This is a genomic window from Saccharothrix australiensis, assembly GCF_003634935.1.
Lineage (GTDB): Bacteria > Actinomycetota > Actinomycetes > Mycobacteriales > Pseudonocardiaceae > Actinosynnema > Actinosynnema australiense.
In genome coordinates, this window is sequence record NZ_RBXO01000001.1 from 7,478,222 (window position 1) to 7,591,689 (window position 113,468).

The window sequence follows — 113,468 nt, forward strand, 5'->3', positions numbered from 1 at the left end:
GTACGAGTTCTCGCTGACGACACAGGCACGAGGGAGTCGCCAGTGCAACGCCTCACGACGAGCGGTCGCAGGCACAACCGCGCGGGATCGGTCACGGTGGCCGAGTTGATCAGGAGGCAACCCGCGCCGCCGCACGCGCCGCACCACGCGCGGACCGCGTCGGAGGCCCTGGTCAGCGAGCTGCTCGGGGAGCCGACGCACCAGGCCGCGCCGCACCGGGCCAACCGGGCGGCGAAGGCCGTCGGCCTGACGACGGGCGCGCTGGTGCTGCTCGCGTTCGTCGTGACGGCCTCGATCCTCGCCGGCACCCGGAGCGGCGGCCGGGAGCAGCCCGACGCCGAGCCGCCGGGCGAGATCACCGGGTCGTCCGCGCTGCGGCCGGACGTGCTGGCGGCGGAGCTCGGCGGGGTGCCCGACGCGCCGGAGCCCGCGCGGGAACCGTTCGTGCCGCCGGTCGCCGACGTGCCGGTGGAACCGCCGCCGGGCACCTCGGAGGTCGTGCCGCCGCCCTCGGTGACGGCCAGGGCGAAACCGCGGGTGGAGGCGGTGCGGCAGTTCTACGACCTGCTGCCCGCCAAGCCCGCCGACGCGGTGCGGCTGCTGGCGCCCGAGCTGGTCGGCGAGAGCACGCGCGACTTCGCGGCGTCGTGGGACGGCATCCGGGCGATCAGCGTCGACTCGACCGTGCTCCGCCCGGACGGCTCGGTGCTCGCGGTGGTGTCGCTCCAGGAGGTCTCGGGGCGGTGGATGAGGGTCGAGCAGGCGTTCTGGTTGACCGACACCAGCCGCCCGCGCATCGTCGGCACGCAGGTCCTCTCAGCGCAACGCAGTTGACGCTGGGTGACGATCAAGCTGACCGCCATCACTGTGCGTGGATAACATTGGCTATTAATGAGGAAAGTTCGCCCAAAGGGGTTACGGATTCGGTCACGATTCGGTATCCATGTTCCCGGCTGGTAGCTCAACGCAACTCTTCGGGAAAGGTGATCTCCGGTGTCGAACGACGACAAACGCCGTCGACGGGACGGCGCGACGGCGCAGCTGTCCGTCGCCGACCTGATCGCCCGGCGCGAGGCGGAGACCCAGCCGATCCCGCGGATCACCGACGAGGAGACCGTCCGGTTCGCACCGGGGCGGGACCTGTCGGGTCGCGAGCTGCACATCACCGAACTGCTGCGCCGCGAGGGCCGGGCGGGCGAGGAGGAGCGCGGCGGCGGCTTGTCGGTGCCGAAGCTGGTGGCGATGGCGAGCGGCGGCGTGGTCCTGGCCGGCGCGGTGGCGTTCACCGCGACCAACCTGCTGTCGTCGCCGGACGAGCGCCCGCTGGCCGAGGTCCGCTTCGACACCCGGCCCGCCGCGCGGAGCACGAACACCGTCGGCAACGACCTGGTGGCGGCGGCGAAGCAGCAGCAGGCGCCGCAGACCACCGACCAGACGGAGACGTCGTCGAGCACCGCCACGACCACCACCACCACCAAGCGCCAGCGGGCGACGCAGCAGCCCGCGCCACCCGCCGCCACCACCACGGAGCAGGCGCCGACCACCGAGCAGCCGCCCACCACCGACCACCCGCCGTCGACCACCACGCCGCCCACGACGCAGCCACCGGCGCCCCCGTCGAGCACCGGCAACCCGCCGCCGTCCTCGGACAGCACCACCCCGCCGCCGTCGACCGGCACCCAGCCCTCCACGCCGCCGTCCACGCCGCCGTCCACGCGGCCCTCGACGCCGCCGCCCTCCGAGGCGCCGGGCATCGGGATCGGCATCGACCTGGGCGGCATCCTGGAGCCGATCGGCGGGTTCGACTTCTTCGCGCCGGCCCAGCAGCAGCGCTAGGCACGGCGGGACGAGGCGGTCGGGGCCCGACCCCGGACGGCCGACGCGCCCGGCGAGCGGACGCGCGACGCGGGACACGCCCGCCGGCGCACCGGCGCACGCGCGGCGCACCGGACTCCGCCCCGTCACCGGGCACCGGCCCCATCACCCGCCCGTCCCTCACCCGAACGAGGCGGGCGGCCAACGGCTCGCACCGCCCACCGGGCCACCGCGCCACACCCCGGACACCGGCGCCCGGACGCGACCGGGGCCGGGCCGACCGTGCCCGACTGTGCCGAGGAGCACTCCACCGATCCCCGCCACGGGCCGGCTCCCGCCCGCGCCGTGTGGTTGGCTCAGCGCGGGACGGACGGGCCCCGGCACCGCGAATCCCACGGCGCTCGCGCGTTGGGCCGTTCGGACTCAAATGTCGCGATCTTCACCCGAACAGGTGGCCGACCGACCCGGATTCAGGTATCCCTTCCCGGTCCGGACGTAGCCGGCGTGACCTGCGCAACGGCCCGAAAGCCGTCGTCACCGGCGGGGTAGGCTGTCCGCGCACCGATCCGCACGACGAGGAGCCCGAGCGTGAGACCTGCTGCCCTTGCCGCGGTCCCGCAGCGCCCCAGCGAGGTGGTCCGGTGACCGACGGCCGGCTCATCGCCGAGCGCTACCGCTTCCTCGACCGGATCGGCAGCGGCGCCATGGGCGTCGTCTGGCGCGCCCAGGACGAGCGCCTCGGGCGCATCGTCGCGGTCAAGCAGCTGCTGCTCCAACCCAGCCTCGACGCCACCGAGCAGGACGAGGCCATCCAGCGCGCCATGCGCGAGGGCCGGATCGCCGCGAAGCTGCACCACCCCAACGCCATCGCCGTCTACGACGTGGTGGAGGAGAACGGCGCTCCGTGCCTCGTCATGGAGTACCTGCCGTCCAACAGCCTGGCCGACACGATGGCCGAGCACGGCCCGCTCGACCCGGTCGAGGTCGCGCGGATCGGCGCGCAGGCCGCCGCCGCGCTGGCCGCCGCCCACGCCGCGGGCATCGTCCACCGGGACGTGAAGCCGGGCAACGTGCTCCTCGCCGACAACGGCCTGGTCAAGATCACCGACTTCGGCATCTCCCGCGCCAGCGACGACGTGACCGTCACCAAGACGGGCCTCATCGCGGGCACGCCCGCCTACCTCGCGCCGGAGATCGCGCGCGGCCAGGACCCGACGCCCGCCTCGGACGTCTTCTCGCTCGGGTCGACGCTCTACGCGGCGGCCGAGGGCGAGCCGCCGTTCGGGTTGAGCGACAACACCCTGGGCGTGCTGCACGCCGTCGCGGCCGGGCGGATCAACCCGCCCGCGCTGGACGGCCCGCTGACCGACGTCCTGCTCGTCCTGCTGAACTACAACCCGGACGACCGGCCGACGATGGCGCAGGCGCGCGACATGCTCAGCGCCGTCGCCCACGGCCGCACGCCCAGCCTCGCGGGCGTGCCCGCGGCGACCCAGGTCACCGCGCCGGTCGCGGGCGCGACGACGGTGCTGGACCCCGACCGCACCCGCGTGGTGCGGCCCGACCAGCGCACGGGCGGCGCGACGTCGCCCGGTACCGCGCCGGCGACCGAGCCGAACAACACCCGGCCGCTGGTGATCACCGCCGTCGTGCTCGTCTGCCTGCTGCTGCTGGGTTTCCTCCTGGTGATGTTGGGCGTGTTCGACCGGAAGGACCCGCAGGGCCCGCAGGTGGGCAACACCAGTTCGTCGCAGACGCCCACGCCGACCACGACGACGACACCTGTGACCACCACCACGGTGCCGCCGGAGACGACGTACGACGAGCCGACGACGACCACCACGACCACCACCCAGCCGCCGACGACCACCACCACGACCACGACGACCACCACCACGACGACCACGACGACGACGAGGACGACGACCACCACCACGACGACCACGACCGCCTCGGAGGCGGCGCCAGGTGGTTGAGAAACCTCGTAAGGTGGAGCCCGAACCCGTTGGGGTGGCGCAACGTTCTTGTCCTAGTGGCGATGTAACCGGTGTTCGTCACTGAAACAGCCTGAGCAGCTTTGGAGCACCCTGTGACCGACGATGGCCGCCTGGTTGCCGGCCGCTACCGACTGGGCCAGCGGATCGGCAGCGGAGCGATGGGCATCGTCTGGCAGGCGCACGACGAGCGCCTGCACCGCACCGTCGCGGTGAAGCAGCTCCTGCTCCAGCCGGGCCTGGCCGAAGCGGACACGGACGAGGCCAAGCGGCGCGCGATGCGCGAGGGCCGGATCGCGGCCCGGTTGCAGCACCCGCACGCGATCGCGGTCTACGACGTGGCCGAGGACGACGGCCAGCCGTGGCTGGTGATGGAGTACCTGCCGTCGAAGAGCCTGTCCACCGTGCTGTCCGAGCGCGGGACGCTGCCGCCGCGCGACGTGGCGTCGATCGGCTCGCAGGTCGCGTCCGCGCTGGCCGCCGCGCACAACGCGGGCATCGTGCACCGGGACATCAAGCCGGGCAACGTGCTCCTGGGCGACGACGGCACGGTCAAGATCACCGACTTCGGCATCTCCCGCGCGACCGGCGACGTCACGGTCACCGCGACCGGGATGCTCGCCGGCACCCCGGCCTACCTGGCGCCCGAGGTCGCGAAGGGGTACGACCCCGGCCCGCCCTCGGACGTGTTCTCGCTGGGTTCCACGCTGTACGCGGCGATCGAGGGCATGCCGCCGTTCGGGCTGAACGAGAACACGATCGCCCTGCTGCACCAGGTCGCGTCGGGCAAGGTGACGCCGCCCAAGCAGGCGGGCCCGCTGACGGCGCTGCTGATGCGCCTGCTGCGCGCCGAGCCGGAGGACCGGCCGACGATGGCGGAGGCCAAGGAGGCGCTGGCCGCGGTGGCCGCCGGCCGGGCCGCGCCGGACTTCCCGGTGGCGCTGCCGACGTCGCACCCGCCGTCGTGGCAGGGCGCGCCCGTGCAGGTGCCGCAGCAGGCCGCGACCCGCGCCCTCGCGCCAGCGGCGAACTCCACCCGCGTGGCACCCGCGCCGACGCCGCCGCGCCCGGCGAAGCCCGCGTCGCCACCGCCCGCGCGACCGGCCGCCGCGCCGCGCCCCGCGGGCAGGCCCGCGAGCCGGGGTCCGGTCAAGAGCAAGCGGTCCACGGTGTTCACGGCGCTGGCGATCGTGGCCGCCGCCGTGGTCGGCATCCTGCTGGCCAGCATGTGGTCCAAGGACGGCGGCGAGCAGCAGCAGGCGGCCGGGCCGACCACGTCGACCACCAAGCAGGCCGCCGGCGGCGAGCCGTCGGAGACGCCGAGCAAGAAGCCGACCCCGCCGCCCGCGAAGATCACCACCGACCCGACGCCGCAGCAGCAGGAGCAGGCGATCCGGGACTACTTCGCGCTGATGCCCACCAACGTGGAGGACGGCTTCGTCCGGCTCACCGCCGAGATGCAGAGCAACTCGGGCGGGCTCGACGGGTACAAGGGCTGGTGGGGCCAGGTCCGGTCGATCGAGCTGAACAGCGTGAAGATCAACGAGCCGTACGCGTACGAGGTCGAGATCACCTACAACATGAAGGACAACTCGGTGTCCCGCGAGCGCCGGTTGATCGTGCTCAAGTGGGAGCGCCAGGGGCTGTTCATCGCCAGGGACCACCACCTGGGCCGGGTCTAGCCCGACGACCCGGCGCGGACCCGGACCGGCGGCCCGGCGCGGGCGGCCTGATCCGGCACCGGCGGCCCGGCCCGGCACCGGCGGCGCGGGCGGCCGGGTTCAGGCGATCGCGGCCGTCAGCGCGTCCAGCAGGGTCCGCACGGCCGGTGACGACCGGTCGCCCTCCCGGACGGCCGCGCAGATGGCGCGGGTCGGCTCCGGGCGGCGCAGGCGGCGCACCGCCACACCGGGGTGCACGGTGTCCAGCGCGAGCTTCGGCACGGCCGCCACGCCCAGCCCGGCGGCCACGAACCCCTGCGCGGTGGGGTAGTCGTCGGCCTCCAGCACGAAGTTGGGCGCGAACCCTGCCGCCGCGCACGCGTCGAGTACGGCGTCCCGGCACGGTCCGGGCGGGCGCACCGCGTCCACCCACGGCTCGTCGGCCAAGTCGGCGAGGTCGAGGACGCGCTTGCGCGCCAGGTCGTGCCCGCGCGGCAGCGCCACCAGGTACGGGTCGTCGAGCAGGTGCACGACGTGCACGCCGCGCGGCACCTCCGCGTCGCGCGGCAGCACGGACAGCGCCACGTCGGCGCGCCCGGCCGCGACCTCCACCACCGGGTCGTCCGGCTCGATGAGCTTCAGGTCGAGCCGCACGTCGGCGTGCCGCGCCTGGAACGCGGCCACGGCGGGCGGCACGAGCGCCGCGCCCGCGGTGGCGAAGTAGCGGACCCGCAGCCGGCCGGTGCGGCCCGCGCGCAGGTCGGCGAGCGCCGCCTCCGCCTCGACCAGCCGGTCGGTGATGTGGGCGGCGTGCTCGGTGAGCAGGCGGCCAGCGACGGTGGGCCGCACGCCCCGCCCGACCCGGTCCAGCAGCGGCAGGCCGGCCTGCTTCTCCAGCGCGGCGACCTGCTGGCTGACGGCGGACGGGGTGTAGCCGAGGTTGGCCGCGGCGGCGGTGATCGAGCCGGTCGTCACCACGGCCCGGAGCACCTGCATCCGACGCACGTCCAGCATCACGGGATCGTACAGCGCTGCTTAACGGTTGTGCACGTGAATTCACTTGTCCTGTTGCTTCGCCTCGACCAGCATGTGCTGGTGAACAGACCCGGCACGCTGGTCAGGATGGGCGTCCTCGCCCTCCTCTGGGGTTCCAGCTTCCTGTGGATCAAGATCGCGCTGACCGGGCTGTCCCCGGTCCAGATCACCCTCGCCCGCACCGCCCTGGGCGCGGCCGTGCTGGTGGTGCTCCTCCACGCCCGCGGTCAGCGGCTGCCCCGCGACCGGGCCTCGTGGGGCCACCTGGCGTTCGCCGCGGTGTTCGGCAGCGTGCTCCCGTTCGCCCTGTTCGCGCTCGGCGAGCGGTCCGTGGACTCGGGCGTGGCGGGCGTGCTCAACGCCACCACCCCGCTGTGGACCCTGGCCATCGGCCTCGCGCTGGGTTACGAGCGGCGGCGCGGCGGCGCCCGGCTCGCCGGGCTCGTGCTGGGCTTCGCGGGCACCCTGCTGATCTTCGCGCCGTGGCAGCAGGCCGGGCTGGCGAGCTGGGGCGCGCTGGCCTGCCTGGCCGCCGCCGCCTCGTACGCGGTCAGCTACACCTACGTCGGCCGGGTCGTCTCCGGGCGGGGGTTGTCGCCGCTCCAGCTCTCGTCGACGCAGCTCGTCACCGCGTCCGGCCTGGCCGCGCTGGTGGTGCCGGTGGGCGGTTTGCAGCCGGTGCACCTGGACTGGCAGCCGCTGCTCGCCGTGGGCGTGCTGGGCGTGTTCGGCACCGGTGTGGCGTTCGTCATCAACTACCGGCTCATCGAGGACGAGGGCGCCACCAACGCCACCACGGTCGGCTACCTGCTGCCCGTGGTGTCCGTGCTGCTCGGCGCGGCGTTCCTCGGCGAGGACCTGAACGCGCGGGTGGTGGCGGGCATGGTCGTGGTGCTGGTCGGCGTCGCGCTGACCCGGAAGCAGCCCGCGACGGCGATCGTCCCGGTCGAGCGCGAGCCGTCGACTACGCTCAAGTGACCTGCGATAACTCTGGGTTACTCACCGGTATGGCCAGTTGAGACGGCCGGGGTGGGCAAACGGGTGGAACTGCGACGCGGGTCTCCCCCGATCGCGTGTAGTTCAGGCGTTCCACGTCCCGAATCGGTCCCTCGGACGTCTTCTCTCCTGAGAGGGACCGACACCGGAAGGGAACCCAGGGGACATGAGCACCGAGAGCATCACCACCAAGACGACGTTCCACCTCCTCGTGCCAGGCGTCGCGCCCGCGCCCGTGGAGGCCGAGCTGCACTACGAGCCGGAAGACCCCTACGCGGTGGCCGTCCTGTTCCACACCGGTCAGGGCAAGGTCGAGTGGATCTTCGCCCGCGACCTGCTGGCCGACGGCCTGCTGACGCCGTCCGGCGAGGGCGACATCCTGGTGCGGCCGGCGGCCGACGACCCGGAGCGGGTCCTGCTGGAGCTGAACGCGCCGACCGGGTTCGCGATCCTGTCCGCGCAGGCGGAGGACATCGCCGAGTTCCTGGACCTGACCTACGACGTCGTCCAGCCCGGCGAGGAGGACCTGTGGATCGACTTCGACCGTGAACTGGCCAAGCTCGTCTCGACCAACTGACCCGGTCGCTACGCTCCTTCAGGTGCACAGGTCCTCCGGGGGGACGATAGGCGACCGGTACCGGCTGGTCGAACGGGTCGGCAACGGCGCGATGGGCGTCGTGTGGCGGGCGCACGACCCGGTGCTGGACCGCGAGGTCGCGGTGAAGCAGCTCCGCTGGCCCGACCTCACGCCCGCGGCGGCCGAGGTGGCCGCGGCGCGGGCCATGCGCGAGGCGCGCAACGCGGCCCGGCTGCACCACCCGCACGCGGTGGCGGTCTTCGACGTGGTCGTCGAGGACGACCGGCCGTGGCTGGTCATGGAGTACGTGCCCGCGCGCAGCCTGGCCGCGCTGCTGGCCGAGCACGGGCCGCTGGACGCGCCGGAGGCGGCGCGGATCTGCGGGTACGTGGCGGAGGCGCTGGCCGCGGCGCACGCGGCGGGCATCGCGCACCGGGACGTCAAGCCGTCGAACGTGCTCATCGGCCACGACGGCGCGGTCAAGCTCACCGACTTCGGCATCTCCCGCGCGGTGGACGACGGCACGCTCACCGACAGCGGCATGATCACCGGCACGCCCGCGTACCTCGCGCCCGAGGTGGCGCGCGGCGGCGCGCCCGACCCGGCCTCGGACGTGTTCTCCCTCGGCGCGACGCTGTACGCGGCGACCGAGGGCAGCTCGCCGTACGGCGCGTCCGACAACAGCCTGGGACTGCTCTACAAGGCCGCGAACGGCGAGATCGCGCCGCCGGCGCGGGACACCGCGCTCGCGCCCGTGCTCACGCGGCTGCTGTCGATCGACCCGGCGGAGCGGCCCACCGCCGCCGAGGTCGTCGACCTGCTGGCGGCCGACCCGCCCGCCGAGCGGCGGCAGCGGCGCGGGTGGCTCGCGCCGGCGATCGCCGCCGTGATCCTCCTGGCGGCGGCCGGGACCGTCACGGCCGTGTCGCTGACCTCGCCGCCCGCGCCCGCGCACTCGCCGTCGGGCGACGCGGCGCCGGCGGTGCCACCCGAGTCCGAGGTCGCCGACTTCGTGACGGCCCACTACGCCAAGGTCACGGACGACCCGCACGCGGCGTGGCAGGACCTGGCGCCGTCGTTCCGGCCGGACATCGCGGAGTACACGGGGTTCTGGGGCCAGTACGCCGAGGTGCACGCCGAAGGCGTCGTGGCGGCCCGGCACGACGACACCCGGTACCTCGCCGAGGTCCAGCTGACCTTCGTGCGGGACAGCGGGCCCGTCACCGAGCGGTACCGGCTCCTGGTCGAGTCCGCCGGTGGTCGCCTCCAGATCGTCCACTCCGAGCCGATCTAGCCCAGGTCCGCTAGACCAGGCGTCGGTCCGATGCCCAGCGGGACAGTTCGTAGCGGTTGGACAGCTGGGTCTTGCGCAGCACGCTCGACACGTGCGTCTCGACCGTCTTCACCGAGATGAACAGCTCGGACGCGATCTCCTTGTACGCGTAGCCGCGCGCGAGCAGCCGCAGCACGTCCCGCTCGCGCGGGGTCAGCAGGTCCAGCTCCGGGTCGCTGATCGGCGCCGCGCCGGGGCGGTCCGCGAACGCGTCCAGCACGAACCCGGCCAGGCGCGGGCTGAACACCGCGTCGCCCTCGGACACCCGCACCACCGCGCGCACCAGCTCCTGGCTGGAGATGGTCTTGGTGACGTAGCCCCGCGCGCCCGCCCGGATGACCGCGATGACGTCCTCGGCCGCGTCGGACACCGACAGCGCCAGGAACACCACCTCGGGGAGCGCGGTGCGGACCTGGCGCAGCACCTCCGCGCCGCCGCCGTCGGGCATGTGCACGTCCAGCAGCACCACGTCCGGCTTCAGGTGGTTGATGCCGACGACGGCCTCGCCGACCGAGCCTGCCTCGCCGATCACGTCCACCTCGTCGGTGATCGAGTCCAGCTCCGCCCGCACGCCCGCGCGGAACAGCGCGTGGTCGTCCACGAGGAACACCCGCACCGCGGTCTTCCGGCCTGTCACGTCCTGGCCTCCGTTGTCAGTCTCCGGCCCCGCCGGAGGTCTTCCTCGGCATCATCAGCTGCACCTCGGTCCCCTCGCCGGGGGTGGTGCGCAGCCGGACCTCCCCACCGTGCCGGTCCATCCTCCCCCGGATGGAGTCCGCCAGGCCATGCCGGTCCTCCGGAACCAGGTCCGGGTCGAACCCCTTCCCCCGATCGCGCACGAACACCGCCACCTGATCGGGTTCCACCTCGCCGTAGACGCTGATCTCGGCGACGCCCGCGTGCTTGGCCGCGTTCACCATCGCCTCGCGCGCCGCCTGCACCAGCGCCAGCAGGTTGTGGTCGAGGTCGCAGTCGCCCACGACGACCTGCTGGACGCTCAGCGCGAACTGGTCCTCCACCTCGCCGGCCGCCTTCGCGACCGCGGCCGACAGGGTGCTGGGCCGGTCGGCCTCCTCCACGCTGCGACCGTACAACCAGTCCCGGAGCTGCCGCTCCTGGCCGCGGGCGAGCCGCTTGACCTCGCGCGGGTGCTCGGACTGCTTCTGGATCAGCGCAAGCGTTTGCAGCACGGAGTCGTGCAGGTGGGCGGCGATCTCGGCGCGTTCCTCGGTCCGGATGCGGACCCGGCGCTCCTCGCCGAGGTCGTTGATCAGCTTGATCCACAGCGGCACGGTGAGCACCGCCACCCCGCCCAGCGTCGCGACCACCGCGAGCAGCGCGAACCGCAGCTGGTCGATGCCGTAGCTGCTGATCAGCAGCACGCCGATGCCGATCGCGACCAGCGCCACGCCCGCCGCGACCCGGACGACCCCGGACCGGCCGGTGCCCAGGACACCGGACTTCGCACCGTCCCGCCAGCGGCGGCGCTGCGCCTCGTCCGCCTCCCGCCACACGACGGCCGCGCCGACCAGGGCCACCGCGAGCGGCCCGACGATCCAGCCGCTGACCGGGCCGGACAGCAGCCCGCTCATGACGGCCGCGCCGATGCCCAGCGCCACCAGGCCCAGCGCCTGCTGGCGCTCGCGGGGGTTGGTCGACGGCTCCTCCCGCCCCGTGGCCGCGCGCTGCGGCACGAACAGCCAGAGCAGGCCGTACGCCACGACGCCGACCCCGTTGAGCGCGGTCAGCGCGGCGAACGCCGCCCGCACCCAGAACACCTCGACGCCGAGGTGGTCGGCGACACCACCGGCCACACCCGCGACCACGCGCCCCGCCCGGCGCCTGCGCACCGGCTCGACGGGCTTGGCCGGCTGCTTGACCGGGGCGGTGTCCACCTGCGCACTCACCCCCCGATGGTCACACGGGCGCGGGTCCCGTTCCATCAGGGTTCCACCCGATGCCCGGTTCAGGGTGCGTCCCGGATGTGCGGGCGGACCGCCGGCCGCCATGCTCGTCACCGTGAGCGGGAACCTGAGCGCAGCGGGCGTCGAGGAGACGCTGAAGGACTTCTGGGCCAGCCGGCCCAGGCGGCCCCACGACGGGCGCAAGATCGCCGGGGTGGCCGCCGGCATCGCGGAGCGGTACCGGATCGACCCGGTGGTCGTCCGGGTGGCGTTCGTGGCGATGCTGCTGTGCAACGGCGCGGGCATCCTCATCTACCTGCTGGGTTGGCTGTGGCTGGCGCAGGAGGGCGACGAGGCGTCCGCCGCGGAGGCGCTGCTCGGCCGGGGCCGCAGCTCGACCCCGGTGCCGCTGACCATCCTCCTCGGCCTCGCGCTGCTCCCCGCCACCGGCTTCTTCGTCGACGGCGGCTTCACGATGGTGGGTGGCGTGCTGCTCTCCGTCGGCGCGATCTACCTGCTGCACCGCAGCCGAGGCCCGCTCAACCGCCCGCCCGCAGCCGCTCCCGAGGTGAGCCCCGTGGACCCGACCAGACCGACCGCGACCACCGACCCGACCCCGCCGGCCTGGGACCCGCTCGGCGCGGCGCCGTTCGCGTGGGACCTGCCCGAGCCGACGCCCGCCCCGGCACCCGTCGAGCAGGCCGCCAAGCCGGCCAAGCCGCGCTCGCGGGTCGGCGGGGTGACGTTCGGGCTGTCGCTGGTCGTCCTGGCGGGCGCGCTCGTCGCGTCGTCCTACAGCCCCTGGTTCACCCCCGCGCACACCATCGGCCTCGTCGTGGCCACCCTCGGCCTCGGCCTGCTGGTCGGTGCCGTGCGGGGCGGTGGGCGCGGCCTCATCGGCCTGGTCGTGCCGCTGAGCCTGGTCGGCGTGGCGATGACCAGCTTCGACTTCGACGCGCTCGACGGCTCGGACCGCGTCGGCGACGTGCGGGCGCGCCCCGCGGCGGTCGACCAGGTCCAGCCCCGCTACGACACCAAGGCCGGGAGCATCGACCTGGACCTGACCGGCCTGCCCAACAGCGGCAAGGTGCAGACCCACGTCGAGGTGGGCGTGGGCAGCGTGGACGTCCGCGTGCCGGCCGACGCCGACGTGGTCGTGGACTGCCACACCGGCCTCGGTTCGGTGGAGTGCCTGGGCGTCGAGAGCAACGGGCGCGACCGCACGGAGAACGTGACCGACAACGACCGGGACGGCGAAGGCGGCCTGGAGATCGAGCTGGACATCCGGGCCGGCGTGGGAAAGGTGGTGGTGAGCCGTGGCTGACCAGGAGATGAACGAGAAGCGGGGAATCGACGTGGTGGGCCTGGTGTTCGGGGCGGCAGCCCTGGTGGCCTCCGCCTACATGCTGTCCGACGGCGCCTCGTGGCCCGGTTTCCTGGACCTGCGGTGGGTCCTGGCGGGCGGCGCGATGGTGATCGGCCTGGGCCTGCTGGCAGGGGCGGCTCGGCGACGCCGATAACCACCGACGCGACCACTGGGGGACCGGAAGGGCCATCTCCGCACCGACGGAGACGGCCCTTCCGGCGTCCTCGCGCCCTCCGCCCTGCTCGCGCCGCACCGACCCGGACCCACGGCCGAGCGGACTTCCCGGTGGTGGGGTTCCCGCCGGGGTGAGACCCGCGGGCCTGTCCGGTGTGGACGGTCGGCCTTGGCCGGTTCAGTCGGCGGCGCGGACGAAACGTGTGACCGCGGTGACGATCGAGGCGCGGTGGTCGGCGATTCGCCGGGGGTCGGCGGGGTCCGAGCCGTCCGCGCGCAGCAGCCCGGTCGGCGTGAGGTACCACGCCTGGGCGATGGCGTAGATGAAGACCAGTAGGTCGACTGCTGTCAGCGGGGCGCTGTCGACGCTTGACACCGTCGTGGTCTTGGAGACGTAGCTCTCCATCGGCTCGGCGGCGGCTTCCGGGCGTTCGAGGCGGGCCCACATGGTGATGCGCAGGGCCGAGGGCTCGCGACGGTGGTAGTCGAACAACTCCCCCGCCCATGCGGGCAGGTCGTCGGCCCTCGGGGGCACCGCGGCCGCCATCGACTGGACCGCGCTGGTGACAGCGGCGTCGAAGAGGCCGTCCTTGCCGCTGAAGTAGGCGTAGATCATCCGCACGTTGGTCCCCGCCTCGCGCGCGATCCGATCAACGCGTCCACCCGCGTAGCCGTGCTCGGCGAACTCGGCCGTGGCGGCGCGCAGGATGCGCGCCTTGGTGGCGTGGGCGTCGCGCGGGGACATGCGGCCTCCTGGCGGTGCGGGCGTCCTTTGACAAGGGCTTGGTCCCGCCCTAGTGTAAAGTAAATCAGTACTTACTTACTTGGAGGGCCCGCGATGGACGCGGAGATCCGAAAGGCGTTGGCGATCACGCCGGCGTCACGGTCACGGGACCGCACGATCGACATCACGACGACCGGGGCCCGGACCGGGCGGCCCAGGCGGATCGAGGTCTGGTTCTACCGGGTCGACGGGCAGGTCTACCTCAGCACCTCACCCGCGAAGCGCGGCTGGTACGCCAACATCCTGCGCACCCCGCGGTTCACCTTCCACCTCAAGAACGGAGTGCGCGCGGACCTCCCGGCGATCGGGACGCCGGTGCACGACCCGCGGCTCCGCGAGCACGTGTTCAGCGCGATCATCTCCGACCTGAACCAGCCCTGGAACCCAGCGGGCATCCGGCAGCCGGTCGAACCGCTCGAACAGTGGATGACCGGCAGCCCGCTCGTCCGGGTCGACTTCGTCGACGGCGCTGCCGGCTGACCGCGCCGCGTCATCCACGCCACCAGAGATGAACACATGCCGACTTGGCAGTGACACAGCACCACTGCGGTCGAACAAGAACGGAAAGACGCGATGACCAATTCGCCCCAGGTCGACCTCATCTTCGCCTACCGGGTCGTCGCCGGCCGAGAAGCGCTCTTCGAGCAGTACCTGGAAACCGTGCTGCCGCTGACGGAGGCCGAGGAGCCCTACGTCCTGGAGTACCACCTCTTCCGCCGGGAAGACGGCATCATCCTCCAGCATGAGCGCTACGCCGACGAGCAGGCCATCCGCGACCACTTGCGCGTCACGGCCGCGGGGCAGGAGCTCTGGGGCGACGCGACGGAACTGCTCGACATCCGGGTGGTCGGCCCTGTCAGCGACGCCTTCCTCAGCGAGTTCGCAATCCCGGCCTCGGCGCGTTTCGCGCGCTTCCGCTCGATCTCCCGACCGCAGCACCACGTCCCCGGACCGGCCACGACGACGGGCTCGCCGCACACCCCGAGGCGATCACCGCTGAGGACGTCGAGCACCGGGAACCCGACACCGTGCACGCCGAGCGCCTCGACGTACCGGTCTTGGTGATCGGCGGGGAGACGACCTTCGCCCGGATCTGCCGGGGATCGCGGCTTCGCTGACCGCTGCCGGTGCCCGCGATGTCCGCACGGCCGTGGTCGGGGGATCGGGCCATTGGCCGGAAGAGGAACAACGCGGCAGAGGAACAACGCGGCAGAGGAGCGAACCGCCGGGACCGAAGAACTTCCGTGCGGATTCTCGCCGGAAGAAAAGAGTCCTCGCCGGACGGGCAGGCCACCGAGGATGGGGGCAAAGCTTCTTCGAAGCTTTGCAAGCTTTCACGCTGCGCGTGAAAGCTTTGGCTGCGTGTCATCCCCGTACGGCCTGTCAAAGACCACCACACTCGTCAGAGGGGCGCAAGCGGTGAAGCGTGCTTGCGCCCCTCTGACGAGCGCGGTTGCCCTGCGGGCAGGCCGTACGGGGATGACACGCAGCCCGACCGAGGTGTGCCCAGGGGGTGGGCCGGTTCGGGTGCGTGGGTCAGCGTGTCCGGTTGGGGGTCACTCCCATTCGATGGTGCCCGGCGGCTTGCTCGTCACGTCCAGCACTACGCGGTTCACCTCTGCGACCTCGTTGGTGATCCGGGTCGAGATTCGTTCCAGGACGTCGTAAGGCAAACGGGTCCAGTCGGCGGTCATCGCGTCCTCGCTGGACACCGGGCGCAGGACGACCGGGTGGCCGTAGGTGCGGCCGTCGCCCTGCACGCCGACGCTGCGCACGTCGGCCAGCAGCACGACGGGGCACTGCCAGATGGAGCGGTCGAGGCCGGCGCTGGTCAGTTCCTCGCGCGCGATGGCGTCGGCCTTGCGGAGGATCTCCAGGCGTTCCGCCGTCACCTCGCCGATGATCCGGATGCCGAGCCCGGGGCCAGGGAACGGCTGCCGCTGCACGATGGTCTCGGGCAGGCCCAGTTCGGTGCCCACGCGTCGGACCTCGTCCTTGAACAGCGCGCGCAGCGGCTCGACGAGCGTGAACTGGAGGTCGTCCGGCAGGCCGCCGACGTTGTGGTGGCTCTTGATGTTCGCCGTGCCCGCGCCGCCGCCGGACTCGACCACGTCCGGGTACAGGGTGCCCTGCACGAGGAACCGGTAGTCGCCCTCGGCCTTCAGGTCGCGCTCGGCCTGCTCGAACACGCGGATGAACTCGCGGCCGATGATCTTGCGCTTCTCCTCCGGGTCGGTGACGCCGGACAGCGCCGCGAGGAAGCGGTCGCGCGCGTCCACGGTCACCAGCTTGACCCCGGTCGCGGCCACGTAGTCGCGTTCCACCTGCGCCCGCTCGCCCGCCCGCAGGAGGCCGTGGTCGACGAAGACGCACGTCAGGCGATCGCCGATGGCGCGCTGCACGAGTGCCGCCGCGACCGCCGAGTCGACGCCGCCGGACAGGCCGCAGATGGCCTTGCCGTCGCCGATCTGCTCGCGGATGCGGGCGACCTGCTCGTCGACGATGGACGACGTCGTCCACTGGGGACGGATGCCGGCGATCTCGTGCAGGAAGCGGCGCAGCACCTCCTGGCCGTGCGGCGAGTGCCCCACCTCGGGGTGGTACTGGACGCCGGCGAAGCGGCGTTCCCGGTCCTCGAACGCGGCCACGGGCGCGCCCTCGCTCGTCGCGGTGACCGTGAAGCCCTCGGGCGCCTCGGTGACGCAGTCGCCGTGGCTCATCCACACCGGGTGGGTGCCGGGCAGCTCCTCGTGCAGCAGGCCGCCCGCTTCGGTGACACCCAGCTCGGTGCGGCCGTACTCGCGGGTGCCGGTGTGCTCGACGGTCCCGCCGAGCGCGCCCGCCATCGCCTGGAAGCCGTAGCAGATGCCGAAGACCGGCACGCCGACCTCGAACAGCTTCGGGTCCACCTGTGGCGCGCCCGGCTCGTAGACGCTCGACGGACCACCCGAAAGGACGATGGCCGACGGGTCTTTCTCCAGCAGCTCGGGCACCGTCGCGGTGTGGGGCACGACCTCGGAGTACACCTGTGCTTCCCGCACGCGACGGGCGATCAGCTGCGCGTACTGCGCGCCGAAGTCGATGACCAGGACTGGGCGGCTGCTGCTCTCGGACACGGCTGACATCGTCTCAGACCTGCACCGGATGCTCAGAACGGCCTAGGTTGTGGCGTATGGACGCGATTACCCCGCAGCCACGGCCCTGCTGGATCGCCGGTCGACCGGAGCAGGGCGCGCAGGCCACCACCGTCTACCACCCCTTCGACGGCACCGAGGTCGCCTCGGTCGCCGTGCCCGGCCCTGACCAGGTGGAACGGGCGGTGGCGGCGGCGGCCTCGGTGGCCAGGGAGTTCCGCCGCACACCGGCGCACGTGCGCGCGGCGGCGCTGCTGCGGGTGTCGCAGGCGCTCACCGAGCGGGCCGAGGAGATCGCCGAGACGATCACCGCCGAGAACGGCAAACCGCTCAAGTGGGCGAACGTCGAGGTCACCCGCGCGGTGAACACGTTCCGGTTCGCCGCCGAGGAGGCGCGGCGGTTCACCGGCGACCTCCAGCGGCTGGACACCGACCCCACCGGCGAGGGCAGGCTGGCGCTGGTGCGCCGCGTGCCGCGCGGGCCGGTGCTGGCCGTCGCGCCGTTCAACTTCCCGCTGAACCTGGTGGCGCACAAGGTCGCGCCGGCGCTGGCGGTGGGCGCGCCGGTGGTCGTGAAGCCCGCGTCGGCGACGCCGCTGTCCGCGCTGCTGCTCGGCGAGCTGCTGGCCGGGACGGACCTGCCCGAGGGCGCGTTCTCGGTGCTGCCGGTGCGCGGGTCGGACATGAAGGCGCTGGTGACCGACGAGCGGCTGCCGGTCATCTCGTTCACCGGTTCGACGGCGGTCGGGTGGTCGCTGGCCGAGGCCGCGCCGCGCAAGCACGTGGTGATGGAGCTGGGGTCGAACAGCGCGGCGATCGTGTGCGCGGACTGGCCGGACCTGGACCAGGCGGCCTCGCGGATCGCCACGTTCGGCAACTACCAGGCGGGCCAGTCGTGCATCGCGGTCCAGCGGGTGCTGGTGCACCGGGACGTCGCGGACGAGTTCGTGCCCAAGCTGGTGGCCGCGGTGCGGTCGCTGCGGACCGGCGACCCGCACGACCCGGAGGTCGAGGTCGGGCCGCTGATCGACGAGGACAACGCGCGGCGGGTCGAGGAGTGGGTCGCCGAGGCGGTGTCCGGCGGCGCGACGCTGCACGTCGGCGGCGGGCGGTCGGGGACGTCGGTCGAGCCGACGGTCGTGCAGGACGTGCCCGCGTCGGCTCGGCTGTGGCGCCAGGAGGTGTTCGGCCCGGTGCTGGCGGTGTCCGTGGTGGACTCGGTCGGCGAGGCGTTCGAGCAGGCCAACGCCACCGAGTACGGCTTGCAGGCCGGGGTGTTCACGCGGGACCTGGCGGTGGCGTTCGAGGCGGCGGCCGAGCTGGAGGTGGGTGGCGTGATCATCGGCGACGTGCCGTCCTACCGGGCCGACCAGATGCCGTACGGCGGGGTGAAGGGCTCCGGGAAGGGGCGCGAGGGCGTGCGGTCGGCGATGGAGGACTTCACCGAGGAGCGGACGATGGTGCTGACCGGCGTCACCCTGTGACGGTCGCGCCCCGCGGGAACGTCTCCGGGGTGCCCGCGCTCTACAACGCCGCCGAGTTCGGCCCGCGCGGGTTCGGGCTCGGCGTGCGGCAGGACCTCGCGGGCACCGGCGTGGGCGTGTCGCTGCGTGCGGGACGCCGGGATGCTCGCCGACGCGGGCGTGACGCCGCCCGGCCGGAGTCGGCACCGCGTCACCGGAGGACGTCGCGGCGGCCGTGCTCGACGCGGTCGAGCGGGACCGGGCGGAGGCGAACGCCGCTTCGGCCGTGCTGCGGGCGGTGAGCGCCGTCGGCAGCGCGTTCCCCGGATCGCGGCCGGGTCGCAGCGGCGGTTCGCGGCCGACGACGTGCCGGCGCGGCTGTCCACCGCGAACCGGGACAAGCGCTGACCGGTGGCCGTGAGCCGCGCGGTTCAGGGTGGTGGCGCGGTGCGCGGCGGCGCGTCCGCGGTGAAGCCCTTGGCGCGCCGGAGGGCGGCGGTCAGGTCGGTGCCGACGGCGGCCAGGTGGCCGTCCGGGCGGATCAGGGCCCCGTCCACCACGGTGAACCCGGGGCCCGCCCGCGCGCCGTCGGCGGCGAGCGCCCCGGTGCAGCCGGGGCTGGTGAGCGGCGAGTCGCGGTAGGCGAACGGCTCGAACATCCGCCCCGAGTCGATCCGCGCGGTGTCGCCGGTCGACAGGACCTCGTGGCGACGCGCGCGTTCGGCGTCCGTGCGCGGCACCAGGAACCGCATGGTCTCGCCGGTGACGCGCAGGTTCTCGTCGGCCGCCGCGCCGCGCTCCTGCTCGTACGACGGGAGGAGCGCGGGACCGGCCTCGCCCGCGCGGTCCAGCGCGACCTTCCACGCGGCGTTGTCCGCGTCGCAGATGCCCGAGTTCAGGCCACGCGCGCCGAACGGGCTCATCACGTGCGCGGCGTCGCCGACCAGCAGCACCCGGCCGACGCGGAACCGCGTGGCGCGGCGCTGGTGGAACCGGTAGGTCGACCGCCACCGCACCTCGTACGGCCGGGATCCGGTGATCGCCCGGATGTGCTCGTCGGTCAGCCGGAAGCCCTCCGGCACCTGCCAGTCGACCCGGTACACGCCGTGCGGCTGCGGGTGCAGCAGCACCTGCCGGCCGGGGTGCCAGGCGGGGTCGAAGTAGAACAGCCGCTCCGGTTCCCGGTGGCCCAGGTCGACGGCGATGTCCGCGATGACGAACAGGTCCTCGAAGGAGTGGCCCTCGAACCCGATGCCGAGCAGGTCGCGGACGGTGGACTTGACGCCGTCGGCCGCCAGGCAGTGCGTGCCCTCGAACGCGACCCGCCGCCCGGCGGCGTCCTCCGCGGTGACGGTGACGGTGTCGCCCTGCCGGAGGTCGACGACCCGGTGCCCGTACCGGAGTCCGATCAGCGGCTCGGCGCGGACGCGGTCCTCCAGGATGCGCTCCACGTCGGTCTGCGGTGTGTTGACGAACGGCGGGAACCCCTGCCGCCGGGGCAGTTCCACGGTCAGCAGCTCGCGGTCGCGGAAGAACGTGCGGCCCCGGTACCAGGTGATCCCGGCGTCCACGACGGCCTGGCCCGCGCCGACGCGCTCCAGGACGTCGAGCACGTCGTGCTGGACGCAGATCGCCCGGCTGCCGACGGCGGCGCGCCCCTCGGCCGCCTCCAGGAGCACGCTCGGCACGCCGGCGCGGGCCAGCAGCAGCGCGGCCGTCATGCCGACCGGACCCGCGCCCACCACCAGCACCGGGATCACCGCAGCGCCGCCCACACCTCGCGATCCCGCTCCGCGGTCCAGACGCGCGGCCAGTCGACGCCCTCGCACTCGTCCCAGTACCGCTGCACGTCGAACGGCAGGCAGTGCTCGAAGATCGGCCACCGCCCGTACCTCGGCGCGAGCGCCCGGTGCGCGGCGGTGAACGCCTCGGCCACCGTGCCGCCGCGCCGGTGCACGGCCCCGACCGCGCGCCGCAGCTCGTCCAGGAAGTGGCGGGACTGCGCGATCGCCGCGTCCACCTCGGCCTTGCCGCGGGCCACCGCGCCGCGCCCGCCGACCAGCACCTCCGCGCCCAGCGCGGCGACGTTGTCCAGGGTGGACGTCGCCCAGTCGTCGTGGAACGCGTCCCCGGTGTACAGCGCGGCCCGCGACTCCACGAGGTCGCCCGCGAACAGGACGCGCCGGCTCGGCAGCCACGCCACGATGTCGCCCGCCGTGTGCCCGCGCCCGCAGTACCGCAGTTCGAGGTCGCCGCGGTCGCCGCCGAGCGGGATGGTGAGCCGGTCGGAGAACGTGAGCGTGGGCCACGTCAGGCCGGGGATCGAGCCGGGTTCCTCGAACAGGCGCGGCATCCGGCCGTACTCGCTGGCCCAGTCCTCCTCGCCGCGCTCGGCGATGAGCGCCCGCGTCCGCTCGTGCGCGACCACCTGCTCCGCGCCGAACGCACTGGCGCCCAGCGTCCGCACGGCGTGGTAGTGGCTCAGCACCAGGTACCGCACGGGTTTGTCGGTGCGCTCGCGGAGCATTCGCAGCCAGCGCCGGGCGGCCACGGGCGTGGCCCTGGCCTCGACGCAGACCAGGAAGTCCTCACCCTCGATCGCGCCCACGTTCGGGTCGCCTTCGGCGGTGAGGGCGTAGACGCCTTCGGCGAGTTCGACGAACTCCTCGTCCTTGGGCGCGAGGTCGGCACTGGACGCGAACGGCTTCGTTGCCACGCCTCCCACCATAGGACCGGCGCGGCGACCGCCACGAGCCTTCTCCCGGCGGCACTTCAGGCGACCGCACCTCCCACGGCACCGCGAAGCCCGCGCCGCGCACGCCACCGCTCGGCCCCGCCGCCTACCGCACCTCGACGACGGGCAACCGCAGCGCGCCCGGCGCGGACGGCGGCACGGCCGGCCGCACCGGCGGGACGGCGGGCACCCGCCGGTACGCCTCGCCCTGCGCGGGCCGCCGGTCGACCTCGCCCTTGTTCGGCCACAGCGAGAAGGCGCGCTCCGCCTGCGCCGCGATGGTCAGCGACGGGTTCACGCCCAGGTTCGCCGAGATCGCCGCGCCGTCCACCACCGACAGGCCGGGGTAGCCGTGCACCCGGTGGTAGGGGTCGATCACGCCGGACGCCGCGTCCGAGCCGATCGGGCACCCGCCGATGAAGTGGGCGGTGAGCGGGATGTTGAACAGCTCGCCCCACGTGCCGCCCGCCACGCCGCCGATGTGCCGCGCCGCCAAGCGGTTCGCCTCGTGGCCCGCCGGGATGAAGGTCGGGTTCGGCTCGCCGTGGCCCTGCCTGGAGCCGAGCCCGCGGCGGCCGAACAGCCCCTTCCTGCTGTACGTGGTGATCGAGTTGTCCAGGCTCTGCATGACGAGCAGGATCACCGTCCGCTCGCTCCAGCGGCGCACGGACAGGATGCGCGCGAAGCGCACGGGGTGCCGCAGGGCCTGCGCGAGGAACTGGACCACCCGCGGCGTGCTCTTCGCGCCGTCCGTGGCCAGCGTCTGGAGCAGGCCCATCGCGTTGCTGCCCCTGCCGTAGCGGACCGGCTCGATGTGCGTCTGCTCGTCCGGGTGGATGGACGACGTGATCGCGACGCCCCGGCTGAAGTTCCGCTCCTCGTCCACGGTGAAGCGGCCCGCGCCGATGATCGCCTCGGAGTTGGTCCGGGTCAGCTCGCCCAGCCTGGGCGACAGCCGGGGCAGCCTGCCCTCCGCCTTCATCCGGTGCAGCAGCTGCTGGGTGCCCCACGTGCCCGCCGCCAGCACCACCTGGCCTGCGGTGATCACGCGGCGGCCCCGGCGCAGCTTGCCGCCCGTGCGGCGGACGCCGACCGACCAGGTGCCGTCCGCGGCCTGCCGGAGGTCGGTGACGGTGGTGAGCGGCAGCACCTCCGCGCCGTTGCGCTCGGCCAGGTACAGGTAGTTCTTGACGAGGGTGTTCTTCGCGCCCACGCGGCAGCCGGTCATGCACTCGCCGCACTCCACGCACCCGGTGCGACGCGGTCCCGCGCCGCCGAAGAACGGGTCCTCGGCCTCGCGGCCCGGCTCGCCGAAGAACACGCCGACCGGCGTCGGGTGGTAGCTGTCCGCCACGCCCATGTCCTTGGCGACCAGCCGCATGACCTCGTCGGACGGTGTGGTCGTGGGGTTCTCCACCACGCCGAGCATCCGGCTCGCCTGGTCGTAGAACGGGGCCAGCTCGGCCTCCCAGTCGGTGATGTGCGCCCACTGGCGGTCCCGGTAGAACGGCTTGAGCGGCCGGTAGAGCGTGTTCGCGTACACCAGCGACCCGCCGCCCACCCCGGCGCCGGCCAGGATCATGACGTTGCGCAGCGCGTGGATGCGCTGGATGCCGTAGCAGCCCAGCGCGGGCGCCCACAGGTATCGCCGCAGGTCCCACGACGTCCTGGCGAACTCGTGGTCGGCGAACCGCCTGCCCGCCTCGACCACGGCGACGCGGTAGCCCTTCTCGGTGAGGCGCAGGGCCGCGACGCTGCCCCCGAACCCGGACCCGACGACGACGACGTCGTAATCCGTGATGTTACCGGCCAGTCCACCCATGCTTTGGCACAGTAGGCGTAACTAGCAGTAACAGCTACTCTCAATCGATCCAGCACCCCGCACGAAGCCGAGGCGCCCCACCCCGCACGACCAAGTCGCCGCCCTCACACAGCCACCCGCTCCCGCACCGCGAGGCCGCCGTCGGGCTGTCGCGCCTGATTCCCCGCCGATCACGCTCTTCGATCGGCGGGGAATCAGGCGCGACAGCCCGACTTGATGGCGGCCTCGCCTGCCGTCTGCGGAGCAGCGGCCATCCAACACAGCGGGGAATCAGGCGCGACAGCCCGACAAAATGGCGGCCTCGCCCGCCGTCTGCGGAGCAGCGGCCATTGAACACAGCCCACTAACCCCGCACGGTCAGGCCGACCTTCTGGAACTCCTTGATGTCCGAGTAGCCCGTCTTCGCCATCGCCCGGCGCAGCGAGCCGAACAGGTTCGTCACGCCGCGCGGGTCCACCGACGGCCCGAACAGCAGGCTGCGCAGGTCGACCACCTGGTCCACCCCGGTCGACACGTGGCTGCGCGGCACCGACGGGTGCGCCGACGACGCCGTCCAGTACAGGCCCTGGCCGGGCGCCTCCGACGCCGCCGCCAGCGGCTCGCCCAGCATCACGGCGTCCGCGCCGCAGGCGATCGACTTGGCCACGTCACCGCTGGTCAGCACGCCGCCGTCGGCGATGACGTGCACGTACCGGCCACCGGTCTCGTCCAGGTAGTCCCGCCGCGCCGCCGCCGCGTCCGCGATCGCCGTCGCCATCGGCACGCCGATGCCCAGCACGGAGTCCGTGGTCGTCACGCCCGGCGTGTAGCCGTAGCCGACGATCACGCCCGCCGCGCCGGTGCGCATCAGGTGCATGGCCGTCCGGTAGTCGCCGACCCCGCCCGCGATGACCGGGATGTCCAGGTCCGCGATGAACGACTTCAGGTTCAGCGGCTCGCCGTCCCGCGACACGTGCTCGGCGGAGATGATCGTGCCCTGCACGACCAGGATCTCCACGCCGGCCGCGAGCAGGTCCGGCGTCAGCTCGGCGGCCCGCTGCGGGCTCACCCGCACCGCCACCGTGACGCCCGACTCGCGCACCTGCTTGATCGCCTCGGCGATCAGGTCCAGGCGGACCGGCGCGGAGTGCAACTCCTGGAGCACCTTCACCGGCGCGGCCGGGTCGTCGGTGTCCTCGACCGACTGCACCAGCCGGAACAGCGCGTCCTCCACGTCGCCGTGGCGCGCCCACAGCCCTTCGGCGTTGAGCACGCCCAGTCCGCCCAGCTCGCCGACCGCGACCGCCGTGCCCGGCGACACGATCGCGTCGGTCGGGTGGGTGATCAGCGGGATCTCGAACCGGTAGGCGTCGATCTGCCACGCCGTCGAGACGTCCTTGGACGAGCGGGTCCTGCGGGACGGGATGATCTCGACGTCGTCCAGCTCGTAGGCCCGCCTCGCGGTCCGGCCCATGCCGATCTCGACCAGATCGCGCACCTTTGTCGTCCTCTCGTGGAGCTGGCGGGAACCCGCCGGACCGCGGTCCGGCGGGCCGGCTCAGCGGGTCGTGTAGTTCGGGGCTTCTACGGTCATCGTGATGTCGTGCGGGTGGCTCTCCTTCAAGCCCGCCGCGGTGATGCGGACCAGCTGCTTGTGCTGGAGCTCCGCGATCGTCCGCGACCCGGTGTAGCCCATCGCCGCGCGCAGGCCGCCCGCGAGCTGGTGCACCACCGACGACAGCGGGCCCCGGAACGGCGTGCGGCCCTCGATGCCCTCGGGCACCAGCTTGTCCTCGGACAGCACGTCGTCCTGGAAGTAGCGGTCCTTGGAGTACGACTTGGCCTCGCCGCGGCCCTGGAGCGCGGCCAGCGAGCCCATGCCCCGGTAGGTCTTGAACTGCTTGCCGTTGACCAGGACCAGCTCGCCCGGCGACTCGGCGGTGCCCGCGAGCAGGCTGCCCAGCATGACCGCGCTCGCGCCGGCCGCGATGGCCTTGGCGATGTCGCCCGAGTACTGGATGCCGCCGTCGCCGATCACCGGCACGCCCGCCGGCGCGCACGCGAGGCTCGCCTCGTAGATCGCGGTGATCTGCGGCACGCCCACGCCGGCGACGACGCGCGTGGTGCAGATCGAGCCGGGGCCGACGCCCACCTTCACGCCGTCCGCGCCCGCGTCCACCAGCGCCTGCGCGCCCGCGCGGGTCGCCACGTTGCCGCCGACGACGTCGACGCCCTCGCCCAGCTCCTTCTTCACGCGGGCGACCATCTCCAGCACGTTGCGCTGGTGGCCGTGCGCGGTGTCGACCATGATCACGTCGATGCCCGCGTCGGCCAGCGCCATCGCGCGGGCGAAGCTGTCCTCGCCGACACCGATCGCCGCGGCGCACAGCAGGCGGCCGTCCGGGTCCTTGGAGGCGTTCGGGTACTGCTCGGTCTTGACGAAGTCCTTGACGGTGATCAGGCCGCGCAGCTTGCCGTCGCCGTCCACGATCGGCAGCTTCTCGATCTTGTGGCGGCGCAGCAGGCCCAGCGCGGCCTCGGCGGAGACGCCGACCTGCGCGGTGACCAGGGGCCCCTTGGTCATGACCTCGCTCACCTTGCGGGTGTGGTCCACCTCGAACCGCATGTCCCGGTTGGTGATGATGCCCACGAGCTTGCCCGCGGCGTCGGTGACGGGCACGCCGGAGATGCGGTAGCGGGCGCACAGGTCGTCCACGTGCTTGATGGTGTCGTCCGGCGAGCACGTCACCGGGTCGCTGACCATGCCCGCCTCGGAGCGCTTCACGGTCTCCGCCTGGCGGGCCTGCTCGTCGATCGAGAGGTTGCGGTGCAGGACGCCGATCCCGCCCTGGCGGGCCATCGAGATGGCCATCCGGCCCTCGGTCACCGTGTCCATCGCGGCGGAGGCGAGCGGCACGCGGAGGGTGATGTTGCGGGAGATCCTGGTGCTGGTGTCCACGCCGCTCGGCACGACCTCGGACTCAGCGGGCAGCAGCAGTACGTCGTCGAAGGTCAGTCCCAGCATGGCGAACTTGGGTGGGACTCCGTCAGCGTTGAGCTCGCTGGTCATGGCGGCTGGCTTGCCTTCCGTCGTGCGGTGATCCCGCCACCCGCGGCGGAGGGGGTTTTCCGCAGGCGGCGATGGGTTCAGGTCATGGTATCTGGACGTGGCCGGGGGTCCGCCCGGTACCGTGCGTGGTCGTGCCGCACGACGCGTTGCCACCAGACCCGTTCGCGGGCGACCCCGAGGACCCGGCGCGGGCCCTGGGCGCACCGGACGACGACCACGACCACCCGCCGATGGACGACGTCGAGCGGACCGAGCTGATCGGCGACCTGAGCGACCTCGCCGTCTACCAGGCACTGCTGGAACCCCGTGGGGTCAGGGGGATCGTGGTGGACTGCGGCGAGTGCCAGGAGCCGCACTACCACGACTGGGCGCTGCTGCGGTCGAGCCTGGAGCAGCTGCTGTCGGACGGCCGGATGCGCCCGCACGAGCCCGCCTACGACCCGGACCCGGCGGCGTACGTCAGCTGGGAGTACTGCCGCGGTTACGCCGACGGCGTGACGGCGACCGAGAGCGCGCGCTGATCACGCCGCGCCGACCGGTCGGTATGTGACGGATCACTCGCCGCCGACGGCCGTGAGGCACCTCGCACCAGCGCGGGCGCGGGCCGGACGGCCCCGGATCGCGGACGGCCCCAATTCGCGGGAGCGCCCGGCCGTTCCCGCCGGAAACCCGGACCACCGGGCCTCGGGCACCGACCGCCGGGCGCGCGGGCACCGGGGCCACCCGGTCGCGGACTCCGACCACCGGGCCGCAGCCACCCGGCCTGGGACAGCGGACCCCGCTCGAACGCCGGGCCCGCTCCCCGTCGTGGACCGGGACCGGTGCCCGAGCACTCCCCCGCCTGGAACGCCACCGCCCGCGCCCTCGCGGCGGAGGGTGTGGGCGGGGTCCGTCCGCCGGCGTCAGTTGGTCGTGGGCTCCGTGTTCGTCCCGGTGTTCGTGCCGGGGCTGTGGCGCGGCTCGCCGGCCGGCGGCTGCCCGCTCACCGGCGGCGGGACGGCCGTGCCGTCCGTGGTCGGCACGGTCGTCGTGGTGGTCGTCGGCGGCGTGGTCGTCGTCGTGGTGGTCGTCGGCGCCGGCGGCTCGGACGCCGACGGGCGCTCGCTCGGCCGCGTCGGCACGAGCGGCGGCGCGGGGGACGGCGTGTGCGCGGCCGTCGTGTTCGACGGCGCGGGCGTGGTGCTGGTCAGCTCGCGCACCAGCGAGTCGTGCTTCTGCTTGAGGTCGGCCTTGCCGTCGTCCACCGAGATCGAGGGCAGCACCTCGCCCGCCTTGTTCAGCAGGTCGCGGGCCTCCCCGTACCGGCCGGCGCGCAGCGCGGCGCCCGCGGTCTCCAGGTCGGTCCGCACGGTCACGGCGGCTTCGACGGATCGTGCGTGCTCGGAGTACAGAACCCTGGTCAGACCCCACAGCGTGTCACCCGGTCGAGCGTCGCGGGCGACCAGGCTGACGCCGGTGAACGCGATCGCGAGCACGGCGGCGGCGCTCGCCAGCGGGATCAGGAAGCGGTGCCTGCGCGGCTGGGGACGGGCCGCGGCGATCGTCGCCACGGCGGTGTCGGTGTCGACCAGCTCGCCCATCGGCCGGCTGTCGACCTCCCTGCGCCACGCGAGCAGCAGCGCGTTCAGCTCGTCGTCGACCAGCGCGTCGGTCCCGCCGCGCCCGCCCAGCGCGTCCAGCAGCGCGTCGTCCGCCCGGATGCCCGCGAGGTCGTCGCCCGGCTCCACCAGGGGGTCATCCGAAGTGAGCGGGGTTCTCTCATCTCGTCCGCGCACGACTTCTCCATCGCCCTTCTCGTGCTGGTCGGCCACTCAGACCACCTCCTCCGCTGCCAGTGTCTTGCGGAGGCGGGCCAAGGCGCGGTGTTGCGCCACCCGCACCGCGCCCGGCGTGGAGCCGACCGCGTCGGCGGTCTCCTCGGCCGACAGGCCGACGACCACTCGGAGCAGCAGGATCTCCCGCTGCTTCTCCGGAAGGATCTTCAAGAGCTGGGCCATCCGGCCCGACAGCTCGCCCTGCATGGCCCGCTGCTCCGGGCCCGCTTCCGTCTCGGGGGCGTCCGGGACCTCCGGTACCGGTTCGGACCGGTTCCGGGCGGCGGAGCGATGCGCGTCGGCTACCTTGTGCGCTGCGATCCCGTAGACGAACGCCAAGAACGGCCGACCCTGGTCGCGATAGCTGGGCAGGGCCGTCAGCACCGCGAGACACACCTCCTGGGCCACGTCGTCCGCCGAAGCGAAAGACCTCTCCTGCCTTCCGACTCGGGCACGGCAGTACCGCACCACCAGGGGACGTATGGATGCCAGCAGCCGCTCGATCGCGTGGCGGTCGCCATCGACGGCCGCGCCCACTTCGGCGTCCAGTCCGTCCCCCAAGTTGGTCATCGCAGACAACAGCCCTGGTGTTACGCGTAGGCGTACCGACAACGAACGGCACGGGACGATCGGCGTCGCCCGTACCGGTGACACTTACCGTACCGGTCCGGGGACCGGTTGTTCGCGAATGGGGTCCAAAGACCCCCTATGACCTGCCGACACGCCCGAACGAACGAACCAGCCCGGCGACGTCGAGCGTCACCGGGCTGACCGGAGGAAGGAGAGTGCCGGCGCGACCGGTCCGACGACCGGCGCGACCGGCCTTACGACACGAGGCCGCGCCGGAAGCCGTGCGCGACGGCCTGGGCGCGGTCGCGCACGCCGAGCTTGCGGAACAGCCGGCGCGCGTGGGTCTTGACGGTGTCCTCGGACAGGTACAGCTCGCGCCCGATCTGCCCGTTGCTCTTGCCCTGGCTCATCCCGCGCAGCACCTGGAGTTCCCGCTCGGTGAGCTGGACCCCCGGATCGGACGGCTGCCGCGGCGCGGGAACCGAGGTGCTCGCCAGCGTGTGGGCGAGCGCGGCGACCAGCTCGGGGCGCGAGGCGTCCCAGCGGAGGTAGCCGCGCGCGCCACCGGCGATGGCCGCGGCGATGCTGCCCGCGTCGTCCGGCGCGCCGAAGACGATGACGTTTGCCTGCGGGTTGGCCGATACGAGCCGCCGGGTCGCCTCCACGCCGGTCGGGACGGCGCGCTGGGTTCCCACCAGCACCACGTCCACCGGCTGCCTGGAGAAGCGCGCCAACAACTCGTCACCGTGCGCTACGCAGTCGATGCGGCTAACCCCTGGGACAGCCGACATCACGCGGGTGAGACCCTCCCGCACACTGCGCCGGTCGTCGCAAATAAGGACCGTGGTCACGGGGACTCCTTCCTGCAGCCGAGTGACGTTCCTCTTCCCCTATCGGACGCTAGGGGCAGAACCTTGACACGATCCGGTGCTTAATCCGTCAAGAAGTTCGTCTCGGGGTCTGCGTTCGGGGGTTCCCCGGAACGGAGCAGCGCCGTCGGTATCCACGGAGAGTGTGCCGCGATCCGTCGGCTGATCGGATCAGCTCTGCGTAACACGCAGCTCAGAGCGTTGGCGGCGGATTTCCGGATACTCTCGATCTCCGCAGGATTGCGGACGATCGGGCTGGTCAGGAGCACGAACGCCGTTGGCCAGGACAACGAGAAAAGTTCGTGTCGGTCAGTGTGATTTAGGTCACAATGCAGCAGTCGCGCGCCCCGCTCGACGCTTTCGGGTGTCCCCCACACCACCAGCGCGGTCCCCAGGACGAGGCGGGATTTGAGGATGTGTCGCAAAGCGCCCGCCGCTTCCGCGCGGGCCGCGGCGGCCTCGGCGGGCGCGACCGCTCGCTCGGCGTGACCGCTCGCCAGCTCGATCTCGGCGGCGACCCAGTGCGCGCGGACGGCGGTGCGCCAACTCCGCGCCTCGACGCGGGCGTGCAGCCGCCGGGCCTCCACGAGCCGGCCCGCGCCCAGGGCGTCGGCCGCCAGGCCGAGCAGGGCGTCGGCCCTGGCGCCCGCCGCGTCCACCCCGTCCCGGTCCACGCCGTCCCGATCCGCTCGGCCCCGGTCCACGCCGTCCCGGCCCATGCCGTCCCGGTCCGCGCCCGGCGGGACGTCGGCGCACCGGTCGACCGCCGGCCACCGGTTCGGGCGATCGCCCGGCAGGCGGTCGACGCCGCCCTCGTCGTGGGCGGGCGCGGTCGCCAGGGCCAGGGCGTCGAGCTTGCGCGCGGCGGCGTGGCCGCCCAGTTGGCGGCGGTGCGAGGCGAGCGTGGAGGCCGCCAGGGACGCGATCAGTCGATCACCGGACCGGACCAGCGGGTGCAGCAGCGCCGACGCGGCGGCGTAGTGCCCCTGGCCGCCCAGCACGACGGCGGCGAGCCAGCGCTCCTCGGGGTCGCCCGCCGTCGCGTGCCACACGTCGGCGCCGGGGCGGTCGCCGAACGCCGCGGCGCGCAGTGGTTCCACGAGGCCATTGTCCGCGAAGCCGCTGTCCGCGAGGCCGCTGTCCGCGAAGCCGCTGTCCGCGAGGCCGCTGTCGACGAAGCCGCTATCCACCAGGGCGGTGGCCGACGGCGGGCGGCCGGTCAGCAGACGGCGCGCTCGATGGCGTCCGCCGCCTCGGCGAGGTCGTTGATTCGCTCGGCGGGCGACGGCACCACACCCCGCGCCCAGCCCGGCCCGCCGACGAACACCCGCACCTGCTGCCGGGTGCGCGGCAGCGCCGACACCGCGCCCGGATCGGCGTAGCGCGGGAGCTGCGCCCACAGCACCACGGCCGACGGGGCGGTCCGGCGCACGGCCGACGACAGGGCGTCCAGCGGGAGGGCCGCCCCGAGCTGGCGGACGCCGACGCCGCGCTCCGCGAGCACCGCGGCCAACGGGTAGAGCGGCAGGTTGTGCCGCTCCTCGGGCATGCAGGCCAGCAGCACCGGCCGGTGGTTGCGCGGCTCGGCGACGACCGGCGTCGCGCGGACCATCGCGGCCAGCACGCACTCGTCCAGCAGGTGCGACACCTCGACGCCCGCGCCGGAGTGCTCCCACCGGGACGCGATGCCGGCCAGCACCGGCCGGACCACGTCGTCCCAGGTGGCGATGATCCCGTCCTGGGCGATCGAGTCGGCGAGCAGCAGTTGGACGGCGGACGAGTCCATCGCCAGCGCCGCCCGGCCCACGCCCCGCGCCAACCGGCTCGCGCCGGGCAGCTTCAGCCCCCGGCCGCCCGCGGGCGGCGCGTCGGCGTCGAACTCGCCCCAGGCCAGGACCGGTGACGGAGGTGGGACGGGCGAGGACGACGAGCCGGGCGGGGGCGGCGCGGGGAACGGCACCGCGAGCGCGGGCGGTGGCGACGCGGGGGGCGGCGGCGCGCTCGGCGGCGCGGGCTGCGCAGGGGACGGCGGCGGGGACGTCTGGGCGGGCGGCGGCGTGCGGCCGAGCAGGCGGGGCTGCGGTACGGGCGTGGCGAGGGCGTACTTGGCCGCCTCGGCGCTCGACGCGCCCCGCAGCAGGGCCCGCTGCATCAGCTCCAGCCGGGCCACGTCGTTCGGTGCGTACTTCCGATGTCGCCCGGTTGTGTGATCGCTGGGACCCAGCCCGTACCGGCGGTCCCAGGTGCGGAGCGTGGCGGGCGCGACGCCGAGCCGGCGGGCGACCGCGGCCACCGACAGGGTCACCGAATGCGCGGGGTCCTCTTCCGCCACAACGGTTTCCTGCTCCACGTCGGGCGTCGCCGAGGGGTGCTCGGGTGGCGTCGTCACGGTGACATGGTCCGTTCACCTGCCGTCACGGGCAACTCCTGGGGTGGCGGGGGCTGATCACCCATCGAATGAATTGGCATTTTCTGCCGCCGACCCCCTTGAACAAGTTTTGGCGCGGTTCTACGGTGGATCATCGTTAAGCCGAATGGAGCAGTTCACGTCAGTGGGCCAAGGAGGCGGTCTCGATGGCGGACACCCGAAGGCTTCCCGGTCCCAACGCCGACCTGTGGGACTGGCAGATGCGCGGCTCGTGCCGCGGGATGGACAGCGCGTTCTTCTTCCACCCGGACGGTGAGCGCGGCCCGGCGCGGGCCAGGCGGGAGGCGCGGGCGAAGGCCGTGTGCCTGTCGTGCCCGGTGCTGGAGATGTGCCGGCGGCACGCGCTGGCGGTGCAGGAGCCGTACGGGATCTGGGGCGGGCTCTCGGAGTCCGAGCGGGACAGCATCATCAAGGCCCGCAAGCGGCAGTTGGCGTTGACCTGACGCGTGCGCGGCGCGGGAGGCGCGCACGCGGAAGGGGGCGGCGTCGGTGGAGGCCGCCCCTTCGCCGTTCCGGGGTCGGCCCCCGGCCACCGGCGGGCGGAGCCGGGCCGGTTGGGGCCGGGCGCTCGTCACCCACGACCGAGCCCGGCGGGCGCAGGGTCGGCAGCCGCCGAAGCCGGGCCGGGTCCGAGCCGTCCGCGACCGGCCACGGGCCGAGGGCCCGCCACACCCGCCACGGGTCGGTGACCAGGGTCGACGGGCCACCCGCCGGGTCGGCGGACGACGAAGGGGCGGCACCTCGTGGGTGCCGCCCCTTCGCGCGTCGTGCGATCGGCCGGGCTGTGCCATCGGCCTGGCCGTGCGGTCAGCCTGGCCGTGCGATCGGCCGGGTCGTGCGTTCAGTTCAGCAGGGCCGGTGAGCGACCTGGTCAGTGGCCGTGGCCGTGACCGTGGCCGTGACCCGCGCCCCCGGCGGGCTCCTCTTCCTTCTTCTCCACGACGGCGCTCTCCGTGGTGAGCACCATGCGGGCGATGGAAGCGGCGTTCGAGACGGCCGAGCGCGTGACCTTGACCGGGTCGATGATGCCCGCTTCCAGCAGGTCGCCGTAGACCAGGGTGGCCGCGTTGAGGCCGTGGCCCCACTCCTGCTCGCGGACCTTGTTGACCACGACCGCGCCTTCCAGGCCCGCGTTCGCCGCGATCCAGAACAGCGCCGAGCCCAGCGCCTCGCGGACCACCGCGACGCCGGTCGCCTCGTCACCGGTCAGGCCGAGGTCCCCGTCGAGCACCTTCGACGCGTGGACCAGGGCCGAGCCGCCGCCGGGCACGATGCCCTCCTCGACCGCCGCCTTGGTCGCCGCCACCGCGTCCTCGATGCGGTGCTTGCGCTCCTTCAGCTCGGTCTCGGTGGCCGCGCCGACCTTGATCACCGCGATGCCGCCGGACAGCTTCGCGAGCCGCTCCTGGAGCTTCTCGCGGTCCCAGTCGGAGTCGGTGGCCTCGATCTCGCGGCGCAGCTGCTCCGCGCGCGCCGCCACGTCGGCCTTGGTGCCCGCGCCGTCGACGATCGTGGTGTTGTCCTTCGACACCACGATGCGCCGCGCCGAGCCCAGCACGTCCAGGTTGGCCTCGGACAGCTTCAGGCCGACCTCGGCGGAGATGACCTGCGCGCCCGTGACGACGGCCAGGTCGTCCAGGAACGCCTTGCGCCGGTCGCCGAAGTACGGCGCCTTGACCGCGACCACGCGGAGCGTCTTGCGCAGGGCGTTGACCACCAGGGTGGACAGCGCCTCGCCCTCGACGTCCTCGGCGATGACGACCAGCGGCTTGCCCGCCTCGGCCACCTTCTCCAGGATCGGCAGCAGGTCGGCCAGGGCGCTGATCTTCTCCCGGTGGAGCAGGATGCGGGCGTCCTCGAACACCGTCTCCTGCGCTTCCAGGTCGGTCGCGAAGTGCGCCGAGATGTAGCCCTTGTCGAACTGCACGCCCTCGGTGATCTGTAGCTCGGTGGCCAGCGTCGAGGACTCCTCGACGGTGATCACGCCGTCCTCGCCGACCTTCTCGATGGCCTCGCCGAGCAGGTTGCCGATCGACGCGTCGCGCGACGACACGGTGCCCACCTGGGCGATGTTGTCGCGGCCCTTGACCGGGGTGGCCTTGGCCTTCAGCGCGTCCACGACGGCGTCGGCGGCGGCCTGGATGCCGCGGCCGAGGGACGTCGGGTTCGCGCCCGCGGCGACGTTGCGCAGACCGACCCGCACCATCGCCTGGGCGAGCACGGTCGCGGTCGTCGTGCCGTCGCCGGCCACGTCGTTGGTCTTGGTGGCCACGCTCTTCGCCAGCTGCGCGCCGAGGTTCTCGAACGCGTCCTCCAGCTCGATCTCACGGGCGATGGTCACGCCGTCGTTGGTGACCGTCGGCCCGCCGAACTTCTTGTCGAGCACCACGTGCCGGCCGCGCGGACCGAGGGTCACCTTGACCGTGTCCGCCAGCTTGTTCACGCCGCGCTCAAGGGCCCGACGAGCGTCCTCGTCGAAGCTGATCTGCTTGGGCATTGCCTGAGCCTCTCTCAGATGCGCGAAACGCCCCGGTATCCCCGGGTTCGAGAAGGGGGCGCCGGGGCGTCTTGCGTGTCAGCCGAACGTCAGTTGATGACGGCCAGCACGTCGCGGGCGGAGAGGATGAGGTACTCCTCGCCGTTGTACTTGACCTCGGTGCCGCCGTACTTGGAGTAGATGACGACGTCGCCGACAGCCACGTCCACCGGGACGCGGTTGCCCTTGTCGTCGATCCGGCCGGGGCCCACCGCGAGGACCTTGCCCTCCTGGGGCTTCTCCTTCGCGGTGTCCGGGATCACAAGGCCGGAAGCCGTCGTGGTCTCGGCCTCGCTGGCCTGGACGACGATCTTGTCCTCGAGCGGCTTGATGTTCACGCTCACCGGGCTGACCTCCACGGTCGTCGAAAGCGTTGGCAGGTTGCGTTTACGGCTCCTGCCACCCCGCCGTCGCGGGGGTCGGGGCGGTTGCTGGCGCCGTGCATCTAGCACTCTACCCATGCGAGTGCCAACGCTTCAACGAACCCCTGCCAGTACCCCCGGATGGTGAAACGCGAACCGGTCGGCGGACCCGGTCGCGCCGGGGCGAAAACCGCACCACCGCGGGCCTGCCGCGCCCCGTAAGGCGAGGTCACGGGCCCGTCCGTCGGGTCGGGCCCGCCGCTTCGGCCGCACGCCGGCGTTCCGCCACGCGGGACGGTCGTCCCGGCGCGGTCGGCGGGACCGCCCGCGCCGGCCCACCCGAGCCGTGCCCGCCTCCTCCCGGCACGCCGCCGTTCACCCGCTCGCCACCCGCGTGGGCGACGGTCTGGACCCATGACCTCCGTGACACGACGTTCACTGATCATCGGCGGCGTGGCCCTGGCCACGGCGGGCGCGGGATTCGCCAGGCTCGACGACCCCTTCACGCTCGGCGTCGCCTCCGGCGACCCCTCCCACGACGGCGTGGTGCTGTGGACGAGGCTCGCGCCGCGGCCGCTGGCCGAGGACGGCCTCGGCGGGATGCCCAACCGGGTCGTCCCCGTGCACTGGGAACTGGCCGAGGACGAGCGGTTCCGCCGGGTGGTGCGGCGCGGGGTCGAACTCGCCCGGCCGCAGTCGGCGCACAGCGTGCACGTGGAGCCGTTCGGGCTGCGGCCCGGCCGCGAGTACTTCTACCGGTTCCGCGCCGACCGGCACGTCTCGCCGGTCGGCCGCACCCGGACCGCGCCCGAGCCGTGGGCCCTCGGGCCGGACCTGACCATGTGCTTCGCGTCCTGCGCGCACTTCGGCGAGGGCTACTTCACCGCGTACCGGCGGCTCGCCGAGGACGACCCGGACCTGGTGCTGCACCTGGGCGACTACCAGTACGAGTACGCGGGCAAGGCGTCCGACGCGCGGGCCGTCGTGGGGCCGGAGACGCGGACGCTGGCCGACTACCGGCTGCGGCACGCCCAGTACAAGACCGACGCCGACCTCCAGCTCGCGCACTCCGTCGCACCGTGGCTGGTGGTCTGGGATGATCATGAGTTGGAGAACAACTGGGCGGACGACGTGCCCGAGCAGCCGGACCCGGACTTCGCGCGGCGGCGCGAGGCGGCGTTCCAGGCGTACTACGAGAACATGCCGCTGCGGCGGGGCGCGCGGCCCGACGGCGGCGACATGCGGCTGTACCGGCGGGTGCGGTGGGGCAACCTGGCGACGTTCCACATGCTCGACACCCGCCAGTACCGCGACGACCAGGCGTGCGGTGACGGCTGGAAGACGTGCGCGGACGCGGGCTCACCGAACCGGACGATCACCGGCGCGGAGCAGGAGGCGTGGCTGCTGGACGGGTTCCGGCGGTCGCGGTCGCGCTGGGACGTGCTGGGGCAGCAGGTGTTCTTCGCCGAGCGCGACCGCAAGGACGGGCCGGAGAAGGAGGTGTCGATGGACTCCTGGGACGGCTACCTGGCGTCGCGGGACCGCGTGACGCGCGGCTGGGTGGACGCCGGCGTGCGCAACACCGTGGTGCTGACCGGTGACGTGCACGCGCACTACGCGGCGGACATCAAGGCGGACTGGAACGACCTGACGTCGCGGACCGTGGGCACCGAGCTGGTGTGCACTTCGGTCACGTCCGGTGGCGACGGCAACGACACCGTCGACGAGACGCAGCTGCGGCTCAACCCGCACATCAAGCTGCACAGCAGGCGGCGCGGGTACGTGCGGACCCGGTTCTCGGCGCGGGAGGTGCGGGCGGACTTCCGGACGCTGCCGTACGTGCGGACGCCGGGCGCGGCGGCGGTGACGCTCAAGTCGTTCGTGGTGGAGGACCGCAACCCCGGCCTGAACCCGGTCTGATCGCGACCGGTCGAGCCGGCCGGCGGGGCGTGCGCGATCGAGCCGTTCCGGGCGCGCGGCCCGGCCTTTCCGGGCGTGCGCGGTGCCGGGTCGTGGCCCGGCGCCGCGCACCGCCCCCCGCTCCCCCGCCGCGCGGGGGCGGCGGTCACCCGGCCGGCTTGATCACCTCGTAGAGGGCCGTCCAGTTCTCGTGGCCCCGACCGGCCGCGATGCCGCGCCGGTACAGCGACTGGATCGCCTTCGGCAGCTCGTCGTCCACACCGGACGCCTCGCTCGCGCCCACCACGTGGTCGGCCGTCGCGCCCATCATCACGATGTTCGCCAGGTCGCCGGGGTACTCCCCCTCCTCGAGGTTCCGGACCGTCTCCTCCAGGTACATCGACATCGAGTCGGCGTTGTCCTTCAGGTACGGCGCGAACTTCGCGAACGGCACGCCGGCGCTGCGCACCAGGGCGAAGCTGTGCAGCAGCCCGCCCAGCGTGGTCAGGAAGTAGTCGAGCTGCGCCAGGTAGAACAGCTGGGCCAGCGAGTGGTCCTCGCCGAGGTGGTCGGGCCGGCCGATGACCGCGAGGGTGTCGCGGTGCTCGTCGAAGACCGCCCGCGGCCCGCTGTAGAAGACGTACGCGCCCTCCTCGCCGACCAGCGGCGCGGGCACCATCACCCCGCCCGCCAGCAGCTCCGCGCCCCGCTCGGCGGCCCAGGCGGCGGCCTTGAGGGTCTGCGCGGGGGTGTCGGAGCTGAGGTTCACGATCGTCTTCCCGGCGATCGACTGCCCGTCGAGGATGTCGTACATCGCGGCGTAGTCGGTCAGGCTCAGGACGATCAGCTTGCTCGCGTCCACCGCCTCCCGCACGGTGGCCGCCCGCGTCGCGCCCAGGGCCACCACCCCGTCGGCGCGGCTCGCGGTCCGGTTCCACACCGTCGTGGGGTGGCCGTTCGCCAGGAACTTCGCGACCATCGCCTGCCCCATCGGGCCCAGTCCGATCAGCGTCAGCGGCGTGCTCATCCGTTGTTCTCCCGTGTTCCTCGTCGTTGCGGTCGAGCCTGCCGGGCGGCGCTGCGGGTTTCCTGCGGGTCGGCTGCGGGTGGCCCGCCCGGCGCGCGGGTTAACGTCGTCGCGTGCGATTCGGCGTGCTGGGGCCCCTGGCGGTGTGGGCGGCGGACGGGACACCAGTCCGCGTGCCGGAGGTGAAGGTCCGGGCGCTGCTGGCGCACCTGCTGGTCGCCGAGGGCGAGCCGGTGTCGGTGGAGCGGCTCGGCCGCACGCTGTGGGGCGGCCGTCCGCCGGGCAACCCCGCGAACACGCTCCAGACCAAGGTGTCGGCGCTGCGCCGGGTGCTCGGGCGGGACGTGGTCACCCGCGAGCCGCCGGGCTACGCGCTGCGGGTCGACGCCGCGTCGTCGGACCTGCTGGACTTCCGGGCGCGGCTCGCCGTGCGCGACTACGACGGCGCGCTGGCGCTGTGGCGCGGCGAACCGCTGGCGGAGTTCGGCGACGAGCCGTTCGCGGTCGGGTTCGCGCGGCGGCTGGCCGAGGAGCGGCTGACCGCGGTCGAGGACCGGGCGGAGGCGCGGCTCGCGTCCGGGCTGCCGGTGTCCCTGGCCGACGAGGTGGCGCGGCACCCGCTGCGGGAGCGGCTGCGCGGCCTGCACATGCGGGCGCTGTACTTCGCCGGGCGGCAGGTGGAGGCGCTGGAGAGCTACGCGGACCTGCGCCGGCGGCTGGCGGACGAGCAGGGGCTGGAGCCGGGCCCGGAGCTCGTGGCCGTGCACCGGGCGCTGCTCGACCACGACGTGCCCCGGCCGCGCACGAACCTCCCCGCGGCCGTCACCGCGCTGGTGGGGCGCGCCGGGGCGGTCCGCGAGGTCGGCGCGCTGGTGGCCGCGTCCCGGCTGGTCACGCTCACCGGGCCGGGCGGTGTCGGCAAGACCCGGCTCGCGGTGGAGGTCGCGCGGGCGGTGGCCGACGCGGGCGACGGCTGCGCGTGGCTGGTGGAGCTGGCCGGCCTGGACCGCGCCGACCCCGCGGGCCTGGACCCGGTCGCCACCGCGATCGCCGGCGCCCTCGGCATCCGCGAGGACGCGGCGGGCGGGTTCGCGCCGCCCGCACCCGCCACACCGCCGGCACCCACAACACCGCCGGCACCCGCCACACCCATCGCGCTCGCCACGCCTCCCACCACGCCCGCCACGTCACCCGCATCGGGCGCACCCCCCGCACCCGGCGCACTCACCGCGCCACTCGCGCCCGCCGCGCCCGACCGCCTCGCCGACCGGGTCGCGGAGGTCGTCCGGGACCGCGAGCTCCTGCTGGTCCTGGACAACTGCGAGCGCCTGGTGGAGCCGGTCGCCCGGCTGGTGTCCCGGCTGCTCCGCGCCGCGCCCGGCCTCCGGGTGCTGGCCACCAGCCAGGAGCCGCTGGGGCTGGCCGCCGAGACCGTCTGGGCCGTGCCGCCGCTGGACCTGCCCGACGCGGTCCGCCTGTTCGCCGCGCGGGCCACCGCCGCCGCGCCCGGCTTCACCCTGGGACCGCACAACGAGGACACCGTCGCCGCGATCTGCCGCCGGCTCGACGGGCTGCCGCTCGCGCTCGAACTGGCCGCCACCAGGGTCCGCGCCCTGGGCGTCGAGGCGCTGCTGGACCGCCTGGCCGACCGGTTCCGCCTGCTCGCCACCGGCCACCGCGACGCACCGCCGCGCCAGCGCACCCTGCGCGCCCTGATCGACTGGAGCTGGGACCTCCTCACCGAGCCCGAGCGGACGGTCCTGCGCCGCCTGTCCGTCACCGTCGAGGGCTGCGACCTGGAGGCGGCCGAGGCGATCTGCGCGGGCGGCGACGTCCGCCCCGACGATGTCCTCGACCTGCTCACCGGCCTGGTCAACCGCTCCCTCGTGGTCGCGCCCGACCACGGCCCGCACCCCCGCTACCGCCTGCTCGAATCGGTGTCCGACTACGGCCGCGAACGCCTCCGGGACGCGGGCGAGCACGACGCCGTCCGCGCACGGCACGCCGCGCACTACCGGTCCCTCGCCGAGCGCGCCGACCCCGAGCTGCGCGGCCCCGACCAGCTCACCTGGCTGCGCCGCCTGGACGCCGACACCGCCAACCTGCGCGCCGCGCTCGACCTCGCGCCCGGTTTCGCGCCCAGCCTCGCCTGGTACTGGTTCCTGCGCGGGCGCGTGCACGAGGCGCGCCGCCACCTCACCGGGCCGTGGCGGACCGGCTTCACGGTGCTCGCGGGCCACGCGGTCGAGCCGTTCGACGCCGACGCCGTCACCGACCCGCGGGCCCGGTGGTTCCTCGGCTACGTGCTGTCCACGGTCGGCGACATGGCGACCGGCGAACGGCTCACCGAGCGCGCCTACGCCGAGTTCCGGGCCCGCGGCGACGACTGGGGCGCGGCGGCGGCGCTCTGCGACCGGTTCAGCCAGGCGATGACCAGGGGCGACTTCGCCGCCGCGCGGGACGCCGCCGCGCGGGCGGCCCGGACGTTCGCCGAGCTGGGCGACCGGTGGGGCCGGCTCCAGGCGGCGTTCGCCCTGGGCACGCTGGCCCAGCTGACCGGCGACTACGCGGAGGCCGCGCGGGTGCACGAGGAGGGCCTGCGGCTGGCCGAGGAGCTCCAGTCGTGGCCCGAGGTGTCCTACACGCTGTCCTGGCTGGGCCGGGTCGCGCTGCTGCGGAAGGACTTCGCGCGGGCCCGCGCGTGCCACGAGCGGGCCCGCGCCCTGGCCGCCGACCAGGGCTTCTCACCCGCGCGGGTGTACGCGGAGATCGGCCTGGCGCTCGGCGCGCGCCGGGAGGGCCTGCTGGACGAGGCCGAGCGGCTGCTGCTGCGCGTGCACGAGTGGCACCGGCAGGTCGGGTTCGAGGCGGGCGCGACGCTGGTCCTGGCCGAGCGCGGCTTCGTCGCCGAGCTGCGCGGCGACGCCGAGACCGCCCGCGCGCTCCAGGAGCGGGGGCTGGAGCTGGCCCGGCGGACCGGCGACCCGCGCGCGATCGCGTTGGGGCTGGAGGGGCTGGCCGGCGCGGAGGCCCTCGCCGGCAGGCACGCGGAAGCCGCGCGCCTGCTCGGCCTCGCCGCCGCGCACCGGCGGTCGGTGGGCGTGCCGCTGCCGGCGGCCGAGCGCGGCGACGTGGACCGGATCACCGCCGCCGCCCGCGCGGCGCTGGGCGACCGGCGGTTCGACCTGGCCCACCGGCAGGGGCTAGCGGAGCTGGACGGTGCCGACCGGCAGCCCCGGCGTGGTGGACAGGTCCAGCGGTGACGGCTTCGCGCCCGCCGCCACCAGGTGCGCGCCCAGCGCCGCGATCATCGCGCCGTTGTCGGTGCACAGCCGGGGCCGGGGCACGCGCAGCTCGACACCGGCCTCGGCGCACCGCTCGGCGGCCAGGCCGGACAGCCGCGAGTTCGCCGCGACGCCGCCGGAGATCACCATCGTGCCCACGCCGAGGTCCCGGCACGCCCGGACCGCCTTGGCGGTCAGCACGTCCGCCACGGCCTCCTGGAACGACGCGGCGACGTCCGCCAGCGGCACCTCCTCGCCCGCCCGCTCGCACCGCTCGACCCAGCGCGCGACGGAGGTCTTCAAGCCGGAGAAGGAGAAGTCGTACTTGGCGTCGCGCGGCCCGGTCAGGCCGCGCGGGAACGCGATCGCGCACCCGTCGCCCTGCTTGGCCAGCCGGTCGATCGGCGGGCCGCCCGGATAGGGCAGGTCGAGCAGCCGCGCGACCTTGTCGTACGCCTCGCCCGCCGCGTCGTCCACGGTGGACCCGATCTCGGTGATCCGGCCCGCCAGTCCGCCCTCGACCAGCAGCAGCTGCGAGTGCCCGCCGGACACCAGCAGCGCCACGCACCGCTCGGGCAGCGGACCGTGCTCCAGGGTGTCCGCCGCGACGTGGCCCGCCAGGTGGTTCACGCCGTAGAGGGGCTTGTCCAGCGCCGCCGCGTACGCCTTGGCGGCCGACACGCCGACCAGCAGCGCGCCCGCCAGTCCCGGACCCGCCGTGACGGCGATGGCGTGGACGTCCGACAGCGCGACCCCGGCCCGCTCCACGGCCCGGCGCATGGTCGGCGTCATCGCCTCCAGGTGCGCCCGCGAGGCGACCTCGGGCACGACGCCGCCGAACCGGGCGTGCTCCTCGACGCTGGAGGCGACCTCGTCGGCGAGCAGTTCCAGCGCGCCGTCCGGGCCGAGCCGGACGATGCCGACGCCCGTCTCGTCGCACGAGCTCTCGATACCGAGGATGAGCCGGTCAGTCACGGTTGGCGGGCCTTCCCATCGTGTAGGCGTCGGCGCCCGACGGCTGGTAGTAGCGGCGGCGCAGGCCCAGGTGCTCGAAGCCGTGCGCCAGGTAGAGGGAGATCGCGCGGGCGTTGTCCGTGCGGACCTCCAGGAACACCGGCAGCCCGCGCCGGTCGGCCTCGGCCAGCAGGGTCCGCAGCAGCGCCCGGCCGATGCCGTCGCCCTGCCGGTCGGCGACCACGGCGATGGTGTGGACGGACGACTCGAAGTCCGTGACGCCCAGCCCGGCGTAGCCGACCAGCTCGCCGTCGACGTACGCGCCGACGTAGTAGTTGCCGTTGTCCAGCTCGGCGCGGAACGCCTGCTCGCTCCACGGGTCGTCGCCGGGGAACACCTCGTGCTCGATCTCGGCGCACCGCGCGGCGTCCTCGTGGCGCAGCGGCGCGATGGTGACCGTGCCGCCCCTCATGGCGTCACCCGCTTGCGGGCGGCCGGCTCGACCGCGTCGGGCCGCCGCAGGTACAGCGGCGTCAGGGCGGCGGGGCGGGCGCCGGAGAGCAGCTCCTCGGCGGCGACGGCGACCAGCGACGTCGGCGACGGGTACGTGGCGTCGACCACGGGCAGGCCGAGCACGTCGGCGTAGGCGCGGGCGCCCTCGCCGGCGGCCTCGGCGACCGGGGGCATCTTGTCCCGCACGTCGGCGGGGCGGTCGACGTGCGGGCCGTCCGTGCGGCGGCCGGCGGCGTCGTAGGCGGCCCAGTACACCTCCTTGCGCCGGGCGTCGGTGGCCACCAGCAGCGGCCGGCCGGTGGCGGCGTCCAGCGCGATGGCGTCCGGGGTGGGCACCGGGTAGACGGGCCGGTTGAGCGCCTGACCGAGGGCGGCGGCGGTGGCCAGGCCCACCCGCAGGCCCGTGAACGGGCCGGGGCCCGAGCCGCACACGACGGCGTCCAGGTCGGCCGGCGCGCGGCCCGCGTCGGCCAGCGCCGCCAGCAGGTGGGGTGTCAGCAGTTCACCGTGCGCCTTGGCGTTCACCGTGACCCGTTGGGCGAGGAGACGGGGGCCGTCGGAGGTCAACTCGACGACGCCTGCGGTGACCGCGGGGGTCGCGGTGTCCAGAGCGAGCACTAGCACGAGGGTCAAGGGTACGGGTGTCCTGAAGCACACTGGACTTGACGTGGGCGTCAAGTCGGAGGATCGGCATCGTGCGCATCGGTGAACTGGCAAGGCGGGGTGGGACGACCACCAGGGCGCTGCGCTACTACGAGTCCCTGGGTCTGCTCACCGCGCGGCGGACGGCCAACGGGCAGCGGGAGTACGACGAGCAGGACCTGCGGCTCGTCGCCGAGATCCGGTCGCTGACCGGGATCGGGTTCGCGCTGGAGGACACCCGGCCGTTCGTGGAGTGCCTGCGGACCGGCCACCCCAGCGGCGACGCGTGCCCCGCGTCCGTCGCGGTGTACCGGCGCAAGCTCGCCGAGCTGGACGAGTGCATCGCCCGGTTGGAGGAGGCCAGGCAGCGGGTGCGCGCGCAACTCGACCAGGCCGAACAGAGGAGACGCCCGTGCACGCGCTGACCGACGACACGTTCGCCGAGGGCATCCGGGACGGGGCGGTGCTCGTGGAGTTCACCGCGAGCTGGTGCCCGCCGTGCCGGATGATCGAACCGGTGCTGGCGGAGCTGGACGACGAGCTGGCCGACGTCCGGTTCGCCAAGATCGACACGGACGCGAACCCCCGCACCGCCCGCGACCGGGGCGTGATGGGCATGCCGACGCTCCAGCTCTACCGCGACGGCGAGCTGGTGGCGCAGCTCGTCGGCGCGCGGCCGAAGCAGCAGCTGATGTCGTGGCTCGAACCACATCTGTGATGCGTGCCGCGCGGGCGGCGGCCAAGGTGGGTGGATGCTGCTGCCCGCACTCGCCGCGCCGCCCGCGAAGGTGGCCCTCCGGTTCCCCGACCACGAGCTGACCTACGCCGAACTCGCCGCACGGGCCCGCGAGGTGGCTTGCGGCCTGGTGGGCAGGCGGCGGGTCGCCGTGTGGGCCCGCCCGGACGTGCGCACCTGCGTGGCCGTGGTCGGCGCGCTGCTGGCGGGTGTGCCGGTGGTGCCGCTGAACCCCAAGCTCGGCGAGCGGGAGCTGGCGCACATCCTGTCCGACAGCGCGCCCGACCTGGTGATCGACGACGCGCTGCCCGGCGGCTCCCCGGTCGACCTGCCCGAACCGGACGGCGAGGCGCCCGCGCTGGTCGTCTACACCTCGGGCACCACCGGGCCGCCGAAGGGCGTGGTGCTGCCGCGCCGGGCGCTGGCGGCCAACCTGGACGCGCTGGCCGCGGCGTGGGAGTGGACCGCCGACGACGTCGTGGTGCACGGGCTGCCGCTGTTCCACGTGCACGGGCTGGTCGTCGGGGTGCTCGGGCCGCTGCGGCGCGGCGGGACGGCGCACCACCTCGGGGCGTTCGGCGTCGCGGCGGCGGCGGAGGCGCTGGACACCGTCGGCACGATGCTGTTCGGGGTGCCGACGATGTACCACCGGATCGCCGGCGCGCCCGAGCACGCGGCGTCGTTCGCGAAGGCCCGGCTGCTGGTGTCGGGGTCCGCGCCGCTGCCGGCGGCGCTGCACGAGCGCATCGAGGCGTCGACCGGGCAGCGGGTGGTCGAGCGGTACGGCATGACCGAGACGCTGATGATCACCAGCGTGCGCGCCTCGGGCGACCGCAGGCCGGGCACGGTCGGCCCGCCGCTGGACGGGGTCGAGGTGCGGGTGGTCGGCGACGAGCCGGGCGAGGTCGAGGTGCGCGGGCCGAACCTGTTCCTGGAGTACCTGAACCGGCCGGACGCGACGCGCGAGGCGTTCGCGGACGGCTGGTTCCGGACCGGCGACCTGGCCGTGGTCGAGCCGGACGGGTACCTGCGGATCGTGGGTCGGCGGGCGACCGACCTGATCAAGAGCGGCGGCTACAAGATCGGCGCGGGCGAGGTGGAGAACGCCCTGCTGGAGCACCCCGGCGTGGCCGAGGTGGCGGTGACCGGCGAGCCGGACGACGACCTCGGCGAACGCGTCGTCGCGTGGGTGGTGGCCTCGGGGGCGCGGCCGGCGGAGGAGGAGCTGGCCGACCACGTGGCCCGGCTGCTCACCCCGCACAAGCGGCCGAGGGTGGTCCGCTTCCTGGAGGCGTTGCCGCGCAACGACATGGGCAAGGTGTTGAAGCGGGAACTGCGGTGAACCGGCCGCGCACGGGGCGCGGTCGGCGCGACCGGTCGTCGGGAGGCCCGGCGCCCGCGCGGTGCCGGCGTCCGGAGGGACCGGCGGCCCGGTTGCGGTACCGGCGTCCGGGGGGGGTGTCCCTATGTGGTTGTCAAGCCGCAGCCGGGGCAGAAGTGGTCTCGGGGTGTCGGTAGTGGGTTTTGGTGCGGAGCATGGCGAACAGGACGTCGCAGCGTCGTCGGGCCAGGCAGATCAGGGCGGCGTTGTGTTTCTTTCCCTGGTCTCGTTTGCGCTGGTAGTAGGCCCTGCTGGTCGGGTCGGAGAGGGCGGCGAACGCGGCGAGGAAGAACGCGCGTTTGAGTTTGCGGTTGCCGGTGCGGGCCGGGTGTTCGCCCTTGATGCTGCTGCCGGAGCTGCGGGTGACGGGGGCGATGCCGGCGTAGGCGGCCAGGTGCCCGGAGGACTTGAAGGCCGAGGCGTCGCCGATCTCGAGCAGGATGCGGGCTGCGGTCCTGACCCCGATGCCGGGCATGGAGGTCAGGACCCCGGCGAGAGGGTGCGCATCGAGTATCCCTTCGACTTCGGCGGCGACCTGTTTGCGTTGCAGGAGAACGGTCTTCAGGCTGTCGGCCAGACGCGGCAGCACGGTGTCCGCTGCCGTTGTGCCGGGAACGGTGACGGTCTGTTCGTCCAGCGCGGCCAGGATCGTGGCGACCAGCTCCTCGCCGATGCGGGGCGCGTGTGCGGTGGCGATCGCGGTGAGTTTGCGGCGGCCAGCTTTGGCGATGCCGGTCGGGCCGCCGCAGCGGGACAGGATCTCCAGCACCGCCGGGTGGGTGATGCGGGGGCCGATGGCGCGTTCCAGGGCGGGGTGGACGCCGGTGAGCAGGCCGCGGATGCGGTTGGCGATCCGGGTGGCCTCGCCGGCCAGGTCGTCGTCGAACCCGACCAGCACGTCCAGCTCCGCCAGGGCGTCGTCACCGACGTCGACCGGGCGCAGGGTGTGCGGCAGGCTCCGGGCGGCGTCGGCGATGACGAACGCGTCGCGGGCGTCGGTCTTGGCCCGGCCGGGGTAGAGGTCGGCGATGCGGCGCATGGCCAGACCGGGCAGGTAGGCCACCCGGTGACCGGCCGCGCGGGCCACCGCGACCGGCAGCGCCCCGATCGTGGCGGGTTGGTCGACCACCACCAGCAGCGGCCCGTGGACGGCGAGCTTGTCGAACAACGCGCGCAGCTTCGGTTCGCTGTTGGGCAGCGGTGCGTCGTGCAGCCGCTTCCCGGCGGGGTCCAAGCCCACGGCGTGGTGTTCGCCCTTGCCCACGTCCAGGCCGAGGAACACCCCGAAAGTACTGGTCATCGGTCGTGCCGTTCGTTCGTCGCGGGTGGTCGCGCGGTGGGCATCGCAGGCCGGCACCCACGTTACGACGAGACCTGCCCGGCGGGCGGCCGTGTCCCTATCAGCGGTCCGGCGATGCCACCGGGTCCGGTGACACCACCCCCCGGATCATGCCTTCGACTGGGGGCGTCAGTCATGCCGGACCCGGCGACCACAACTCCTTGATCAGGAGCTACGAAAAAGGTAACGGGGGGAACCGGCGGCCCCGGTCGCGGCCGGCCCGCGCGGGAGGCGCCGGCACCCCGCCGAGGCTCCGGTCCTCAGGCGGGACCAGCGGCCCGGTCGAGGCTCCGGCTCCCGAGAGGCACCGGCCATTCGCTCCGGTCCTCGGGGGCCGGTGCCCCCGTCGAGGTGGACCGGCGTCCCGTCGAGGCGCGCCGTGGGAGCGCTCCCGCCCGGCGCTAGACCGGGAGCGGGCGCTCGGCCCACGAGCCGTGCGGCACGAGGTGCGCCGTGCGGACGTCGTCGTCGTGCCGCTCCAGCTTGATCAGCAGGTGGTCCTCGGACAGGCGTTCCGCCACCCCCTCGCCCCACTCGACGGCCACGACCGCGTCCACCAGGTCGGTGTCCAGGTCCAGGTCGTCGAGTTCGTCGAGGCGCCCGCCCAGCCGGTAGGCGTCGACGTGCACCAGCGGCACGCCGCGACCGCCGGGCGCGGGGTCGTGTACGCGGGCGATCACGAACGTCGGCGAGCTGACCCGCCCGTTGACCCCCAGGCCGTCCGCCAGCCCCCGGACCAGGGCCGTCTTGCCCGCGCCGAGCGGACCCGCCAGCAGCAGCAGGTCACCGCCGCGCACCAGCCCGCCGAGCCTGCGCCCGAACTCCTCCGTGTCCTCCACCTTCGGGAGGGTCACGCTCGTCGCCACCACCGCCGCCTGCTCTCCGCCCGTTCGTCGGCACTGCGCCGCACCAGGCCGACCAGGTGCCCGGTCACCAGGTCGGGCTGCTCCATCATCACCATGTGCCCCGCGCCGGAGGCGCGGACGAGTTCACCGTGCGGCATCTCCTCGGCCATCCGCTCGGCGTGCGAGAACGGCGTCATGCGGTCCGCGTCGCCGCTGATCACCAGCACCTCGCAGTGCCGGAGGCCGGCCAGTGCCTTGTACCGGTTGTGCGTGCCCAGGGTCTCCAGGAAGTCGGTCAGCACCTGGACCGTCGTGCCGCCGATCATCCGCTCCATCAGGTCGACCAGCGAGGGGCTGACCTCGCGGTCGCCGAACGCGAGCGCCCGGATGCCGCTCCAGGTCAGGGCGCTCGCCCGCCGGCGGACCCACTCCACGAGGCCGGGCTGGAGCCCGGCCAGCCGGCCGACGCCGAGCGTGACCGGGTTGTAGCGGGACAGCACCGACTTGGGCAGCCCCGCGCCGCCGACCGCTCCCGCCGCCGTGCCGATCAGGGCGACGCCGCGCACCCGGTCGGCGAACAGCTCCGGCCGCTGCTCGGCCAACGCCATGATCGTCATGCCGCCCATCGAGTGCCCGACGAGCACCAGCGGCCCGGTCGGCACGACCGCCCGCAGCACGGAGTCCAGGTCGCGCGCCAGCTGCTCGATGGTGCTGGACTCGGCGCCCGACCGCCCGGACCGCCCGTGGCCGCGCTGGTCGTAGAGCACCTGGCGGACCCTGGGTTCGGCCAGCTTCGCGAGGTCGCGCCGCTGGAAGTGCCAGCAGCGCCGGTCGAGCGCGAACCCGTGCACCAGGACCGCGGTCAGCTCGGGCTCGCCGCCGTCGAGCGGGTCGACCTCCTCGACCGACAGCGGCACGCCGTCGTCCGCCGCGACCGTCGACTCCCGGCTGGGCGTCAGCCGGCCGAGCGGTTCGTCCGCCAGCGGGTCGTCCGCGCGCCGGTCGTGGGACACCTTCTTGTTGTTCGCCGCCAACCCGACCGCGACACCGGTCGCCGCCGCGCCGAGGATGCCGCCCGCCCAGCCGGCGGCCTTCCACAGCGAGTTCACCGGTAGGTCCGGGTGACGCGCGGCCGGTGCATGCCGGTGACGATCTCGTAGTCGATGGTCCCGGCGAGGTCGGCCCACTCGCGGGCGGTCGGCTCGCCGCGCTCGCCCGTCCCGAACAACACCACCTCGTCCCCTTCCGCCACGACGTCGTCACCGCAGTCCACCACGACCTGGTCCATGCACACCCGCCCGACCACCGGCCGCCGCCTGCCCGCCAGCCAGACGTGCATCCGGTGGGAGAGGGTGCGCGGCACGCCGTCCCCGTAACCGACGGGCACGAGGGCCAGCGTGGTCGGGGCGCCGGCCGTCCAGCTGAGCCCGTAGGAGACGGACTCGCCGGCCGGGATGCGCTTGGTGAGCGCCACCGAGGACCGGAACGTCATCACGGGTCGCAGGTCGAACGGCTGCGGCACCGGGTTGAGCCCGTACACCGCGATGCCCGGCCGGACGAGGTCGAAGTGCAGGTCCGGCCGGGTGAGCAGGGCCGCCGAGTTGGCGACGTGCCGCAGCGGCGACAGCCCGGCGGCGACGGCCTCGCGGTAGGCGTCGTCGAACCGCTCGGCCTGGGCGTCCGTGGCGGGGTGCCCGACCTCGTCGGCGCAGGCGAGGTGCGTCCACACGGCGTGCACCCGCACCTCGGGCGTGGCGGCGGCCTTCTCCACGAGGGCGGACCACTCCTCCGGCCGGCAGCCGTTGCGCGACAGCCCCGTGTCGATCTTGAGGTGGACGCGGGCCTCCACGCCCACCGCGCGGGCGGCCTCGGCGACCTCGGCCAGCTGCCGCGCCGACGACACGGACAGGTCGACGCGGGCGGCGACGCCGGGCGCGTAGTCCGTCCCCGGCAGGTCCAGCCACGCCAGCACGGGTGCGGTGATGCCCGCCTCCCGGAGGGCGAGTGCCTCGCCCAGCGAGCAGGCGCCGATCCAGGAAGCCCCGGACTCCAGCGCGGCCCTGGCCACCTCGACCGCCCCGTGCCCGTACCCGTCGGCCTTCACCACGGCCATCGTCTCGGCACGCGGCGCGAGGCCGGCCAGGAGCGAAACGTTGTGTCGGAGGTTGTCGAGGTCGATCACGACCTCAGCGCGGAGAGCAGCCATAACACCGTTCATGGTGACACAACCACCCACCGCGCCCCGCCGGGAGGCCGCGTGTCGGTGCCACTCACCCGCCTGTGTCGTACCCCTGTGCTTGGCTGTCAGTCGGGGGGTGCTCCACACCGGGGTACGCCCGGCTCGCCATCGCCGAGCCCGCCATCCACCGAGACCGCCATCCGCCGCTCCCCGAACTCCACCGGCGTCGCGGTGCGCGCCCCAATGCCCGCGGTGCGCCGCCCCAATGCCCGACGTGCGCGTCGATCTCCTCAAAGCTCGTCAGCACCACGCCCAAGCGGTGAGCGTGCGGTGTACGCATGGGGTGATGGACGTTCGGTGTGCGCGTAGGGCGGAAAGCGTGCGGTGTACGCGTAATGAGGTGTAGCTCGCAGCGTTGCTGTGGCCTGCGGTGTCGCAGCTGGTCCGGATCGAGGTGCCGCAGGGCTGGCGACTGGCCTGGTGCTGAGCGCACGGCGCACGCGAGGGCAGGTAAGCGCACGGTGTACGCGAAGGGAGGTAAGCGCGCGATGTACGCGCAGAAGGTGAGCGCACGGTGTACGCGTAGAGGAAGTAGGCATACGGCGTACGCATATCAGGTGAGCGTACGGTGTACCCATAAAGTGGATAAGCGTACGATGTACTCGTAAAGTGGCTGGCCGATGGCGTGCGTGTGAGACAGTAGGCGTGCGGTGTACGCTTATGCCGCCCACGACGTCCGCGCCCGGTTGACCAGGACCCGCGCCCGTCCGGCCCGGCGATCACCGTCGCGTGCCTCTTTCCCGAACGGGTCCGGAGCCGCCAGGGCCGCCGTCCGCCCGGCTCACCATGCCGACCACCGTGCGGACCACCGCGCGGATCGCCACGCCGACCACCGCGCTGATCGCCGAGCCCGCCCCACGCCCGGCGCCCCGCGGCCGAGCCCGCCGCATGCCCGCCCGGCACCCTGCGGCCGAGCCCGCCGCCGGGCCGATTCCCGCCGCACACCCCGGACCGTCGCCCCGACGCCACCGCTCAAGGGCTCGACAGGGGCCGCACCGCGCGGATCGCGTCCGGCACCGACGCCAGCAGGGACGACGCCGGGATCGGCGCGCCATCGGCCGCCAGCTCCGCCGCCAGCACGTGCACCCGCGCCGCGCACCCGGCCGCCAACAACGGGTCGACGCCCGCCGCCAACAACGCACCGATCAGACCGGACAGGACGTCGCCCGAACCGGCCGTCGCCGCCCACGACGTCCGAGCCCGGTTGACCAGGACCCGACCGTCCGGCCCGGCGACCACCGTCGCGTGCCCCTTCAGCAGCACCACCGCGTCGAACTTCTCCGCCACGCGCCTCGCCGCCGCCACCCGGTCGTCGCCGACCTTCCCGGCCAGGCGCTCGTACTCCCGGTCGTGCGGGGTCAGGACGAGCGGGGTGTCCGGGTCGCGCGCGTCCCACAGGTCCGGGTTGTTCGCGAGCATCGTGATCGCGTCGGCGTCCGCGCACACCGGCACGCCCGCCTCCAGGACCGCCCGCAGCACCCCCTCCGCCCCGAGTCCCGTGCCGAGCCCCGGCCCCACCACCCACGCCTGCACGCGGCCCGCGTCGGTGATGGAACCGGTGCAGATCGCCTCCGGCCAGCGGGAGCGCACGTGCTCCGCCGCCGCGCCCGCGTAGCGGACCATGCCGGACGTCGCCAGCACCGCCGCGCCGGTCGCCAGCACCGCCGCGCCGGGGTACGTCGCCGATCCCGCCGCGATCCCGGTCACGCCCTGGGTGTACTTGTCGTCGGTCGGGCCGGGCACCGGCCACGCCGCGCCCACGTCCGACACCTCCAGTTCGAGGAGGTCGGGACCGGCCAGCTCGGCACCCAGGCCGAGGTCGACCAGCCGCACGTCACCGCAGTCGGCCAGCGCGTGCACGGGCTTGAGGCACCCGAACGTCACCGTCACCGCCGCCCGCACGGCAGGCCCGTCGACGGCGCCCGTGTCCGGGTCGACCCCGCTGGGCGAGTCGACGGCCAGGACCGGCGCGTCGAGGTGTGCCACGTGCTCGGCCGCCGCCGGGCGCAGCGGCCCGCGACCGGACAGGCCCACGATGCCGTCGATCACCAGGTCGACGTCGACCAGCCGCTCCACGACCCGCCCGCCGGCCCGGCGGAACGCGGCCAGCCCCTCCGCGTGCGCGCGGGGCGGGTCGAGCAGCACCGCCGCCACGGAGACGCCGCGCCGGCGCAGGTAGTACCCGGCCCACAGGGCGTCGCCGCCGTTGTTGCCCGCGCCCACCAGCAGGCCGACCCGCCGCCGCCCGGCCAGCACCTCCAGCGCCACCGTCGCCACGCCGAACGCCGCCCGCCGCATCAGCGATCCGGCGGGCACCCTCGCCATGACCCGGTCCTCGGCCGCCTTCACCCGCGCTGTGGTCCACAGTCCCCGCATAGCGGGACAGCCTGCCCGTTCCGCGCCCGCGGAGCTACTCCACGGTCACGGACTTCGCGAGGTTGCGCGGCTTGTCCACGTCGTAGCCGCGGCTGCGCGCGATCTCGGCCGCGAGCACCTGCAGCGGCACGGTCGAGATCAGCGGCTGCAACAGGGTCGACACCGCCGGGATCTCGATCAGGTGGTCGGCGAACGGCCGGACCGTCTCGTCGCCCTCCTCCGCGATCACGATCGTCCGCGCGCCGCGCGCCTGGATCTCGCTGATGTTCGACACGAGCTTCGAGTGCAGCACCGCCCGGCCCTTCGGCGACGGCATCACGACGACGACCGGCAGGCCCTCCTCGATGAGGGCGATCGGCCCGTGCTTCAGCTCACCCGCCGCGAAGCCCTCGGCGTGCATGTAGGCCAGCTCCTTGAGCTTGAGCGCGCCCTCCAGCGCCACCGGGTAGCCGACGTGCCTGCCCAGGAACAGCACGGCCTTCGAGTCAGCCAGCTCACGCCCCAGCGCCCGCACCTGCTCGACCGTGCCCAGCACCCGCTCCACGGCGTGCGGCATGGCCTCCAGCTCGCGGAACTCGCGGCCGACCTCGTCCGGGTACTTGGTGCCGCGCGCCTGCGCCAGCGCCAGGCCCACCAGGTAGTTCGCGGCGATCTGCGCCAGGAACGCCTTGGTCGACGCGACGCCGATCTCCGGGCCGGCGTGCGTGTAGAGGACGGCGTCGGACTCGCGCGGGATCTGCGCGCCGTTGGTGTTGCACACCGCCAGCACCCGCGCCTTCTGCGCGCGGGCGTGCCGGACGGCCTCCAGCGTGTCGGCGGTCTCGCCGGACTGCGACACGGCCACCACCAGCGTGTCCCGGTCGAGCACCGGGTCGCGGTAGCGGAACTCGGACGCCAGCTCCACCTCCACCGGGAGGCGGGTCCAGTGCTCGATCGCGTACTTGGCCACCAGGCCCGAGTGGTACGCCGAGCCGCACGCGACGACGAACACCTTGTCGACGTCCCGCAGGTCCTGGTCGGACAGGCGCTGCTCGTCCAGCACGACCCGGCCGTCCCGGAAGTGGCCGCGCAGCGTGTTCGCCAGCGCCTCGGGCTGCTCCTCGATCTCCTTGAGCATGAAGTACTCGTGGCCGCCCTTCTCGGCGGCCGACAGGTCCCAGTTCACCGTGAACGGCTTGGCGTCGGCGGGCTCGCCCGCGAAGTCGGTGACGGTGTAGCCGGACCGGTCGATCACCACGACCTGGTCCTGGCCGAGCTCGACGGCCTCGCGGGTGTGCTCGATGAACGCCGACACGTCGGACGCGACGAACGTCTCGCCCTCGCCGACGCCCACCACCAGCGGGGACGAGCGGCGGGCGGCGACCACCACGTCCGGTTCGTCGGCGTGCGTCACGACGAGCGTGAACGCGCCCTCCAGCCGGCGGACGACCGCGCGCACGCTGGCGGCCAGGTCGCCCTCGGTGTCGCCCTCGCCGTACGCGAGCGCGATCAGGTGGGCGGCGGTCTCGCTGTCGGTGTCGCTGGTCAGCTCGACGCCGCGGCCCTCCAGTTCGGCGCGCAGCGCGGCGAAGTTCTCGATGATCCCGTTGTGCACGACGGCGACGCGACCGGTCGCGTCGCGGTGCGGGTGGGAGTTGCGGTCGACGGGCGCGCCGTGGGTGGCCCAGCGGGTGTGGCCCATGCCGGCGGTGCCCGCGAACCCCTCCCGGCCGACCTCGTCCAGCCGGTCCTCCAGGTTGGTCAGGCGGCCCGCCCTGCGCTCCACGGCGAGGCCGCCCGCTCCGTCGAGCACGGCGACGCCCGCCGAGTCGTAACCCCGGTACTCCAGCCGCCGCAGCCCGTCGAGCACGACGTCCAGTGCCGGGCGATGGCCCACGTATCCCACGATTCCGCACACGCCGCCCAGCGTAACCAGACCAGGGCCGTCCTCCGAACGGGCCACTCGTAGCCGTTTGCGCAGGTCAAGCCTTCAAGTGGTGTAGACCAATCCGAGTGTGCGGTGCGGCACGTCGATCGACTACCGTTCACGCGGTGAGCGGCTACTCGGCGAAGCAGGTGCTCGACCACCTCAGCAGGCCCGGAGAGCACCCGGTGCTGCGCGGCGACCTGGCCCTGGTCGGACTGCCCGGCCTGGTCTACACCCCCGCGTCCGGGCTCGGGCTGCCCGCCGTGGCGTTCGGGCACGGCTGGTTGCAGCCCGTCGAGCGGTACCGGGCGCTGCTGCGGCACCTCGCGTCGTGGGGCATCGTCGCCGCCGCGCCGGGCACCCAGCGCGGACCGCTGATGTCGTCGCGGCTGCTCGCGGGCAACCTGCGGACCACGCTCGACGTGTGCACCGGCGTCCGCCTCGGCGACGGCGGGATCAGCGTCGACCCGGAACGGCTCGCCGTCGCCGGTCACTCGATGGGCGGAGGCGCGGCGGTGCTCGCGGCGGCCGACGACCCGCGGGTGCGGGCGGTGGCGACGCTGGCCGCGTCCGAGACCCGGCCGTCGGCGCTGGACGCGGCGCGGCGGGTCGGCGTGCCGGGGCTGCACCTGGCCGGTGGCGAGGACCGCATCGCGCCGCCGGTCGGCCACGCGGAGGCCATCGCGCAGGCGTGGCTGGGGCCGGTGCAGTTCCGGGTGCTGCCGAAGACGAGCCACCTCGGGTTCGCCGAGGGGCGGCACTGGAGCGAGCTGCTGCTCGACGGGAAGGGCGAGCGGGCGGCGCAGAAGCTGGCCAGGGCGATGGTGACGGCGTTCCTGCTGCGGGTGCTCAAGGGCGAGAAGCAGTGGGACGTCCTGCTGGAGAACGACGTCAAGGGCGCGGGCCTGCTCTACCGGCGGGCGGCGCTCGCGCACCGCTGACCACGCATCTCTGATCGCGCACCGCTGATCGCGCATCTCCGACCGCGCGCCGCTGATCGCGCTCGGCGTTCCGCGCCGGTGGCGCATCACCGACGGACGGTCCGGCCGATCAGAGCCGCGTGGTGCTCGGCGGACGCTCCGGGATGCGACTCCAGGATGCGGCGGTCTTGGCCTCCGGCCTCCGATTCCATTGTCCCACGAGGCACCGACAATCCCTGGCCGGCCGGTTGCCCGATCACGGAGGGCCGTGCGCTGCGCGAGGTCATCGCCGCGCAGCCGGTGCCAGGCCGGTCGCCACCGAACCGCGACCAAGGAGCGCGCCGCAATAGGCCGGCCACAGTAGGCCGGCCGCAGTCGGCTGGTTCACCGCGTGCGTGGCGCACGTGGTGTTCGGGACTTCCAGTTCGCGCTGATGTCAGTCACTGACATCACCGGCCGTCCGCCCTGGTCCCCGCCTCGCTCGGAGGCGGGGACCAGGGCGTCACGCCCGTCGACCGGTCAGGTCAGCCAGCTCTGGCCGCCGAAATCGTCGTCGTCGTCCACCGGGGTCGGCCTGCGCGGTGCCGGGCGGGCCGGTGGTGGGGGTGGCGGCGGGGTGACCGGGGGCGGTGGGGCCGCCGCCGGGGGTGGTGGGGTCGGGGTGATCGGGCCGGCGGTCCAGCCCGTGCCCGGCGCGGCGGTCTCGTAGGTCGGCTCGTCGTCCTCCGCGCCGAACCGGTACTCGCCGCCCTTCTTGGTCGTCGCGGCCGTCGTGCCCCAGCCGCCGGCCGCCTTCTGGCGCTTGCCGGCCTCCTGGATGCGCTCGATGGTCTTCTCCGCGACGGCCGCCTGCTTGTCCAGGCTCTGGCCCGCCTTGTCGCGCGCCTCGCGGGAACGGCGTTCACGCAGCTCGCGGCGGTCGGCGTGTTCGCGGGAGATCTGGTCCATGCGGCTCTTCGCCGCCGCCAGCCGGTCGGACGCGACGCTCATCGGGCCTCCTCACCCAGCACGCCCTGCACGCGGCTGAGGCTCACATCGTCGTCGAACAGCGAACCGGTGGTGCGCCACTGGCCGGGGCTGCGCTCGGTGTCGCCGCCGCCCTGCTGGCCGCCGCCCGCCATGCCGCCGCCCATCGGCATCCCGCCGCCCATCATGCCGCCGCTCATCGGCGAACCGCTGGACGACTGGCCGTGCGCGTCCTGCATGGACGGCAGGGTCGCCGAACCCGCCTGGCCCGCGTTGGAGGCGTTGGTGTCGGACGCCAGGCCCTGGTCGGCGTTGCCGGACGGGCTGCTCCACGTGCTGTCCGAACCGGACGACCCACCGCCCAGCACCGAGTCCGCGCCGTTGAAGCCGCCGGAGCCGCCGAACACCGACGCGCCGGACGTGGTGGTCGTGCCGCCCGAGTCCGACGACGACGCCGGGGCGAACCCCTGGTCGAACTGGCCGCCGGAGGGCTGACCGCCGAACTGCGCCGACGCGGGCTGGAACTGCGCGGGCTCCGTGAAGCCCGGCGCGAAGCCCCCGCCGCCACCCGCGATCGGGCCGCCGACGGCGGAACCACCGGTGAACTCGCCGGCACCGGCCACGAAACCGGGCGCGGCGGCGGGCTCGGTGAAGCCACCCACGGGAGTCGCCGCGGCGGCGGGCTCGGTGAAGCCCGCGGTCGCCGGTTCGGTGAAGCCCGCGGTCGCGGGCTCGGTGAAGCCCGCCGCGAAGCCCTGGTCCGGCAGCGGTTCGCCGAACGCGATCGCCGGCTCGGCCCGCCCGATCAGCGGCTCGCCCTCGGCCGGCATCGTCGTCACCGGCGAGTCCAGGTCCGCGGGCACGTCCGGCCGCAGCGGGTCGGCCTCGGCGGGCAGCGGCACCGCGTCGTCCATATCCGGGATGGTCGGCACCCCCCGGTCCGCCTCGTCCTCGCCGAACTCGACGCCGTACTGCTCGGGCGTCCCGTCGCCGCTGTCCACGGTCAGGTTGATCTCACCGGTCAACGGGTCGACCTCGGCGGTGATCGACAGGCCGTCCGCCTCGATCAGCGCCTTGCCGTCGGCGCCCGCCTCGACCGGGATCGCGCCGTCGCCGGGCGCGCCGCCCACCGCCGCACTGGGCGTGGTCGGCGCGAGCGGGGCACCGGGCGCACCCGGCGTGCCGGGCGTGGCCGACGTCGCGCCCGCCAGCGCCGTCGCGAGCGCCGCGCCGCCGTTCTGACCGGTCAACGCCTTGAGCGCGTCGGGGTTGTTGCTGAAGTCGACGTCGTAGGTCTTCGGCTCGGTGGTCGGCGTGTCGACGGTGATCTTCACGTGGCCGTTCGCGTCCGGCTCGGTGACCTTGATCTCGTTGTCACCGCTCTTGATGGTGACGACCTCGGGATCCTCCTCGCCCTTCAGCCCGTCGGGTTTGCCGTCGCCGTCGAGGTCGTCCGGCTTCCCGTCGCCGTCCTTGTCGTCCGGCTTGCCGTCGCCGTCGAGGTCGTCGGGCTTCCCGTCGCCGTCGGTGTCGCCGGGGATCTTCAGGTCGTCCGGCTTGCCGTCGCCGTCCTTGTCCAGCGGGTTCTCCGGCTTGGGGATCTCGGGGACGGACGGGGTGCCGCCACCGCCACCGCTGCCCGAGCCGCCGCCGGTGCCGCCACCGGTCCCGCCGCCCGTGCCACCGCCGGTGCCGCCGCCACCGCCCTTGCCGTCACCCTTGCCGTCGCCGCCCTTCCCGTCGCCGCCCTTGTCGTCGCCGCCCTTGTCGTCGCCGCCCTTGTCGTCGCCGCCCTTGTCGTCGGCGGGCGCGGGGAACGGGTTCTCGAAGCCGGCCATGTACGAGGCGAGGGTCTCCCACTTGCCGTCCACGGCCGTCTTGGTGTCCGCGCAGCAGCTCTTGAACTGCTCGTACAGGCCCCAGAACTCGACGTTGAACGACTGCTGGACCCACCGCTTGCACTGGTTGATCGCGTACTCTTTGTTCTCGTCGTTCAACGAGCAGTCGTCGTCGTTGAGGCGGTCCGCGATGTTGCTGCCGGGCACGACCGAGTCGACCCAGCCCGCGATCTCCCGCACCCGGTCCTTCGAGTAGTCGCCCTCGCCGCGCGCGAACGAGACGACCTTCTCCGCCATGTACGTGTCGGCCTTGGCGATCCGCTCCCGGTACATCTCCAGGACCTCGTCGGCCTTGCCCTTGCACAGCTCGTACACGCCGCTCACCGCGGTGCGGGTCAACTCGGCCGCGCCGTTCAGGCCGTCGCCCAGCTCGGTGATCTTCGGCACGATCTGGTCGTTGTAGTGGTCGTAGGACTTGGCGGCGGCCTTGCCCTCCCACTCGCCGTAGAGGGTCTTCAGCCGACCGTCGACGTCCGCCTTCATGTCGTCGATCTTCGACTTGGCGGTGCTGAACTCGTCCGCTTCGAGCAGCAGCTTCTGGAAGTTGATCCCGCGCTGCTCGTCGTACGGCTTCTGGATGTGGTTGGCGAAGTCCAGGTTCGAGGTGTTGCCGAGGCAGTCGCCGGGCCGGTTGTTCCAGATCGGCATGAACTTCTCGAAGACCTTCAGGCCGGCCTTGCCCGCGTCGAGCAGCTCGTCGGACGTCTTCGTGCCCGAGCCGGACGCGGTGGGCGGCTGCTTGCCGTCCAGCGACTTCTGGCCCTCGTCGACGGCCTTCGTCTGCTCGCGGCTGTTGTAGCCCTTGGTGTCGCTCTCCGCCTTGGCCTCGTCCAGGCGCTCCTGGAGCTTGTCGCCGCGGCCCGCGTAGTCACCCCAGTTCCAGAAGCTGGAGGTGTCGTACCGGTCCTTGTAGGCGTCCGCGCCGTCCGGGATGTCCCACGGCGGGGTGGCGGAGACGTAGGCGTGCATCAGCTCCGCCTTCTTCTCCTCCGACACGTTGGGGTCGTCGAGGACCGCCTGCACGTCTTTCCAGCTCGGGTTGGCCATCAGTACTGGCTCCCCACGTTGCTCGCGTTCGTGGCCTCGACGTCACCGTAGGTGGCCGCGCCGGAAGCGATCTTCCCCGCGAACGCGCCGAGCGTGCCCGCCATGTTGGTGATGCCCTTGCCGAAGTTCTCGATGCCGCCCTTGTACTTCTGGAAGTGCTGTTTGTGCGCTTCCCCGAAATCCCGGTCGACGGTTTCGGTCTGCCCGACCTTCTTGAGGTCTTCCGCCGTGTCCTTCGCGGCGTCGGAAATGCCCTTCGAGGCTTTTTGCATCGCCTCGGTGCTGGTGCCGTATCCGGCCACGGCGCTCCACTCCCCTCCGTGGCGCAACGGCCACGACCCTCAACCGAACTCGTCCGCTACGACGCGACGCTCCGACGCCCGGTTCCCATGGTGGCAGCCGGCGGCACGTCCGCACGGCATTTCGGAACCGGTCCTTGCAGGTGTAAACGCGGGCGCGCGGGATTCACCCCTGCGGCGGGGGCTGCGCCGGTCCCGGCGGTGGCGGAGGGGGCGGGGACTGGCCCTGCGCGGGGTCCTGCGGCGGGCCCTGGTGCGGTCCGGGCGCGCCCTGCGGCGGCCACGGCTGCTGCCCCGGACCGGGTTGCGCCTGGCCCGGTTGCCCACCGGGCCACGCCTGGTCCGGACCCGACGGCGGGAACCGACCCGACGGCGGCAACTGGCCCGGCTGCGCCTGACCCGACGGCGGGAACTGGCCGGGTGCGCCACCCGGTGCCGGCGCGCCGTACTGGCCCGCCACGGGCCCCTGACCAGGCGGCCCGTACTGACCAGGCGGCCCGTACTGGCCCGGCACGGGTCCCTGACCGGGCGGGCCGTACTGGGGCTGCCCGTACGGCCCCGGCGGCCCGTACTGGCCGGGCGGGCCGTAGGGCTGCCCCGGGTGCGGCGGACGGCCCTTGCCCTTCTTCACCAGCACCACGATCACCACCACCAGCGCGGCGACGACCAGCACGATTCCCGCGAGCGGGAGGAAGCCCAGGCTCATTCGGTGTACCCCCGACCGGTGGGTGTCAGCCCACCGAGGAAACCACACCCGCGAGCCGGCGCGCGGCGGACTCGGCGAGTTCGTGCGTCGACGCCTCCACCATCACCCGGACCAGCTGCTCGGTGCCCGACGGCCGCAGCAGGACCCGGCCGGTGTCGCCCAGCTCCTCCGTCACGGCCGCCACGGCGTCGTTGACCGTGGCGTCCCGCGCCACCGCCGCCTTGTCGGCGACCACCACGTTGATCAGCACCTGCGGCAGCCGCCGCATCACGCCCGCCAGCTCGGCCAGCGGCTTGCCGGTCTCGGCCATCCGCGACATCAGGCGCAACGCCGTCAGCAGGCCGTCGCCGGTGGTGGCGTGCGCGGGCAGCACCACGTGCCCGGACTGCTCGCCGCCCAGCGCGAACCCGCCCGCGTGCAGCTCCTCCAGCACGTACCGGTCGCCGACGGCCGTCGTGCGCAGCCGCACGCCGTGCTCGCGCATCGCCAGGTGCAGGCCCAGGTTGCTCATCACGGTCGCGACCAGCGTGTCGTCGGTCAGCTCACCGGCGTCCTTCATGGCCAGCGCGATGACCGCCATGATCTGGTCGCCGTCCACGTCGTTGCCGTCCGCGTCGACGGCGAGGCACCGGTCGGCGTCGCCGTCGTGCGCGATGCCCAGGTCGGCGCCGTGCTCCACCACGGCCGCGCGCACCAGGTCGAGGTGGGTGGAGCCGCAGCCGTCGTTGATGTTCAGCCCGTCGGGGCCGGCGTGGATCTCGACCACCTCCGCGCCCGCCCGGCGGTAGGCGTCCGGGGCGGCGATCGACGCCGCGCCGTTCGCGCAGTCCACGACCACCTTGAGGCCGTCCAGGCGGTGCGGCGTCACCTTCAGCAGGTGCTGCACGTACTGGCCCTCGGCGTCCTCGATGTCGCGCACGCGGCCGATGCCCGCGCCGGTCGGGCGGTGGTGCGGCTCGCCCATCTTGCGCTCGATCTCGTCCTCGACCGCGTCCGGCAGCTTGTGCCCGCCCGCGCCGAAGAGCTTCACGCCGTTGTCCGGCATCGGGTTGTGGGAGGCGGAGATCATCACGCCCATGTCCGCGCCCAGCGCGCCCACCAGGTACGCCACCGCGGGCGTCGGCAGGACGCCCGCCCGCAGCACGTCCGCGCCCGACGCCGTCAGCCCGGCGACGACGGCGGCCTCCAGCATCTCGCCGCTGGCCCTCGGGTCGCGGCCGACGACGGCGACCGGCCGGTGGGAGCGGTCGTGCTCGGCCAGCACGCGCGCGGCCGACGCGGCCACCGACAGCGCCAGTTCCGGTGTCAGGTCGGCGTTCGCCAGACCACGTACGCCGTCAGTGCCGAACAGCCGAGCCATGATCGCCGCAACCTCCGTGATGAACCGCACAACACCGGGCGTAAAGCACTGCGGGAGCAGCAGTTCGCATGAACTGGCTGCTCCCGCAGGGTGGTACTCGAAAATGCGACCGTGAGGTCAGCGCTTGCTGTACTGAGGCGCCTTGCGGGCCTTCTTCAGACCGTACTTCTTGCGCTCCTTGACCCTCGGGTCACGGGTGAGGAAGCCGGCCTTCTTCAGCGTCGGGCGGTCCTCGGAGTCCACGGCGATCAGCGCGCGGGCGATCGCGAGGCGCAGCGCGCCCGCCTGGCCGGTGGTGCCGCCGCCGCGCAGGATCGCGATGACGTCGAAGGTCTCCGGCTTCTCCAGCGTGACCAGCGGCTCGCGGATCAGCTGCTGGTGCACCTTGTTCGGGAAGTACGCCTCGAGCGACTTGCCGTTCAGGGTGAACTTGCCGGTGCCGGGCAGCAGGCGCACCCGGACGATGGCCTCCTTGCGGCGGCCGACGGTCTGCGCCAGGTGGTGCGCGCCCGCGCTGAGCACGGGGCGGGCGACCGGCGCGGGAGCGGGCTCGGCCGTCTCGTCGGCGGCGTCGGTGTCGACTGCCTCCACGGCCTCGTCGGCGGGCTCGACGACGTCGGCCTCGACCGCGTCGACCTCGGCCTCAGGGGTGGTCACGTCGTTTTCCTCGGTGTACGGCTCGGTCACTGGGCGACCTTCTTGATCTCGAACGGCTGCGGCTGCTGCGCCGCGTGCGGGTGGGTCGGGCCCGTGTAGACCTTGAGCTTGCCGGCGATCACGCGGCCGAGGCGGTTCTTGGGCAGCATGCCCTTGATGGCCTTCTCGACCAGCCGGTCGGCCCGGGTGTCGAGCACCTCGCCGAACGACCGCTGGCGCAGGCCGCCGGGGTGGCCGGAGTGCCGGTACACGAACTCCTGGTCACGCTTGTTGCCGGTCAGCGCCACCTTGTCCGCGTTGATGATGACGACGAAGTCGCCGGTGTCAACGTGGGGGGCGTAAGTCGGCTTGTGCTTGCCGCGCAGCAGCGTCGCGGCCTGGGTGGCGAGCCGACCGAGCACCACGTCCTGGGCGTCGATCACGTGCCAGGCTCGGGTCACCTCGCCGGGCTTCGGGCTGTACGTGCGCACGGGTCTACCTCGTCGTCACTTGCGTCTGGGGTCATTGCGGCGGCTGCTCAGGCCAGACACCCCAGGTGGGCAGGTGGACCAGAACACGGGGTACGCGAGGGCGCACCGGGTACCGCACAACAACGTAGGAAGATACCGGTTGGGTCGCGGCCAGGTCAAAACGGGCCGGCGTCGACCGGGTGCGGCCACCGCGGCCACGACCACCCGTCCGGTGGTCGCCCCGGCGCCCGCCGAGCCGGTCCGGCCCGCCCGCGACGCCCGTCCGGTCCGGACGGGTGCGCGCGCCCGCCGACGGGCGTTCGCACGTCAGAGAGCCGGCGGGAGCCTGGCGGAACGACCGGGCGGCACACCGCCGGGGTGGCGGCGGGACGCGTACGCGGGCCCCGGACGCCGAGGACGGCTCCGGGGCCCGCGAGGGTCACGCGGTGACGCGAGTCACCAGCGCGCGGTGTTCTTCTGCTCCGCGGCGCTGTAGGCGTCGTTCGCCGAGGCGACGGCGGTGCCGATCGCGGCGAGGACCTGCTGGAGGTCGGCGGCGGAGGTGTCCCACTTGGCCTGGACCTCCTGGTAGGCGCCGGAGGTGGCGCCTTCCCACTGCGCGATGACCGGGTTGATGCGGGACTTCAGGTTCTCCAGCTCTTCCTGGACCTTGGCGGCCTGGCCGCTGATGTCGCTGGCGGCCGAACCGAGGGCACCGAAGTCGATCTTGATCTCGTCGTTCATGGTCTCCCCTTGGAGGTTATCTCAAGAATAGCGGAGTTAGTGCGGGAAAAGCCGTGGCGCGGGCGAAAGGAATTCGCCGTCACGCACCGCCGCCGAGGCGACCCATAATGGTCGACATCTCGGAGGACTGCTCCTCTTCCTGCTGCACGTACGTCTGCACGGTGCCCGTGATCTGCTCCGCGATGCCGACCAGCGCCTCCTGGAGCTTGGCGGCGTCGTCGTTGAAGCGGGTCATCAGGTTGTTGAACGCGTCCGCCGCGGAACCCTTCCAGGCCGGGGCGAGACCGTCGATGGTGTTGCGCAGGTTGTTCAGGACGCCCTGGACGTTGGCGTTGGTGTCCATGATGTCCTTGGCGGCGTTCTCGAGCGCCGGCACACCGGTTGCGTAACCAGTCATTGGGTGTGAACCCCCTAGGTCTGCGAGATCAGGTCCGCACGTCCCTCTCGGTTCGTACGCCTCTTCCGACGCAGACCCTGCCACGGTCGGTTCCGCGTTGTCGCCACTTCTTCGGAAGTAGTTGCGCTAGTAAACGCAAAGCCGACGCGGGGCGGGTCAGTAGAGGATTCGCGCTTGCGAAAAGTCCTCGTCATCATCCCTCTCGGGCGGGAGTTGGCCGCTCGGACCGGCCACCGCGCGGGAACCGAGCACGGGCGGCGGCGACGCGGAATTTGCATTCGCGTCCGTTCGCTTCCGCGATTCCGGCGGCGCGAGGAGTTCCGCGCCGCTCGGCAGCCGCTCCACCGGCAGCCCCCGGCCCTCCCGGAAGCCGACGGCGACCCGCTGGACGTCGTCGGGGGTGGGCGCGTGCCGCGCGGGCTCGACGCGGCGGCCCCTGGCCTGCTCCGCGAGTTCGCGGTTGCGGTCGCGCTGGGCCGCGTTCCGCTCGCCCGCCGCGGCGGCGGCCCGACGCCCCCTGGTCACGGCGGCGTCGAGGTCCGAGCGGAACCGGGCGAACGCCTCCGGGATGCCGGTCATCAGTCGTGTCCCCACCAGCTGCTAGTTGGTCACGGTCAGCGTGCGGACGACCTGCTCGCACGCCGGGCGCACCCGCTCCTCCCCGGACGGGGCGAACTGGCAGCCCACGCTGACCTGGGCGTCGCCCTGGAACAGCACGAACCAGTCGACGGCGTACGGCTCCGCCTGCTCCCGGTAGTAAACGACGTCCTTGCCGCCGAAGTCGCGCGAGGCGTCGAAACCGGACAGGTTCCGGCCCCGGTCGTACTCCGCGCGCAGCTCGCCCTCGGCCCGGCCGCGCTCGGCGGTCGAGTCGTAGGTGAGCTTCTGCTCGGTCACCGAGATCACCTCCAGCCCGCCGACCGGTTCCTCGGGCTTGAGGTAGACCTGCCGGGTCTCCGCGGCGCTGCCGGTCTGCACCCAGCCCGGCGGCACGGTGAAGGTGTAGTCGTACTGGGCGATGGTCTTGCCGGTCGGCGTGCTCGACGTGGTCGGCGCGGGCGCGCCGCCGCCACCCTCGCGGTGCACCGTGTACACCACCGACCCGGCGACCACGAGCGCCAGCGCGACGACCCCGCCGAGCACCAGCGGCGCGCGGTTCCGCGGCGCGGGCGGCGGTGGCGGCGGCGGCGCGGGCAGCGGCCGGGGGAAGCGGGCGGGCGGCGCGGGGAAGCCGGCGACCGGCGGCGGCGTGATGCGGCGGGTCAGCTTGCGCGTCGCGTCCTCGGTGATCTTCCGCGTCACCTCGTCCCGCGCGGGCGGCGCGCCGGTGCGCACGGGGTCCGCGGCGACCGCGCGCAACGCGCCGCGGGCGACCACGGTCTCCGGCTGGTCGATGCTGGTCGGCACCACGCCGGTCCGCTCCAGGACCAGCCGGGCGACCAGCGGTATCCGACTGGAGCCGCCGACCAGGAACACGCCCGCCAGCGCGCGCGGGTCCACGCCCGCCTCCCGCACGGCCGTCGCGAGCAGCGCCGCCGCCCGGCCGAGGGGCGCGCTCACCAGGCCCTCCAGGTCGGTCCGGGTGACGTGGGCGTCGGGGAACGGCGGCGGCAGCGGCACGTCGGTGTAGGAGTGGCGCGACAGCGTCTCCTTCGCGCCCCGCACGTCCTGCCGCAGCACGCGCCGCTTGCGCCGGTCGGCCATCTCCCGGCCCTCGACGAGCTGCCGCCACGCCTCCGGGTCACCCGGCGACACCAGCGAGCCGATGTGCTCCAGCAGCGCCTGGTCGACGTCCGCGCCGCCGAACGTCGGGTCGCCCTTGGTGGCCAGCACGCGGAACGCGCCGCCCCGCCGCGCCACGACGCTCGCGTCCACGGTGCCGCCACCGAGGTCGAGCACGGCCAGCGCCGCGCCCTCCGGGATCGAGTGCGTGGCGGAGTGGAACACCGCCGCCGCGACCGGCTCCGGCACCAGCCGCAGGTCCTGCCCCAGCCCGCGGGCGGCCTGGAGCAACACGCGGGTGCGCACCGCGCCCCAGTCGGCGGGGTGGGTCAGCACCAGCAGGTCCACCGGCGCGCCACCCGCGATGTGCCGCGCCTCGTCGACCACCCGCGCCAGCACCGCCCGCACCACGTCGGCGACCGGCAGCACGGACGAGCCGAGCAGCAGCTCACCCTCGTCGACGCGCCGCTTGGGGTGCGGCTCGTACCGCGACGGGTCGACCGCCGCCTGCCGCTCGGCCTCCTGGCCGACGAACAGCGTGCCGTCGGGGGCCGCGTACACGGCGGACGGCAGGATCGGCTGCCCGTCCACCACGACCACCTGCGGCTCCCGCCCGTTGACCGACACGGCCACGCAGGTGCTGGACGTGCCGAAGTCGACCGCCACGCGCAGGCTCATCGGTCTCCCCTCGTCCAAGCTCCCAGAGGGTATCGGCACCACCCGACCAGACCAGGGAACCGCCCGCCGCCCGAGCCCCCGCGACGCACCAGCGCGCCCCGCGCAGACCTATGGCCTCGTGTTCTCCCCGTATGGCCTGCCCGCAGGGCAACCGCGCTTGGTCAGGCAGGTCAAGCACGCTTTCCGCTTGACCTGCCTGACCAAGGGTGGTGGTCTTTGACCAGGCCATACGGGGAGAACACGACGCCCTTCCCCTCCTTGGCGGCCTGCCCGTCCGGCGAGGACGCTTTTCGCTTCGACACCCTTCCCGCAGCAACGCCCCGACACACCCGGATCAGTCGGGCTGGATCCACGCCACCTGGATGCGCTGCTGCCCGTGCTTGCGCGTGACCAGCGTGCCCCGCCCCGGAGGCTGCGGCGACGCCTTGAGGTTGCCCACGATCGCGCCCTCCTCCTTGGAGCCGGAACCGACCAGGATCGGGGCGGAGATCTCCTTGAGCTTGCCGAGGATCGGGTCGTACATGGCGCGCGACGCGCCACCCATGCGCCGGACCGCGACGATGTGCAGGCCGACGTCCTTGGCCTGGGGGATGAACTCCGACAGCGGCTGGAGCGGGTTCTGCCCGCCCTGCGGCGCCACCAGGTCGTAGTCGTCGACCACCACGAACAGCTCCGGGCCCTTCCACCAGGAGCGGTTCTTCAGCTGCTCCTGCGTGACGTCCGGACCGGGCAGGCGGCCCAGCATCGAGCCGCGCACGTCCTTGATCATGTCCGTGAGCTGCGCCGAGGACACCGCGTAGGACAGCAGGTGGTCGGTCTCGATGTACCCCAGCATGGTGCGCCGGTAGTCGACCAGCATGATCAGCGCCTCGGACGAGGTGTAGCCGGTCATGATGCCCCGGACGATCGTGCGCAGCAGGTTCGTCTTGCCGGACTCGCCGTCGGCCAGGCACATGAAGTGCGGGTCGGCGTCGAAGTCCAGGTAGACCGGCGCGAGCTCGTCCTCGTTGACGCCGATCGGCACCAGGCGGCCCCGGTTGGGCCGCTGCTGCTGGACCTGCGCCATGAAGTCGCCGTGCGGCAGCAGGTCGGGCAGCAGGCGGACCTGCGGCGCACGCCTGCCGCGCCAGGCGCCCGACACCTTCGCGATCATGTCCTGCACGCCCGCCGCGACGCTCTCGGCGTCCGAGGACGCGTCGATGCGCGGCAGCGCCGTCAGGAAGTGCAGCTTCTGCGGCGACAGGCCGCGACCCGGCCGGCCGGCGGGCACGTTCACCGCGACCTTGCGGTCGACGTCGGACTCGCTCGGGTCACCGAGGCGCAGCTCGAACCGCGTGCCGAGCAGGTCCTTCATCGCGGGCCGGATCTCCGCCCACCGGTTGGCCGCCACGACCACGTGCACGCCGTACGACAGGCCCTGCGCGGCCAGCGCCTGGACCTGCGGCTCCAGCGTCTCGAACTCCTGGCGGAAGTTCATCCAGCCGTCGACGACCAGGAAGGCGTCGCCGAAGTCGTCGTCGCGGATCTCGCCGCGCCGCTTGCGGTTGCGGAACTCGACCATCGAGTCGATGCCCTGGGCGCGGAACCGCAGCTCGCGCTCGGCGATCAGGCCGGTCAGCTCCGCCACCATGCGGCGGGCCTTGTCCACGTCGAGCCGCGACGCGAACCCGCCGACGTGCGGCAGGTTCTCCAGCGCGGCGAGCGTGCCGCCACCGAGGTCGAGGCAGTAGAACTGCACCTCCTCGGCGGTGTGGGTGAGCGCCATCGACGTGATCATGGTGCGCAGCAGCATCGACTTGCCCGACTGCGGGCCGCCGACGATCGCGCCGTGGCCGGCGGCGCCGGAGAAGTCGGCCCACAGCAGGTCGCGGCGCTGCTCGAACGGCTTGTCCACGACGCCGAGCGGCACCTGGAGCTTGCCGTTGGAGAAGAAGCCGGGCGAGGTGAGGCCCCGGTCCTCGGTGGCCTGGAGCGGCGGCAGCAGGGTGTCCAGCGACGGCGGCTCGTTCAGCGGCGGCAGCCACACCTCGTGCGCGGGCGGGCCCTGGCCCACCAGCCGCTCGACGATGACCTCCAGCTCGCTGGGCTCGTTGCTGTCCTCCTCCTTCTTCTCCTGCTTGACCGGTTCGACCGGCTTCACCGGCTCCTTGGGGATCTCGATGTAGTCCGGCACGAAGAACCGGGGCCGCTTGTCGCTGGACACCACGGCCGACGGGCCGGCCACCTGGATGCCCGCGGGCCGGTACGGGCCGGACACGTACAGCGCCTTGAACCGGGTCAGCGGCGAGCCCTGCACGCCCAGGTACCCGGAGCCGGGGATGGGCGGCAGCTCGTACGCGTCCGGCACGCCGATCGCGGCGCGGGACTCGGCGGCGGAGAACGTCTTCAGGCCGATCCGGTAGGACAGGAACGTGTCCAGGCCGCGGAGCTTGCCCTCCTCCAGCCGCTGCGAGGCGAGCAGCATGTGCATCTGGAGCGACCGGCCGACGCGGCCGATCTGGAGGAAGATGTCGATGAAGTCCGGCTTGGCCGTCAGCATCTCGGAGAACTCGTCGATGCAGATGAACAGCGCGGGCAGCGGGTCGAGGTCGGCGCCGTTCTCGCGGGCCTTCTCGTAGTCCCACACGTTCTTGTAGTTGCCCTTGGCCAGGACCTCCTGGCGGCGGGCCACCTCGCCCGCGATGGCGTCCTTCATGCGGTCGACCAGCGTCAGGTCGCCCGCCAGGTTGGTGATGGTCGCGGCGACGTGCGGCGCCTTGTCCAGCCCGAGGAACGTCGCGCCGCCCTTGAAGTCGACGAGGATCATGTTCAGCGTCGTGGACGAGTGCGTCGCCAGCAGGCCCAGTACGAGCGTGCGCAGGAACTCGGACTTGCCGGAACCGGTCGCGCCGATGCAGAGGCCGTGCGGGCCCATGCCCTCCATCGCCGCTTCCTTGATGTCGAGCTCGACCTGCTGGCCGAACTCGCCGATGCCGAACGGCACCCGGTAGCGGTCGCGCACCGGCCGGGGCCGCCACGCCTGCTGCACGTCGAACGTCATCGGGTCGCCTTGGAGGCCCAGGAACTCGATCAGCGGCGGGTTGTTGCTCATCGACAGCGGGTCCTCGTCGCTGCCGCCCGCCTCGACGCCGCCGACCCGGTACGGCGCGAGCCGCCGCGCCAGCGCCTCGGCCTCGACCACCGACAGCCAGTCGGGCGCGCCGAACCACTCGACGCCGCTGGCGCTGCGCGCGCCGAGCTTGCCGTCCTCGATCACCAGCCGCAGGCCGCGCCGGGCGGTGAGGTTGCCCAGCGACTCCGACAGGTCCAGCAGGGTCACCCCGACCAGGCCCTCTTCGAGGATGATCTGCTCCTCGCGGGTCACGTCGCCGTCGTCGATGACGATCACCACGTGCGGCTGGTCGGCGGGCGGCGGCGCGTTGCGGGTGAACCGCTGGCGGTCGCGCAGCTGCTCGTCGAGCATCTGCTCGACCTCGGCCAGCGAGCCGGCCATCATGCGCATCTGGCCGATGCCGTCCACGATCACCGGGTGCTGCACGTGCGGCAGCCACTTCATCCACTCCCACTCGGCCTTGGTGCGGCCGGTGGTGACGACGGCGATCAGCAGGTCGTCCGGGGAGTGGAAGGTCGCCATCTGGGCCAGCAGGGCGCGGGCCAGGCCGCGCTTCTCGTCGGCGCCGCCGAGCAGGCCGACGGCGGCGAACCCGCGCAGCGCGATGGAGATCGGCAGGTCGGGCACCAGCGAGTGGGCGCGCACGAAGCGGCGCAGCGCCAGCGTCGCGATGGGCTCCAGCTCCTCCACGGGGCCGGTCTGCGGCGGCACCAGGCGGGTCGCGAGGCGCTGCGAGCCGCGGCCCGCGCGCAGGTGGCAGAAGTCCGGGTCGTTCTGGCGGCGCTCCCACATGCGACGGGTGGTGGCGAGCGACCACAGCATCTGCGGGTCCGGGTGCACCCACTCGCGCTCGGCGCGCTGCTCGTTGGCCGCCTCGCGGGCGCGGTCGCGCATCTGGCCGAGGTACCGCAGGTAGTCCTTGCGGTCCTCGTTCATCTCGGCCTTCTTCTGGCCCTTGCCCGAGCCCATGCCGCCCGCCATCATGCCGATGGTGGAGATCATCATCATGCCGGGCATGATCATCGCGGCGGGGTTCTTGTTGCTGTAGCTGAACATCAAGACCATCATCCCGACGGACGAGACGATCATCACGACCGGCATCGCCTTCATCATGATGTTGCCGGGGATGACGCGGGGCACCTCGGGCGGTGGTTCGAGGTGGACCTCGCCGCCCGGTGGACGGGGAGCAGCGAGGCGTGCCGTGCGCTTGAACTGCAACGTGCTCACCTAACAGGCACCTCTTCACACTCTCGTACCAACGCACGCAGGGGTGCGCCCACCAGTCGCAAGCGACACTATGGCGCATCACCTCACGTGGCGAAGGTGGGTCCGGGAAAATCCCTGTCGGACGTGTTGCGCGGAACCGCCTCGCCCGGACGCGCGGTGCCGCCATACTTGGGGCCGCCCGTTGGGCCTCCTGGCGGACCAATAAGGTCGGGACGGCCCGCAAGCACACACGCAACAGGACTTAGGGGGCGCTGGTGGCGACCGGTACGACGGTGTTCAGCCGGGTCACGGTGGTTGCGCCGCGAACGCGTATCGACGTCGCGCTGCCCGCCGACGTCGCGGTGGCCGACCTGCTGCCGATGCTGCTGGACATGGCCAAGGAAGCCACCCCGGACGGCGGCGTCCGGCACGGCGGGTGGGCGCTGGCCAAGCTCGGCGACAGCCCGCTCGACCCGAGCCGCACGCTGGCCTCGCTCGGCGTGGTGGACGGCGAGCTGCTCCAGCTGCGCAAGCGCAACGAGAACCCGCCGCCCCCGCTGTACGACGACGTGGTCGACGCCATCGCCGAGTCGGACCCGGACAGCTTCCGCCCGTGGACGAAGGACACCGCGCGGCGCTACGGCCACATCGCGGGCGCGCTGGCGTTGATCCTGGCCGCCGTCGCGGTGCTGCTGTCCGGTCCGCTGGTCGGCGGCGACGGCCTGTGGCCCGCGATCTGCGCGGGCGCCACGGCCGTCATCGCCCTCGCGGCGGGCGCGGTCATCGCCCGGTCCTACAACGCGGTCGGCACGGGCGTCCTGATCGCCGCCGCCGGCGGCCTGCCGATGGCGTACGTGGCCGGCCTCTACACCGTGCCGGGCGCGATCGGGCGGCCGAACCTGCTGCTGGGCAGCGTCCTGGTGCTCATCTTCGCGTCCGCCGCGATCCTGCTCATCGGGCGCGGCATCACGGTGTTCATCGCGGCGGCCACGGCGGGCGCGCTGAGCGGCACGGCGTTCCTGATCGGCATCTTCGTCGACCACCCGGTGGTGGGCATCGCGGCGGCCACGGCGGCGGTGTCGCTGGCGGCGCTGTCCGCGCTGCCCCGGCTGACGATCCAGCTCGCCAAGCTGCCGCTGCCGACCGTGCCGGGCAGTGCCGAGGACCTCAAGGAGGACACCGGCTTCCCGGAGTACGCGGTGATCGAGCGGCGCACCGCGAACGCGCACGAGTACCTGACCGGCATGATCATCGGCTGCGGCGGCGTCGCCGCGGTGTTCTCGGTGATCGCGGCCACCGACGGCACGATCTTCGGCCCGATCCTGGCGATCGTGGTGACCCTGGTCCTGCTGCTGCGCGGCCGGGCGTACGCCAACGGCGCGCAGGCCGTGGCGCTGCTGGTGTCCGGCATGGCGGCGGGCGCGGGCGTGCTGGTCGGGTGGCTGGTGGAGTCGGGCCCGGCGGACCGGTTGCTGTTCGTGTTCGGCAGCCTCGTGGTGGTCGGCGCGGTGGCGCTGGTGCTCGGCGTGATCTTCCCCCACCAGAAGTTCTCGCCGGTGCTGCGCCGCACGGTGGACGTGCTGGAGGCGATCCTGATCGCCGCCGTGCTGCCCCTGGCGCTGGCCGTCATGGACTTGTACGTCGCCATGCGCCAGCTGATCCCGGCCTGAGCCGTGAAGCGCACCACGCGGAAGTTCGCGGCCCTCACCGCCGTCGCGCTGACCCTGGCGACCACGCCCGGCGCGCACGCGCAGCAGGCGAACCGGCCGAACTCGGTCCCGCCGCCGGTCGACATGAAGTTCCTCAAGCCGTTCAAGCCGCCCGCCGAGGACGTCGACTACAAGCTGAAGACGAACTGCATCACGTCCGGCACCGGCAACCGGCCCATCCCGAACAAGCCGTGGGGCCAGATGCAGCTGCGGCTGGAGGAGGCGCACCGGTTCGCCACCGGCGCGGGCGTCAAGCTGGCCGTGATCGACACGGGCGTGAACGCCGAGCACCCGCGGCTCAAGGGCCGGGTGACCGGCGGCGGCGACTACGTGGAGACCGAGAAGGGCGGCACGTTCGACTGCGACGGCCACGGCACCGAGGTGGCGGGCGTCGCGGCGGCCAGCAAGGACGAGGCGACCGGGTTCGTCGGCGCGGCGCCCGAGGCCGAGATCATCTCGTTCCGCCAGACCAGCAACCACTACGAGTACAAGGACCCGGCGAACAAGGACAACCGCGACTCGGCCGGCAAGGTGCGCACCCTCGCGGAGGCCATCGTGGCCGCCGTGGAGGCCGAGGCTGACGTCATCAACATCTCGCTGACCTCGTGCGAGACGCCGCACGAGCCGAGCGAGCAGGAACGCGAGCTCCAGGCCGCGATCCACTGGGCCGTCAACGAGAAGAACGTCGTGATCGTGACGGCGGCGGGCAACCTCGGCTCGCCCCAGGACGGCTGCTCGGTCCAGAACGACAACCAGAACGTCGACCACGTCAACGTCGTCGCCTCGCCGCCGTGGTACGCCGACAACGTGCTGTCGGTGGCGTCGATGAGCGGCGCGGGCACGGTCTCGCAGTTCTCCGTCTGGGGCCCGTGGATCAGCGTCGCGGCGCCGGGCGAGGAGATCACCACCCTGGACGCGGCCGGCCAGGGCCTGGCCGACGCGAAGATCGACGCGCGCGGGGCGGCGAGCCCCATCCAGGGCACGAGCTACGCGTCGCCGTACGTGGCGGGCGTGGTGGCGCTGGTGCGCCAGCGCTTCCCGAACCTCGGCGCGCGCGCGGTGATGGAGCGCGTCAAGGCGACCGCGCAGCACCCCGGCAACCCCGGCGGCCGGGACCACAAGGTCGGCGCGGGCATGGTCAACCCGGTGGCGGCGCTGACCGCGGAGCTGCCGTCCGAGCAGGGCGCGCAGGCGAGCGCGCCGCCGCAGCTCATGACGAACCTCGACCCGCTCAACCCGCCGGACCACACGCCGCTGATCGTGGCGCTGTCGGGCACCGGCGCGGGGGTCGGCCTGCTGCTGCTGACGCTGTTCATCGTCCACACGGTCAACCGCAACCGCGCCCGGCGCGCCACCGCGCCGGTCCGGCGCAGCGTGCTCTGAGCCCGAGAGGAAGGGCCTGCCACGGACACCCGGTGGCAGGCCCTTCGCGCGTACCGGGCCGGCGCGCGGCCGGTCCCTCCGGGATCTCAGTCCTCGCCGAGCACCGACGGGGTCGCCTTCTTGGGCTTGCCGAACACCTCTTCGGTCGTCGCGGTGACGCGGACCTTGGACTTGTGCTCCTTGTCCTCGCCCTGCTGGCCACCCGCGCCCATGCCGCCCATCATCCCGCCCATCATGCCGCCGGCGACGCCACCGGTCGTGCCACCGCCGCCGCCACCGGGCGCGGCGGCCGCGACGGGGCGCGGACCGGCCTCGACGGGCTTGGGCTCCTGGACCATCGTCGAACCGCCGGGCGGGAGCGGGCGCTCCTGGGGCGTGCCACCGCCGGGAGTGCCACCACCGGGCACACCACCACCGGCAGTACCACCAGCGGGCACACCACCGCCGCCGGGCACACCGCCACCACCGCCGACAGCACCGCCACCGACAGCACCACCGCCGGGGACCCCGCTACCGGGCGCGCCCCCGCCGGCGGCAGCAGGGGCCGCGGACCCCGGCCCGCCGACGGCCGCCGCGGGCCGGTCGGTCCCGCCGCCGGACGGCGGCGGCGACGCCTTCGCCGGCTCGGCGAACGTCCAGTCCCGCTCCGGGTACCGGTGCTCCATCGCCACCCCGCCGAACCCCGACGCCCCCGAGACGCCGTCGCACAGCCGCAGGAACGCCTCCAGGACGTCCCGGACCGACTCGAACAGCTCCTTCGCCGGGTCCTTCAGCTCGTCCAGCACCTCGACCACCCGGCGGTCGCCGTCCAGCGGCAGCGCCGCCGCGCCGGACACCGTGTCGGCCGCCTCCGCGAACACCCGCGACAGGTCGGAGACCAGGTCGCGGAGGCCGTCGGCGGTCTGGTCCAGCGCGTCGCCCATCGCGTGCATCGCGTCCGACATGTCGTGCCCGGCCAGCCCCACGGACTGCATGTGCGCCACGAACGAGTCCGCGTCCCGGCCCTGCCACGCCGAGTCCAGCCTGCCCAACGGCTTCGTCAGGTCGCGCGTCACGTGCTCCGCGACCAGGCCCGCCGCGCGCCACCGCTCCGCCTCGTCGTGCAGGTCGTCCCACGAACCGACGACCGGTGTGAAGTAGTCCGCCACCAGGTCCTGCACGCCGAGCCGGCGGCTGATCCCGGACAGGTAGTCCAGTTCCGGCCCGACCTCGGCGGCGATACCGCGACCGTCCTTGCCCCGCATCGCGTCCCCCTAGCGCCGGTCGGCGTTCTCGATCAGCGCGACGGCCTCCTCGTCCCGAGAGCCGTAGTGCTCCGCCACGGCGTGCAGGCCGCTCGCCGCCGACGCGAGCACCTCGCAGGCGCGGTCGAGCTGCTGGTTGAGCATCCCGGCCGCGCGCCCGTACGCCTCGGCGGAGCGGAGCGTCCGCCCCAGCTCGCCGAAGCTGTGCGGGCGCACCGGGGTGGACCGCAGGTCGGCCCGCGCGCGGGACAGCTCCTCCGCCGCCTCGGCGACCCTCCTCGCGTACAGCTCGACCCAGCGCGCGTCGACGGCGATCCCGCCGGTGCGCGCCGGCGCGGCGTGTCGTGGCACCTCGTTCACCCGGCCACCTCCCTGTGCACCCTGTGACGGCGCGCGGCCGGCACCGGTTCCGCCACGGGGGGCGCGAACGCCGATCAGCCGCCGGACGCCTTCTTCTGCTGGTCCTCCGGCAGCTGGCCCAGGCTCTTCGGCACCGGGATCGAGTCCCAGCTGCGCGCGGCGTCGTTGCGGTTGAGCTGCGGTCCGTTGGGCAGCAGCCGCAGGATCGACTCAGGGCCGGGCGTGAACTGGTCGCCGAGCCCGAGGGCGCCGCCGACCACCGTGTCCGGGATGCCGTACTTCACACCGCGGCCGGTGACCAGGTGGATGGGGCCGCTGCGGAAGTCCTGGGTGGACGTCGCCGAGCGGACCACCGCCGACTTGCCCGGCGCCATCATGAACTTGCCGACCACTTCACCGGTCGCGCCGACCTGGTTGATGTCGACGGCGGTCGTGCCGGCCGGCACGGGCAGCGACGGCGCGATGGTGACCTGGGTGTGCTGGGACCTGTTGTCCGCGTTGATGTTCTCCGCCCGCCAGTTCAGGCACACGACCCGGTTGTTCTGGTTGGGCTCCAGGGTGTCCGGCACCTCGGTCGGGTAGTCCAGGAAGTCCAGCGGCTGGGAGGGCTTCTTGGTGTCGATGCGCGCGATGTCGACCCGCTTGGCGTCCGCGCCCTGCGCGTAGGCCGCGCGGATCAGGTCGCCCGCCGCCCGGCTGATCTCCTGGAGCGCGTCCTTGAGCGCCACGTAGAACACCGGGTCGGCACCGGTGCGCACGACCTCGATCACGTCGCCGACCTCCAGGTTCACGCCCGTGATGTACGTCACCGGCTCACCGAGGCCGGGGATCTCCGGCGCGCGCAGCGGCTTCGCCTCGGGGATCGCGTTGAGCAGGCCGGCGCTGATCGCGCGGACCGTCCGGCCGCGCAGGTTCAGCGCGGTCAGCACGTCCGCCTTGGTCAGGTCCACCTTGGCCCGCACGGTCGACGTCGAGGTGATCTTCGAGTTCACCGGGGCCTTGTAGATCAGGTACGCCTGCTTGTCGTCGGTGCCCGCGCGGACCAGCAGCGCCTTGTTGCCGTCCAGCAGCCGGCCGCCGCTCATGCCCGCGAGGACCGTCGTCTCGAACTTGCCCTTGGACGCCGGGTTGTTCAGCGTGTCGTCCAGGTCGAGCGTGTCGCACACGCCCCACTCCGCGCCGATCCGCTCCTCGGGCTTGGCGGGCAGCACGTCGGGGCCGTCCGGGATGCCGGTCAGCCTGCCCTTCGGCTTCTGCGCGAGCGCCTTCTCGCTGACCAGCTTGGGCGCGCCACCCGCCGCGGCGGGCGCGGTGTTGAGCTGCCCGGCCTGCGCGTCGCCGCCGCCGACCGCCTGCTGCGCCTTGTCCGGGTTCTGCTGGTTGAGGATCAGCAGGCGCGCGGACGCGAGGTTGGTCATCGGGATGAGCTGGTCCGGGTTGCGCCGCACCACGTAGACCTGACCGGTCTCCTTGCTGATCGCGATCTGCGTGTCGTCGTCGAGCTTCGGGTCCGGCGAGAAGAAGCCGAACACCAGGAAGCCGATCAGGCCGATCACGCCGAGGATCACGCCCACCGCGGTCGCGCGCGAGTGCGTGCGCATCGGGTCGTGCAGCATCACCGCGTCCCTGCGCACCAGGGCGGACTGCATCCTGCGCAGCACGAAGCGGTAAGCCTGGACCTGTGACTTGGTGGTGGGTGTTGATGCCATTCTCGGCTCGCTGCTCTCCCAGTCGCGGTACGGTCTGCACGATAGCCGGACGGCGGGTGGCGCGTGTGCGGGTTGGCCAGACCCGATCGGTCCCCCCGCCGAACGCCGACGGAAAGAGAATCAGATCGGATGTCCGTGACCACCCCACATCCGGGCCCGCCCAACCCTGCCCTGGCGCGCGGTCAAGCCGGTGGCGGCGCGGTGCGCGCCGCGCTGCTGCGGGCGCGCCGCCGGGCCACCGGCGCCAGCCTCGGCGCGCTGCCGGTCGCCAACCTGGTGGTCCTGGAGGTCGGCATCGCGGTGGGCCTGGTCCTGCTCGCGATCGGCGCCACCGGTGACCGGGTCGCGCCCGCCCCGCTGTACGCGGCGGGCGGCATCGTGCTGGTCGCGCTGGTCCTCGCGTTCACCCGCTCGCGCGGGCGTTGGCTGACCCAGTGGATCGCCCTGGTCGTGCGCTACAACTTCCGCGGCCACACCCGCACCGCCAAGCGCGCCGGCCCGGTGGAGATGAAGCCGCCGTCGGAGGAGGAGTCCTCGGTCATCGGCCCGGAGGACCCGCGCGTGGCGCTGCTGCGGCTGGCCGTGCCGGACCTGGTGGTGGCCAAGGGCGTCGACCACGAGCGCCGCCCGCTGGGCATGGCGTGGCACCAGGGCGCGTGGACGGCCGTCCTGCTGGTCGACCCGGCACCCGGCCTGATCACGGCGGTGGGCAGCGCGCCGGCGCTGCCGCTGGGCGCGCTCGCGCCGACCCTGGAGGACCGCGGCGTCGTCCTGGACGCGATCTCGGTGATCTGGCACTGCTACCCCGGCAGCGCGGCGCTGCCCGCGAACTCGCCCGCGCTCAACTCGTACATGGAGGTGCTGGGCCCGCTGCCCGCGGCGTCCCGGCGCACCACCTGGATCGCGGTCCGGCTGGACCCGAAGCGGTGCGCGGCGGCGATCCGGGAGCGCGGCGGCGGCGTCGTCGGCGCGCACCGGGCGCTGATCGGCGCGCTGTCCCGCGTCCGCAACGCCCTGGAGTCGGCGGGCGTCGCGATCCGGCCGCTCGACCCGGACGAGCTGATCCGCGCGGGCATCTCGGCCGCCGAGCTGACCTCGGTGGCCGGCTCGAACAACGCCGTGTCGCTGCGGGAGAAGTGGGCCGGCGTCACGGCGGGCGGCGTCGGGCACGCCTCGTACGCGATCACCGGCTGGCCGGCCAAGGGGATGCGGAACAACCTGAACGCGCTCACCGGCGTGCGGGCGCTGTCCTCGACGCTGTCCATGACGATCTCGCCGAGCAGCGAGGAGGGCCAGGTCGGGCTGCGCGGCATGGTGCGGGTGTCCGCCCGGACGCCGTCCGAGCTGGACCGCGCCGACGACCGGCTCAAGGCGCTGGCCGACAAGCTGGACATCACGCTGACCCCGCTGAACGGCCTCCAGGTCGCGGGTCTGGCCGCCACCCTGCCGCTCGGAGGTGTCGCGTGAGCGATTCGAGGCTCCTGGACACCCGCGGCTCGGGCCGGGGCGTCGCGCCCGAGTTCCTGGTCGCGCCGCAGCTGCTGGACGTGGTCTCGCCGTCGGGCGACCGCGGCGGCATGGTGCTCGGCTCGGGCCTGAAGGGCGAGCCGCTGACGATCTCCGTGCTGCGGTCCGCGCCGACCCGCATGGTCGTGGTGGGCGGCCTGTACCTGGCGCGGCAGGTCGCCTTGCGCGCGATGGCGACCGGCGCGTGGATCACCATCGCGACCGGGCGCCCGCAGGCGTGGCAGCCGGTGGTGCGGGCGGCGGGCAACGGACCGGACGGGCGGCCCTCGCCGCTGGTGCAGCTGCGCAGGCTGAGCCCGGTGGAGCTGCCCCGGCCGTCGGAGGACAGCCCGCTGCTGGTGGTGCACGACGGCGGCCACGTGCCGCAGGAGCTGTTCCCGCCGCGCTCGCCGTGGCAGACGACGATGTACGTGCTGCCGTACCTGCACCCGCAGGCGGCCGGCACCGCGAACTCGGCGGACCTCGTGCTGCTGCAGCGGTTGCCGGTCGGCCAGGCGCAGCTGGCGAGCCAGATCTGGCGGCTGCCGCCGCAGATGGCGCACCAGCTGACGACGTTGAAGGACGACCAGGTGATCGCGCTGGGCGCGAACCTGTGGCGGCCGCTGCGGCTGGTGACCACGCCGGGCGAGCAGCAGATCCTGGGCGCGGTGCGCCGCGGCGACTGATCGCGCGCCCGACCGACCCCGTGCCCCGGACCGGTGTCCGGGGCACCGTCGTCCCCGGGGGCAGCCCGCCGGCCCCCTCGGTGCAGGACGCCCCGGAGCGGTGCCGACCGGGTGCGCCACGACACCGACCGCGTCGACGGCCCGGAACCCCCGACGCGGAGGTCGCCGTCGTCCCCCGCGCCGGGTCAGCCCTCGGCGGGCAGGTTGCGCAGCACGCCGGGACCGCGGCGGCGGCCGGCGCGCGCGGCGCGCTCCGCCCGCTCCCGGCACGCCCCCAACGCCTCCAGCACCCGGGGCCACGTGCAGGGCGGGACGGTGGCGCGGTTGTGCCGGGCGATGCGCCCGCGCTCGGCCCGGTCACCGGCCAGGCGCGCCACGGCGTCCGCGAGGTCGTCCGACAGCAGCCCCTCCACGCCGTGCCGCACGAAATCCGCCACGCCGGTGCCCGGCCGCGCGACCACCGGCACGCCCGCCGTCCGCGCCTCCAGCGCCGCCAGGCCGAACGCCTCGGCCGGGGTCGGGTTGACGAACACGTCCGCGCCCGCCAGCAGCCGCCCGACGCCGGCGCGGTCCAGCCGCCCCGGCAGGTGCACCCAGTCCATGCCGTGCCGCCGCAGGTAGCGGCGCATCGCGGGCAGTTCCGGGCCCGCGCCGGCGATGGTCGCGCGCAGCTCGCCCACCCGCTCCCGCACCTCGCGCAGCACGGCCAGCAGGTGCATCGGCTGCTTGCGCGGCGCGAGCCGCCCCACGGAGACGACGTGCACGGCGTCGTCCGGCCGCTGCTCCGGGATGCCCTGCCACAGCTCGGGCGTGATCCCGTTGGGCACCACCGCCACGTCGACGCCCGGCAGCGCCGCCCGCACCCGCTCGGCGGCGGCCCGGCTCACCGCGCCGAGCACCAGCGGCGCGCGCGACCAGCCGTGCCACCGGTCCAGGCACCGGTACGCGCGGCGCACCGCCGGGTCCCACATGCTGTGCACGATCGCGACCGTGGGCAGGCCGAGCCGCAGCGCCGACCGGATGCCGGACCACGCGAACGGCGAGATCGCGCCCACGTGCGCGTACACCACGTCCGGCCGCACGTCGGCCAGCAGCCGGTCCAGGTGTGCGCCCGCGCGGGGGTGCACGGGCGGGTCGCCCGGCAGGCGCGCGGTGATCCGGTGCAGCGTGCAGCCGGGCAGTGGCTCGGCGTGCCGCGTGGCGGTGACGACGTGCACCCGTTCGCCCGTCCGGCGCTGGGCCTCGGCGAGACCGGCGACCTGCACCTCGATCCCGCCGAGCCGCGGGAGGAAGCAGTCGGTGACGTGGATGGTCGACACGGGCACTCCCTGTCAAGCCGCCGAACAGAGCAACTGACACTCTTACACCTGTGAGCCGAACGTGCGTGTTCTTCCACGCCCACCCAGACGACGAGGCCCTGTTGACCGGCGGGACGATGGCCCGCCTCGCGGCGGAGGGGCACCGGGTCGTGCTCGTCGTGGCGACGGCGGGCGAGCGCGGGCTGTCGGCGGCGCGGGACGGCCTCGGCCCGGCAGGTGGCGACTTCGCGAGCGCGCGTGGTGACCTGCGGGTGACGCGCGACGACCCCGGGCGGCCGGGCCGCGAACCCGACGGGACGCCCGACGACCCGAGCCGACCGCCCGCCGACCGCGGCGCGACACCCGACGGCCGCGGCGCGAACCCGGACGGCTTCGACGCGATGCCCGGCGGCCACCGCGCGATGCCCGCCGAACGCGGCACGAACCCCGGCGGTCACAGCGGAACGCGCGACGACCCCGGCCGGGCGCGCGACCACGTCGGAGCCCGGCAGGGCGAGCCCGGACCGCCGCGGGACGACCTCGGCGCGGTGCGCACCCGGGAGGCGCTGGCCTCCGCACGGGCGTTGGGGTGCGCGCGCGTCGAGTTCCTGGGCTACGAGGACTCCGGCCTGGACGGCACCCGCGGCTTCGCGCGGGTGGCCGTGCCGGAGGCCGCCGGCAGGCTCGCCGAACTGCTGCACGAGGAACGCGCGGACCTGCTCACCACCTACGACCCGACCGGCGGCTACGGGCACCCCGACCACGTGCAGGTGCACCGCGTCGGCGCGCTGGCGGCGGAACTCGCGGGCACGCCGCGGGTCTGGGAGGCGACCGTGGACCGGACCCGGCTGCTGCGCGGCCTGCGCCTGGCGAGGCTGGTCCGCGACTTCGACCTGACCCCGTTCCAGACGGCGTACACCCCGCACCGGGAGATCACCCACACGGTCGACGTGCGGAAGTACGCGCGGCAGAAGCGCGCCGCCCTGGCCGCCCACGCGACCCAGACGACGGGCGGCGACCGGCCCAGGACCGTGGCCACCCTGCTGAGCCTGCCGAACCCGCTGTTCCGACTCGTGCTCGGCACCGAGTGGTACGTCGAGCGCAAACGGTTGCGCGCCCGGTGACCCCGGAAAATCGTCGGTACCCCGTGAGACGATCGAAGCGGGGGCCGGAGGCCACGCCCCGCAACACCCCGCACCCCGGCACCCCGCGCCCGAACACCCCGCACCACGACGAGCCACACCACGACGAGCCGGGTCACTCCGCCCCGCGCAGCGCCACACCGCACCAGGCCACCTCGCCACCCGACGAAGACCAGCCCCACGCGCCCGACCACCCGCGCACGCCCGACCACCCGGCCACCGAGCACCCGACCGCCGCCCCACCAGCCACCGAACACCCGCTCGCCGAGCACCCGGCCACCGCCCGACGAGCCGCCGAACACCCGACCGCCGAGCACCCCAGCACCCCGACCGCTCCGGCAGCCCCGACGGGCGCAGGCACCGCCGCGCCCCCGCGCACCAGGACCTGGCTGCGCGCCACCGCCTCCGCCGCCTCCCTGGCCCTGGCCGCCTACCTGGTCGCCGCCGTCGTGCCCGCCGTCGCCGGTGTCGGCTGGGACGCCATCACCGACCGCCTCACCGACGTCGGCCCGCTGCCCCTGCTCGGCCTCACCGCGCTGTGGCTCGCGGGCCTCTGGGCCTACACCCACGTCCTCACCGGCTCGCTGCCCGGCCTCAGCCACACCCGCGCGTTCAGCCTCAACGCGGCGGGCAGCGCGGTCAGCAACCTGCTCCCGTTCGGCGGCGCGGCGGGTGTCGCCGTGACCGTCGTGATGGCATCCAGCTGGGGCTTCACCGCCCGCGCCATCACCACGTCGACCATCGTCACCGGCCTGTGGAACACCCTGTTCCGGGTCGCCCTGCCGCTCCTGGCCCTCGCCGTCCAGGGCGCGGCCGTCCTCGGGCACGGCGTCCTCGCCGCCACCCTCACCACCGCCGCGGCGCTCGCGGTCGCCGTCGTGCTCGTCCTCCGCCTGCGCCGGCTGGCCGGCCTGCTCCGGGGTCGGGCCCGCCGCTTCCTGGTCCGGCTGCACCGGGAGACCGCGCGGGTGGTCCGCGCCGGCTGGCTCGGCATGACCCTCGGCATGACGGCCTACCTGGCGCTCCAGGCCCTGCTGCTGTGGTGCTGCCTCGACCTCACCGGCACCGGGCTGTCGATACCCGCCCTGGTCGCCGCGTTCGCGGTGAGCCGCCTGCTCACCCTGGCCGTGATCACCCCCGGCGGCTTCGGGGTCAGCGAGAACGGCACGATCGCGCTGCTGGTCGCCCTCGGCACGCCCGCCGCGCCCGCCGTCGCGGGCGTGCTGCTGTTCGCGTTCTTCACCTACGTGCTGGAGATCCCGCTGGGCGGTGTGCTGTGGCTCAGCTGGTGGGTGCGACGCGCACGTTCCGCGTGACCAGCGCCCGCGCGGCCAGGTCCGCGTCGTCGGGGTAGTCCACCCGCACCAGGGACAGCCCGTGCGCGGGAGCGACCGCCACGGCGCTCGACCGCGTGGTCGACGTCAGCAGGGAGGCGGGCCACGACACGGGCTTGCGCCCCTCTCCGACGGCCAGCAGCGCACCCACCAGGCTGCGCACCATCGAGTGGCAGAACGCGTCCGCCGACACGTGGGCCGTCAGCACGTCGCCGGACCGCTCCCAGGCCAGCCGCTGGAGCTCGCGGATGGTGGTGGCGCCCTCGCGCCGCTTGCAGAACGCGCAGAAGTCCCGTTCGCCCAGCAGCAGCGCCGAGGCCGCGTTGAGCGCGTCCACGTCCAGCGGACGCGGCCACGCCAGGGTGTCCCAGCGCCGCAGCGGGTGCGCACCGAACGCCGCGTCGGACACCCGGTACTCGTAGTGCCGCCGCAACGCCGAGAACCGCGCGTCGAACGCGCTCGGCACCACCCGCGCGGAGAAGACCCGCACGTCGGCGGGCAGCGCGCGCGCCAACCGGCGGGGCAGCGCGGCGACGTCCACGGCGGCCGACAGGTCCGCGTGCGCCACCTGCCCGGCCGCGTGCACCCCGGCGTCGGTCCGGCCCGCCACGGTGAGGTTCACGTCCTCGCGCAGCACCGTGGACATGGTGTCCTCCAGGACACCGCACACCGTGCGGCGCGCCGGCTGCCGCGCCCACCCGGAGAACTCCGTGCCGTCGTAGGCCAGGTCCAGGCGCACACGAACGAGCCCGTCGCCCCCGGTGGGGGCGACGGGCTCGACGGCGGACGGGTCCGTCAGGACTCGTCCTTCTTGTCCTCGGCCTTGGGAGCGGCGTCCTCGGAGCCCTCGGCGGGCTCCTCGGCGGCGTCCTTGGTGGCCGACTCGGGCGCGTCCGCGTCCTGGTCGGCGTCCTTGGCCTTGGTCTCCTCGTCCGCGGCGGGAGCGGCGGCCTTGGGGGCCTCGTCCTTGCCGAACTTGGTCTTGCGGGCGCGCTCCGCCTCGGAGGTGACGGTCTTCTCCGGCACCAGCTCGATCACGGCCATCGGGGCGTTGTCGCCCTTGCGCGGCAGCGTCTTGGTGATGCGGGTGTAGCCGCCCGGACGGTCCGCGAACTGCGGGCCGATCTCGGCGAACAGCTTGTGCACGACGTCCTTGTCGCGGATGACCTTGAGGATCTCCCGACGGTTGTGCAGGTCGCCGACCTTGGCCTTGCTGATCAGCTTCTCGGCGTAGGGGCGCAGCCGCTTGGCCTTCGCCTCCGTGGTCGTGATCCGACCGTGGGTGAACAGCGACGTGGCCAGGTTGGCCAACATGAGCCGCTCGTGGGCCGGCGAGCCCCCGAGACGGGGCCCCTTGGTGGGGGTAGGCATCGAATTGCTCCTCGGATTACTTTCTGATCCTCTGCTCCGGCCCGGCCGCTGGCGGCCTCAGAGCTGCTCGGTCTCCGCGTAGTCCTGGCCGTCGTCGTGGCTGTCCACGGTCGTGTCCGCGCCCCAACCCTCGGAGGGGTAGTCGGACGCGGCGGCCGACGGGTCGAACCCAGGAGGGCTGTCCTTCAGCGCGAGGCCGAGGCCGACGAGCTTCATCTTGACCTCGTCGATCGACTTGGCGCCGAAGTTGCGGATGTCCAGCAGGTCCGCCTCGCTGCGCGAGACCAGCTCGCCCACCGTGTGGATGCCCTCGCGCTTGAGGCAGTTGTAGGACCGGACGGTCAGGTCCAGGTCCTCGATCGGCATCGCGAACGCCGCGATGGTGTCCGCCTCCGCGGGAGACGGCCCGATCTCGATGCCCTCGGCGTCCACGTTCAGCTCGCGCGCGAGACCGAACAGCTCCACCAGCGTCTTGCCCGCCGACGCGACGGCGTCGCGCGGCGTGATGGAGGGCTTGGTCTCGACGTCGAGGATCAGCTTGTCGAAGTCGGTCCGCTGCTCGACACGGGTGGCCTCGACCTTGTAGGTCACCTTCATGACGGGCGAGTAGATCGAGTCGACGGGGATGCGGCCGATCTCGGCGCCCGCCTGCTTGTTCTGCACGGCGGGGACGTAGCCGCGACCGCGCTCGACCACGAGCTCGATCTCCAGCTTGCCCTTGCCGTTCAGGGTCGCGATGTGCAGGTCGGGGTTGTGCACGGTGACACCGGCCGGTGGCACGATGTCGCCGGCGGTCACCGCGCCCGGCCCCTGCTTGCGCAGGTACATGGTCACCGGCTCGTCCTCCTCGGAGCTGACGACCAGCTCCTTGAGGTTGAGGATGACGTCGGTGACGTCCTCCTTCACACCGGGGACGGTCGTGAACTCGTGCAGCACGCCGTCGATGCGGATGCTGGTCACGGCCGCGCCGGGGATGGACGACAGCAGGGTGCGGCGGATGGAGTTGCCGAGGGTGTAGCCGAAGCCCGGCTCCAGCGGCTCGATGACGAACCGGGAACGGGTCTCGTTGACCGCTTCCTCGCTGAGCGAGGGGCGCTGGGAGATCAGCACTGGGTTCTTCCTTTCTCAACCCGACGCCCGCCATATGACGCCGGGAAAGCCGATCGCGGAGACCGGCGAGCGCGTTCGGCACACCATTCCGTGCCGACGCGGGACCCGACTGGAGGGCGCCTCCCGGTTCGGGAGCCGCCCTCCAGGAGGATCACTTCGAGTAGAGCTCGACGATGAGCTGCTCGGTGACGGGCGTGTCGATCTGCGCCCGCTCGGGCAGCTGGTGGACCAGCACGCGCAGGTTGGACTGCACGACCTGGAGCCACGCCGGGATCGGGCGCTCGCCGAACGACGCGCGCGCGGCCTCGAAGGGCAGCGTGGGCAGCGACTTCGGCTTCACGTCGATGATGTCGAACTTCGACACCCGGTAGCTGGGGATGTTCACCTTGTGGCCGTTGACCAGGAAGTGACCGTGGCTGACCAGCTGGCGCGCCTGGCGGCGGGTGCGCGCGAGACCCGCGCGGTACACGACGTTGTCCAGGCGGGACTCCAGGATCTGGAGCAGGTTCTCACCGGTCTTGCCGGTGCGGCGGACCGCTTCCTCGTAGTAGCGGCGGAACTGCTTCTCCAGCACGCCGTACGTGTAGCGGGCCTTCTGCTTCTCCTGGAGCTGCAGCAGGTACTCGGACTCCTTGATCCGACCGCGGCCGTGCTGGCCGGGCGGGTAAGGGCGACGCTCGAAAGCCTGGTCCCCGCCGACGAGGTCGACCTTGAGGCGGCGGGAGATGCGGGTGGCTGGTCCCGTGTAGCGAGCCATGTGTGCTTACTCCTCCCCGTGCCTCAGACCCGGCGCCGCTTGGGCGGGCGGCAGCCGTTGTGGGGCTGCGGGGTCACGTCCTGGATGGTGCCGACCTCGAGACCGGCGGCCTGGAGGGAACGGATCGCGGTCTCCCGACCGGAGCCGGGACCCTTCACGAACACGTCCACCTTGCGCATGCCGTGCTCGGCGGCCTTGCGGGCGGCGTTCTCGGCGGCCATCTGCGCGGCGAACGGCGTCGACTTGCGGGAGCCCTTGAAGCCGACGTGGCCGGCGGAGGCCCAGCTGATCACGTTGCCCAGCGGGTCCGTGATGGACACGATGGTGTTGTTGAACGTGCTCTTGATGTGCGCCTGGCCGTGCGAGACGTTCTTCTTTTCCTTGCGCCGGACCTTCTTGACCCCGGCGCCCGTGCGGGACTTGGGTGGCATCTCTGGGTGATCTCCTACTTACTGGGTTCGCGAGGTCTTACTTCTTGCCGGCCTTCTTCTTGCCCGCAACGGTCTTCTTCGGACCCTTACGAGTGCGCGCGTTCGTCTTGGTGCGCTGCCCGCGGACGGGCAGGTTGCGACGGTGGCGCAGACCCTCGTAGCAGCCGATTTCCATCTTGCGGCGGATGTCGGCCTGAACCTCGCGGCGGAGGTCACCCTCGACCTTGAAGTTGTTCTCGATGTAGTCCCGCAGCTTGGCGAGGTCGTCGTCGCCGAGGTCCTTGACGCGCAGGTCAGGGGAAACCCCGGTGGCGGTCAGCAGCTCCTTGGAGCGGGTGCGACCAATGCCGAAGATGTAGGTGAGCGCGATCTCCATCCGCTTCTCGCGGGGGAGGTCGACGCCAGCGAGTCGTGCCATACGGCGCTTGCTCCTGTCGGTTCACTCCAGGTCTGCTCCTCGCCCGATTCCGGGACTGACTCGCTGTGTCAGCACCGGCCGCTCTCACGACCGGTGTCCCGGCCCCGGCCTGGAGTCCGGGGGTGTGCGCCGCCGGGTGTGCCGGTGGCGCAGGTGCGAAGAGGCTTGCTTGTGTCGCGTCCGCGAGGACCACGACGTCGTGCTAGGCGGCTCTGGTCAGCCCTGGCGCTGCTTGTGGCGCAGGTTCTCGCAGATCACCATGACCCGGCCGTGGCGGCGGATCACCTTGCACTTGTCGCAGATCTTCTTGACGCTCGGCTGGACCTTCACGCCTGAGCTCTCCTGCTTGTCGCCAGGTGTCGACGAGGTTTCGCGGACACCGTGGAGGTCACTTGTAGCGGTAGACGATGCGCCCGCGGGACAGGTCGTAGGGCGAGAGCTCCACGACAACCCGGTCCTCTGGGAGGATGCGGATGTAGTGCTGACGCATCTTGCCGCTGATGTGTGCCAGGACCTTGTGCCCGTTCTCCAACTCGACGCGGAACATCGCGTTGGGGAGCGGCTCGACTACGCGGCCCTCGACCTCAATGGCCCCGTCCTTCTTGCCCATAGCCTCCGCGTTTCGTGACGGTGGGTAATTCCACTGGATGCGCGGGCACGCGGAGCCCCGACTCCTTCAAGGCCCTTGCGAACCCTGCCAGCCGTCTCTAGCGTCACGGGCATGGCGGAACCGGCGCTACGAGTGCGCCACCCGTCCATAGTACGCGCGTCGTCGGGGATGCCCAAATCGGGGCCGGTCACGGCCGCCGCCGGGCCGGTGGGCGCCCGCTCGCGCGCGCCGGGAGGGGCCTGATCACGCAGGTCAGGGTGCCAGGAGCACCAGGAGGCCGCCGAGCAGGGCGACCCAGATCCACCACGGGTACAGCGCGAACGACGCCCACAGGCTGAGGACGCCCCACACCAGGACGTTGATCCCGGTCACCACCAGGTACGCCGCGTACCGCCACCGCCGCGACGGCTCCGCCCGCCGGATCGGCGGCCCGGCCGGCAGGTCCGCGGTCAGCGCCACCAACTCGGTGTAGTTGCGCGCGGCGGCGACGCCCCGGATGCGCTCGGCGTACTCGTCCTCGGTCAGCCTGCCCTCCGCCTTCGCGCGGGCCAGTTCCGCGGACACGGCCGCCCGGTCCTCGCGCTGGAAGTCGGTCATCGGCGCGGCCGGACGAAGACGAGCCACACGACGCCCAGCACGGACCCGCTCGGCAGCGCGACCCACAGGAACCACGGGTGCACGAGGCCGCTCCCGCCCAGCAGGCTCACCAGGAACCAGATGGCGAAGTTGACCGCGCTGACGCCCAACCAGATCGCCGTGAGCACCTGGAACGCCGCCCGACCGCCACGACGGGCCGTGGCGGCCGGCGCCGGCCGCCACGCCGCGGGCGACCCGGACCCGGTGACCGCGACCGGCGGCAGGTCGGCGGTGAGGGCGGCCAGCTCGCCGCGGGTCCTGGCCGCCCAGGCGCGCACGACCCGCTCGTCGAACTCAGCCAGGTCGAGGCTGCCTTCGGAGTGCGCGCGGTGCAGGAGCTGCCGCACCGCTTCGCGTTCGCTGTCGGAGACCCGCACGTCCTCGGGTCGCACTGGATGCGTCACGCCGTTCATGGTGTCGCCCGACCGGGTGCCGCGGACATGGTGCTGTCCCCCGCCTTGCCGGTGAGGACCGCCCGAACGGGCGTCGGACCGGCGGCCCGGACCACCACCCGGTCAGTCCTCCGGCGCGGTGAGCACCCAGGGGCCGTCGTCGGTGATGGCCACGCTGTGCTCCCAGTGCGCGGCGCGCGACCCGTCCGCCGTGATGACCGTCCAGCCGTCGTCCAGCTCCACCGTGCGCTCGCTGCCCAGCGTCAGCATGGGCTCGATCGCGATCGCCATGCCGGGCTTCAGCCGCGGGCCCTTGCCGGGCTTGCCGTAGTTCGGCAGGAACGGGTCCATGTGCATCTTGGTGCCGATGCCGTGGCCGCCGTAGCCCTCGACGATGCCGTACTCGACCCCGTCCCGCTCGCCGGCCAGGATCGTGGCGGACTCGATCGCGAACGAGATGTCGCTGAGCCGCCCGCCGGCCACCGCCGCCTCGATGCCCGCGAGCATGGAGGCGCGGGTGGCGTCGGACAGCTTCGCCTCGGCCTCGGTCACCGCGCCCACCGCGAGGGTGACGGCCGAGTCGCCGTGCCACCCGTCCAGGATCGCGCCGCAGTCGATCGAGATCAGGTCGCCCTCGCCCAGGACCTGCGTCCGGCTCGGGATCCCGTGGACGACCTGCTCGTTGACCGACGCGCAGATGCTCGCCGGGAACCCGTGGTAGCCCTTGAAGCTCGGGACGGCCCCGGAGTCCCGGATGTGCTGCTCGGCCAGCTCGTCCAGCTCGGCCGTGCTCACGCCGACCCTGGCGTGCTCCGCGAGCAGCGCCAGGGTGCGCGCCACCACCAGCCCGGCGGCGCGCATCGCCTCCAACTGGCCGCGGCTCTTGATCTCGATCATGCGGTCGCGACCGCCCGGTACGACGTGGCGGAGGACGTCGAGCTTGCGCAAGGCATGGCGTAGTCCACCGGTCACCGGTCGCCGCGCAGCGCGCGCAGCGCCCGCTCGCCGATCTCGTCCACCTCGCCGACCGCGTCGATGGACACGACGATGTCGGCGTAGTGGTCGAGCAGCGGAGCGGTCTCCGAGCGGTACACCTGCTGGCGGTGGCGGATGACCTCTTCCTTGTCGTCCGCCCGGCCGCGCGCGAGCAGGCGCGCCACGACGATGTCCTCCGGGATCCGGAACTCCAGCACGGCGTCCAGCGCGTGGCCGTCGGCGGCGAGGATCTCGCCGAGCACGGTCGCCTGGGCCACCGTGCGCGGGAACCCGTCGAGCAGGAAGCCGTTCGCCGCGTCGGGCTGCGCGAGGCGGTCCCGGACCATCTCGTTGGTCACCTCGTCCGGCACGAGCTCGCCGGCGTCCAGGTACTCCTGGACCTCCTTGCCGAGGTCGGTCTGCTGGCTGATGTGAGCGCGGAAGAGATCCCCGGTGGAGATGTGCGGCACGCCGAGCTTGGTCTTGAGCAGTTCGGCCTGAGTGCCCTTGCCCGCTCCGGGCGGGCCGACGAGAACGAGTCGCACTAGCGGAGGAACCCTTCGTAATTGCGCTGCATGAGCTGGCTCTCGATCTGCTTAACCGTGTCGAGGCCGACACCCACCATGATCAGCACCGCCGTGCCGCCGAACGGGAAGTTCTGGTTCTGCCCCTGGTCGGTGATGTCCAGGAAGAAGTTCGGCAGGATGGCGACGATGCCCAGGTAGATCGAGCCAGGCAGCGTGATCCGCCCCAGGACGAAGCGGAGGTACTCGGCGGTCGGTCGACCCGGTCGGATACCCGGGATGAACCCACCGAACTTCTTCATCTCGTCGGCTCGCTCGTCCGGGTTGAACGTGATGCCGACGTAGAAGTAGGTGAAGAAGACGATCAACAGGAAGTACAGCGCGATGTGCACCGGGCTGGACTGGGTGACCAGGTGCGTCGCGACGAACGTCGCGAACCAGCCCGGCGCCGACCCGTCCGTGGAGGCGGTCAGCCGGGAGATCAGGTCGGGCAGGTAGAGCAGCGAGGAGGCGAAGATGACCGGGATGACACCGGCCTGGTTCACCTTCAGCGGGAGGTAGGTCGAGGTGCCGCCGTACATCCGGCGCCCGATCATGCGCTTGGCGTACTGGACGGGGATGCGGCGCTGGGCCTGCTCCACGTAGATGACGCTCGCGATGATGAGCAGGGCCGCCAGGCAGACCAGGAAGAAGGTCAGGCCGCCGCGGCTCCAGATCAGCTGGCCCTCGACCGGGATGCGCGCCGCGATGCCGGTGAAGATCAGCAGCGACATGCCGTTGCCGATCCCCTTCTCGGTGATGATCTCACCGAGCCACATGATGACGCTGGTGCCCGCGGTCATGGTGACGATCAGGACGACGAGGGTCCACACGTTCTGGACCGGGATGACGTCGACCTCGCAGTTGGCGAACAGCTGGCCGCGCACGGCGAGCGCCACGATGCCGGTGGACTGGAGGACCGCGAGCGCGATGGTCAGGTAGCGGGTGTACTGGGTCAGCTTGCCCTGACCCGCCTGGCCTTCCTTCTTCAGCTGCTCGAACCGCGGGATGACCACGGTGAGCAGCTGGATGATGATGCTCGCGGTGATGTAGGGCATGATGCCCAGCGCGAAGATCGACAAGTTCAGCAGCGCGCCGCCGCTGAACAGGTTGATCAGCGAGTAGATGCCCTGCTGGTCGACCGATTCGACGCACTGTTTGACGTTCTTGAAGGAGACGCCCGGCGCGGGCATGGTCGCGCCCAACCGGTACACCACGATGATCCCCAGGGTGAAGAGGATCTTCTTCCGTAGGTCCGGCGTCGCGAGAGCCGAGCGGAATGCGCCGAGCACGCGAACCTCCATCAGCGTTGCCGCCCCGCCGGGGTCGGCATCCTGCGGTACCGGCTGTGTTGCCGGCACAGTCTTGCGGTCTGGCCGCCGGCCGCGCCGGCGGTGACGGAAGCGACGGGTAGCCGCGACCGACCCGGAGGACATCCGGGTTCAGCCCGCGACTTTAACAGCCGCGGAGCCGATCGCCGTAGTCAGTCGTCCTGCACACTTCGTACCTGATCGACTACTGCTGTTCGCAAGCCCCCGAATGGATCAAGTTCCGGGTGGTGGGGAGAAGGTGGGGTGTGCTGCTGCGGGCTGGGGTTACGCCCTGCGCGAACAAGGGCGGAGGGGTCTCGATTGGGTGATGTGAGGGGCGGCGCGGGTGGGTGTTGAAAATTAAGGGCGTCCTCGCCGGACGGGCCGGCCGCCGAGGACGACCCCTGGCTCTGGGTCGGTGCGGCGCGGCGCCAAGGGCGGAAGCGCCCTCGGGTGAGGTGTGCGCGTGGCGCGGCTGTGGCGTCCGGGGTGCGGAAAGGCCCCCGGAGCGGGAGGCTCCGGGGGCCTTTCGCGCGTGCGGGTCCCGTCAGAGCACCGTGGTGGTGCCACCGGCGGCGGCGATCTTCTCGACCGCGCTGCCCGAGAACTTGTTGGCGACGACGTCGAGCTTGACGCCGTTCAGGTCGCCGTTGCCGAGGACCTTCACCAGCTCGTTCTTGCGCACCAGGCCGGCGTGGACGAGGGCGTCCACGTCGACTCGGCCGCCGTCCGGGAACACGCGGGCCAGGTCGCCGACGTTCACGACCTGGTACTCGGTCCGGAACGGGTTGCGGAAGCCCTTCAGCTTCGGCAGCCGCATGTGCAGCGGCATCTGGCCGCCCTCGAAGCGCGGCGAGACGTTCTTCCGCGCCCCGGTGCCCTTCGTGCCCCGGCCCGCAGTCTTGCCCTTGGAGCCTTCACCGCGACCGACCCTGGTCTTCGCGGTCTTGGCGCCGGGGGCCGGGCGCAGGTCATGGATCTTGATGGTCACGACTGGACCTCCTCGACGACCACCAGGTGGCGCACGGTGTGGATCAAACCGCGCACCTGCGGCGAGTCCTCACGGACCACCGACTGGCGGATCTTGCGCAACCCCAGGGTCCGGAGGGACTCGCGGTGGTTGTGCTTGGTACCGATGGTGCTCTTCACCTGGGTGACCTTGAGCTGTGCCATGGGGTCACACCGCCCCTGCGCGAGCGCGGAGCATGCCGGCGGGAGCCACGTCCTCCAGGGGCAGGCCGCGGCGCGCCGCGACTTCCTCGGGACGCTGGAGGCCCTTCAGGGCCGCCACGGTGGCGTGCACGACGTTGATGGCGTTGTCGGAGCCCAGCGACTTGCTCAGCACGTCGTGGACACCGGCGCACTCCAGCACCGCGCGGACGGCGCCACCGGCGATGACGCCGGTACCGGCCGAGGCCGGGCGCAGCAGCACGACACCGGCCGCCTTCTCGCCCTGCACCGGGTGGGGGATCGAGCCCGCGATGCGAGGCACGCGGAAGAAGTTCTTCTTCGCCTCCTCGACACCCTTGGCGATCGCGGCCGGGACTTCCTTGGCCTTGCCGTAGCCGACACCGACCATGCCGTCGCCGTCGCCGACCACGACCAGGGCGGTGAAGCTGAAGCGACGACCACCCTTCACGACCTTGGAGACGCGGTTGATCGCGACCACGCGCTCCAGGTGCGGGGTCTTCTCCTGGGCCGCGCCGCCGCGGCCGCCGTCACGACGGTCGCGACGCTCTCCGCGCTCGCCCCCGCCGCCTTCGCGACGCGTGCGTCCTGGCATCAGGCGTCCCTCTCAATTCCAGTGATGTTCCCGAAAACAGTAGCCACAGTCAGAACTCCAGCCCCGCCTCGCGGGCGGCGTCGGCCAGAGCCGCGATGCGGCCGTGGTAGGCGTTGCCGCCGCGGTCGAAGACGACCTTGGAGATGCCGGCCTCCTTGGCGCGCGCGGCGGCCAGCTGGCCGACCTTCGCCGCGCGGGCCTTCTTGTCGCCGTCCATCGCCCGGACGTCCGCCTCCACGGAGGAGGCCGCCGCCAGCGTGTGACCGGCCAGGTCGTCGATGATCTGCACGGTGATGTGCTTCGACGACCGGTGGACCACCAGGCGGGGACGCTCGGCGGTGCCGCTGACCTTCTTGCGGAGGCGGAAGTGACGGCGGGTCTTGGCGATGCGGCGAGTGGTCGAGATGTCCTTGCCCACCGGCTTGCGCTTCGTTGCGGTCTCGCTCATGTCACTTACCCGTCTTTCCGACCTTGCGGCGGATCTTCTCGCCCGCGTAACGCACGCCCTTGCCCTTGTACGGGTCGGGCTTGCGCAGCTTGCGGATGTTGGCGGCGACCTCGCCCACGAGCTGCTTGTCGATGCCCGACACGGAGAACCGGGTCGGGGTCTCCACCGCGAAGGTGATGCCCTCGGGGGCCTCGACCTTCACCGGGTGGCTGTAGCCGAGCGCGAACTCCAGGTCGGAGCCCTTCAGCGCCACGCGGTAGCCGACCCCGTGGATCTCCATCTTCTTCTCGTAGCCCTGGGTCACGCCGATGACCATGTTCTGCACCAGGGTGCGGGACAGGCCGTGGAGCGAACGGCTCCGACGCTCGTCGTTGGGACGCTTCACCTCGAGGGTGCCGTCCTCGACCTTCTCGATGATGATCGGCTCGGCGATGGTCAGCGACAGGGTGCCCTTGGGCCCCTTCACGCTGACGTCCCGGCCCGCGATGTTCACGTCGACCCCGGCGGGGACGGTGATCGGCAGCTTTCCGATGCGCGACATGCCTAGTCCCCCTTCCTCACCAGACGTAGGCGAGGACTTCTCCGCCCACGCCCTGCTTGTTGGCCTGGCGGTCGGTCAGGAGACCGCCAGAGGTCGAAATGATCGCGACGCCCAGGCCACCGAGAACCTTCGGCAGGTTGGTCGACTTCGCGTACACCCGCAGACCGGGCTTGGACACCCGGCGCAGGCCGGCGATGCTGCGCTCCCGGTTCGGGCCGTACTTCAGCTCGATCACCAGGTGCTTGGCCACGTCGCCCTGCTCGTCGCGGTAGCCCGCGATGTAACCCTCGCGCTTGAGGATCTCGGCGATGTTGGCCTTCAGCTTGGAGTGCGGCATCACGACCTTGTCGTGGTAAGCCGAGTTCGCGTTCCGCAGACGCGTCAGCATGTCTGCGATCGGATCGGTCATCGTCATGGTGACCTGGTCAACCTTTCTCGCTGCGGTTCCCCAGTCAGGGTCCGAGCCGGCCTCGCGGCCGGCTGGTCGTGAGCGGGCCTACAGCGAAGTGTGTGAATCTGGAAGAGCTGCCTGCCGAGCCGGACTCACCAGCTGGACTTGTTCACACCGGGCAGTTCGCCCCGGTGCGCCATCTCGCGGAGGCAGATCCGGCACAGGCCGAACTTGCGGAACACCGAGTGGGGGCGACCGCAACGCTGGCAGCGGGTGTAGCCCCGCACCTTGAACTTCGGCTTGGCCGCGGCCTTGTTGATCAGAGCCTTCTTGGCCATCTCAGTTCTCCTTGAACGGGAAGCCCAGGAGCTTCAGCAGCGCCCGGCCCTCGTCGTCGTTGGTCGCGGTCGTGACCACGGTGATGTCCATACCGCGGGGACGGTCGATCGCGTCCGGGTCGATCTCGTGGAACATGGACTGCTCGTTGAGACCGAACGTGTAGTTGCCGTTGCCGTCGAACTGCTTGCCCGACAGGCCGCGGAAGTCGCGGATGCGGGGCAGCGCGATGGTCAGCAGGCGGTCCAGGAACTCCCACATGCGGTCGCCGCGCAGCGTGACGCGCGCGCCGATCGGCATGCCCTCGCGGAGCTTGAACTGCGCGATGGACTTGCGGGCCTTGCGGACCTCGGGCCGCTGACCGGTGATGATCGACAGGTCCTTGACGGCACCCTCGATCAGCTTGCCGTCGCGGGCGGCGTCGCCGACGCCCATGTTGACGACGACCTTCACGACGCCGGGGATCTGCATCACGTTGGCGTAGTCGAACTGCTCGCGCAGCGCCGCGACGATCTCCTCGCGGTAGCGCGCCTTCAGCCGCGGCGTGGTCTTCTCAACGGTGGTCATCAGATGTCCTTCCCGTTACGACGGGAAATGCGGACCCGCTTGCCCTCGTCGTTCGTCCGGTAGCCCACACGGGTCGGCTTGCCGTCCGAGTCGACCACCATCACGTTGGACACGTGGATGGGGGCCTCCTGGGTCACGATGCCGCCCGACTGCGCGCCGCGCTGGGTCTGCGTGATCCGGGTGTGCTTCTTGATGCGGTTGACGCCCTCGACCAGGACGCGGTTCTGGGCGGGGTAGGCCATGATGACCTTGCCGCGCGCACCCTTGTCCTTGCCGGCGATAACGACGACGGTGTCGCCCTTCTTCACCTTCATCAGAGCACCTCCGGCGCCAACGAGATGATCTTCATGAACTTCTTGTCGCGCAGCTCACGACCGACCGGGCCGAAGATGCGGGTGCCCCGCGGCTCGTTGTCGTTCTTGATGAGCACCGCGGCGTTCTCGTCGAACCGGATGTAAGAGCCGTCGGGACGGCGCTTCTCCTTGACGGTGCGGACGACGACCGCCTTGACGACGTCACCCTTCTTGACGCCGGCGCCGGGGATGGCCTGCTTCACCGTGGCGACGATGATGTCCCCGATGCCCGCGTAGCGGCGGCCCGAGCCACCGAGAACACGGATGCAGAGGATCTCCTTCGCACCGGTGTTGTCGGCGACGCGCAGCCGCGACTCCTGCTGGATCACTTACCTACTCCTTGACCATTCCTGGCCCGCCAGATTTCCGACCTGACGGGCTCGGTCTGCGGTGCCCGGTTGCGGGCTTACTTGGCCTTCTCGAGGATCTCGACGAGGCGCCAGCGCTTGGTGGCGGACAGCGGCCGGGTCTCCATCAGCAGGACGCGGTCGCCGACGCCGGCGCTGTTCTGCTCGTCGTGCACCTTCACCTTGGTGGTGGTGCGCAGGTACTTGGCGTACCGGCGGTGCTTCTTCCGGTCCTCCAGCGCCACGACGATCGTCTTGTCCATCTTGTCGGACACGACGTAGCCCTCGCGGACCTTGCGGTCGTTGCGCGTCTCGGTCTGCTTCACTTCGTTGTTCTCGCTCATGCCGCACCCTCACCAGTGGAAACCGCGTCGGGAGAGGTCGACAGCCCCAGCTCCCGTTCCCGCATCACGGTGTAGATCCGGGCGATGTCGTGCCGGACCGCGCGGAGCCTGCGGTTGTTGTCCAACTGCCCGGTGGCCATCTGGAAGCGGAGGTTGAACAGCTCCTCCTTCGCCTCCCTCAAGCGCAGCACGAGCTCTTCCTCGGTGAGCTCACGCAGCAACGAAGCCGCGGAACCCGCTTCAGTGCTTGCCATTGGCTAGAACTCACCACCCTCACGCGTAACGATGCGGCACTTCATCGGCAGCTTGTGGATCGCGCGGCGGAGCGCCTCGCGAGCCACTGCCTCGTTCGGGAAGCTCATCTCGAAGAGCACGCGACCCGGCTTGATGTTGGCGACCCACCACTCGGGCGAGCCCTTGCCGGAACCCATGCGGGTCTCGGCCGGCTTCTTGGTCAGCGGGCGGTCCGGGAAGATGTTGATCCAGACCTTGCCACCGCGGCGGATGTGCCGCGTGATGGCGATACGCGCCGACTCGATCTGCCGGTTGGTCACGTAAGCGGGCTCCAGAGCCTGGATGCCGTACTCGCCGAAGGTGACCCTCGTGCCGCCCTTCGCAGCACCGGACCGACCGGGGTGGTGCTGCTTGCGGTGCTTAACCCTGCGCGGGATGAGCACGACTCAGCCCTCCGTCTTCTCTTCGGTCGCGACCGGTGCGTCCGTGACCTGTGCGTCGGCCGCGGCCCGACCGGCCTCGGTGCTCGTCGCGGTGGTGCCGCTGGCGCCGGAGCGGCGGGCCCGGTTCGGGCGGTCGCCGCGGTCGCGCCGCGGTGCGCGCTCCGCCGACGGCGCGGCGTCCCGCTCGCGCTTGGCGCTGATGCCACCGACGATGTCGCCCTTGTAGATCCACACCTTCACGCCGATCCGGCCGAACGTGGTGCGGGCCTCGAAGAAGCCGTAGTCGATGTCGGCGCGCAGCGTGTGCAGCGGCACGCGGCCGTCGCGGTAGTGCTCGGAACGGGACATCTCGGCGCCGCCCAGGCGGCCACCGCACTGCACGCGGATGCCCTTGACCTGCGGCGAGCGCATGGCCGACTGGATGGCCTTGCGCATCGCCCGGCGGAACGCCACGCGGTTGGACAGCTGCTCGGCCACGCCCTGCGCGACGAGCTGCGCGTCCGACTCGGGGCCCTTGACCTCGAGGATGTTCAGCTGGACCTGCTTCTTGGTGAGCTTCTCCAGCTCACCGCGGATGCGGTCGGCCTCCGCGCCGCGCCTGCCGATGACGATGCCCGGCCGGGCGGTGTGGATGTCGACGCGGACCCGGTCACGAGTGCGCTCGATCTCCACCTTGGAGATGCCGGCACGCTCCATGCCGCGCGAGAGCAGCTTGCGGATCTTGACGTCCTCGGCCACGTACTCGGCGTACTGCTTGTCGGCGTACCAGCGGGACTTCCAGTCGGTCGTGATCCCCAGCCGGAAGCCGTGCGGGTTGATCTTCTGGCCCACTACCTGGCCGCCTTCCGATTAGCGCTGTCCTTCTTCGGACGGGACTCCACCTCGACGGTGATGTGGCTCGTCCGCTTGCGGATGCGGTACGCACGACCCTGGGCGCGCGGGCGGAACCGCTTGAGGGTCGGGCCCTCGTCCACGTAGACCTTGGACACCCACAGCGTGTCGGGGTCCAAGGACAGGTTGTTCTCGGCGTTGGCCACGGCGCTCGCGAGCACCTTGCGGACCGGCTCACTTGCCGCCTGCGGCGCGAACTGGAGCACGGCCAGGGCCTCGCCGGCGCTACGACCCCTGATGAGCTCGACGACCCGACGCACCTTCATGGGCGTGTCGCGGACGTAGCGAGCCCGAGCCACGGCGCGCGGAAACTCCTGCGCCTCAGCTTCGTTACGGGCGTTCATCGCTGCTTCCCCTTGCTCTTCCTCTAGTTCGTCGCCTAGCGGCGGCGCGACTTCCGGTCGTCCTTGATGTGGCCCTTGAACGTGCGGGTCGGCGCGAACTCGCCGAGCTTGTGCCCGACCATCGACTCCGTCACGAACACCGGCACGTGCTTGCGGCCGTCGTGCACCGCGATCGTGTGGCCCAGCATGTCGGGGATGATCGTCGACCGGCGGGACCAGGTCTTGATGACGGTCTTCTTGCCCGACTCGTTGAGGACGTCCACCTTCTTGAGCAGGTGGTCGTCGACGAAGGGGCCCTTCTTAAGGCTGCGTGGCATCCTTCACTCCCTCCCTGCTCAGCGCTTCTTACCGGTGCGACGACGCCGGACGATGAGCTTGTCGCTTGCCTTGCGGCGGCGGGTACGGCCTTCGGGCTTGCCTGCCGGGTTCACCGGGTGGCGACCACCGGAGGTCTTGCCCTCACCACCACCGTGCGGGTGGTCGACCGGGTTCATGGCGACACCGCGGACGGTGGGCTTCCTGCCCTTCCACCGCATGCGGCCCGCCTTGCCCCAGTTGATGTTCTGGTGCTCGGCGTTGCCGACCTCGCCGACCGTGGCGCGGCAGCGCACGTCCACGTTGCGGATCTCGCCCGAGGGCATCCGCAGCTGGGCGTACGGGCCGTCCTTGGCGACGAGCTGCACGCTGGCGCCCGCCGAGCGGGCGATCTTCGCGCCGCCGCCGGGGCGCAGCTCGATCGCGTGCACCACGGTACCGACCGGGATGTTGCGCAGCGGCAGGTTGTTGCCCGGCTTGATGTCGGCCTTGGGGCCGTTCTCGATCCGGTCGCCCTGCCGCAGCTTGGCCGGGGCGATGATGTAGCGCTTCTCGCCGTCGACGTAGTGCAGGAGCGCGATGCGCGCGGTGCGGTTGGGGTCGTACTCGATGTGAGCGACCTTGGCCGGGATGCCGTCCTTGTCGGTGCGGCGGAAGTCGATCAGGCGGTAGGCCCGCTTGTGGCCGCCGCCCTTGTGCCGCGTCGTGATCTTGCCCGACGCGTTGCGGCCACCGCGGCCGTGCAGCGGGCGGATCAGCGACTTCTCCGGCGTCGACCGAGTGATCTCGGCGAAGTCGGAGACGCTCGCACCGCGACGACCGGGGGTCGTCGGCTTGTACTTGCGAATGCCCATCTCTACGCAGTCCTCGTCGTCATCAGGCGGCCGGGCCGCCGAAGATCTCGATCGGCTTGCTCTCGGCGGACAGCGTCACGATGGCGCGCTTGGTGTCCTTGCGCTTGCCGAAGCCCGTCCGGGTGCGCTTGCGCTTGCCCTGGCGGTTGATCGTGTTGACGCTGACGACCTTGACGCCGAAGACCTTCTCCACGGCAATCTTGATCTGGGTCTTGTTCGCGCCGGGGGCCACCACGAAGGTGTACTTGTTCTCCTCCAGGAGCCCGTAGGACTTCTCGGAGATGACCGGCGCGAGCAGGATGTCCCTGTGGTCGGGGATCACTTCTCGTCCTCCACTTCGGACGAACCGGCGACCGCCTCGGCCGAGCCAGCGCCCAGCTGGGCCTTGCTCGCCAGGAACACGTCCAGAGCGTCCTTGGTGAACACCACGTCGTCGTTGACCAGCACGTCGAAGGTGTTCAGCTGGTCCGGGGCGATGATGTGCACGTGCGGCAGGTTGCGCAGGCTGACCCACGAAACCTCTTCGGTGCGCAGCAGCACGGCCAGCACCCGGCGGGCGTCGGTGACCGACTCCAGGACCTTGCGGGCGGTCTTGGTCGACGGGGCGTCGCCCTCGACGAAACCGCTCACCACGTGGACCTGGCCGGCGCGGGCCCGGTCGGAGAGGGCGCCGCGCAGCGCGGCGGCCTTCATCTTCTTGGGGGTGCGCTGGCTGTAGTCGCGCGGCTGGGGACCGTGGACGGTGCCACCGCCGGCGAACTGCGGCGCGCGGGTCGAGCCCTGGCGGGCGCGGCCGGTGCCCTTCTGCCGGTACGGCTTCTTGCCACCGCCGGACACCTCGCCGCGGGTCTTCGTCGAGTGCGTGCCCTGGCGGGCCGCGGCCTGCTGGGCCACGACGACCTGGTGCAGCAGCGCGACGTTGGCCTGCGCGTCGAAGACGGCGGCGGGCAGCTCGACGCTGCCGTCGGTCTTGCCGTCCGGGGTGCGGATCTCAACGGACGTCATGATCAGGCACCACCCTTCGCAGCGGTCTTGACGAACACGGTGCCGCCCTTGGGACCGGGCACCGCGCCCTTGATGAGCAGCAGGCCGGACTCGACGTCGACCTTGTGCACCTTGAGGTTCTGGGTGGTCACGCGCACGTGGCCCATGCGACCCGCCATGCGCAGGCCCTTGAACACGCGGCCGGGCGTGGCGCAGCCGCCGATGGAGCCCGGCGAGCGGTGCTTGCGCTGCGTGCCGTGGCTGGCGCCGAGGCCGTGGAAGCCGTGCCGCTTCATGACACCCGCGGTGCCCTTGCCCTTGCTGGTGCCGACCACGTCGACCACCGCGCCGGCCTCGAACACCTCGGCGGTGACCTCCTGGCCGACCTGGTACTCGGACGCGTCCGTGGTCCGCAGCTCCGCGAGGTGGCGGCGCGGCGTGACCCCGGCCTTGGCGTAGTGGCCCGCGACGGGCTTCTTCACCTTGCGCGGGTCGATCGCGCCGAACGCGAGCTGAACGGCCGAGTAGCCGTCGTTCTCCTGGGTCCGGACCTGGGTGACCACGTTCGGCTCTGCCTTGACGACGGTCACCGGGACGATCCGGTTGTTCTCGTCGAAGACCTGAGTCATGCCGAGCTTGGTGCCCAGGAGGCCCTTAACCTGCCTGTCAGACATTGGTCTCGTTACTCTCCGCGTCCAACGCTTACTGGATGTTGACGTCGACGCTCGCCGGCAGGTCGATGCGCATGAGCGCGTCCACCGTCTTCGGCGTCGGGTCGAGGATGTCGATCAGACGCTTGTGCGTGCGCATCTCGAAGTGCTCGCGCGAGTCCTTGTACTTGTGCGGCGAGCGGATGACGCAGTAGACGTTCTTCTCAGTGGGCAGCGGCACAGGCCCGACGACCCGAGCGCCGGTGCGCGTCACGGTCTCGACGATCTTGCGCGCGGACGCGTCGATCGCCTCGTGGTCGTAGGCCTTGAGCCGGATGCGGATCTTCTGTCCCGCCATGATGGCTTGCCGTTCCTCTGCTTCTCGATACCGCTGCGGTGCGGGCAACCGGAATGAGGTCCTGGCAGACCTCCGGCGCGTACCGCCCCCTATTCAGGACTGACACCTCAGCGGTGTCACGGTGCCCGGTCCACGCGGTCGGGCGTGTCGCGCCCTCGGCGATAAACCGGTCCCACTGATGAAACCTGTGGGATTGACTTGCTGTTCGATCCCCTCGTGACGGGGCGGCCGGGTTCCGAAGGGAACCGGCCGCCCCGACGAGCAACCCGTCAATGGTCGCACACGGACGTGCGCGAGCCAAATCGGGGGTCCATCAGTAGAGCGAGGTCACTTGATGATCTTGGTGACCGAGCCCGCGCCGACCGTCCGGCCACCCTCGCGGATGGCGAACCGCAGACCCTCGTCCATCGCGATCGGCTGGATCAGCTTCACGCTCATGGAGGTGGTGTCGCCCGGCATGACCATCTCGGTGCCCTCGGGGAGGGTCACGACGCCGGTCACGTCGGTGGTGCGGAAGTAGAACTGCGGACGGTAGTTGTTGAAGAACGGCGTGTGGCGGCCGCCCTCGTCCTTGGACAGGATGTAGACCTGCGCCTCGAACTCGGTGTGCGGGGTGGTGGTGCCCGGCTTCACGATGACCATGCCGCGCTCCACCTCCTCGCGCTTGATGCCGCGGAGCAGCAGGGCGGCGTTGTCGCCGGCCTGGCCCTCGTCGAGGAACTTCTTGAACATCTCGATCGAGGTCACGGTGGTCTTCTTCGAAGACTCCTTGATGCCGACGATCTCGACTTCCTCGTTGACCTTGATCACACCGCGCTCGATGCGACCGGTCACCACGGTGCCGCGGCCGGTGATCGTGAAGACGTCCTCGACCGGCATCAGGAACGGCCGGTCGACCTCACGCTCGGGCTCCGGGATGTTCTCGTCCACGGCGTCCATCAGACCGATGAGCTTCTCGCCCCACTCGGCGTCGCCCTCCAGCGCCTTCAGGGCGGAGACGCGCACGACCGGCAGGTCGTCACCGGGGAACTCGTACTCGGACAGCAGCTCGCGGACCTCGAGCTCGACGAGCTCCAGGATCTCCTCGTCGTCCACCATGTCGGCCTTGTTCAGGGCCACCACGATGTAGGGCACACCGACCTGGCGGGCCAGGAGGACGTGCTCCTTCGTCTGCGGCATCGGGCCGTCGGTCGCCGCGACCACCAGGATGGCGCCGTCCATCTGCGCCGCACCGGTGATCATGTTCTTGATGTAGTCGGCGTGACCGGGGCAGTCGACGTGCGCGTAGTGGCGCTTGTCGGTCTGGTACTCGATGTGGGCGATCGAGATGGTGATGCCGCGCTGCTTCTCCTCCGGCGCCTTGTCGATCTGGTCGAACGGCGTGAAGGGGTTCAGTTCCGGGTACTTGTCGTGCAGGACCTTGGAGATCGCCGCGGTCAGCGTCGTCTTGCCGTGGTCGATGTGACCGATGGTGCCGATGTTGACGTGCGGCTTCGTCCGCTCGAACTTCGCCTTCGCCACTGGATTGTCCTCCTGGACTTCTGTTGCTGTGCCCGGCGGTGGTGTGTCGCCGCCCGCCGGGCGTCACGTCAGGGTTCTGCGGACCCCAGGGACGAGAGACCCCGGAGAGCCCGCGTGGTGCTGCGGTGCTCCGGTTGGGGTTACTCGCCCGTCGCCTTCGCGATGATCTCCTTCGCGACGTTCGTGGGAACCTCGGCGTAGGAGTCAAAGGTCATCGAGTAGTTCGCGCGACCCTGGGTCTTGGACCGCAGGTCGCCGACGTACCCGAACATCTCCGACAGCGGGACCAGCGCCTTGACGACACGGGTGCCGCTGCGCTCCTCCATGGCCTGGATCTGGCCACGGCGGGAGTTCAGGTCACCGATGACGTCGCCCATGTACTCCTCGGGCGTGGTCACTTCGACCGCCATCATCGGTTCGAGCAGGGCCGGGTCGGCCTTCCGGGCGGCTTCCTTGAGCGCCATGGAACCGGCGATCTTGAACGCCATCTCGGAGGAGTCGACCTCGTGGTAGGCGCCGTCGGTCAGCGTGACCTTGATGCCGACCAGCGGGTAGCCCGCCAGCACGCCGTACTGCATCGCGTCCTGGGCGCCGGCGTCGACCGACGGGATGTACTCCCGCGGGATGCGACCACCGGTGACCGCGTTCACGAACTCGTAGAGCGCGCCCGCCTCGTTCTTCTCCAGCGGCTCGATGTCGATCAGGACCTTGGCGAACTGGCCCGAGCCACCGGTCTGCTTCTTGTGCGTGTACGAGTACTTCTCCACCTTGCGGCGGATCGTCTCGCGGTAGGCGACCTGCGGCTTGCCGATGTTCGCCTCGACCTTGAACTCGCGGCGCATCCGGTCGACCAGGATGTCCAGGTGCAGCTCGCCCATGCCGGCGATGATGGTCTGCCCGGTCTCCTCGTCCTGCTTGACGCGGAAGGTCGGGTCCTCCTCCGCCAGCTTCTGGATCGCGGTGCTGAGCTTCTCCTGGTCGGCCTTCGTCTTGGGCTCGATCGCCACCTCGATGACCGGCTCGGGGAAGGTCATGGACTCCAGCACGATGGGCGCCTGCGGGTCGCTCAGCGTCTCACCGGTGGTGGTGTCCTTGAGGCCGATCACGGCGTAGATGTGGCCCGCGATGGCCTCTTCGACCGGGTTCTCCTTGTTGGCGTGCATCTGGAAGATCTTCCCGATGCGCTCCTTGCGGTCCTTGGTCGAGTTGATGACCTGGGTGCCGGAGGAGACCTTGCCCGAGTACACCCGGATGTAGGTCAGCTTGCCGAAGAACGGGTGCGCGGCGATCTTGAACGCCAAGGCCGAGAACGGCTCGTCCGTCGACGGCTTGCGGAAGGCGGGCGTCTCGCCGTCCTGGAGCGTGCCCTCGACCGGCGGCAGGTCCAGCGGCGCGGGCAGGTAGTCGATCACGGCGTCGAGCATGGGCTGCACGCCCTTGTTCTTGAACGCCGAGCCGCACAGCACCGGGTACGCGGACGCCTCGGCGACGATCTTGCGGATGCCCGCCTTGATCTGCGCGACGGTCAGCTCCTCGCCACCGAGGTACTGCTCCATCAGGGCGTCGTCGGTCTCGGCGACGGCCTCGACGAGCTGCTCGCGGTACTCGTTCGCCTTGTCCACGAGGTCGGCCGGGATCTCCTCGACCGCGTAGTCCTCGCCCTTCTGGACGTCGCCGCGCCAGGTCAGCGCGCGCATCTCGACCAGGTCGACGACGCCGATGAAGTCGCCCTCCGCGCCGATCGGGATCTGGATCGGGAGCGGCTTGGCGCCGAGGCGCTCGGAGATGGTGCGCACGGTGAAGTAGAAGTCCGCGCCCAGCTTGTCCATCTTGTTGACGAAGCAGATGCGCGGGACGTCGTACTTGGTCGCCTGCCGCCACACCTGCTCGGACTGGGGCTCGACGCCTTCCTTGCCGTCGAACACCGCCACCGCGCCGTCGAGCACGCGGAGGTTGCGCTCCACCTCGACGGTGAAGTCGACGTGGCCGGGCGTGTCGATGAGGTTGATCTGGTGGTTCTTCCAGAAGCAGGTCGTCGCGGCGGACGTGATCGTGATGCCGCGCTCCTGCTCCTGCTCCATCCAGTCCATCGTGGCGGCGCCGTCGTGGACCTCGCCGATCTTGTAGTTGATCCCCGTGTAGAAGAGGATCCGCTCGGACGTCGTGGTCTTGCCCGCGTCGATGTGGGCCATGATCCCGATGTTGCGGACCTTGGCCAGGTCGGTGAGCACGTCCTGTGCCACGGGTGTTTCCCCTGTCTTGAGCTCGCAGGCTCACTAGGGCTGGGAGGGCCCGGCCGGTCCTCGGGGAACCGGCCGGGCGTCACGTCACCAGCGGTAGTGGGCGAAGGCCTTGTTCGACTCGGCCATCTTGTGGGTGTCCTCGCGGCGCTTCACGCTCGCGCCCAGGCCGTTGCTCGCGTCGAGCAGCTCGTTCATCAGGCGCTCGACCATCGTCTTCTCGCGGCGCTGCCGGGAGAAGGTGATCAGCCAGCGCAGCGCCAGCGTGGTCGCGCGGCCGGGCTTGACCTCGATCGGCACCTGGTAGGTCGCACCACCGACGCGGCGGCTCTTGACCTCCAGCGCGGGCTTCACGTTGTCCAGCGCGCGCTTCAGCGTGACGACCGGGTCGGTGCCGGTCTTGTCGCGGGCGCCCTCCAGGGCGCCGTACACGATCCGCTCGGCCACGGAGCGCTTGCCGTCGACCAGCACCTTGTTGATGAGCTGGGTCACCAGCGGAGAGCTGTAGACCGGGTCGGAGATCAGCGGCCGCTTCGGGGCCGGTCCCTTGCGGGGCATCAGCTCTTCTCCTTCTTCGCGCCGTACCGGCTGCGAGCCTGCTTGCGGTTCTTCACGCCCTGCGTGTCGAGGGAACCGCGGATGATCTTGTACTGGACGCCGGGCAGGTCCTTGACCCGACCGCCCCTGACCAGCACCATCGAGTGCTCTTGGAGGTTGTGCCCCTCGCCCGGAATGTAGGCGGTGATCTCGATGCCGCTCGTCAGCTTCACGCGGGCGACCTTGCGCAGCGCCGAGTTGGGCTTACGGGGCGTGGTCGTGTAGACGCGGGTGCACACACCGCGGCGCTGGGGGCTCCCCTTCAGCGCGGCGGTCTTCTGCTTCTCGACCTTTTCCTGCCGGCCCTTGCGGACCAGTTGCTGGATTGTTGGCATGTGCCGACTGCTTCTTCCGTTGGAGTGCCCACCGGACTGGCCGAGAGCACTGTTGACCTGGTCCCTCTCCGTACCCGAGGTCGGGCGTGTCGCCCCTGCTCCCAGGTCCGCAGGTGACATCCCAGGACGTCCCTGCGCGTGGAGGTCACCGCGGCCGGCTATCCAGCTCATGTGGCGCGTAGGCACGCGGAGGGTGCCCAACACACGTGTCGAGCACGGACCGAAGATACCCGCACCCCTCTGAAGGGTCAAAATGGCCCGCTCCGGACCCGCGAACGCCGACTGCCCGCACCACCGGGGCGGTGCGGGCAGCGGGTCCTCCACGCGGCGCGGGCGCCGCGCGTCAAGCCGGGGCGTGGTTCTCCCGCCACCAGCGCTGACCGCTCTCGGGCAGGGTATCGATCGGGTCGTAGTAGCAGAACTTGCGTTCGAGGGCTTCCTCGTCGCCCTCGATGGTGGTGCGGTAGTTCTTCGTCCAGTACGACATCCCGCGCTCACGGTCGTATTCGGACACCTGGTGCACCCAGCGCTTGCCGACGTACGGCACGTCGCACACGATCCGCGGGGTGGCGTACCCCGGCAGGTAGCCCATGATGTCGTGCTGGAGCTCCTGGGCGCGGGCGAGCGACACCCGCCAGTGCTCGGCGTTGGGGATCATGTCGCACATGTAGAAGTAGTAGGGCAGGATCCCGGCCTCGCCCTGGAGGGCGAAGCACAGGTCGAGCAGGTCGTCGGCGGTCGAGTTGACGCCGTTCATCAGGACGCCCTGGTTGCGCACGTCGCGCACGCCCGCGTCCAGCATCGCCCGCGCCGCCTCCGCGACCAGCGGTGTGACCGACTGGACGTGGTTGACGTGCGTGTGGACGGCCAGGTTGACCCCGCGGCGCGCGGCGACGCGGGCCACCCGCTCCACCCCTTCGAGCACCTGCGGCTGCAACCAGTGCTGGGGCAGGCCGGCCAGCGCCTTCGTCGCGAGGCGGATGTCGCGCACGCTGTCCACGTCGAGCAGCCGCATGAGGAAGGACTCCAGCTGCGGCCACGGCACGTTGGCGACGTCGCCGCCGGACACCACGACGTCGCGGACGCCCGGCGTCTCCTTCAGGTAGCCGATGATCCGGTCCTGCCGGTCCACCGGCTTCAGGTTCAGCTTGTGCTTCTGCACCAGCGGCGTCGAATTGCCCACCAGGTCCATCCGGGTGCAGTGCCCGCAGTACTGGGGGCAGGTGGAGACCAGTTCCGCCAGCACCTTGGTCGGGTAGCGGTGGGTCAACCCCTCCACCACCCACATCTCCGCCTCGTGCAGGGAATCGCGTTCGGCGTACGGGTGGCTGGGCCACTGCGGATCGCGGTCCGAGGCCACCGGCAGCATGTACCGGCGGACGGGATCGCTGTAAAACGCCGCGGTGACCTTCACGGGGTCCGTTCCCGCATCTCCCGCTATCGTGTTCAACATCTGCGGCGGGAGCAGCATCGACATGGTCGCGAAACGCGTCTGGTCGGCGACCAGGTCCTCGTAGAACCGGTCGGTGAGCAGGTCGCCCATCACCGCCCGCAACTGCTTCACGCTCTTCACGCAGTTCACCCGCTGCCACTGCGGGTCGCGCCACTGCGCCGCGGTGGCGCCGCGCCAGCCGGGGAACCGCTGCCAGTCCGGTTCCACCAGCTCACGGCGGGTGTACTCGTACGGCTGGCGAGGTGTGCCCGTGTGGTTCGTCATTCGCGCTCTCCTGTCCGCTCGGCCTCGACGCGCTAGTCGCCCTGGGGCGGAACGGCGGTTTCCGCACCGCCCTGCCGGCTCGCGGTCAGCTCCGCCAGGACCGCGAGCGAGACCTCCGGCGCCATCAGCTCGCGCATGGTGAAGCGCACGCCGAAGCGGCGTCCCAGGCGACGGGCCAACGAAATGATCTGCAAGGAGTCCAGACCGATTTCGAACAAGGACGTATCGGCGCTGAACTGCCCTGGGAGGACCTTTTCCTCCTGTTCGACGAGTTCCCTGGAGAAATTCAACACGCTCTCGAACACGTCATCCGCGGCTCCCTTTTCGGCAGCACGCAGGTTCGAGTTCGCTACCCCCACGACCAGCCTCCCTTGATCGGTTTTCCGACGGTGCCCGCGGCACCGCGGCGGGCGGCTCGGATCAGCCGGCGGCGCCTGCGGTCTCGGCCTCCGCCGCGGTCCACGCGCGCCAGAGGCGGGCGTAGAGCCCCCCCTGTTCGAGCAGCTCGTCGTGGCTGCCCAGTTCGACCAGGCGGCCACCCTCCATCAGCGCGATCCGGTCCGCGTCCCGCGCGACGTCGAGGCGGTGCGCGATCGCGATCACCGTCCGCCCCCTGGCGACGGCGGACAGCGCGCCCTCCGCGTGCTCGGACGCCGCGGCGTCGAGCGCGGAGGTCGCCTCGTCGAGGAGCAGCACTTGCGGCTGCGCGAGCAGGATCCGGACGAGGGCGAACTGCTGGGCGACGGCCTCGGGGACGTGGGTCTCACCGGGGCCGACCTCCGTGTCGAGCCCGTCGTCGCACGACTCGATCCACTCGTCCGCGCCGACCGCCCTGGCCGCCTCCAGGAGCTGCTCGTCGGTCCAGCCGTCCGGCTGCCCGGCCGGCGGCTCGGGCAGCGCGAGGTTGTCGCGCACCGTCCCGGCGAACACGTGGGTGTCCTGGGTCACCATCGCGATCCGCTTGCGCAGCTCGTCCGCACCGAGGTCCGAGACGTCGACCCCGTCGACGTGGACCGTCCCCGCGGTGGGCCGGTGGACGCCCGCGAGCAGCTTGCCCAGGGTCGACTTCCCCGCGCCCGACGAGCCGACGACCGCGATCCGCTCGCCCGCGGCGACCTCCAGGTCGATGCCGTGCAGCACCGGCCGGTCGGGCGTGTAGCCGAACCGGACGCCCCGGAGCACGACGGAGCCGCCCGTGCCCTGCTCGGCGGGTACGCCGGCGGTGTCCTCCCGGTCGACCCGGATGCGCTCGACGCCGAGGATCCGGCGCAGCGCCGCCCACCCCATCTGGAGCTCGTCCAACCACGCCATGAGGTCGCCGAGCGGATCGGCGAGCCGTTCCACGTAGAGCACCATCGCGGTCAGCGCGGCCAGGCTCACCAGGTCGTTCGCGTAGGCCCACCCGCCCAGCAGCAGCATCGCCGCCATCGGGAGGAAGACCGACAGGTCGAGGCAGGGGAAGTACCGGCTCTGCAACCCGATCGTGTGCTTCTGGGTCTTCCGCGCCCTGGCGAGCAGGCGGTTCCCGTGGTCGATCCGCCGGCCGGACAGCCGCAGCGATTCGACGGTGAACGCGCCGAGCACGCTCTCGTGGGTGCTCGACCGGACGTCGGACCACTGTTCGAGCAGCCGCTCGTAGGCGGGCAGCGCGCGCTTGCGGTACCACCGCGTGCTCAGCACCAGCAGCGGCGTCGTGATCAGGGCGACCAGCGTGAGCAGCGGCGAGGTGACCAGCATCGCGCCGAGGGTGAGCGCCAGCAGCACGAGGGCCGTGAAGATCTGCGGCAGCGCGTGCCGCACGCCCTCGTCGAGCTTCTCGACGTCGGAGGTCGCGCGGCTGAGCATGTCGCCGGAGTCGACGGAGTCGACCTCGCCGAGCGGCAGCCGCAGCACCCGGTCGACGAAGCGCTCGCGGGTGCGGGCGAGCGCCGCCTCGCCCAGCACGGCCGCGCGCACGCGGGAGGCCCGGTGCAGCAGCACCTGGACGACCAGGGCGACGACGAAGGCGATCGCGAGGAGGTCCACGTGGGCGGTGGTCGTGCCCCGCTGCACCGACTCGACGAACTCGCCGAGCAGCGCGGGACCGACGAGGCCGGCGACGGTGGCGGCGACGGTGAGGGCGAGCACGACGACGACGCCCCGCCGGTCGGCCCGCAGGTACTGGCGCAACCAGTCGCGGAGGTCCTCCGGAGCGGCCAGCGGCAGTCGGTTCATCGGGCAGCCTCCCGGATGGCCTGGTTCTCCGCGTCGTCCGCGTCGTCCGCGTCGTCCGCGTCGTCCGCGTCGTCCGCGTCGTCCGCGTCGTCGTCCCCGTCGTCGAACGGGTCGTCCTCGATCTCCACCACGTGGTCGGCGACGCCCCGCCACAGGGCGCTGCGGCTGAGCACGACGGTCGTGCTGCCCCGGCGCAGCCGCGCCACGGCCTCGGCGATCTGCGCCTCCGTGTACGAGTCGACGGCGGAGGTCGGGTCGTCGAGCACGAGGACGTCCGACGCCGCGTACAGCGCGCGGGCCAGCACCAACCGCTGGCGCTGGCCGCCGGACAGGCTCCTGGCGTTCTCGGGCAGCTCGCTCGCCAGGCCGTCGGGCAGCGCCTCCACCACGTCGGTGGCCCCGGCCGCGGCGAGCACCTGCTCCAGCGTCGGCGCGTCCGCACCGTCGCCGCGGCCCGAGGTCAGCTCCGCCCGCAGGACGCCGGAGAAGATGCGGTGCGCGTGCCCGGCCAGGAGGATCGTGCGGCGCACCTCGCCGAGGCCGACGTCGGCCACCGGCACCCCGCCCACCAGCACGGAGCGCCGGTGGTTCACGGGGATCTCGACGTCCTCGAAGTCCTCGTCGTCCTCGTCCTCCTCCTCGTCCGGGTCGGAGAGGTAGTCGAGGACCGGGTAGTGCGCGAGCCGCCGGGCGAGGGACCGGGACGCCTTCGACGACGCGACCACGACGGTCAGCTCGCCCGCGGGCGCGGTGACGCCGGTCTCCGGGTCGTGCAGGTCGAGCGGGCCCGCGGGCACGGCGCGGGGCTCGTCCGGTTCGTCGAGGACCGGGTCGAGCCCGAGCAGCGACACCACGCGGCCCGCGGACACCTTGGCCTGGCTGAGCGTGCCGATCGCCTCGGTGATGTTGGTGATGGCGAGCACGAGGAACACCGAGGCGCCGTAGAAGGCGACCAGCTCGCCCGGCGCGATCACGCCCGACAGCGCGAGCCGCGCGCCGAGCCAGGTGATGCCCACCGTGATCAGGCCGGGGAACAGCACACCGGCCGACGTCAACCACGCCTCGCTGCGCGCCGCGGCGACACCGGTGGCGCGCACCCGCTCGCTCGCCTCGCGGAACCGCCGCGAGAAGACGCGCTCCCCGCCGATGCCGCGCAGCACGCGCAGCCCGGAGACCACGTCGACGGCGAGCGAGGTGGCGCCCTCCAGCTCGTCGCGCTGCTCCTCGTTGCGCTCGCGCAGCGGCTTGAGCAACAGGCCGATGCCCAGCACGGCGAGCGGGACGGCGACGACCAGCGCCAGGCCGAGCACCGGCGAGTGGCTCATCGTCACCACGACGACCACGGTGAGGCCCACGACCGCGCCGACCGTGCGGCCCAGGGTCTCGAACCCCTCGCCGACCGAGTCGACGTCGGTGTTCGCCACCGACATGACCTGCCCCGTCCGGGCGCGGATCAGCAGGGAGTCACCGAGCCGCGCGACGTGCCGGTTGACCAGGTCCTGCGTCGTCGCCGACGCGTGCAGGCCGGCCAGCCCGGCCGCCTGGTTCAGCAGGCCGCCGGTCACCGCCTGGACGAGGACGAGGACGAGCGTGGCCAGGAACCACCGGACGAGCTCACCGGAGGAGCCGCCCGCGATCCCGGCGTCGATCGCCTCGCCCACGGTGAACGGCAGCAGGGCGCCGGGCAGGATCCAGACGGCGCCGACCGCGGTGCTCGCGAGCACCGGGCCGCGCCGCGCCTTGGCGAGCTGCCACAGGTAGTCCAGCGGGCCGGTGGCGTGGAGGCCGACCGGCTCCCGGTCGTCGACGCTCATGCGAGGTCGTCCGCGTAGCGGGCGCGGGTGCCGTCGCGGTCGATCTTCCTGGTGCGCGTGTGCACCAGCTCCGGCACCACGCGGACCGCGCCGGGCACGAGGTACGGCGGCACGTTCGCGCGCAGGTGGGCGATGACCTCCCGAGGCAGGGCGTCGGGATCGGCCTCCCGCCTGGGCACGACGAACGCGACCAGGCCGTTGTGCTCGTTCTTCTCGACCTCGACGACCACCACCGACGCGACACCGGGGTGCCGCCCGATCCAGAACTCGATCTCGCCGATGTCGACCCGGATGCCGCGGACCTTGATGGTGAGGTCCGCCCGGCCGCGGAAGACCAGCGCGCCGGACGGGGTCGCCGCCACCAGGTCGCGGGTGCGGAAGTACCGCTTCGGCCCGTCGCCGAGGTCCAGCACCGGGAACCGCTCGGCGTTCAGCTCGTCGCGCGCGTGGTAGCCGAGCGCGATGTTGTCACCCGCCAGGTACAGCTCGCCCTCCGCGCCCGGCTCGGTGACGACCCGGCCCTCGTGCACGAGCTTCTGGTCGACGTGGGGCAGCGGCGCGCCGATGGGCACGACGTCGACCACCTCCCGGCCCGGTGCGACGCCGGGGCCGGACAGCTCCCACGCGTGGGTCACCAGGGCGGTCTCGGTCGAGCCGTAGGTGTTGAGCAGGCGGACGTGGTCCGCGCCGAGCCTGCGCCACTGCTCGACCATGTCCAGCCGCACCTGCTCGCCGCCGATCACGACGGTGCGCAGGGTCTTCGGCAGCTCCAGCTCCTCGTCCAGGAGGAACCCGACGAACTCGTTCCAGAAGGAGGTGGGCAGGTTGAGCACCGACACCTCGTACTCCGCCAGGACGTAGTGCAGGTCGATGTCGGCCTGGTCGTCCATGAGCACGGCGGCGCCCCGGCCGAAGGCGGGCAGCAGCTCCTCCAGGCTGGTGTCCCAGAACAGCGGCGTGAAGTGCAGCACCCGGTCGTCCGGTCGCACGTCGTAGAGCCGGACCAGCTCGGGCACGACGGCGGCGATCGCGCGGAACGGCACCACGGCCGCCTTGGGCGTGCCCGTGCTGCCGGAGGTGTAGAGGACGTAGGCCGGGTCCTCCGGCGACACCGGCACCAGCACGTCCTCGCCGCCACCGGAGGTGACCGTCCACTCCGGACGGATCACCTCGGCGACCTCCGGCACCCGGTCCTCCGCCGACGTGGAGATGAGCTGGGTGCAGCCGAGGTCGCGCACCAGGGTCTCCAGCCGGCTCACCGGCGCGGCCGGGTCGAGCGCGCAGTACGCCCGGCCCGCGGCCCAGACGCCCAGCGCCGCGGCGATGGTGCGCGGGGTGAAGGCTTCGATGATCGCCACCGGCGCGGGTGACGGACCCGCCGCGCGCACCAGCCCGGCCGTCGAGCGGATCCAGTCGGCCAGCGTCGCGTAGTCGACCACCTCACCGTTGTGGACGATCGCGGTTCGACGGGGTTCCGCCGCGGCGATCGCGTAGACGTCCCGCACGACCTCCGCCACGATCCGCGGGTTCGCGACTGATTCCATATCCACAGATCCCCCATAAGGACACGCGCGCGGGCCCGGTCGGGACACCGTTGATTTTACGGGCGAGTGCCGCACACACGCGAAAGGTCAGACCGCTGACTCACGAGAATGGTGGGGCGAGACGAACGCGCCGAGGTTCGACCACCGGGTGCGAACCTAACTATCCGGCGACGGCGACAACAAGCCGCAGTGACGCAGGACACATCATTGCTGCGGAAAGCCGCAGTCCGTCCACGGGACGCCCCGACCACGCGTTCACAAATGACTCCCATTACCACCGGGCCGCCCCGCGCGCCGGACGGGAACGCGGCCGACCATTTCATCGCTCGTTCACCGGAACGTCGCACCCGACTCCGAACGGAGCGTGCCCTCACCCGCCGGGAGGAGCCGGTGCGGCATGTGCCGGGACCGCGTGACCATTCGTCGGAGCGTCGGCGGAAATATTTCACCGGAGCGCCCTCGGCCGACTGCCCGACCCCGCCGCGCGCCACGCGGGCGACCCGGACCACGCCCGGCTCACCGCATCAGCCACTGGCACATCAGCCGACCGACCTCCACGTCCGGCCCCGCACCGCTCACCGCCGACCAGACGCAGTAGTCGACCGCCCTGACCAGCGTCCACGCCCTGGTCAGGTCC

At 72.5% G+C, this 113,468-nt stretch carries 113 protein-coding genes and 1 pseudogene (1 of these 114 cut by a window edge); 27 read left to right on the forward strand and 87 right to left on the reverse strand.

Annotated elements, in window-relative coordinates:
- Positions 1 to 105 precede the first annotated feature (105 nt).
- From C8E97_RS31865 to C8E97_RS31880, 4 genes are all read left to right on the forward strand, one after another.
- Positions 106 to 834: a hypothetical protein gene (locus C8E97_RS31865; protein WP_147455290.1), complete on the forward strand. Its 729-nt coding sequence runs from the start codon at positions 106 to 108 to the stop codon at positions 832 to 834.
- A gap of 159 nt (positions 835 to 993) precedes the next feature.
- Entirely contained in the window at positions 994 to 1,836 is an 843-nt protein-coding gene (locus C8E97_RS31870; protein ID WP_121009624.1) for a hypothetical protein, read from the forward strand.
- A 620-nt stretch (positions 1,837 to 2,456) separates the two neighbouring features.
- Positions 2,457 to 3,791, forward strand: a complete 1,335-nt coding sequence (locus C8E97_RS31875; RefSeq protein WP_246019290.1) for a serine/threonine-protein kinase — start codon at positions 2,457 to 2,459, stop codon at positions 3,789 to 3,791.
- A 113-nt stretch (positions 3,792 to 3,904) separates the two neighbouring features.
- A complete protein-coding gene (locus C8E97_RS31880; RefSeq protein WP_121009627.1) occupies positions 3,905 to 5,491 on the forward strand; it encodes a serine/threonine-protein kinase in 1,587 nt (528 codons plus the stop codon).
- 99 nt (positions 5,492 to 5,590) lie between these two features.
- On the opposite strand, the gene C8E97_RS31885 is transcribed toward C8E97_RS31880, so the two are convergent.
- Entirely contained in the window at positions 5,591 to 6,484 is an 894-nt protein-coding gene (locus C8E97_RS31885) for a LysR family transcriptional regulator (RefSeq protein WP_121009630.1), read from the reverse strand.
- A 75-nt stretch (positions 6,485 to 6,559) separates the two neighbouring features.
- On the opposite strand from C8E97_RS31885, the gene C8E97_RS31890 reads away from it, so the two are divergent.
- From C8E97_RS31890 to C8E97_RS31900, 3 genes are all read left to right on the forward strand, one after another.
- Positions 6,560 to 7,483, forward strand: coding sequence for a DMT family transporter (locus C8E97_RS31890; RefSeq protein ID WP_121009633.1), 924 nt, complete (start codon positions 6,560 to 6,562; stop codon positions 7,481 to 7,483).
- A gap of 184 nt (positions 7,484 to 7,667) precedes the next feature.
- Positions 7,668 to 8,078: an SsgA family sporulation/cell division regulator gene (locus C8E97_RS31895; protein ID WP_121009636.1), complete on the forward strand. Its 411-nt coding sequence runs from the start codon at positions 7,668 to 7,670 to the stop codon at positions 8,076 to 8,078.
- A gap of 22 nt (positions 8,079 to 8,100) precedes the next feature.
- The gene (locus C8E97_RS31900) at positions 8,101 to 9,372 is read left to right on the forward strand and encodes a serine/threonine-protein kinase (RefSeq protein WP_246019291.1); all 1,272 of its coding nucleotides are present in this window, start codon (positions 8,101 to 8,103) and stop codon (positions 9,370 to 9,372) included.
- A gap of 10 nt (positions 9,373 to 9,382) precedes the next feature.
- On the opposite strand, the gene C8E97_RS31905 is transcribed toward C8E97_RS31900, so the two are convergent.
- Together C8E97_RS31905 and C8E97_RS31910 are read right to left on the reverse strand one after the other, a co-directional pair.
- Positions 9,383 to 10,048 (reverse strand): response regulator, encoded by a 666-nt coding sequence (locus C8E97_RS31905; RefSeq protein WP_121009639.1) that lies wholly within the window; start codon positions 10,046 to 10,048, stop codon positions 9,383 to 9,385.
- Between the two features lie 16 nt (positions 10,049 to 10,064).
- Positions 10,065 to 11,354: an ATP-binding protein gene (locus C8E97_RS31910; protein WP_121009642.1), complete on the reverse strand. Its 1,290-nt coding sequence runs from the start codon at positions 11,352 to 11,354 to the stop codon at positions 10,065 to 10,067.
- 76 nt (positions 11,355 to 11,430) lie between these two features.
- Between C8E97_RS31910 and C8E97_RS31915 the strand changes: the two genes are divergently transcribed.
- Both C8E97_RS31915 and C8E97_RS31920 read left to right on the forward strand, forming a co-directional pair.
- Positions 11,431 to 12,639: a PspC domain-containing protein gene (locus C8E97_RS31915; protein ID WP_246019293.1), complete on the forward strand. Its 1,209-nt coding sequence runs from the start codon at positions 11,431 to 11,433 to the stop codon at positions 12,637 to 12,639.
- Positions 12,632 to 12,835: a hypothetical protein gene (locus C8E97_RS31920; RefSeq protein ID WP_246019294.1), complete on the forward strand. Its 204-nt coding sequence runs from the start codon at positions 12,632 to 12,634 to the stop codon at positions 12,833 to 12,835. The genes C8E97_RS31915 and C8E97_RS31920 overlap by 8 nt, the downstream gene beginning before the upstream one ends.
- Positions 12,836 to 13,033: 198 nt before the next feature.
- Here the strand turns inward: C8E97_RS31920 and C8E97_RS31925 are convergent, their stop codons facing one another.
- Positions 13,034 to 13,600 (reverse strand): TetR/AcrR family transcriptional regulator, encoded by a 567-nt coding sequence (locus C8E97_RS31925; RefSeq protein ID WP_121009648.1) that lies wholly within the window; start codon positions 13,598 to 13,600, stop codon positions 13,034 to 13,036.
- 93 nt (positions 13,601 to 13,693) lie between these two features.
- Between C8E97_RS31925 and C8E97_RS31930 the strand changes: the two genes are divergently transcribed.
- Positions 13,694 to 14,119 carry a nitroreductase/quinone reductase family protein gene (locus C8E97_RS31930; RefSeq protein ID WP_121009651.1) on the forward strand — a complete coding sequence of 142 codons (426 nt, stop codon included), beginning with the start codon at positions 13,694 to 13,696 and terminating at the stop codon, positions 14,117 to 14,119.
- 93 nt (positions 14,120 to 14,212) lie between these two features.
- A complete protein-coding gene (locus tag C8E97_RS31935) occupies positions 14,213 to 14,704 on the forward strand; it encodes an antibiotic biosynthesis monooxygenase family protein (protein ID WP_121009654.1) in 492 nt (163 codons plus the stop codon).
- Between the two features lie 491 nt (positions 14,705 to 15,195).
- On the opposite strand, the gene guaA is transcribed toward C8E97_RS31935, so the two are convergent.
- Positions 15,196 to 16,764, reverse strand: coding sequence for a glutamine-hydrolyzing GMP synthase (guaA, locus tag C8E97_RS31940; protein ID WP_121009657.1), 1,569 nt, complete (start codon positions 16,762 to 16,764; stop codon positions 15,196 to 15,198).
- 47 nt (positions 16,765 to 16,811) lie between these two features.
- On the opposite strand from guaA, the gene C8E97_RS31945 reads away from it, so the two are divergent.
- Positions 16,812 to 18,257, forward strand: coding sequence for an aldehyde dehydrogenase family protein (locus C8E97_RS31945; RefSeq protein ID WP_121009661.1), 1,446 nt, complete (start codon positions 16,812 to 16,814; stop codon positions 18,255 to 18,257).
- Between the two features lie 410 nt (positions 18,258 to 18,667).
- On the opposite strand, the gene C8E97_RS31950 is transcribed toward C8E97_RS31945, so the two are convergent.
- The 5 genes from C8E97_RS31950 to guaB form a co-directional block, all read right to left on the reverse strand.
- On the reverse strand, positions 18,668 to 19,996 hold the full coding sequence (locus tag C8E97_RS31950; RefSeq protein WP_246019295.1) for an FAD-dependent monooxygenase: 1,329 nt from the start codon (positions 19,994 to 19,996) through the stop codon (positions 18,668 to 18,670).
- The gene (locus tag C8E97_RS31955) at positions 19,993 to 20,952 is read right to left on the reverse strand and encodes an MBL fold metallo-hydrolase (RefSeq protein ID WP_121009664.1); all 960 of its coding nucleotides are present in this window, start codon (positions 20,950 to 20,952) and stop codon (positions 19,993 to 19,995) included. Before C8E97_RS31955 ends, C8E97_RS31950 begins: the two co-directional genes overlap by 4 nt.
- A 124-nt stretch (positions 20,953 to 21,076) precedes the next feature.
- Positions 21,077 to 22,792, reverse strand: coding sequence for an FAD-dependent oxidoreductase (locus tag C8E97_RS31960; protein WP_121009667.1), 1,716 nt, complete (start codon positions 22,790 to 22,792; stop codon positions 21,077 to 21,079).
- 343 nt (positions 22,793 to 23,135) lie between these two features.
- Positions 23,136 to 24,269 carry a GuaB3 family IMP dehydrogenase-related protein gene (locus C8E97_RS31965; protein ID WP_121009670.1) on the reverse strand — a complete coding sequence of 378 codons (1,134 nt, stop codon included), beginning with the start codon at positions 24,267 to 24,269 and terminating at the stop codon, positions 23,136 to 23,138.
- Positions 24,270 to 24,329: 60 nt separating this feature from the next.
- Positions 24,330 to 25,841 (reverse strand): IMP dehydrogenase, encoded by a 1,512-nt coding sequence (gene guaB / locus C8E97_RS31970; protein ID WP_121009673.1) that lies wholly within the window; start codon positions 25,839 to 25,841, stop codon positions 24,330 to 24,332.
- A 71-nt stretch (positions 25,842 to 25,912) separates the two neighbouring features.
- On the opposite strand from guaB, the gene C8E97_RS31975 reads away from it, so the two are divergent.
- Entirely contained in the window at positions 25,913 to 26,362 is a 450-nt protein-coding gene (locus tag C8E97_RS31975) for a DUF5319 domain-containing protein (protein WP_170212049.1), read from the forward strand.
- A 381-nt stretch (positions 26,363 to 26,743) separates the two neighbouring features.
- Here C8E97_RS31975 and C8E97_RS31985 read toward each other — a convergent pair whose 3' ends face one another.
- From C8E97_RS31985 to C8E97_RS32005, 5 genes are all read right to left on the reverse strand, one after another.
- A complete protein-coding gene (locus C8E97_RS31985) occupies positions 26,744 to 27,568 on the reverse strand; it encodes an anti-sigma-D factor RsdA (protein WP_246019296.1) in 825 nt (274 codons plus the stop codon).
- 84 nt (positions 27,569 to 27,652) lie between these two features.
- The gene (locus tag C8E97_RS31990; RefSeq protein ID WP_121009685.1) at positions 27,653 to 28,225 is read right to left on the reverse strand and encodes a sigma-70 family RNA polymerase sigma factor; all 573 of its coding nucleotides are present in this window, start codon (positions 28,223 to 28,225) and stop codon (positions 27,653 to 27,655) included.
- Between the two features lie 254 nt (positions 28,226 to 28,479).
- Positions 28,480 to 29,076: a response regulator transcription factor gene (locus C8E97_RS31995; RefSeq protein WP_015805222.1), complete on the reverse strand. Its 597-nt coding sequence runs from the start codon at positions 29,074 to 29,076 to the stop codon at positions 28,480 to 28,482.
- Between the two features lie 80 nt (positions 29,077 to 29,156).
- Positions 29,157 to 30,194: a hypothetical protein gene (locus tag C8E97_RS32000; protein ID WP_147455291.1), complete on the reverse strand. Its 1,038-nt coding sequence runs from the start codon at positions 30,192 to 30,194 to the stop codon at positions 29,157 to 29,159.
- Between the two features lie 119 nt (positions 30,195 to 30,313).
- A complete protein-coding gene (locus tag C8E97_RS32005) occupies positions 30,314 to 31,387 on the reverse strand; it encodes a MerR family transcriptional regulator (protein ID WP_246019450.1) in 1,074 nt (357 codons plus the stop codon).
- Positions 31,388 to 31,668: 281 nt separating this feature from the next.
- Here C8E97_RS32005 and C8E97_RS32015 point away from each other — a divergent pair, with 281 nt between their 5' ends.
- The gene (locus C8E97_RS32015) at positions 31,669 to 31,965 is read left to right on the forward strand and encodes a WhiB family transcriptional regulator (RefSeq protein WP_121009691.1); all 297 of its coding nucleotides are present in this window, start codon (positions 31,669 to 31,671) and stop codon (positions 31,963 to 31,965) included.
- Between the two features lie 428 nt (positions 31,966 to 32,393).
- On the opposite strand, the gene groL is transcribed toward C8E97_RS32015, so the two are convergent.
- Together groL and groES are read right to left on the reverse strand one after the other, a co-directional pair.
- Positions 32,394 to 34,019 (reverse strand): chaperonin GroEL, encoded by a 1,626-nt coding sequence (gene groL / locus C8E97_RS32020; protein WP_121009694.1) that lies wholly within the window; start codon positions 34,017 to 34,019, stop codon positions 32,394 to 32,396.
- A gap of 89 nt (positions 34,020 to 34,108) precedes the next feature.
- Positions 34,109 to 34,402 carry a co-chaperone GroES gene (gene groES, locus C8E97_RS32025; protein WP_033428811.1) on the reverse strand — a complete coding sequence of 98 codons (294 nt, stop codon included), beginning with the start codon at positions 34,400 to 34,402 and terminating at the stop codon, positions 34,109 to 34,111.
- 432 nt (positions 34,403 to 34,834) lie between these two features.
- On the opposite strand from groES, the gene C8E97_RS32030 reads away from it, so the two are divergent.
- Entirely contained in the window at positions 34,835 to 36,340 is a 1,506-nt protein-coding gene (locus tag C8E97_RS32030) for an alkaline phosphatase D family protein (protein WP_121009697.1), read from the forward strand.
- Between the two features lie 145 nt (positions 36,341 to 36,485).
- On the opposite strand, the gene C8E97_RS32035 is transcribed toward C8E97_RS32030, so the two are convergent.
- Positions 36,486 to 37,346 carry an NAD(P)-dependent oxidoreductase gene (locus C8E97_RS32035; protein WP_121009700.1) on the reverse strand — a complete coding sequence of 287 codons (861 nt, stop codon included), beginning with the start codon at positions 37,344 to 37,346 and terminating at the stop codon, positions 36,486 to 36,488.
- 113 nt (positions 37,347 to 37,459) lie between these two features.
- On the opposite strand from C8E97_RS32035, the gene C8E97_RS32040 reads away from it, so the two are divergent.
- Positions 37,460 to 40,609, forward strand: coding sequence for an ATP-binding protein (locus C8E97_RS32040; RefSeq protein WP_121009703.1), 3,150 nt, complete (start codon positions 37,460 to 37,462; stop codon positions 40,607 to 40,609).
- Here C8E97_RS32040 and tsaD read toward each other — a convergent pair.
- From tsaD to tsaB, 3 genes are read right to left on the reverse strand one after another with little or no spacing between them, the layout of a single operon-like run.
- A complete protein-coding gene (gene tsaD, locus C8E97_RS32045; protein ID WP_121009707.1) occupies positions 40,550 to 41,605 on the reverse strand; it encodes a tRNA (adenosine(37)-N6)-threonylcarbamoyltransferase complex transferase subunit TsaD in 1,056 nt (351 codons plus the stop codon). The genes C8E97_RS32040 and tsaD overlap by 60 nt on opposite strands.
- Positions 41,598 to 42,056 (reverse strand): ribosomal protein S18-alanine N-acetyltransferase, encoded by a 459-nt coding sequence (gene rimI / locus C8E97_RS32050; RefSeq protein WP_121009710.1) that lies wholly within the window; start codon positions 42,054 to 42,056, stop codon positions 41,598 to 41,600. The genes tsaD and rimI overlap by 8 nt, the downstream gene beginning before the upstream one ends.
- Positions 42,053 to 42,721 carry a tRNA (adenosine(37)-N6)-threonylcarbamoyltransferase complex dimerization subunit type 1 TsaB gene (tsaB, locus tag C8E97_RS32055; protein ID WP_121012837.1) on the reverse strand — a complete coding sequence of 223 codons (669 nt, stop codon included), beginning with the start codon at positions 42,719 to 42,721 and terminating at the stop codon, positions 42,053 to 42,055. Before tsaB ends, rimI begins: the two co-directional genes overlap by 4 nt.
- Positions 42,722 to 42,792: 71 nt before the next feature.
- Between tsaB and C8E97_RS32060 the strand changes: the two genes are divergently transcribed.
- Genes C8E97_RS32060 through C8E97_RS32070 form a run of 3 tightly spaced genes read left to right on the forward strand, consistent with a single transcriptional unit; the run spans position 42,793 to position 44,817 of the window.
- Positions 42,793 to 43,164, forward strand: coding sequence for a MerR family transcriptional regulator (locus C8E97_RS32060; RefSeq protein ID WP_121009713.1), 372 nt, complete (start codon positions 42,793 to 42,795; stop codon positions 43,162 to 43,164).
- Positions 43,152 to 43,457, forward strand: a complete 306-nt coding sequence (locus C8E97_RS32065) for a thioredoxin family protein (RefSeq protein ID WP_121009716.1) — start codon at positions 43,152 to 43,154, stop codon at positions 43,455 to 43,457. The genes C8E97_RS32060 and C8E97_RS32065 overlap by 13 nt, the downstream gene beginning before the upstream one ends.
- Positions 43,458 to 43,491: 34 nt before the next feature.
- Positions 43,492 to 44,817 (forward strand): acyl-CoA synthetase, encoded by a 1,326-nt coding sequence (locus C8E97_RS32070; RefSeq protein ID WP_121009719.1) that lies wholly within the window; start codon positions 43,492 to 43,494, stop codon positions 44,815 to 44,817.
- Between the two features lie 133 nt (positions 44,818 to 44,950).
- Here C8E97_RS32070 and C8E97_RS32075 read toward each other — a convergent pair whose 3' ends face one another.
- The 6 genes from C8E97_RS32075 to glmS form a co-directional block, all read right to left on the reverse strand.
- Positions 44,951 to 46,156, reverse strand: a complete 1,206-nt coding sequence (locus tag C8E97_RS32075; RefSeq protein WP_121000639.1) for an IS110 family RNA-guided transposase — start codon at positions 46,154 to 46,156, stop codon at positions 44,951 to 44,953.
- A gap of 440 nt (positions 46,157 to 46,596) precedes the next feature.
- Positions 46,597 to 47,049 (reverse strand): tRNA (adenosine(37)-N6)-threonylcarbamoyltransferase complex ATPase subunit type 1 TsaE, encoded by a 453-nt coding sequence (gene tsaE, locus C8E97_RS32080; protein ID WP_425470634.1) that lies wholly within the window; start codon positions 47,047 to 47,049, stop codon positions 46,597 to 46,599.
- Positions 47,046 to 48,149: an alpha/beta fold hydrolase gene (locus C8E97_RS32085; RefSeq protein ID WP_170212050.1), complete on the reverse strand. Its 1,104-nt coding sequence runs from the start codon at positions 48,147 to 48,149 to the stop codon at positions 47,046 to 47,048. The genes tsaE and C8E97_RS32085 overlap by 4 nt, the downstream gene beginning before the upstream one ends.
- Positions 48,146 to 49,246 carry an alanine racemase gene (gene alr, locus C8E97_RS32090; RefSeq protein ID WP_246019297.1) on the reverse strand — a complete coding sequence of 367 codons (1,101 nt, stop codon included), beginning with the start codon at positions 49,244 to 49,246 and terminating at the stop codon, positions 48,146 to 48,148. Before alr ends, C8E97_RS32085 begins: the two co-directional genes overlap by 4 nt.
- A gap of 1,005 nt (positions 49,247 to 50,251) precedes the next feature.
- A complete protein-coding gene (locus C8E97_RS32095; protein WP_121009731.1) occupies positions 50,252 to 51,655 on the reverse strand; it encodes an NAD(P)H-hydrate dehydratase in 1,404 nt (467 codons plus the stop codon).
- Positions 51,656 to 51,689: 34 nt separating this feature from the next.
- Complete coding sequence (gene glmS, locus C8E97_RS32100) at positions 51,690 to 53,552, reverse strand: glutamine--fructose-6-phosphate transaminase (isomerizing) (protein ID WP_121009734.1); 1,863 nt, start codon at positions 53,550 to 53,552, stop codon at positions 51,690 to 51,692.
- Between the two features lie 134 nt (positions 53,553 to 53,686).
- Here glmS and C8E97_RS32105 point away from each other — a divergent pair, with 134 nt between their 5' ends.
- Entirely contained in the window at positions 53,687 to 54,502 is an 816-nt protein-coding gene (locus C8E97_RS32105; RefSeq protein WP_121009737.1) for a dienelactone hydrolase family protein, read from the forward strand.
- Between the two features lie 498 nt (positions 54,503 to 55,000).
- On the opposite strand, the gene C8E97_RS32110 is transcribed toward C8E97_RS32105, so the two are convergent.
- From C8E97_RS32110 to eccCa, 12 genes are all read right to left on the reverse strand, one after another.
- The gene (locus C8E97_RS32110; protein ID WP_121009740.1) at positions 55,001 to 55,471 is read right to left on the reverse strand and encodes a hypothetical protein; all 471 of its coding nucleotides are present in this window, start codon (positions 55,469 to 55,471) and stop codon (positions 55,001 to 55,003) included.
- Positions 55,468 to 58,392 carry a WXG100 family type VII secretion target gene (locus tag C8E97_RS35655; protein WP_121009743.1) on the reverse strand — a complete coding sequence of 975 codons (2,925 nt, stop codon included), beginning with the start codon at positions 58,390 to 58,392 and terminating at the stop codon, positions 55,468 to 55,470. Before C8E97_RS35655 ends, C8E97_RS32110 begins: the two co-directional genes overlap by 4 nt.
- Positions 58,392 to 58,694, reverse strand: coding sequence for a hypothetical protein (locus C8E97_RS32120; RefSeq protein WP_121009746.1), 303 nt, complete (start codon positions 58,692 to 58,694; stop codon positions 58,392 to 58,394). The genes C8E97_RS35655 and C8E97_RS32120 overlap by 1 nt, the downstream gene beginning before the upstream one ends.
- Positions 58,695 to 58,857: 163 nt before the next feature.
- A complete protein-coding gene (locus C8E97_RS35660; RefSeq protein ID WP_211347173.1) occupies positions 58,858 to 59,397 on the reverse strand; it encodes a hypothetical protein in 540 nt (179 codons plus the stop codon).
- A gap of 25 nt (positions 59,398 to 59,422) precedes the next feature.
- On the reverse strand, positions 59,423 to 60,757 hold the full coding sequence (glmM, locus tag C8E97_RS32130; RefSeq protein ID WP_121012839.1) for a phosphoglucosamine mutase: 1,335 nt from the start codon (positions 60,755 to 60,757) through the stop codon (positions 59,423 to 59,425).
- A gap of 117 nt (positions 60,758 to 60,874) precedes the next feature.
- A complete protein-coding gene (gene rpsI / locus C8E97_RS32135) occupies positions 60,875 to 61,414 on the reverse strand; it encodes a 30S ribosomal protein S9 (protein ID WP_121012841.1) in 540 nt (179 codons plus the stop codon).
- A gap of 26 nt (positions 61,415 to 61,440) precedes the next feature.
- Positions 61,441 to 61,884 (reverse strand): 50S ribosomal protein L13, encoded by a 444-nt coding sequence (gene rplM / locus C8E97_RS32140; protein WP_121009749.1) that lies wholly within the window; start codon positions 61,882 to 61,884, stop codon positions 61,441 to 61,443.
- A 435-nt stretch (positions 61,885 to 62,319) separates the two neighbouring features.
- A complete protein-coding gene (locus C8E97_RS32145; protein ID WP_121009751.1) occupies positions 62,320 to 62,607 on the reverse strand; it encodes a WXG100 family type VII secretion target in 288 nt (95 codons plus the stop codon).
- A gap of 79 nt (positions 62,608 to 62,686) precedes the next feature.
- Complete coding sequence (locus tag C8E97_RS32150; RefSeq protein ID WP_246019298.1) at positions 62,687 to 62,983, reverse strand: WXG100 family type VII secretion target; 297 nt, start codon at positions 62,981 to 62,983, stop codon at positions 62,687 to 62,689.
- 177 nt (positions 62,984 to 63,160) lie between these two features.
- Complete coding sequence (locus tag C8E97_RS32155; RefSeq protein WP_121009757.1) at positions 63,161 to 63,583, reverse strand: hypothetical protein; 423 nt, start codon at positions 63,581 to 63,583, stop codon at positions 63,161 to 63,163.
- A gap of 21 nt (positions 63,584 to 63,604) precedes the next feature.
- Complete coding sequence (locus C8E97_RS32160; protein WP_121009760.1) at positions 63,605 to 65,404, reverse strand: type VII secretion-associated protein; 1,800 nt, start codon at positions 65,402 to 65,404, stop codon at positions 63,605 to 63,607.
- Positions 65,405 to 65,738: 334 nt separating this feature from the next.
- A complete protein-coding gene (gene eccCa, locus C8E97_RS32165; RefSeq protein ID WP_121009763.1) occupies positions 65,739 to 69,743 on the reverse strand; it encodes a type VII secretion protein EccCa in 4,005 nt (1,334 codons plus the stop codon).
- 254 nt (positions 69,744 to 69,997) lie between these two features.
- Here eccCa and eccD point away from each other — a divergent pair, with 254 nt between their 5' ends.
- Together eccD and mycP are read left to right on the forward strand one after the other, a co-directional pair.
- Positions 69,998 to 71,392, forward strand: coding sequence for a type VII secretion integral membrane protein EccD (gene eccD, locus C8E97_RS32170; RefSeq protein ID WP_121009767.1), 1,395 nt, complete (start codon positions 69,998 to 70,000; stop codon positions 71,390 to 71,392).
- A gap of 3 nt (positions 71,393 to 71,395) precedes the next feature.
- Positions 71,396 to 72,814, forward strand: a complete 1,419-nt coding sequence (gene mycP / locus C8E97_RS32175) for a type VII secretion-associated serine protease mycosin (protein WP_121009772.1) — start codon at positions 71,396 to 71,398, stop codon at positions 72,812 to 72,814.
- An 86-nt stretch (positions 72,815 to 72,900) separates the two neighbouring features.
- Here mycP and C8E97_RS32180 read toward each other — a convergent pair whose 3' ends face one another.
- The 3 genes from C8E97_RS32180 to eccB form a co-directional block, all read right to left on the reverse strand.
- Positions 72,901 to 74,058, reverse strand: coding sequence for a WXG100 family type VII secretion target (locus C8E97_RS32180; protein ID WP_121009775.1), 1,158 nt, complete (start codon positions 74,056 to 74,058; stop codon positions 72,901 to 72,903).
- A gap of 9 nt (positions 74,059 to 74,067) precedes the next feature.
- On the reverse strand, positions 74,068 to 74,418 hold the full coding sequence (locus C8E97_RS32185) for a hypothetical protein (protein WP_121009778.1): 351 nt from the start codon (positions 74,416 to 74,418) through the stop codon (positions 74,068 to 74,070).
- Between the two features lie 74 nt (positions 74,419 to 74,492).
- Positions 74,493 to 76,127 carry a type VII secretion protein EccB gene (gene eccB / locus C8E97_RS32190; protein ID WP_121009781.1) on the reverse strand — a complete coding sequence of 545 codons (1,635 nt, stop codon included), beginning with the start codon at positions 76,125 to 76,127 and terminating at the stop codon, positions 74,493 to 74,495.
- Between the two features lie 129 nt (positions 76,128 to 76,256).
- Between eccB and eccE the strand changes: the two genes are divergently transcribed.
- A complete protein-coding gene (eccE, locus tag C8E97_RS32195; protein ID WP_121009785.1) occupies positions 76,257 to 77,594 on the forward strand; it encodes a type VII secretion protein EccE in 1,338 nt (445 codons plus the stop codon).
- Positions 77,591 to 78,319: a hypothetical protein gene (locus C8E97_RS32200; RefSeq protein WP_211347174.1), complete on the forward strand. Its 729-nt coding sequence runs from the start codon at positions 77,591 to 77,593 to the stop codon at positions 78,317 to 78,319. Before eccE ends, C8E97_RS32200 begins: the two co-directional genes overlap by 4 nt.
- Before the next feature lie 185 nt (positions 78,320 to 78,504).
- Here C8E97_RS32200 and C8E97_RS32205 read toward each other — a convergent pair whose 3' ends face one another.
- Complete coding sequence (locus tag C8E97_RS32205) at positions 78,505 to 79,638, reverse strand: glycosyltransferase family 4 protein (protein WP_121012845.1); 1,134 nt, start codon at positions 79,636 to 79,638, stop codon at positions 78,505 to 78,507.
- 50 nt (positions 79,639 to 79,688) lie between these two features.
- Here C8E97_RS32205 and C8E97_RS36720 point away from each other — a divergent pair.
- The 3 genes and pseudogenes from C8E97_RS36720 to C8E97_RS32215 form a co-directional block, all read left to right on the forward strand.
- Positions 79,689 to 79,820: pseudogene (locus tag C8E97_RS36720) on the forward strand (PIG-L deacetylase family protein); the annotation flags it as partial.
- Between the two features lie 69 nt (positions 79,821 to 79,889).
- Positions 79,890 to 80,741 (forward strand): PIG-L deacetylase family protein, encoded by an 852-nt coding sequence (locus C8E97_RS32210; RefSeq protein ID WP_342776281.1) that lies wholly within the window; start codon positions 79,890 to 79,892, stop codon positions 80,739 to 80,741.
- 23 nt (positions 80,742 to 80,764) lie between these two features.
- Entirely contained in the window at positions 80,765 to 82,075 is a 1,311-nt protein-coding gene (locus C8E97_RS32215; protein ID WP_211347175.1) for a lysylphosphatidylglycerol synthase transmembrane domain-containing protein, read from the forward strand.
- On the opposite strand, the gene truA is transcribed toward C8E97_RS32215, so the two are convergent.
- The 44 genes from truA to C8E97_RS32435 form a co-directional block, all read right to left on the reverse strand.
- A complete protein-coding gene (truA, locus tag C8E97_RS32220) occupies positions 82,041 to 82,832 on the reverse strand; it encodes a tRNA pseudouridine(38-40) synthase TruA (RefSeq protein ID WP_211347176.1) in 792 nt (263 codons plus the stop codon). The two genes, C8E97_RS32215 and truA, sit on opposite strands and share 35 nt — an antisense overlap.
- Positions 82,833 to 82,888: 56 nt before the next feature.
- Entirely contained in the window at positions 82,889 to 83,464 is a 576-nt protein-coding gene (rplQ, locus tag C8E97_RS32225) for a 50S ribosomal protein L17 (RefSeq protein WP_121009796.1), read from the reverse strand.
- A 57-nt stretch (positions 83,465 to 83,521) separates the two neighbouring features.
- Positions 83,522 to 84,574: a DNA-directed RNA polymerase subunit alpha gene (locus C8E97_RS32230; protein WP_121009800.1), complete on the reverse strand. Its 1,053-nt coding sequence runs from the start codon at positions 84,572 to 84,574 to the stop codon at positions 83,522 to 83,524.
- A 151-nt stretch (positions 84,575 to 84,725) separates the two neighbouring features.
- Entirely contained in the window at positions 84,726 to 85,331 is a 606-nt protein-coding gene (gene rpsD, locus C8E97_RS32235; RefSeq protein WP_121009803.1) for a 30S ribosomal protein S4, read from the reverse strand.
- A gap of 23 nt (positions 85,332 to 85,354) precedes the next feature.
- On the reverse strand, positions 85,355 to 85,762 hold the full coding sequence (gene rpsK, locus C8E97_RS32240) for a 30S ribosomal protein S11 (RefSeq protein ID WP_015105236.1): 408 nt from the start codon (positions 85,760 to 85,762) through the stop codon (positions 85,355 to 85,357).
- 37 nt (positions 85,763 to 85,799) lie between these two features.
- On the reverse strand, positions 85,800 to 86,180 hold the full coding sequence (gene rpsM / locus C8E97_RS32245; protein WP_121009806.1) for a 30S ribosomal protein S13: 381 nt from the start codon (positions 86,178 to 86,180) through the stop codon (positions 85,800 to 85,802).
- Between the two features lie 216 nt (positions 86,181 to 86,396).
- Positions 86,397 to 86,510, reverse strand: coding sequence for a 50S ribosomal protein L36 (gene rpmJ / locus C8E97_RS32250; protein WP_010148647.1), 114 nt, complete (start codon positions 86,508 to 86,510; stop codon positions 86,397 to 86,399).
- A gap of 58 nt (positions 86,511 to 86,568) precedes the next feature.
- On the reverse strand, positions 86,569 to 86,790 hold the full coding sequence (gene infA / locus C8E97_RS32255) for a translation initiation factor IF-1 (RefSeq protein ID WP_005166804.1): 222 nt from the start codon (positions 86,788 to 86,790) through the stop codon (positions 86,569 to 86,571).
- A gap of 252 nt (positions 86,791 to 87,042) precedes the next feature.
- Entirely contained in the window at positions 87,043 to 87,387 is a 345-nt protein-coding gene (locus C8E97_RS32260) for a DUF1707 SHOCT-like domain-containing protein (protein ID WP_121009809.1), read from the reverse strand.
- A complete protein-coding gene (locus C8E97_RS32265) occupies positions 87,384 to 87,830 on the reverse strand; it encodes a DUF1707 SHOCT-like domain-containing protein (RefSeq protein WP_170212052.1) in 447 nt (148 codons plus the stop codon). The genes C8E97_RS32260 and C8E97_RS32265 overlap by 4 nt, the downstream gene beginning before the upstream one ends.
- A 111-nt stretch (positions 87,831 to 87,941) precedes the next feature.
- Positions 87,942 to 88,715: a type I methionyl aminopeptidase gene (gene map / locus C8E97_RS32270; RefSeq protein WP_121012849.1), complete on the reverse strand. Its 774-nt coding sequence runs from the start codon at positions 88,713 to 88,715 to the stop codon at positions 87,942 to 87,944.
- A 71-nt stretch (positions 88,716 to 88,786) separates the two neighbouring features.
- Entirely contained in the window at positions 88,787 to 89,338 is a 552-nt protein-coding gene (locus C8E97_RS32275) for an adenylate kinase (RefSeq protein WP_121009815.1), read from the reverse strand.
- Positions 89,338 to 90,648, reverse strand: a complete 1,311-nt coding sequence (gene secY / locus C8E97_RS32280; RefSeq protein WP_121012851.1) for a preprotein translocase subunit SecY — start codon at positions 90,646 to 90,648, stop codon at positions 89,338 to 89,340. Before secY ends, C8E97_RS32275 begins: the two co-directional genes overlap by 1 nt.
- A gap of 565 nt (positions 90,649 to 91,213) precedes the next feature.
- Positions 91,214 to 91,657: a 50S ribosomal protein L15 gene (rplO, locus tag C8E97_RS32285; protein WP_121009818.1), complete on the reverse strand. Its 444-nt coding sequence runs from the start codon at positions 91,655 to 91,657 to the stop codon at positions 91,214 to 91,216.
- Positions 91,654 to 91,839, reverse strand: coding sequence for a 50S ribosomal protein L30 (gene rpmD, locus C8E97_RS32290; protein ID WP_121009821.1), 186 nt, complete (start codon positions 91,837 to 91,839; stop codon positions 91,654 to 91,656). The genes rplO and rpmD overlap by 4 nt, the downstream gene beginning before the upstream one ends.
- Positions 91,840 to 91,843: 4 nt before the next feature.
- Positions 91,844 to 92,449, reverse strand: a complete 606-nt coding sequence (rpsE, locus tag C8E97_RS32295; protein ID WP_121009824.1) for a 30S ribosomal protein S5 — start codon at positions 92,447 to 92,449, stop codon at positions 91,844 to 91,846.
- Positions 92,450 to 92,498: 49 nt separating this feature from the next.
- The gene (gene rplR, locus C8E97_RS32300) at positions 92,499 to 92,897 is read right to left on the reverse strand and encodes a 50S ribosomal protein L18 (RefSeq protein ID WP_121009828.1); all 399 of its coding nucleotides are present in this window, start codon (positions 92,895 to 92,897) and stop codon (positions 92,499 to 92,501) included.
- A 1-nt stretch (position 92,898) separates the two neighbouring features.
- A complete protein-coding gene (gene rplF / locus C8E97_RS32305; protein WP_121009831.1) occupies positions 92,899 to 93,438 on the reverse strand; it encodes a 50S ribosomal protein L6 in 540 nt (179 codons plus the stop codon).
- Between the two features lie 16 nt (positions 93,439 to 93,454).
- The gene (rpsH, locus tag C8E97_RS32310) at positions 93,455 to 93,853 is read right to left on the reverse strand and encodes a 30S ribosomal protein S8 (protein WP_121009834.1); all 399 of its coding nucleotides are present in this window, start codon (positions 93,851 to 93,853) and stop codon (positions 93,455 to 93,457) included.
- 128 nt (positions 93,854 to 93,981) lie between these two features.
- Positions 93,982 to 94,167, reverse strand: a complete 186-nt coding sequence (locus tag C8E97_RS32315; protein ID WP_033436724.1) for a type Z 30S ribosomal protein S14 — start codon at positions 94,165 to 94,167, stop codon at positions 93,982 to 93,984.
- A 1-nt stretch (position 94,168) separates the two neighbouring features.
- A complete protein-coding gene (rplE, locus tag C8E97_RS32320; protein ID WP_121009837.1) occupies positions 94,169 to 94,732 on the reverse strand; it encodes a 50S ribosomal protein L5 in 564 nt (187 codons plus the stop codon).
- Positions 94,732 to 95,046, reverse strand: coding sequence for a 50S ribosomal protein L24 (rplX, locus tag C8E97_RS32325; protein WP_121009840.1), 315 nt, complete (start codon positions 95,044 to 95,046; stop codon positions 94,732 to 94,734). Before rplX ends, rplE begins: the two co-directional genes overlap by 1 nt.
- Positions 95,046 to 95,414, reverse strand: coding sequence for a 50S ribosomal protein L14 (rplN, locus tag C8E97_RS32330; RefSeq protein ID WP_015805282.1), 369 nt, complete (start codon positions 95,412 to 95,414; stop codon positions 95,046 to 95,048). Before rplN ends, rplX begins: the two co-directional genes overlap by 1 nt.
- A 77-nt stretch (positions 95,415 to 95,491) precedes the next feature.
- Positions 95,492 to 95,776 (reverse strand): 30S ribosomal protein S17, encoded by a 285-nt coding sequence (gene rpsQ / locus C8E97_RS32335; protein WP_121009843.1) that lies wholly within the window; start codon positions 95,774 to 95,776, stop codon positions 95,492 to 95,494.
- On the reverse strand, positions 95,773 to 96,030 hold the full coding sequence (gene rpmC, locus C8E97_RS32340; RefSeq protein WP_121009846.1) for a 50S ribosomal protein L29: 258 nt from the start codon (positions 96,028 to 96,030) through the stop codon (positions 95,773 to 95,775). The genes rpsQ and rpmC overlap by 4 nt, the downstream gene beginning before the upstream one ends.
- A 3-nt stretch (positions 96,031 to 96,033) precedes the next feature.
- Positions 96,034 to 96,453 carry a 50S ribosomal protein L16 gene (gene rplP, locus C8E97_RS32345; protein WP_053715230.1) on the reverse strand — a complete coding sequence of 140 codons (420 nt, stop codon included), beginning with the start codon at positions 96,451 to 96,453 and terminating at the stop codon, positions 96,034 to 96,036.
- A 3-nt stretch (positions 96,454 to 96,456) separates the two neighbouring features.
- The gene (gene rpsC, locus C8E97_RS32350) at positions 96,457 to 97,284 is read right to left on the reverse strand and encodes a 30S ribosomal protein S3 (RefSeq protein ID WP_121009849.1); all 828 of its coding nucleotides are present in this window, start codon (positions 97,282 to 97,284) and stop codon (positions 96,457 to 96,459) included.
- A complete protein-coding gene (gene rplV, locus C8E97_RS32355) occupies positions 97,284 to 97,688 on the reverse strand; it encodes a 50S ribosomal protein L22 (protein WP_121009852.1) in 405 nt (134 codons plus the stop codon). The genes rpsC and rplV overlap by 1 nt, the downstream gene beginning before the upstream one ends.
- 35 nt (positions 97,689 to 97,723) lie before the next feature.
- Positions 97,724 to 98,005: a 30S ribosomal protein S19 gene (rpsS, locus tag C8E97_RS32360; protein WP_121009855.1), complete on the reverse strand. Its 282-nt coding sequence runs from the start codon at positions 98,003 to 98,005 to the stop codon at positions 97,724 to 97,726.
- A gap of 18 nt (positions 98,006 to 98,023) precedes the next feature.
- Positions 98,024 to 98,857: a 50S ribosomal protein L2 gene (gene rplB / locus C8E97_RS32365; protein WP_121009857.1), complete on the reverse strand. Its 834-nt coding sequence runs from the start codon at positions 98,855 to 98,857 to the stop codon at positions 98,024 to 98,026.
- A gap of 22 nt (positions 98,858 to 98,879) precedes the next feature.
- Entirely contained in the window at positions 98,880 to 99,179 is a 300-nt protein-coding gene (rplW, locus tag C8E97_RS32370; RefSeq protein ID WP_121009862.1) for a 50S ribosomal protein L23, read from the reverse strand.
- Positions 99,176 to 99,862: a 50S ribosomal protein L4 gene (gene rplD, locus C8E97_RS32375; RefSeq protein WP_121009865.1), complete on the reverse strand. Its 687-nt coding sequence runs from the start codon at positions 99,860 to 99,862 to the stop codon at positions 99,176 to 99,178. Before rplD ends, rplW begins: the two co-directional genes overlap by 4 nt.
- Positions 99,863 to 99,864: 2 nt before the next feature.
- Entirely contained in the window at positions 99,865 to 100,515 is a 651-nt protein-coding gene (gene rplC / locus C8E97_RS32380; RefSeq protein WP_121009868.1) for a 50S ribosomal protein L3, read from the reverse strand.
- A gap of 28 nt (positions 100,516 to 100,543) precedes the next feature.
- Entirely contained in the window at positions 100,544 to 100,849 is a 306-nt protein-coding gene (gene rpsJ / locus C8E97_RS32385) for a 30S ribosomal protein S10 (RefSeq protein WP_003938093.1), read from the reverse strand.
- Between the two features lie 327 nt (positions 100,850 to 101,176).
- Positions 101,177 to 102,370: an elongation factor Tu gene (gene tuf / locus C8E97_RS32390; RefSeq protein WP_121009871.1), complete on the reverse strand. Its 1,194-nt coding sequence runs from the start codon at positions 102,368 to 102,370 to the stop codon at positions 101,177 to 101,179.
- Between the two features lie 140 nt (positions 102,371 to 102,510).
- On the reverse strand, positions 102,511 to 104,613 hold the full coding sequence (fusA, locus tag C8E97_RS32395; protein ID WP_121009874.1) for an elongation factor G: 2,103 nt from the start codon (positions 104,611 to 104,613) through the stop codon (positions 102,511 to 102,513).
- An 84-nt stretch (positions 104,614 to 104,697) separates the two neighbouring features.
- On the reverse strand, positions 104,698 to 105,168 hold the full coding sequence (gene rpsG / locus C8E97_RS32400; RefSeq protein ID WP_121009879.1) for a 30S ribosomal protein S7: 471 nt from the start codon (positions 105,166 to 105,168) through the stop codon (positions 104,698 to 104,700).
- Positions 105,168 to 105,542, reverse strand: a complete 375-nt coding sequence (rpsL, locus tag C8E97_RS32405; protein ID WP_121009882.1) for a 30S ribosomal protein S12 — start codon at positions 105,540 to 105,542, stop codon at positions 105,168 to 105,170. Before rpsL ends, rpsG begins: the two co-directional genes overlap by 1 nt.
- 343 nt (positions 105,543 to 105,885) lie before the next feature.
- Entirely contained in the window at positions 105,886 to 107,259 is a 1,374-nt protein-coding gene (locus C8E97_RS32410) for a KamA family radical SAM protein (RefSeq protein ID WP_121009884.1), read from the reverse strand.
- Positions 107,260 to 107,291: 32 nt separating this feature from the next.
- Entirely contained in the window at positions 107,292 to 107,618 is a 327-nt protein-coding gene (locus C8E97_RS35040; RefSeq protein WP_170212053.1) for an acyl carrier protein, read from the reverse strand.
- Between the two features lie 61 nt (positions 107,619 to 107,679).
- Positions 107,680 to 109,473 carry an ABC transporter ATP-binding protein gene (locus C8E97_RS32420; RefSeq protein ID WP_121009890.1) on the reverse strand — a complete coding sequence of 598 codons (1,794 nt, stop codon included), beginning with the start codon at positions 109,471 to 109,473 and terminating at the stop codon, positions 107,680 to 107,682.
- Positions 109,470 to 111,287 (reverse strand): ABC transporter ATP-binding protein, encoded by a 1,818-nt coding sequence (locus C8E97_RS32425; protein ID WP_121009893.1) that lies wholly within the window; start codon positions 111,285 to 111,287, stop codon positions 109,470 to 109,472. The genes C8E97_RS32420 and C8E97_RS32425 overlap by 4 nt, the downstream gene beginning before the upstream one ends.
- Positions 111,284 to 112,831 (reverse strand): AMP-binding protein, encoded by a 1,548-nt coding sequence (locus tag C8E97_RS32430; RefSeq protein ID WP_121009896.1) that lies wholly within the window; start codon positions 112,829 to 112,831, stop codon positions 111,284 to 111,286. Before C8E97_RS32430 ends, C8E97_RS32425 begins: the two co-directional genes overlap by 4 nt.
- A 516-nt stretch (positions 112,832 to 113,347) precedes the next feature.
- A protein-coding gene (locus C8E97_RS32435; RefSeq protein WP_170212054.1) for an aminoglycoside phosphotransferase family protein crosses the window boundary here: on the reverse strand, positions 113,348 to 113,468 show its 3' portion. It continues 698 nt past the right edge of the window; only the last 121 of its 819 coding nucleotides appear in the window; its start codon lies off the right edge, out of view; it ends in the stop codon at positions 113,348 to 113,350.

Excerpts from the sequence above, each read along its gene's own strand:
- alr (WP_246019297.1), bottom strand. The coding sequence starts at position 49,246 with ATGGCTGCTCTCCGCGCTGAGGTCGTGATCGACCTCGACAACCTCCGA.
- C8E97_RS31975 (WP_170212049.1), top strand. The coding sequence starts at position 25,913 with ATGGGTTCAGGTCATGGTATCTGGACGTGGCCGGGGGTCCGCCCGGTA.
- rplB (WP_121009857.1), bottom strand. The coding sequence starts at position 98,857 with ATGGGCATTCGCAAGTACAAGCCGACGACCCCCGGTCGTCGCGGTGCG.
- rpmD (WP_121009821.1), bottom strand. The coding sequence starts at position 91,839 with ATGGCACAGCTCAAGGTCACCCAGGTGAAGAGCACCATCGGTACCAAG.
- rpsL (WP_121009882.1), bottom strand. The coding sequence starts at position 105,542 with ATGCCAACAATCCAGCAACTGGTCCGCAAGGGCCGGCAGGAAAAGGTC.
- rplD (WP_121009865.1), bottom strand. The coding sequence starts at position 99,862 with ATGACGTCCGTTGAGATCCGCACCCCGGACGGCAAGACCGACGGCAGC.
- C8E97_RS31885 (WP_121009630.1), bottom strand. The coding sequence starts at position 6,484 with ATGCTGGACGTGCGTCGGATGCAGGTGCTCCGGGCCGTGGTGACGACC.
- rpsM (WP_121009806.1), bottom strand. The coding sequence starts at position 86,180 with ATGGCACGACTCGCTGGCGTCGACCTCCCCCGCGAGAAGCGGATGGAG.
- C8E97_RS32095 (WP_121009731.1), bottom strand. The coding sequence starts at position 51,655 with ATGCGGGGACTGTGGACCACAGCGCGGGTGAAGGCGGCCGAGGACCGG.
- C8E97_RS31895 (WP_121009636.1), top strand. The coding sequence starts at position 7,668 with ATGAGCACCGAGAGCATCACCACCAAGACGACGTTCCACCTCCTCGTG.
- C8E97_RS32110 (WP_121009740.1), bottom strand. The coding sequence starts at position 55,471 with ATGAGCGTCGCGTCCGACCGGCTGGCGGCGGCGAAGAGCCGCATGGAC.
- eccE (WP_121009785.1), top strand. The coding sequence starts at position 76,257 with ATGTCCGTGACCACCCCACATCCGGGCCCGCCCAACCCTGCCCTGGCG.
- rpsG (WP_121009879.1), bottom strand. The coding sequence starts at position 105,168 with ATGCCCCGCAAGGGACCGGCCCCGAAGCGGCCGCTGATCTCCGACCCG.
- C8E97_RS32155 (WP_121009757.1), bottom strand. The coding sequence starts at position 63,583 with ATGACCGGCATCCCGGAGGCGTTCGCCCGGTTCCGCTCGGACCTCGAC.
- C8E97_RS31925 (WP_121009648.1), bottom strand. The coding sequence starts at position 13,600 with ATGTCCCCGCGCGACGCCCACGCCACCAAGGCGCGCATCCTGCGCGCC.
- C8E97_RS35655 (WP_121009743.1), bottom strand. The coding sequence starts at position 58,392 with ATGGCCAACCCGAGCTGGAAAGACGTGCAGGCGGTCCTCGACGACCCC.
- rimI (WP_121009710.1), bottom strand. The coding sequence starts at position 42,056 with ATGAGGGGCGGCACGGTCACCATCGCGCCGCTGCGCCACGAGGACGCC.
- C8E97_RS32075 (WP_121000639.1), bottom strand. The coding sequence starts at position 46,156 with ATGACCAGTACTTTCGGGGTGTTCCTCGGCCTGGACGTGGGCAAGGGC.
- rpsD (WP_121009803.1), bottom strand. The coding sequence starts at position 85,331 with ATGGCTCGCTACACGGGACCAGCCACCCGCATCTCCCGCCGCCTCAAG.
- rplE (WP_121009837.1), bottom strand. The coding sequence starts at position 94,732 with ATGACCACCGTTGAGAAGACCACGCCGCGGCTGAAGGCGCGCTACCGC.
- infA (WP_005166804.1), bottom strand. The coding sequence starts at position 86,790 with ATGGGCAAGAAGGACGGGGCCATTGAGGTCGAGGGCCGCGTAGTCGAG.
- map (WP_121012849.1), bottom strand. The coding sequence starts at position 88,715 with ATGATCGAGATCAAGAGCCGCGGCCAGTTGGAGGCGATGCGCGCCGCC.
- C8E97_RS32430 (WP_121009896.1), bottom strand. The coding sequence starts at position 112,831 with ATGGAATCAGTCGCGAACCCGCGGATCGTGGCGGAGGTCGTGCGGGAC.
- rplR (WP_121009828.1), bottom strand. The coding sequence starts at position 92,897 with ATGAGCGAGACCGCAACGAAGCGCAAGCCGGTGGGCAAGGACATCTCG.
- rplC (WP_121009868.1), bottom strand. The coding sequence starts at position 100,515 with ATGTCTGACAGGCAGGTTAAGGGCCTCCTGGGCACCAAGCTCGGCATG.
- C8E97_RS31935 (WP_121009654.1), top strand. The coding sequence starts at position 14,213 with ATGACCAATTCGCCCCAGGTCGACCTCATCTTCGCCTACCGGGTCGTC.
- guaB (WP_121009673.1), bottom strand. The coding sequence starts at position 25,841 with ATGACCAGCGAGCTCAACGCTGACGGAGTCCCACCCAAGTTCGCCATG.
- rpmC (WP_121009846.1), bottom strand. The coding sequence starts at position 96,030 with ATGGCAAGCACTGAAGCGGGTTCCGCGGCTTCGTTGCTGCGTGAGCTC.
- C8E97_RS31930 (WP_121009651.1), top strand. The coding sequence starts at position 13,694 with ATGGACGCGGAGATCCGAAAGGCGTTGGCGATCACGCCGGCGTCACGG.
- glmM (WP_121012839.1), bottom strand. The coding sequence starts at position 60,757 with ATGGCTCGGCTGTTCGGCACTGACGGCGTACGTGGTCTGGCGAACGCC.
- C8E97_RS32160 (WP_121009760.1), bottom strand. The coding sequence starts at position 65,404 with ATGAGCCTGCGCGTGGCGGTCGACTTCGGCACGTCCAGCACCTGCGTG.
- rpsS (WP_121009855.1), bottom strand. The coding sequence starts at position 98,005 with ATGCCACGCAGCCTTAAGAAGGGCCCCTTCGTCGACGACCACCTGCTC.
- rplQ (WP_121009796.1), bottom strand. The coding sequence starts at position 83,464 with ATGCCTACCCCCACCAAGGGGCCCCGTCTCGGGGGCTCGCCGGCCCAC.
- C8E97_RS32015 (WP_121009691.1), top strand. The coding sequence starts at position 31,669 with ATGGCGGACACCCGAAGGCTTCCCGGTCCCAACGCCGACCTGTGGGAC.
- C8E97_RS31945 (WP_121009661.1), top strand. The coding sequence starts at position 16,812 with ATGGACGCGATTACCCCGCAGCCACGGCCCTGCTGGATCGCCGGTCGA.
- rpsJ (WP_003938093.1), bottom strand. The coding sequence starts at position 100,849 with ATGGCGGGACAGAAGATCCGCATCCGGCTCAAGGCCTACGACCACGAG.
- C8E97_RS32035 (WP_121009700.1), bottom strand. The coding sequence starts at position 37,346 with ATGAGCACGCCGCTGACGCTGATCGGACTGGGCCCGATGGGGCAGGCG.
- C8E97_RS35660 (WP_211347173.1), bottom strand. The coding sequence starts at position 59,397 with ATGAGCCTGGGCTTCCTCCCGCTCGCGGGAATCGTGCTGGTCGTCGCC.
- rpsQ (WP_121009843.1), bottom strand. The coding sequence starts at position 95,776 with ATGAGCGAGAACAACGAAGTGAAGCAGACCGAGACGCGCAACGACCGC.
- C8E97_RS32425 (WP_121009893.1), bottom strand. The coding sequence starts at position 111,287 with ATGAGCGTCGACGACCGGGAGCCGGTCGGCCTCCACGCCACCGGCCCG.
- rplF (WP_121009831.1), bottom strand. The coding sequence starts at position 93,438 with ATGTCGCGCATCGGAAAGCTGCCGATCACCGTCCCCGCCGGGGTCGAC.
- rpsK (WP_015105236.1), bottom strand. The coding sequence starts at position 85,762 with ATGCCACCCAAGTCCCGCACGGGCGCCGGGGTCAAGAAGGTCCGGCGC.
- rplX (WP_121009840.1), bottom strand. The coding sequence starts at position 95,046 with ATGAAGGTGAAGAAGGGCGACACCGTCGTCGTTATCGCCGGCAAGGAC.
- C8E97_RS32145 (WP_121009751.1), bottom strand. The coding sequence starts at position 62,607 with ATGAACGACGAGATCAAGATCGACTTCGGTGCCCTCGGTTCGGCCGCC.
- C8E97_RS32070 (WP_121009719.1), top strand. The coding sequence starts at position 43,492 with ATGCTGCTGCCCGCACTCGCCGCGCCGCCCGCGAAGGTGGCCCTCCGG.
- C8E97_RS32420 (WP_121009890.1), bottom strand. The coding sequence starts at position 109,473 with ATGAACCGACTGCCGCTGGCCGCTCCGGAGGACCTCCGCGACTGGTTG.
- C8E97_RS32260 (WP_121009809.1), bottom strand. The coding sequence starts at position 87,387 with ATGACCGACTTCCAGCGCGAGGACCGGGCGGCCGTGTCCGCGGAACTG.
- rpsE (WP_121009824.1), bottom strand. The coding sequence starts at position 92,449 with ATGCCAGGACGCACGCGTCGCGAAGGCGGCGGGGGCGAGCGCGGAGAG.
- C8E97_RS31990 (WP_121009685.1), bottom strand. The coding sequence starts at position 28,225 with ATGACCAACTTGGGGGACGGACTGGACGCCGAAGTGGGCGCGGCCGTC.
- C8E97_RS32180 (WP_121009775.1), bottom strand. The coding sequence starts at position 74,058 with ATGCGGGGCAAGGACGGTCGCGGTATCGCCGCCGAGGTCGGGCCGGAA.
- C8E97_RS32030 (WP_121009697.1), top strand. The coding sequence starts at position 34,835 with ATGACCTCCGTGACACGACGTTCACTGATCATCGGCGGCGTGGCCCTG.
- C8E97_RS32315 (WP_033436724.1), bottom strand. The coding sequence starts at position 94,167 with ATGGCCAAGAAGGCTCTGATCAACAAGGCCGCGGCCAAGCCGAAGTTC.
- rpsH (WP_121009834.1), bottom strand. The coding sequence starts at position 93,853 with ATGACGATGACCGATCCGATCGCAGACATGCTGACGCGTCTGCGGAAC.
- groL (WP_121009694.1), bottom strand. The coding sequence starts at position 34,019 with ATGCCCAAGCAGATCAGCTTCGACGAGGACGCTCGTCGGGCCCTTGAG.
- guaA (WP_121009657.1), bottom strand. The coding sequence starts at position 16,764 with ATGTCAGCCGTGTCCGAGAGCAGCAGCCGCCCAGTCCTGGTCATCGAC.
- C8E97_RS32410 (WP_121009884.1), bottom strand. The coding sequence starts at position 107,259 with ATGACGAACCACACGGGCACACCTCGCCAGCCGTACGAGTACACCCGC.
- C8E97_RS31910 (WP_121009642.1), bottom strand. The coding sequence starts at position 11,354 with ATGGAACGGGACCCGCGCCCGTGTGACCATCGGGGGGTGAGTGCGCAG.
- C8E97_RS31960 (WP_121009667.1), bottom strand. The coding sequence starts at position 22,792 with ATGGGTGGACTGGCCGGTAACATCACGGATTACGACGTCGTCGTCGTC.
- rplV (WP_121009852.1), bottom strand. The coding sequence starts at position 97,688 with ATGAACGCCCGTAACGAAGCTGAGGCGCAGGAGTTTCCGCGCGCCGTG.
- eccB (WP_121009781.1), bottom strand. The coding sequence starts at position 76,127 with ATGGCATCAACACCCACCACCAAGTCACAGGTCCAGGCTTACCGCTTC.